General features: G+C 49.8%; 87 protein-coding genes and 1 pseudogene. 44 read left to right on the top strand and 44 right to left on the bottom strand.

From position 1 onward, the window contains the following. Positions 1–85: 85 nt before the first annotated feature. Positions 86–382 carry a transposase gene (locus J7439_RS08405; RefSeq protein WP_209201376.1) on the bottom strand — a complete coding sequence of 99 codons (297 nt, stop codon included), beginning with the start codon at positions 380–382 and terminating at the stop codon, positions 86–88. Between the two features lie 205 nt (positions 383–587). Continuing rightward, positions 588–1,505: an F-box protein gene (locus J7439_RS08400; protein WP_209201375.1), complete on the bottom strand. Its 918-nt coding sequence runs from the start codon at positions 1,503–1,505 to the stop codon at positions 588–590. Positions 1,506–1,645: 140 nt separating this feature from the next. Between J7439_RS08400 and J7439_RS08395 the strand changes: the two genes are divergently transcribed. From J7439_RS08395 to J7439_RS08385, 3 genes are all read left to right on the top strand, one after another. Beyond that, positions 1,646–3,238 (top strand): hypothetical protein, encoded by a 1,593-nt coding sequence (locus J7439_RS08395; RefSeq protein WP_209201374.1) that lies wholly within the window; start codon positions 1,646–1,648, stop codon positions 3,236–3,238. A gap of 232 nt (positions 3,239–3,470) precedes the next feature. Then, on the top strand, positions 3,471–4,208 hold the full coding sequence (locus J7439_RS08390) for a hypothetical protein (protein ID WP_209201373.1): 738 nt from the start codon (positions 3,471–3,473) through the stop codon (positions 4,206–4,208). A gap of 660 nt (positions 4,209–4,868) precedes the next feature. Continuing rightward, positions 4,869–5,360: a hypothetical protein gene (locus J7439_RS08385; RefSeq protein ID WP_209201372.1), complete on the top strand. Its 492-nt coding sequence runs from the start codon at positions 4,869–4,871 to the stop codon at positions 5,358–5,360. A gap of 131 nt (positions 5,361–5,491) precedes the next feature. Here the strand turns inward: J7439_RS08385 and J7439_RS08380 are convergent, their stop codons facing one another. Together J7439_RS08380 and J7439_RS08375 are read right to left on the bottom strand one after the other, a co-directional pair. Then, on the bottom strand, positions 5,492–9,067 hold the full coding sequence (locus J7439_RS08380) for a nuclear transport factor 2-like family protein (protein WP_209201371.1): 3,576 nt from the start codon (positions 9,065–9,067) through the stop codon (positions 5,492–5,494). Continuing rightward, positions 9,006–9,653, bottom strand: coding sequence for a hypothetical protein (locus J7439_RS08375; RefSeq protein WP_209201370.1), 648 nt, complete (start codon positions 9,651–9,653; stop codon positions 9,006–9,008). The genes J7439_RS08380 and J7439_RS08375 overlap by 62 nt, the downstream gene beginning before the upstream one ends. 594 nt (positions 9,654–10,247) lie before the next feature. On the opposite strand from J7439_RS08375, the gene cspE reads away from it, so the two are divergent. Continuing rightward, positions 10,248–10,457, top strand: coding sequence for a transcription antiterminator/RNA stability regulator CspE (gene cspE, locus J7439_RS08370; RefSeq protein WP_101748687.1), 210 nt, complete (start codon positions 10,248–10,250; stop codon positions 10,455–10,457). 350 nt (positions 10,458–10,807) lie between these two features. Further along, the gene (locus J7439_RS08365; RefSeq protein WP_209201369.1) at positions 10,808–11,326 is read left to right on the top strand and encodes a ProQ/FINO family protein; all 519 of its coding nucleotides are present in this window, start codon (positions 10,808–10,810) and stop codon (positions 11,324–11,326) included. A gap of 136 nt (positions 11,327–11,462) precedes the next feature. Here the strand turns inward: J7439_RS08365 and J7439_RS08360 are convergent, their stop codons facing one another. The 6 genes from J7439_RS08360 to J7439_RS08335 all read right to left on the bottom strand — a co-directional run bounded on the left by J7439_RS08360 (position 11,463) and on the right by J7439_RS08335 (position 20,999). Continuing rightward, a complete protein-coding gene (locus tag J7439_RS08360; protein ID WP_209201368.1) occupies positions 11,463–12,521 on the bottom strand; it encodes a hypothetical protein in 1,059 nt (352 codons plus the stop codon). 120 nt (positions 12,522–12,641) lie between these two features. Further along, positions 12,642–14,762 carry an alpha-galactosidase gene (locus J7439_RS08355; protein ID WP_209201367.1) on the bottom strand — a complete coding sequence of 707 codons (2,121 nt, stop codon included), beginning with the start codon at positions 14,760–14,762 and terminating at the stop codon, positions 12,642–12,644. A 122-nt stretch (positions 14,763–14,884) separates the two neighbouring features. Continuing rightward, positions 14,885–16,255 carry a melibiose:sodium transporter MelB gene (gene melB, locus J7439_RS08350; RefSeq protein ID WP_286196454.1) on the bottom strand — a complete coding sequence of 457 codons (1,371 nt, stop codon included), beginning with the start codon at positions 16,253–16,255 and terminating at the stop codon, positions 14,885–14,887. Positions 16,256–16,450: 195 nt separating this feature from the next. Continuing rightward, a complete protein-coding gene (locus J7439_RS08345) occupies positions 16,451–19,513 on the bottom strand; it encodes a beta-galactosidase (protein WP_209201365.1) in 3,063 nt (1,020 codons plus the stop codon). A 176-nt stretch (positions 19,514–19,689) separates the two neighbouring features. Continuing rightward, complete coding sequence (locus tag J7439_RS08340) at positions 19,690–20,691, bottom strand: substrate-binding domain-containing protein (RefSeq protein ID WP_209201364.1); 1,002 nt, start codon at positions 20,689–20,691, stop codon at positions 19,690–19,692. Continuing rightward, positions 20,679–20,999 (bottom strand): hypothetical protein, encoded by a 321-nt coding sequence (locus tag J7439_RS08335; RefSeq protein ID WP_209201363.1) that lies wholly within the window; start codon positions 20,997–20,999, stop codon positions 20,679–20,681. The genes J7439_RS08340 and J7439_RS08335 overlap by 13 nt, the downstream gene beginning before the upstream one ends. A 57-nt stretch (positions 21,000–21,056) precedes the next feature. On the opposite strand from J7439_RS08335, the gene J7439_RS08330 reads away from it, so the two are divergent. Next, complete coding sequence (locus tag J7439_RS08330; protein WP_209201362.1) at positions 21,057–22,337, top strand: NAD(P)/FAD-dependent oxidoreductase; 1,281 nt, start codon at positions 21,057–21,059, stop codon at positions 22,335–22,337. Positions 22,338–22,623: 286 nt separating this feature from the next. Here J7439_RS08330 and J7439_RS08325 read toward each other — a convergent pair whose 3' ends face one another. After that, entirely contained in the window at positions 22,624–23,742 is a 1,119-nt protein-coding gene (locus J7439_RS08325; RefSeq protein ID WP_209201361.1) for a polyamine ABC transporter substrate-binding protein, read from the bottom strand. Here J7439_RS08325 and J7439_RS08320 point away from each other — a divergent pair. Both J7439_RS08320 and J7439_RS08315 read left to right on the top strand, forming a co-directional pair. After that, entirely contained in the window at positions 23,731–23,877 is a 147-nt protein-coding gene (locus J7439_RS08320; RefSeq protein ID WP_209201360.1) for a hypothetical protein, read from the top strand. The two genes, J7439_RS08325 and J7439_RS08320, sit on opposite strands and share 12 nt — an antisense overlap. A gap of 192 nt (positions 23,878–24,069) precedes the next feature. Then, positions 24,070–24,849, top strand: a complete 780-nt coding sequence (locus J7439_RS08315; protein WP_209201383.1) for a class I SAM-dependent methyltransferase — start codon at positions 24,070–24,072, stop codon at positions 24,847–24,849. Between the two features lie 198 nt (positions 24,850–25,047). Here J7439_RS08315 and plsB read toward each other — a convergent pair whose 3' ends face one another. From plsB to J7439_RS08285, 6 genes are all read right to left on the bottom strand, one after another. Further along, positions 25,048–27,546, bottom strand: a complete 2,499-nt coding sequence (gene plsB, locus J7439_RS08310) for a glycerol-3-phosphate 1-O-acyltransferase PlsB (protein WP_209201359.1) — start codon at positions 27,544–27,546, stop codon at positions 25,048–25,050. Between the two features lie 273 nt (positions 27,547–27,819). Continuing rightward, entirely contained in the window at positions 27,820–28,236 is a 417-nt protein-coding gene (locus J7439_RS08305; protein WP_209201358.1) for a hypothetical protein, read from the bottom strand. A gap of 11 nt (positions 28,237–28,247) precedes the next feature. After that, positions 28,248–29,402, bottom strand: coding sequence for a succinyl-diaminopimelate desuccinylase (gene dapE, locus J7439_RS08300; protein ID WP_286196450.1), 1,155 nt, complete (start codon positions 29,400–29,402; stop codon positions 28,248–28,250). Positions 29,403–29,450: 48 nt separating this feature from the next. Next, on the bottom strand, positions 29,451–30,509 hold the full coding sequence (locus J7439_RS08295) for a beta-N-acetylglucosaminidase domain-containing protein (protein ID WP_209201357.1): 1,059 nt from the start codon (positions 30,507–30,509) through the stop codon (positions 29,451–29,453). Between the two features lie 33 nt (positions 30,510–30,542). Beyond that, a complete protein-coding gene (gene nth / locus J7439_RS08290) occupies positions 30,543–31,175 on the bottom strand; it encodes an endonuclease III (protein ID WP_209201356.1) in 633 nt (210 codons plus the stop codon). A gap of 104 nt (positions 31,176–31,279) precedes the next feature. Then, positions 31,280–32,098, bottom strand: a complete 819-nt coding sequence (locus J7439_RS08285; RefSeq protein WP_209201355.1) for a DUF3943 domain-containing protein — start codon at positions 32,096–32,098, stop codon at positions 31,280–31,282. A 336-nt stretch (positions 32,099–32,434) separates the two neighbouring features. Between J7439_RS08285 and J7439_RS08280 the strand changes: the two genes are divergently transcribed. Continuing rightward, the gene (locus J7439_RS08280; RefSeq protein ID WP_209201354.1) at positions 32,435–33,163 is read left to right on the top strand and encodes a hypothetical protein; all 729 of its coding nucleotides are present in this window, start codon (positions 32,435–32,437) and stop codon (positions 33,161–33,163) included. Between the two features lie 50 nt (positions 33,164–33,213). Here the strand turns inward: J7439_RS08280 and J7439_RS08275 are convergent, their stop codons facing one another. From J7439_RS08275 to rsxA, 7 genes are all read right to left on the bottom strand, one after another. After that, entirely contained in the window at positions 33,214–34,575 is a 1,362-nt protein-coding gene (locus J7439_RS08275; protein WP_209201353.1) for a hypothetical protein, read from the bottom strand. 118 nt (positions 34,576–34,693) lie between these two features. Then, the gene (locus tag J7439_RS08270; RefSeq protein ID WP_209201352.1) at positions 34,694–35,434 is read right to left on the bottom strand and encodes an electron transport complex subunit E; all 741 of its coding nucleotides are present in this window, start codon (positions 35,432–35,434) and stop codon (positions 34,694–34,696) included. Beyond that, a complete protein-coding gene (gene rsxG, locus J7439_RS08265; protein WP_209201351.1) occupies positions 35,424–36,134 on the bottom strand; it encodes an electron transport complex subunit RsxG in 711 nt (236 codons plus the stop codon). Before rsxG ends, J7439_RS08270 begins: the two co-directional genes overlap by 11 nt. A gap of 3 nt (positions 36,135–36,137) precedes the next feature. Then, complete coding sequence (rsxD, locus tag J7439_RS08260) at positions 36,138–37,214, bottom strand: electron transport complex subunit RsxD (RefSeq protein ID WP_209201350.1); 1,077 nt, start codon at positions 37,212–37,214, stop codon at positions 36,138–36,140. 88 nt (positions 37,215–37,302) lie between these two features. Further along, positions 37,303–39,651, bottom strand: coding sequence for an electron transport complex subunit RsxC (gene rsxC / locus J7439_RS08255; protein ID WP_209201349.1), 2,349 nt, complete (start codon positions 39,649–39,651; stop codon positions 37,303–37,305). Then, positions 39,648–40,238 (bottom strand): electron transport complex subunit RsxB, encoded by a 591-nt coding sequence (gene rsxB / locus J7439_RS08250; protein WP_163372540.1) that lies wholly within the window; start codon positions 40,236–40,238, stop codon positions 39,648–39,650. The genes rsxC and rsxB overlap by 4 nt, the downstream gene beginning before the upstream one ends. Before the next feature lie 71 nt (positions 40,239–40,309). Beyond that, positions 40,310–40,894, bottom strand: coding sequence for an electron transport complex subunit RsxA (gene rsxA, locus J7439_RS08245; RefSeq protein ID WP_020581588.1), 585 nt, complete (start codon positions 40,892–40,894; stop codon positions 40,310–40,312). Between the two features lie 591 nt (positions 40,895–41,485). On the opposite strand from rsxA, the gene J7439_RS08240 reads away from it, so the two are divergent. Then, positions 41,486–42,208, top strand: a complete 723-nt coding sequence (locus J7439_RS08240) for an SDR family oxidoreductase (protein ID WP_209201348.1) — start codon at positions 41,486–41,488, stop codon at positions 42,206–42,208. Between the two features lie 172 nt (positions 42,209–42,380). Here the strand turns inward: J7439_RS08240 and J7439_RS08235 are convergent, their stop codons facing one another. Continuing rightward, positions 42,381–43,148 (bottom strand): hypothetical protein, encoded by a 768-nt coding sequence (locus J7439_RS08235; RefSeq protein ID WP_209201347.1) that lies wholly within the window; start codon positions 43,146–43,148, stop codon positions 42,381–42,383. Between the two features lie 387 nt (positions 43,149–43,535). Next, a complete protein-coding gene (locus J7439_RS08230) occupies positions 43,536–43,901 on the bottom strand; it encodes a nitrous oxide-stimulated promoter family protein (RefSeq protein WP_209201346.1) in 366 nt (121 codons plus the stop codon). Between the two features lie 241 nt (positions 43,902–44,142). On the opposite strand from J7439_RS08230, the gene J7439_RS08225 reads away from it, so the two are divergent. The 3 genes from J7439_RS08225 (at position 44,143) to J7439_RS08215 (ending at position 47,123) form a co-directional block, all read left to right on the top strand. Beyond that, complete coding sequence (locus tag J7439_RS08225) at positions 44,143–45,594, top strand: hypothetical protein (protein WP_209201345.1); 1,452 nt, start codon at positions 44,143–44,145, stop codon at positions 45,592–45,594. Positions 45,595–45,794: 200 nt separating this feature from the next. Next, on the top strand, positions 45,795–46,115 hold the full coding sequence (locus tag J7439_RS08220) for a DUF2288 domain-containing protein (RefSeq protein WP_209201344.1): 321 nt from the start codon (positions 45,795–45,797) through the stop codon (positions 46,113–46,115). A 159-nt stretch (positions 46,116–46,274) separates the two neighbouring features. Further along, positions 46,275–47,123, top strand: a complete 849-nt coding sequence (locus J7439_RS08215; protein WP_209201343.1) for a hypothetical protein — start codon at positions 46,275–46,277, stop codon at positions 47,121–47,123. Here J7439_RS08215 and J7439_RS08210 read toward each other — a convergent pair. Continuing rightward, on the bottom strand, positions 47,090–47,671 hold the full coding sequence (locus J7439_RS08210) for a DNA-3-methyladenine glycosylase I (protein ID WP_209276019.1): 582 nt from the start codon (positions 47,669–47,671) through the stop codon (positions 47,090–47,092). The two genes, J7439_RS08215 and J7439_RS08210, sit on opposite strands and share 34 nt — an antisense overlap. A 142-nt stretch (positions 47,672–47,813) precedes the next feature. On the opposite strand from J7439_RS08210, the gene J7439_RS08205 reads away from it, so the two are divergent. After that, positions 47,814–48,299, top strand: a complete 486-nt coding sequence (locus tag J7439_RS08205; protein WP_209201342.1) for an FKBP-type peptidyl-prolyl cis-trans isomerase — start codon at positions 47,814–47,816, stop codon at positions 48,297–48,299. Positions 48,300–48,383: 84 nt separating this feature from the next. On the opposite strand, the gene J7439_RS08200 is transcribed toward J7439_RS08205, so the two are convergent. The 8 genes from J7439_RS08200 to J7439_RS08165 all read right to left on the bottom strand — a co-directional run bounded on the left by J7439_RS08200 (position 48,384) and on the right by J7439_RS08165 (position 56,253). Beyond that, on the bottom strand, positions 48,384–48,620 hold the full coding sequence (locus J7439_RS08200) for a hypothetical protein (RefSeq protein WP_209201341.1): 237 nt from the start codon (positions 48,618–48,620) through the stop codon (positions 48,384–48,386). A 256-nt stretch (positions 48,621–48,876) separates the two neighbouring features. Beyond that, positions 48,877–50,058 (bottom strand): CD0519/CD1768 family membrane protein, encoded by a 1,182-nt coding sequence (locus J7439_RS08195; RefSeq protein ID WP_209201340.1) that lies wholly within the window; start codon positions 50,056–50,058, stop codon positions 48,877–48,879. 188 nt (positions 50,059–50,246) lie between these two features. Beyond that, positions 50,247–51,839: a peptide chain release factor 3 gene (locus J7439_RS08190; protein WP_209201339.1), complete on the bottom strand. Its 1,593-nt coding sequence runs from the start codon at positions 51,837–51,839 to the stop codon at positions 50,247–50,249. Between the two features lie 393 nt (positions 51,840–52,232). After that, positions 52,233–53,141 (bottom strand): hypothetical protein, encoded by a 909-nt coding sequence (locus tag J7439_RS08185; RefSeq protein WP_209201338.1) that lies wholly within the window; start codon positions 53,139–53,141, stop codon positions 52,233–52,235. A 150-nt stretch (positions 53,142–53,291) separates the two neighbouring features. After that, positions 53,292–54,392 (bottom strand): ABC transporter permease, encoded by a 1,101-nt coding sequence (locus tag J7439_RS08180; RefSeq protein WP_209201337.1) that lies wholly within the window; start codon positions 54,390–54,392, stop codon positions 53,292–53,294. After that, positions 54,386–55,087: an ATP-binding cassette domain-containing protein gene (locus tag J7439_RS08175; protein ID WP_209201336.1), complete on the bottom strand. Its 702-nt coding sequence runs from the start codon at positions 55,085–55,087 to the stop codon at positions 54,386–54,388. The genes J7439_RS08180 and J7439_RS08175 overlap by 7 nt, the downstream gene beginning before the upstream one ends. 30 nt (positions 55,088–55,117) lie before the next feature. Next, positions 55,118–55,705 carry a ZrgA family zinc uptake protein gene (locus J7439_RS08170; protein WP_209201335.1) on the bottom strand — a complete coding sequence of 196 codons (588 nt, stop codon included), beginning with the start codon at positions 55,703–55,705 and terminating at the stop codon, positions 55,118–55,120. After that, positions 55,702–56,253: a putative ATP-dependent zinc protease gene (locus J7439_RS08165; protein WP_209201334.1), complete on the bottom strand. Its 552-nt coding sequence runs from the start codon at positions 56,251–56,253 to the stop codon at positions 55,702–55,704. The genes J7439_RS08170 and J7439_RS08165 overlap by 4 nt, the downstream gene beginning before the upstream one ends. Positions 56,254–56,466: 213 nt before the next feature. Between J7439_RS08165 and J7439_RS08160 the strand changes: the two genes are divergently transcribed. Together J7439_RS08160 and galU are read left to right on the top strand one after the other, a co-directional pair. Continuing rightward, complete coding sequence (locus J7439_RS08160; RefSeq protein ID WP_209201333.1) at positions 56,467–57,834, top strand: phosphohexomutase domain-containing protein; 1,368 nt, start codon at positions 56,467–56,469, stop codon at positions 57,832–57,834. Positions 57,835–57,901: 67 nt separating this feature from the next. Further along, the gene (gene galU, locus J7439_RS08155) at positions 57,902–58,726 is read left to right on the top strand and encodes a UTP--glucose-1-phosphate uridylyltransferase GalU (RefSeq protein ID WP_209201332.1); all 825 of its coding nucleotides are present in this window, start codon (positions 57,902–57,904) and stop codon (positions 58,724–58,726) included. Between the two features lie 247 nt (positions 58,727–58,973). On the opposite strand, the gene J7439_RS08150 is transcribed toward galU, so the two are convergent. Both J7439_RS08150 and ispB read right to left on the bottom strand, forming a co-directional pair. Further along, a complete protein-coding gene (locus J7439_RS08150) occupies positions 58,974–61,865 on the bottom strand; it encodes an ankyrin repeat domain-containing protein (RefSeq protein ID WP_209201331.1) in 2,892 nt (963 codons plus the stop codon). Between the two features lie 271 nt (positions 61,866–62,136). After that, the gene (ispB, locus tag J7439_RS08145; RefSeq protein WP_209201330.1) at positions 62,137–63,114 is read right to left on the bottom strand and encodes an octaprenyl diphosphate synthase; all 978 of its coding nucleotides are present in this window, start codon (positions 63,112–63,114) and stop codon (positions 62,137–62,139) included. Between the two features lie 485 nt (positions 63,115–63,599). On the opposite strand from ispB, the gene rplU reads away from it, so the two are divergent. The 4 genes from rplU to proB all read left to right on the top strand — a co-directional run bounded on the left by rplU (position 63,600) and on the right by proB (position 66,946). After that, positions 63,600–63,911, top strand: a complete 312-nt coding sequence (gene rplU / locus J7439_RS08140) for a 50S ribosomal protein L21 (RefSeq protein WP_209201329.1) — start codon at positions 63,600–63,602, stop codon at positions 63,909–63,911. Positions 63,912–64,170: 259 nt separating this feature from the next. After that, complete coding sequence (rpmA, locus tag J7439_RS08135; RefSeq protein WP_020581555.1) at positions 64,171–64,428, top strand: 50S ribosomal protein L27; 258 nt, start codon at positions 64,171–64,173, stop codon at positions 64,426–64,428. Positions 64,429–64,622: 194 nt separating this feature from the next. Then, positions 64,623–65,822 carry an Obg family GTPase CgtA gene (cgtA, locus tag J7439_RS08130; protein ID WP_209201328.1) on the top strand — a complete coding sequence of 400 codons (1,200 nt, stop codon included), beginning with the start codon at positions 64,623–64,625 and terminating at the stop codon, positions 65,820–65,822. Beyond that, a complete protein-coding gene (proB, locus tag J7439_RS08125) occupies positions 65,819–66,946 on the top strand; it encodes a glutamate 5-kinase (protein ID WP_209201327.1) in 1,128 nt (375 codons plus the stop codon). The genes cgtA and proB overlap by 4 nt, the downstream gene beginning before the upstream one ends. Positions 66,947–67,027: 81 nt before the next feature. Here the strand turns inward: proB and rpsT are convergent, their stop codons facing one another. Next, on the bottom strand, positions 67,028–67,297 hold the full coding sequence (rpsT, locus tag J7439_RS08120; protein ID WP_101748329.1) for a 30S ribosomal protein S20: 270 nt from the start codon (positions 67,295–67,297) through the stop codon (positions 67,028–67,030). Positions 67,298–67,715: 418 nt separating this feature from the next. Here rpsT and murJ point away from each other — a divergent pair, with 418 nt between their 5' ends. From murJ to J7439_RS08025, 19 genes are all read left to right on the top strand, one after another. Continuing rightward, positions 67,716–69,293 carry a murein biosynthesis integral membrane protein MurJ gene (gene murJ / locus J7439_RS08115; protein WP_209201326.1) on the top strand — a complete coding sequence of 526 codons (1,578 nt, stop codon included), beginning with the start codon at positions 67,716–67,718 and terminating at the stop codon, positions 69,291–69,293. A gap of 138 nt (positions 69,294–69,431) precedes the next feature. Then, complete coding sequence (gene ribF / locus J7439_RS08110) at positions 69,432–70,346, top strand: bifunctional riboflavin kinase/FAD synthetase (RefSeq protein WP_209201325.1); 915 nt, start codon at positions 69,432–69,434, stop codon at positions 70,344–70,346. Positions 70,347–70,413: 67 nt separating this feature from the next. Next, entirely contained in the window at positions 70,414–73,260 is a 2,847-nt protein-coding gene (gene ileS, locus J7439_RS08105; protein WP_209201324.1) for an isoleucine--tRNA ligase, read from the top strand. A 373-nt stretch (positions 73,261–73,633) separates the two neighbouring features. Continuing rightward, complete coding sequence (gene lspA / locus J7439_RS08100) at positions 73,634–74,140, top strand: signal peptidase II (protein WP_209201323.1); 507 nt, start codon at positions 73,634–73,636, stop codon at positions 74,138–74,140. A gap of 20 nt (positions 74,141–74,160) precedes the next feature. After that, a complete protein-coding gene (gene fkpB, locus J7439_RS08095) occupies positions 74,161–74,598 on the top strand; it encodes an FKBP-type peptidyl-prolyl cis-trans isomerase (RefSeq protein WP_209201322.1) in 438 nt (145 codons plus the stop codon). 50 nt (positions 74,599–74,648) lie between these two features. After that, positions 74,649–75,599, top strand: coding sequence for a 4-hydroxy-3-methylbut-2-enyl diphosphate reductase (ispH, locus tag J7439_RS08090; protein ID WP_209201380.1), 951 nt, complete (start codon positions 74,649–74,651; stop codon positions 75,597–75,599). Positions 75,600–75,942: 343 nt separating this feature from the next. Beyond that, positions 75,943–76,560: a GspH/FimT family pseudopilin gene (locus J7439_RS08085; RefSeq protein WP_209201321.1), complete on the top strand. Its 618-nt coding sequence runs from the start codon at positions 75,943–75,945 to the stop codon at positions 76,558–76,560. Continuing rightward, a complete protein-coding gene (gene pilV, locus J7439_RS08080; protein ID WP_209201320.1) occupies positions 76,551–77,069 on the top strand; it encodes a type IV pilus modification protein PilV in 519 nt (172 codons plus the stop codon). Before J7439_RS08085 ends, pilV (J7439_RS08080) begins: the two co-directional genes overlap by 10 nt. Next, positions 77,066–78,115 carry a PilW family protein gene (locus J7439_RS08075; protein WP_209201379.1) on the top strand — a complete coding sequence of 350 codons (1,050 nt, stop codon included), beginning with the start codon at positions 77,066–77,068 and terminating at the stop codon, positions 78,113–78,115. The genes pilV (J7439_RS08080) and J7439_RS08075 overlap by 4 nt, the downstream gene beginning before the upstream one ends. Then, positions 78,115–78,738, top strand: a complete 624-nt coding sequence (locus J7439_RS08070) for a pilus assembly PilX family protein (RefSeq protein WP_286198256.1) — start codon at positions 78,115–78,117, stop codon at positions 78,736–78,738. The genes J7439_RS08075 and J7439_RS08070 overlap by 1 nt, the downstream gene beginning before the upstream one ends. Before the next feature lie 44 nt (positions 78,739–78,782). Then, on the top strand, positions 78,783–83,558 hold the full coding sequence (locus J7439_RS08065; RefSeq protein ID WP_209201318.1) for a pilus assembly protein: 4,776 nt from the start codon (positions 78,783–78,785) through the stop codon (positions 83,556–83,558). 1 nt (position 83,559) lies between these two features. Further along, positions 83,560–83,967 carry a type IV pilin protein gene (locus J7439_RS08060; RefSeq protein WP_209201378.1) on the top strand — a complete coding sequence of 136 codons (408 nt, stop codon included), beginning with the start codon at positions 83,560–83,562 and terminating at the stop codon, positions 83,965–83,967. 117 nt (positions 83,968–84,084) lie between these two features. Further along, positions 84,085–84,624, top strand: a complete 540-nt coding sequence (locus tag J7439_RS08055; RefSeq protein WP_209201317.1) for a GspH/FimT family pseudopilin — start codon at positions 84,085–84,087, stop codon at positions 84,622–84,624. Next, the gene (gene pilV, locus J7439_RS08050) at positions 84,621–85,196 is read left to right on the top strand and encodes a type IV pilus modification protein PilV (protein ID WP_209201316.1); all 576 of its coding nucleotides are present in this window, start codon (positions 84,621–84,623) and stop codon (positions 85,194–85,196) included. Before J7439_RS08055 ends, pilV (J7439_RS08050) begins: the two co-directional genes overlap by 4 nt. A gap of 3 nt (positions 85,197–85,199) precedes the next feature. Next, positions 85,200–85,991, top strand: a complete 792-nt coding sequence (locus tag J7439_RS08045; RefSeq protein ID WP_209201377.1) for a PilW family protein — start codon at positions 85,200–85,202, stop codon at positions 85,989–85,991. An 87-nt stretch (positions 85,992–86,078) separates the two neighbouring features. Continuing rightward, positions 86,079–86,474 (top strand): type IV pilin protein, encoded by a 396-nt coding sequence (locus tag J7439_RS08040; protein ID WP_209201315.1) that lies wholly within the window; start codon positions 86,079–86,081, stop codon positions 86,472–86,474. Between the two features lie 318 nt (positions 86,475–86,792). Next, the gene (locus J7439_RS08035; RefSeq protein WP_209201314.1) at positions 86,793–87,269 is read left to right on the top strand and encodes a pilus assembly PilX family protein; all 477 of its coding nucleotides are present in this window, start codon (positions 86,793–86,795) and stop codon (positions 87,267–87,269) included. Positions 87,270–87,471: 202 nt separating this feature from the next. Then, the gene (locus J7439_RS08030) at positions 87,472–89,562 is read left to right on the top strand and encodes an EAL domain-containing protein (protein WP_209201313.1); all 2,091 of its coding nucleotides are present in this window, start codon (positions 87,472–87,474) and stop codon (positions 89,560–89,562) included. Positions 89,563–89,761: 199 nt separating this feature from the next. Beyond that, positions 89,762–91,384 (top strand): NAD+ synthase, encoded by a 1,623-nt coding sequence (locus J7439_RS08025; protein WP_209201312.1) that lies wholly within the window; start codon positions 89,762–89,764, stop codon positions 91,382–91,384. A 22-nt stretch (positions 91,385–91,406) separates the two neighbouring features. Here the strand turns inward: J7439_RS08025 and coaE are convergent, their stop codons facing one another. Further along, entirely contained in the window at positions 91,407–92,039 is a 633-nt protein-coding gene (gene coaE / locus J7439_RS08020) for a dephospho-CoA kinase (protein WP_209201311.1), read from the bottom strand. Beyond that, positions 92,036–92,917, bottom strand: coding sequence for a prepilin peptidase (locus J7439_RS08015; protein ID WP_209201310.1), 882 nt, complete (start codon positions 92,915–92,917; stop codon positions 92,036–92,038). The genes coaE and J7439_RS08015 overlap by 4 nt, the downstream gene beginning before the upstream one ends. 388 nt (positions 92,918–93,305) lie before the next feature. On the opposite strand from J7439_RS08015, the gene J7439_RS08010 reads away from it, so the two are divergent. The 4 genes from J7439_RS08010 (at position 93,306) to J7439_RS07995 (ending at position 101,633) form a co-directional block, all read left to right on the top strand. Beyond that, entirely contained in the window at positions 93,306–94,961 is a 1,656-nt protein-coding gene (locus tag J7439_RS08010) for an ankyrin repeat domain-containing protein (protein ID WP_209201309.1), read from the top strand. Between the two features lie 334 nt (positions 94,962–95,295). Next, complete coding sequence (locus tag J7439_RS08005; protein WP_209201308.1) at positions 95,296–95,649, top strand: hypothetical protein; 354 nt, start codon at positions 95,296–95,298, stop codon at positions 95,647–95,649. Positions 95,650–95,680: 31 nt separating this feature from the next. Beyond that, positions 95,681–98,809, top strand: a complete 3,129-nt coding sequence (locus tag J7439_RS08000; protein WP_209201307.1) for a hypothetical protein — start codon at positions 95,681–95,683, stop codon at positions 98,807–98,809. A 274-nt stretch (positions 98,810–99,083) separates the two neighbouring features. Next, positions 99,084–101,633, top strand: coding sequence for a hypothetical protein (locus J7439_RS07995; protein ID WP_209201306.1), 2,550 nt, complete (start codon positions 99,084–99,086; stop codon positions 101,631–101,633). A gap of 64 nt (positions 101,634–101,697) precedes the next feature. Here the strand turns inward: J7439_RS07995 and ushA are convergent, their stop codons facing one another. Further along, positions 101,698–103,296, bottom strand: coding sequence for a bifunctional UDP-sugar hydrolase/5'-nucleotidase UshA (gene ushA / locus J7439_RS07990; protein WP_209201305.1), 1,599 nt, complete (start codon positions 103,294–103,296; stop codon positions 101,698–101,700). Between the two features lie 247 nt (positions 103,297–103,543). Here ushA and J7439_RS26990 point away from each other — a divergent pair. Continuing rightward, positions 103,544–103,641: pseudogene (locus J7439_RS26990) on the top strand (IS5/IS1182 family transposase); the annotation flags it as partial. A 212-nt stretch (positions 103,642–103,853) separates the two neighbouring features. Here the strand turns inward: J7439_RS26990 and J7439_RS07985 are convergent. The 3 genes from J7439_RS07985 to J7439_RS07975 all read right to left on the bottom strand — a co-directional run. Next, positions 103,854–107,276, bottom strand: a complete 3,423-nt coding sequence (locus J7439_RS07985; RefSeq protein ID WP_209201304.1) for a DUF1601 domain-containing protein — start codon at positions 107,274–107,276, stop codon at positions 103,854–103,856. A gap of 200 nt (positions 107,277–107,476) precedes the next feature. Continuing rightward, positions 107,477–110,344 (bottom strand): DUF1601 domain-containing protein, encoded by a 2,868-nt coding sequence (locus J7439_RS07980; protein WP_209201303.1) that lies wholly within the window; start codon positions 110,342–110,344, stop codon positions 107,477–107,479. Positions 110,345–110,545: 201 nt separating this feature from the next. Then, positions 110,546–112,038, bottom strand: a 1,493-nt coding sequence (locus tag J7439_RS07975; RefSeq protein WP_209201302.1) for an RAP domain-containing protein, incomplete at its 5' end; no start/stop codon positions are given.

The raw sequence follows: 112,038 nt of genomic DNA, 5'->3' as shown, positions 1-112,038 counted from the left end.
TAATAGCCTGTGCAGGATACCGACATAACCCGGCACATGGCTCTTATGCTGAAGCTTTCCTGATGATCCTTGATAAACTCGAATCTCAGAGACTTTCTCGCGCAAAGAAGGCTGCCGCCTTTTTTAAAATGGCATGCTCCTCTTTCAGTCGGGCATTCTCTTTACGCAAACGTTTCAGTTCATCGTATAAATGCTCATCCTGCTTTTCGGCCTTACCAGATGCCTTAGGGCGATGATACTTACCAATCCAGGTATGCAAGGTGTTAGCGTTAACACCAAGATCTCTAGCGGTATCAGTTACTGGCTGATTGGATTCTACAGCCAGTTTCACAGCAGATTCCTTGAACTCTGCCGTATAGGTTTTGACTTTCTTTTCTGACATCTGGACACACCTTGAGGGGCTTTGATATTACCCGAGTCTGTGTGTCCGGAAAACTATAACCACTTCAGTCTCATGCATTAAGAAGCTGCTGGACTTCTGGGGAGATAATGCGAAACGAGAACACCCTGCGCGGGATGGTTGTTCAAGGCGTACAAGATTAGGCCTTTGTGCGGTGGGTGGGGCTTAATGTCTACCTTAAGAAGAACTACTTATACTCGTGCTCAAGAATATGAGAGATGTGTTTTGATAGCGGAGTGTTACTATGAACTATGTTTATTAGTTTCTTTACTTCCTGAAAACTTCTACCCGAGTAAATAGCTTCAATGTTTACACTGTATGTATTTCCATTAAATAAAACTTTGTTGGGGTTATTAGTATTTGTATCTTCTTCAATACTGGAGGAGTGACGAGGTGCAATAAGAAAAGCATGCCCATTTTCAAATAGTCCTGTATACATTGTATATTTTTCATCTTTGTATTTAGTGGTTGCGTTACCCAGCTCCATAATTGCCAGGAAACATTTAATATCTACCCGTTCTGGATCTTTAACAAGCTCTGAGTGTTGGTCGTATACATATCGTTTAAAAAAATGATCAAATTTTCCTGAATTGTAGATTGATTTTAAACTCTCATATTTGCTCGAATGTACTACTGTTTTCATATTTTTGAATTGAATTCGATGCCTTAAATCTTCGATAATCTTTTGATCAATAGAATTGTTGGCATTATGGCAGGTCTGCTTGAGCCGGAGTGCGTCGGGCAGTGTCAGTTTATTTGCGATATGTTGAATAACCTCAACTGGCAAGCAGTTGAAGTAGCCAGGTTGTAGCTGTTGGTCAGGTGTTGATGCTGCTAATTGCCCTGGAATTCTGGGCGATAACCCTGTTTGATTACTTGGAGCATCGAATGGCATAAGATAGTTCTTATATTTCCTTCTCTTCCAAGCCTTAATAGAACCTGAGTTTGTGAAAAAGTTCCATCTGCGGGCGAGTGTGTGATGCAATGCAAAACCGGGACATCCACAGCGGCAACATGCTCTCAGACCGCCTGATTTTTGGAAAAAACGGCAGTATCCACATGCTGTGAGCCGTCTTGCACTGATAGTCAGAGGTTTCGTTTCCATACATTTGACTAAATGAACTTTTCATCGCCCCTGCTGTCTAATCGAAAAAAAATATAAATTATATTTTTTATTTCTGTTTTTTGTTATCCGGGGGGGCAATACGCACTGAATCAGAAAAAGAGCTACCACCATCATTACCTATGTTACCAACGACAATTTCGACGAATTTTCCAGCCGCCGACAGTAGCAGACCTCTTGAGGATGACCATGCCGTTCAGCGTCGGTATTTCAACCGGGATATCAGCCAAATACTGGGCCTTCCTCCGGTAGTCAACAATACCAGGCTCATTGGTATGGAGTATGAGTCCAACAACGTCACAGTCACAGCTCCTGGCATCGCCCTCAGAAAAGGCACAGTACTGGCGGAAACCCAGGGATGTCACTTTGGCTACCCATTAATGAGTCTGACCATTGATCAAACGGGTGGGGAGCAAATACTGGCAATACTGGAGACGGTGCTGGCACCGCTGCCATCGGAGACGCTGGTCAAATTGCGTTTATGTGAGCTGGTAGAGAAGCTGTTTGAGATGCTGGCAACCATCCCCTCAGAGACCGGGATGGCGCTGGAAGAACTGATCCAACAATACAATCGATGGTTGGCAAGCCTTGATGGGTTTGACGAGCGTACCTGTGCTCTTTTGCAATTAGCGGCAGTCCATGAGCCGACCTCCCTCAGACATGACCAGGGTATTAACTATGGGCTGCTGAATCAAGCGGAGGTCAGCACCTCGACCGGCAAAGGACCTCTGACATTAATAAAGATACCGGATCGGGAGGCCGGCTGGGACTATTACAAACAGACCAGCTTTTTTGTAGAATTCAAAAATATCAGACAACTTGCGAATATACCCCAGCAAACAGAACTCTATTCACTGCTTGATGCAGCCGGTTGGTGTGAAGCAAAAGAGATCGCTACTGCTCTGTTGAGGGAGTTCGGTATAAAAACTGAACATGAAAATACATTGCCTGTCTTAATGCACTGGTCGTACAACTGTCTGAAAATAATTAACTATGGTTTTACGACCAGAACGCGTGGTGGTCAAAGAGTTATCCGCCATGTGCCTTTGTGCATCAGAGCTGGCCAGCTTCAGGAGGTGTTGCAACTGCTATCAGATGAGACCGTTAAAGAGCTGGTAACAAGCATTAATAGAGATCGGGACAACGATCTGTACAAGGTCATAATACTGATATTTCTGGACTACGGTGGCTGGAAAGAATTTCCTGAAAAACGTACCGCCTATGAAAAGTTGGAGCAATGGCTGTTTCACGAAGTCCGGGAACTGTTCAAAGTCCTCAAAATAAGGCAACAGCACGGTAAACACCACGTGTATAGCCCTTTTTTATCAACTCCTTATATTGTCACCAGAGATAATGAAAAACTGATATTGCCTGATCCGGGCAAGGCAGCTGGTTACTTGCGAGATTTTGTTCTGCCCAAGCGCAATGACAAATATTATTTCCTCTATGAATTAACAGCAATTAAGGAAGCAAGTTATTGCGTTATCGAGTTCAGAGTGCATCAGGGCAACTGTGGGGAGCTAAGTGTTTTTGATCTTCCATTCAATAATCCGGAAAGACCCTTTGATCCATTACACCTCACCGAAAATGAACAACAGATGATGGATATTCTGTTTGAAAACCGAGTGGTGCAAACCTTAGACGATATCATGTGGCTCCAGAACCTTCGCTCTTTGCTTGAATCTCTACCCGATCTGGGTACTGGACAGATATAAAATTCAAGCTAGCCTCAAGAAAACCTTCCGACAATATGGGCTTGCATTCTGGCGCTATTTAACAAACAGGCTTACAGGTAGCGGAACACTCCCAGGATTGGCTCAGAAAATCGAGAGTGCTGCACAATGGTTGTCGTGTGGCTTAAGTGCGGCTTTTTGTGTGCATACATCAGGGGTCGTTAATTAAAACTCAAATACAGTCATAGAGAAAGTCGTAAAAGGTGGTCAATAAATGTATCAAGCCAATGTCAATGCGACTGGGGTAGGCCCACATACTGGCGATCTGTCTCTCAAGACGACTAAGACTGTTTCGAGGCAAGCAACGCTGGCTTCAAAATCGTTTTGCAGAAAGGTAAGCATTGAAGAAGAGGCCTTAGCCAGGGGAGTCAAACGTCAAGCAGAGTGTGATAATCCTGTCGCTGCAGATCTCAGAGACAAAAGCTGCAAAATGACAGAATCTGGCTTAACTGATCAAAACTCACTGAAAAAAACAGCTCAGAAAATTTTTATAGGTAATAGAGAGTATACTCGTCAGGAACTTGCTGAGACATCAACTAAAGAGCTTAACCTGCTTCTCAAGAAAGAAAATAGCAAGGAATTTAAAAGTTTCGTGAGATATATTAGAAGAGCGGAAAAAAACAGGCGTCATCAAGCAGGATATAGAAAAGAGGTAATGGCTAATAAACAAGCTGTTGCCAATGAAGTGAAAATGTTGAAGTCTGAAAAAAAAAGGCTGGAGTTAGAGAAGAAATCTCTAATAATGGGAAAAAACAAGCTTGAGTTAGAGAACAGGGCTATTGTAGCGTTAAAGAACAGGTTGGAGTTAGAAAACAGATTTCTAATAACGGAAAAAAACAGGTTAGAGATAGAGGTCAGGTCTCAAATAGCGGAAAAAAATAATATTTGGAAAAAATATCAAGCTATCATGCAGGGGATTGCTGTTCAATCAGGGGAAAGGTTTACTCAATAGCTGTTCAACCAAGGAGCAGGCCTCACCGACAGGTAAATAAACATCAGTGTATATCTGGCAAGGTAACAAATGATGCAACCAAACCCAATGCACTACCAACAATATCAGACAACTCAGGATCTATACCCGGCATTCCGGGGAGTTGTTCTAGAGCCGCAAATTCAACCCTATGGACAGGGCAGAATGAAAAGCATGTATGTTTATGCAATAACAGGCCAGTTATTTCTTGAGACAGCGCCACTTGAAAAACCATGGGCGGATCACTATGCAATATATTGTCAAGCCAGAGGTGAGGCTAACTGAGCCGAACATGCCCCCATTCGGCAGGTGGAGCTGTCAGCAGAAAAGCATCCCTACCAGTGTAGTTTGTGTCAACGTAAATCAGCCAGTCTCAAAGGCCTCAAACTTCATTTACACCGCTACCACAATGAACTGTCTTTTATAGAGCGCAGAGGCATAATACAAAGGGCATTGGGAGGCGGGTCAATGGCATAAAACATCACTGTGCTGGTTAACGCTTGAGAAAGTGAATGCTAACAATGAGAGTAGCGATCCATTCCGGCTTCACTGACCTGATGTATGATTTCTGACTGTTTATCCGCACAAAATCAAAGCAGTAATCTAACTGCATCTCAAGCTGATAGGTTTGAGGAGCAGAACATGGATATTCTTGCCAATATTAACCAGGCAGAATGTAAAGCCAATTGTGGGTTTGTTGCTATGAGGGTCTTTCATTACCTGGAGAATAAAACATTTCAGCCCATTCTTTGTGATGAATTTACTGCACCAGCACCACTATCAACACTGACTGTCTATGGCAAACTTGATGACATCTACTTGGGAAAAAAAACACTGAAACTGGAGCTGTTTGAAGGAGAACATGATGATCTGATATTTTCATGTGAGCAGAAATTACTTGAGATGAAGCAAAATGAACACGCCATTGTCAGTTTTTCATATCAAGTGTCTGGTGAGGAAAAAGGGCATTTTTTCAATATTTACCGGAACAAGTCCACCTACAAAATCATTGACGCTATTAGCGCCATGGCCTTTGATAGATATGCCATTTGCAAGAATTTGAGTGAATACTTTCATATTAAACTACCTCGGGTTGGTGCTGATACATTGACAAAAATACAGCTTATACACTGACTGCACGGATTATATTGTATTGCATAAGCTCATTCTTAAAATGGCTGCATTTTACAGGATTAAGATAAGTCCAAAGATTAAGTGCTAATTAACGGATAGCATTTTGGAGTCACTGTTGTTTGTGCCAGATTTTATGCCGGATGCATCAGCACAAGCAGTGATTTGATAAAATCCTTCTTTTTGATTTCATAATCGCTCACATACTGATTGGTTGACAACCAGTTGTTAATTCTGTGCTCGAAATCACCACGGCAAACATGGCCAGCCAATTTTGTTTGAAGATGTGCCGTAAGCGTATGCAGGCGTTGTCGTTGTTCTTGGAGATATTCCGGCAGACAGTCAGGTTTTCCGGGTTTGCCTTCAGAGTGCAGATCAATAAACTGCCCGGCTTTATTCAGGGTAAGCAGTGAGCGAATAAGCAAGCCATAAATACGCTCCTCAATATTTTGGGGGTCGTTAAAAAGAATGGTTCGAGGCAGGTCAAATACTGCCCCTCTTTGTAGTTGCCTGGTCAGCGGGTCCAGGTTTTCAGCGAGGTATTCCAGCGTATCGTTCAGTAACTTTGTTTCATCAGCAAACGACAAACACAGTACCGGCCTCGCAACACCGGGAACGTGGACGGCCAATGGTGCTGTATTGTCATGGGTTAATCGGGCGTCAACACTGACCTGAAGCCCCATGGCTTTCATACACAGATCCGCGTCCCTGAGATGAATATTGTAGGTTTTTGGTAGTTTAATCTCCGGACATCCCGGGAGTTGCCAGATGGTGATGCTTTTGGGAATTCCTGAGTCTGTGGTGTTCAGTGCCTCTAGCTTTGCAAAGAGTATTCTGGCGGGCTCCTCTGTTGAGCAGATAATGTCAATATCATTAAATAATGAGCAGTGGTCCTGTAAAAAACGCGCATAAGAACCGGTAATCAGAATGGGGGTATTGCTATAAGAAACATTGATTTCCTGGATAATCTCCAGTGTTTTCAGTGTTAGCGCATTTAACCGCAGAACCGGATTTTCCGGGAAATCCAGTCTGCCAGTTGTTGACCATTGCTTCACAGTTTGCGCCCCATTGGTGGTAATGCCGTGAGTGGCGAATGTATGGCCTGTTTCACCCCGGTGTTTCGTTGTTTGGCCGACGTTCTCTATATTGGGAATCAGGTCGGGGAGGTTATCTCTGTGTCGATGTCCGGTGTTATTTACACAACGGGCTTCGTAGCTGTGTTGTTCAAACCAGAAGCCTAGATCATGGTGCAGTTTGCTTCCTTCCGGAAAACTCTGAAGACAGCCAAGTACCTGGTCCTTGTGGACTTTCAGTCCATCAATAGACTGCCTCGTGATATAGCAGTGTGCCAGGAAGAAGAAATGTACGCGTGAATTCTGAAATGAGTTCCTCAGTTTTTTGATGGATTGCAACACTTGTTCTGCTGACACTTCCTGATGATCGATAGTCAATTCATTCTGCATAGCCATGAATTTCAAGATACATTGCAGCCGATGTTGCTCATCTTTGAGCGATACGTTGTTTAATAGTTGCCAGGCTGTTTGAATGATATCCTGAGCTTCGCAGGTTTCATCATATTCCTGAGATTGATTCAGCCTTTGAATCAGATACATCGCCTGTCGTGAAGAATGATCGCCAGGTACTTCATTAAACGTTTCTAACACTTTCTGGTTATCCAGATAGTTGCCATTCAACTCTCTGGCATGCAATGCCAGTAGAGAATAAAAAATAGCTCTTTCGAGCAACCAGCCACCGCGTTCATAATCTTTAACCACTGCTTCCGGTGTGACCTGCTGGCCATTCAATAGCAGCCCCTTCAGGCAACATTCTTCTTTGAAGCGTGCGATCTCAAGTGTCGCTTTGGCCGTCTGAAAATTCTTATACACCTCATCCGGGGTAACCAGCTGGCCATTCAGTACCAGTTTCCTCAGGCAGCATTCCTGCTTAAAGCGCGCTATTCCCAGCCTGCCTTCTGAACTATTCGGGAACGCTTTAACCACCGCATCCGCTGTCACCTGCTGGCCATTCAGTACCAGTCTCTTCAGGCAGCATTCCTGCATAAAGCGCGCTATTCCGAGCCTGCCTTCTGTCGTATCCGGGAAAGCCTTAACCACTGCATCCGGTGTCGCCTTCTGGCCATTTAACGCCAGGCCTCTCAGGCAACATTCTTCCTGAAAGCGCGCTATTCCAAGTTTGCCTTCCGGACTATCCGGGAAATCCTTAACCACCAAATCCGGTCTGACCTGCTGGCCATTCACCAGCAGTCCTCTCAGGCAACATTGTACCATGAAGAGTGCTCTGCCCAATTTGCCTTCGAGACTGTCCGGGAAAACCGTGATCACCGCATCCGGTGCAACTTGCTGGCCGTTTAATTCCAGGCCCTTCAGGCAGCATTCCGCTTTGAAACGGGCGAGTTCCAGAGTTGCACCGGATGTCTGATAATCCTTAACCACCTCATCCGTTGTTATCTGCTGGCCGTTCAATAACAGGCCCCTCAGGCAACATTCCGCTTTGAAACGGGACTGCTCCAGTGTGGTTCCGGCTTTCTGAAAATCCTCAATCACCTCCTCCGGTGTGACCTTCTGGCCATTCAACGCCAGGCCTCTCAGGCAACATTCTTCCTTAAAGCGTGCCAGCGACAATGTTGCATTGGCTACCTGACAATCCTTAACTACTGTATCCGGTGAGATCTGCTGGCCACTCAACGGCAAGCCCTTAAGGCAACAATTCGCTTTGAAGCGTGCCAGCTCCAGGTAGGCTCCGGCTGACTGATATTCCCTGACCACCGTAGCTGGTGTGACCCGCTGGCCATTGAGTGGCAGCCCTCTGATGCAGCATTGTTCAATAAAGCGCCCCAGCTCAAGTGTTGCTTTGTTGGCCTGATAACCCTTAACTACCATATCCGGTGTGACCTGTCGGCCATTCAATAGCCGACCCATCAGGCAGCATTGTTCCTTAAACCGGGCTAACCCCAACTTGCCCTCCGGACTATCCGGGAAATGCTCAACCACAGCGTCCGTTGTGACCAGCTGGTCATTCAACAGCAATCCCCTGAGGCAACATTCTGCCTTAAAGCGCGCCAGCTCCAGTGTTGCCCTGACTGCCTTAAAACCATTAATCACCGCATCTGGTGAGACCTGTCGTCCATTTAACAGCAGGCCCTTCAGGCAACATTCCGCTTTGAAGCGAACTATCGCTATTTTGCACTTTTTGTCACCATCTGGTTTCCGGTTGAATTCCTGAATGACCTGGTCCGGGGACACTTTTCTATTGCCGTGTAGAATGTTCTGTAAGCAGAGCTTTTGCAGGAAGAAGCCACCTCTGAGAGACGTTTTATCATTTCTATAGGTGCCAAGCACCGCGGCCGAGGAGATTTGACGTCCCTTTAATGGGTTTTTATTCCAAAAGGCGTCCTCAACACTTTTGCCGACATCCTGGGTGGGGGCTCTACCTCTATAAGACGGATGGTTTGATACTCTTTTACCGTTAAATGTACTTCTTGAGCGATCAGGAATCCCCCTTGAACCAGCTGCTTGGGCAACACGGCCAGCAGGCTTTGGGCGGGAGTAGGTTGATGCGGTTGCTTTCAGAATAAAACCCTGTCTGGACAGTTGATGTTGAGAAGGTGAATTCGGTACAAATATTCCTTCAGTCAGTCGAATTAACAGTGGCAAGAGGCAGCACTGATGATAATTCTGCTCTTTTTGCATTAGCTGCCAACTCTCCTTTCTCCCTGGCCAATTTTTCGCTAAAGCCTTTTCTTATGGCAGATTTATAGGCGTTTGATCTGGCGTTTCTGATGGCTCTGTAAGCCTTGGCTTTATCGGATAAGTTGTACTTGGCTTTGTTCGCCAGGCCTTTATCGGATGAAGCGTATCTGGCTTTGGACGCCTTGCCTTTTTCGGATCTGAAGTATCTGGCTCTGCTCGCCTTGCCTTTTTCGGATGCGACGTATTTGGCCTGGTTTTTGGCTTTGTTCGTCTTGCGTTTTTCAGAAGCACTTGCCACCTCAGGCGCAGGTGGCTGAGGGTCACCAGAACAGGAAGATTCAGTGACTGTAAATCCAGAAGTTACGGTATGCCCCGGCTGTTGTGTATTTTTATTCAATGGGCCAACTACAGCAACCAGAAGGGTTGATGGCAGAGAAAAATGAGTTGATGCATTTTCAGCAAATGGTAAATGAGAAATTGAAAAGTCATTCAGTGATCGTGGAGAAGGTGGCTCCTGATTTGTGACTTCCTGATTGAAATATTCGTCAAGGGAAGAATCATGTATGTCTACAGAATAACCAGCCATGCATGGCGATGAGCTAAAAGTGTCGTTTAGTGTTAAAAAATTATCTGGAAAACCCTGTAAATTGGCATAAAAAAGATCAGGATCAAGGTTCAGTTTGAATGTGTCCATTAGAATTATTGAACTGTTGAATTACAGCCAAAGACCACTGATTCTTATAAAAGTTCCCCATTTCAGCATTGGTCGCTGATTCGATGAAAAATCGATGCGGCTGGTGTAAAAAAACATGCCTTGAAATGCCCTGTTTGCCCTCTCCAAAGCAGCCAATAACACTATGACATTGACGACCTCGGATAACTGATGTGCTGTAAAGTTCCATTCTGTACCTGAAATTCCTTAGGTGTACGCTACGACTACTCACTGCTGTCGGGGTCATGGAGGCATGAATTATTTCAAGATAAGGTAATCACTGATGAGTTTTCTGACGAGAGTCTGTATGATAGGGACCGTTAAAAGTGATATTAGTTTTTTTATGAAAAGATTTGATGTTCCGAGCGTAGTCTCTCTGCATATCCTTCATAAACAAAAATAAAACTTCTAGCTAAACGGCTTTGCCAGCAAAGTCACCCTATAGTATTTGAATATCAGGATATGAGTATGTCTACCTCTACAGGAACCGTTAAGTGGTTTAATGACGAGAAAGGTTTCGGTTTTATCAGCCAGGAAAACGGTGGACCTGACGTGTTTGCCCACTTCCGTCAGATTGCTACCGAAGGCTTTAAAACCCTGACTGAAGGTCAGCGCGTTGAGTTTCGTGTTACTCAGGGCCAGAAAGGTCTGCAGGCTGAAGATATCCGTCCTCTGTAAAACTCAGTTTTCATTTGGGCGACCCATAAAAAAGGCAGTGCTTTACAGTACTGCCTTTTTTATTGCCTGCCACAAAGGAGGCGGGAAGAGCCGATTATGCCCCTTGTGATTCACGTACTTGCTCAACATTCGCCTGGCATCGCCCAAAATTTCCTATTCTTCAGTACCCTTCTTATGATTGGTACGGTTTGTTGATAAATTACACTTTTATGGCGGGGCTGAATCCGTCATTATAGTGCTCCCGCTGGCTCAGGCTGGTTTGGTGTTGGTTTTCAAGGGCGTCTCAGGAGAGTGGTGGCACTGCTTATTATTTCCCCGGGATGCCGAGTGTTATTTGGGCAAGGCAGTCGATGACAGCAGAAGACAGTAATATTTCTGACCAGGGTATCCAGAAACAGGAACAGCAGTTGGCCTCTGAACAGGATGTTTCCGGTTCCCCTATGAATCAAGCACTTCCGGAAGAGGCCAGGAAAATTCTTGATAGGCTGCATAACCGGCCTGAAAGTGACGTTATGAACTCTGAGGCGCTGCGTCTGGTTCGAGTTATCTGGCCCAGTGCCTTCAATGTTTCGGATCCAAGGCCCCTTAAGATTGGTATTCACAAAGAGATGGCAGAGGCAAACCTGCTGCCTGCACATATTATTCCGGTTGCATTGCGGTTTTTTACGTCCATGGAACGCTACCTTGAGAAGATTAAGCCCGGTGCTACCCGGATTAACCTTCAGGGGCAGGCGGCAGGCCGGGTGAAACTTCGTGAAGCAGTGGATGCAGAAATCAAGCTGTATACCCAGAGCAGTGATTTTGTCATGACACGGGATCGGGTCATTATTAAGAAGATTCGTTTATTGTCCGTGAATAAACAGACTTGAACGGATGCCAGTAAGTCGGTCTGATTGTTTTTTGATCAATCTGTCCGAACGGCCTGAATTGAAAGGCGTTTGTGAACTATCCCGAATGTTGTCACAAGTTTATCCACAAAAGCTGTGGATAAACTATGTGAGCCTGTCAGCGGGTAATAATCATCAGATAGCGCAGTTGCTCCCGGTGAAGCATCCAGCGAATAAACCAGACCTGCAGTCGCAGCCTGATCCACATCTTCGAACGAGTAAATGCTGAAAGGCTCTGGTAGTGCTGACCAAACCAGAAACAGAAACCGGAAAGAACATCATCGGTAATATCCAGAATCTCAACCTGATCAAACCCATGCTGGTGAAGCAGGTTTTCGTAGGTCTCTTTGACCGGCATATCTTCAACCAGGAGTCCTGATATACGACCAAGCTTGTTTACCAGGCGTTGCTCCCGACGGTCCTGAAATGGCCGGGACAGCACCATATCGGTAAACGCCAGAGTGCCTCCCGGCCTTAGCGCTTTCCTGGCATGACTGAAAAAATGAGAGCGGGACTCCAGATGGTAAACGCAGTCCAGGCCGATTAACTTGTCGCAGCTATTTTCTGGCCGTTCTGCCAGCGACTTGTCACCCCCCCCCCCCCGCACCAGTTTAAGCGTACTGAAATGTCCGCAATGCTCCAGTGCCCGAACCATCTGTTGCTCATCACTGGCGATTGCCGTCAGGTGCTGAACCTGGTAATAATCCAGCCAGACCAGCAACTGATCATGGCTGGTGAAAGCGACATCAAGGACTTTATCCTGACTGGAAAGACAGGCTTTGTCGGCCAGTAACCCCGCCATTTCCGAGCAGGCCTGCCGGTATTGTGACGTGTCTCTCCAGTAACCCAGCAAGCGCCAGCCGGAGGAGGGCTGTACCGGGTTATTCAACAGCCACTGATCAACCTTCAACTCGCGCTCGCGGCTTGACGATGGCCACCAGATACGTATCAACAGTGCCAGACCCTGAGCCATCAGGCCTGACATAAACAACCATGTCAGGAGCACTCCGAGAAGAAATGAAAGAATTGGCATAAGCTGACTTTTAGTTTTATCCATGCTTTTTAATTGAGTACGGATAATAGAGAGATCATTGTGCTTTTGCCAGAGTTGTGCTTTTGCCAGCGTTGCCGTTTTTCCAGAAACCCAGGCTGTTTTTTGGGTATTAGATTTAAGCAATCTATCCGGTTGCCGTGATGAATGGGTATTCGGTGACAAACTTTATGATTCTGAAAACATCGGGTTTCCAGACAAAATCTGAAAACCCGGGGGTGTTACAAAACAGTTATCGTATTAAATTCAAACCTGCGTAATCTTAATCAGCAGTGCACTTTCCGGCTGCATCACCGGCATCATCAGACCAACCTGTTCAAGCAGGGCAGCGCTCATAATGGCAGGCTCGGTCATCCAGGGCGGACACTGTTTCATGTAAATATCGGAAGAGCTTTTTTCCAATACCTGAACCTTATAGTCTTTTTCCGGATTCAGGCCGGGAATTTGCAGAGTGGCTGACATGGCATACTCAGGCATATCCAGCTGGGCGAACATCACCACGGCTTCCTGTTTATCGGTGCTAACAACCCCCCAGCCCTGTGACGCTTTATGGGCGGTGTCACAGCGGAAATGATCACCGGTATGCAACAGGTGTCTTAAGGACTTGTGAAGGGCAATGTATTTGGCAAAGGAGCGCTTCTCTTCCTCTGAAGCACTGGCCGGGTCCAGCTCTACCCCCATATGACCAAACAGGGCGGTAATACCCCGGAAGTCATGGTTATGCTGGCGACCCGTGGTGTGGCAAAGCGTTGCCCCGATATGGGCTCCGGTAATTTCCAGCGGGAAGAAGTAGCTGGCACCCTTCTGAATGGTTTGTCTTTCCAGGGCATCATTACAGTCCGATGCCCAGAAGCGGTGGGTGCGCTTCAGTACTTCAAAGTCAACCCGGCCGCCGCCACCGGAACAGGTTTCAATTTCCACCAGCGGGTGTCGTCTGCGCACTTCATCCACCAGTCGGTAATAAGCCTGAACGTGGCCGTGGAAGGCAGCACGATTATGGTGTGTCGGTTGTACCAGTTCTCGGTTCATATCCCATTTGATGTAGCGGATATCATAGTCACTGAGCATGCTGTCGAGACGTTCCAGAACGTAGTCGAAGGCTTCCGGAATTTGCAGATTCAGTACGTACTGGTTACGGATGGTGACCTGATCGTACCCTTCAGTACAGAGCATCCAATCCGGATGGCCCCGATAGAGGTCAGAGTTAGGGCTGATCATCTCCGGTTCAAACCAGAGGCCAAACTCCATATTGTGCTCTTTCACACAATCGATAATGGGCTGCAGACCCTGAGGGTATTTTAGTTGGTCAAGGTACCAGTCACCCAGCGCGGCTTTGTCATCACTACGGCCGCGGAACCAGCCGTCATCAATAATAAAACGCTCCACGCCGATTTCTGCCGCTGAGCGCACCATTTTCAGAATGTAGTCCGGGTTGTGGTCGAAGTAGATACCTTCCCAGGTATTCAGATGGACAGGACGAACTTTTTCCGGCTCGGGGAAGCGGATGATTTCAGTGCGAACGTGGCAGTGGAAATTCTGGCTGATGCCGTTCAGACCTTTGTTGCTGTAGGTGCTGTATAGGGTGGGTGTCGTATAGCTTGCACCGGGTGCCAGCTCGACTTCTCCCGGCATCAACAGTTCACCGGCCTGCAGGTAGCGGCGTCCATCACTCATCGCTTCGGCATGAAAGCGGTGGTTACCACTCCATCCCAGGTGAAAGCCATAGACTTTACCGGCGGTTTCGCAGAAGTTGGGCTGGCCAATCATCATGCCCGGGAAGTGCTCGTGAGAAGTTCTGCCCCGACGGTTTTCCAGGATAAAACCGCTGCGATCCAGCAGTTTGCGTTCAGTTTGAAACTCGTGGGTCCAGCGACCATGAAAGTACATGATTTCCCTGGCGTGGGTGGGCAGTAGCAGGGTATTGGACAGTTTATTCAGCTGGTAAGGTGTGTCCCCTTCATTGGTGAGTTCCAGCGATGTTTCCAGCACATGTGAGGCGGTATTCAGGCCCATGCGGATCACCAGTTTTAAGCCGGCACGGGTATCCCTGCTGGAAAACAACACCTGATTATTAATCAGTGTCGTCTCTTCCAGGGTGAATTCCGGTGACCAGCTGTCACCCTGACGGCTGCCTTCAAGACCTGGCGACGTGAACAGTCCCCGGGCGTGTTCCGGGCAGAGAGAGACCAGGGTGTCGGTATCAATTCGGGCCTGGGGTACCGGGTGGTGGTTAGCGGTAAAGAAGCCTTCCAGATCAATGCCATCGGGCAGGCGCTTGCCCCAGTAAAGCATCACCGGAAGGGATGTGCCTGCCTTGATCACCAGGCTGGTGGTGTCTGTGAAAAGGTGAATTAATGGTTTGCTCATCACTTTGTACTCTTGAAAAAGTGCTCTTGAGAATGTGCTCGTAAGAAATGGTTCTGACTATTCAACAAAAATACCCCCACATAAGGGGGGCAAAAAACAGGTTATTTGTTAACTACCGGTCTTCAGACAATAGCAGCTACAGCACTTTCATCCTTGCTAAAGCGGGCATCCAGACGATACGTCTTTTTGTAGATAATGGCGCTCAGGGCAATCAGTACTGCGGGAATCAGGATCATCAGCACTTTCAGTCCGACAATGGTTTCCGGTGTCTGAACAACGTTGGGCACATAGCCGATAAACGTCAGACCAAAACCGATCAGGAAACCTGCCATGGCACCGGCACATTTCACCAGCATGGTTTGCACTGAAAAGATAATGCTCTCACTGCGCAAGCCGGTTTTGGCTTCGCCGTAGTCCACCACATCAGCCAGCATAACCGTAGAGAGACCATTGAACAGACCGTTGCCAAATTTCAGGGCAGCACCGGCCAGACCCACCAGAATGGCACTTTCCGGGGCAATCACGCTGGAAAAGTAGAGTACGGAGCTGCACAGAATCGGAAAGCCGCAGGCCAGGGGCCACATCAAACGACGATTGACTACTTTAGCAATCCAGGGGAACAGGAAGATGCCTGAGAATTCGGCAACCCCGGCCACCAGTGAGAACATTGGGAACAGTTCCGGTTTACCAATGGCGTAGGTGAAGTAATAGATGGCAAAGCCACCCACTAACTGAATGGCAATATTAAAGGACAGTACAAAGCCGATCAGTGACTTCAGCTGATCATTATCACCAATGATCTTTTTGACATCGGCAATATTGAATTTCTCACCGGACACTTTTTGATCCACGACTTTTTCCTTGACCTGGAAAAAGGTGATCAGCGCACTGGCGATAAATGAAATAACAATGGCGATGCTCAGGTAGAAAAAGCCCTGACCTTTATTCTCGCCGCCAAATACACCAACCACATAAAGACCATAGGTTCCCATGACCGTCCAGGCGATGCTGGCAAAAATACGTGGCCAGACCACCAGGTGCTCACGCTCTTCCCGTTTGCTGGAAAGCGACGGAATCATCGACCAGTAAGGAATATCCATAATGGTGTAGGTGACTCCCCATAGGATATAGGTTACCGCTGCATAAAAATAAACAAAGGTGCCTTCAAATTGATGGGTGTTGAATACCATCAATAACACCACCGAGTTAATCAGCGTACCGATGAGAATCCATGGGCGGAATTTACCGAACCGGGAGCGGGTATTATCAACGATCATGCCCATCAAAGGATCAGTAAATGCATCAATAAAACGGGCAACGAAGAACAGGGAACCGACGAAGGCGGCAGAGAGGCCAACGACATCGGTGTAATAGAACATTAAAAAGATATAGATAATAGAACAGGCAAAATCTTTTCCCAGGGCACCCAGGCCATAAGATGCTTTGGTTTTCAGCGTTATATGCTGACTATCTGCATGAGCATTCATTGTCATTTTCGCCAATTGAGAATTGCATCTGAATTAACCCTCCATTTAATGAAGAGTTAACCTCCCCTGTTTAGAAACAGCAATAAAATGTAGTGAATCCCGGCAGCCGGTTAATTCTGAACCGTTAACCGTCTCAGGGTATTTCAAAGCTTGCTGGTAATAACCCTGTATCACTGTGGATTCAGGGTTATGAATATGTGATCACGACAGTTCGAACGACCACTGGTACATCGGTTGAGTCAACAGGTATTCAGGCCGAACGCTCGGCGTCCAGGAATCATCGCCACCGATACCCATGTGGAAGCCATCCAGATAGACAAAAATGCCTTCTTCTTCCTGAAGCTCGTGGGTATGCGTTGCCCTGGCCAATTGTGCCTGACCGTATGGGGTGACACTGAAATGGAACTGTCCTGTTACCCGGATATCGCCCAGCATAAGCGCCTGGGTATCGCACCGCAGACCATTGTCGCTTGGGAAAATGTAAGGCGTGTGCATGGCCTTGAGGGACTGTTCCCAGTGTCCGATATCTGCGCTTAACTTACGGTCCGGATAATTTTCGTGGGGCCCACGGCCAAACCAGTTCACCTGTGCCGGTTGTTCCTTCAGTCTCAGGCAGGCACCGATGCGGGGCATAGGCGGCATATCACCATCAACAGTGACCTCAATATCGATACGGGCACTGCCGCTGGCGGCAAACTGGTAGGTCCATACGCTGCGCAGAATCTCTTTTTCCGGTTGTTCCGGGTGGAAATAGCCATGGTGAGACAGAATCAGCCCTTTCTCAGCATCACATTCTACCAGCAGGCAGCGGTGTTGCAGGTTGTTTAATCCGGCCCGCTCCCAGCGTGGCATCCAGGCATTAGGGTCCGGACGGTCAACTTCACTGACACCAATATCGTTATCCAGCGGTGCGCGGTAGAAATTGTCTGCCAACGGGGTAAGCAGTTGTTCTTTGCCGTCTTTTACCCAGCTCACCAGCTGGCCATTGTTACGATCAATGGTCCAGGTGTTTCCTGCCGCATTGACGGTAAAGTTGCATTCGGCTTCATTGATGACCGCAGATGTCGGCAAGCGAGGAGTAACCGCTTGATTGGCCAGCGATCCCGTCAACATAAACTGTTGGCGTGCGACTTCGTGGCCGACTTCGGACCAGTCGGTTGCCTCAGGCTGGATAATAGAGAGATCCAGTCGTGGCAGTTTGCCGCTGATGGTCAGTGGCTGCTCAGACAGTACCAGCAGTTCTGAGGAGCGGGGCGCAATATTCAGCGTGACTTCACCAGCAAGCAGGGCCTCTTCGCCCGCCATCAGCTGCCACACCAGTTGATGGTTGTCGGTGGCGCAGAAGCAGGCTTCGCTGGTGACTTTCACGGTGAGCGGTTGGGTTGCCACTAATTCGAAAGTAAACGGCTGCTGTGCTCTTTTGGCTTCAAACAGTGCCGGGTGCGGTGTTTTATCCGGGAATACCAGCCCATTGATGCAAAACTGGCGATCGTTGATCTGGTCACCAAAATCACCGCCGTATGCCCAGAAGTGCTGGCCATTGTCGTCGAACTTGTCCAGTCCCTGATCCACCCAGTCCCAGATGAAACCGCCTTGCAGGCGGGGGTGCTTTCTGAACGCATCCCAATACTCGGCAAAACCGCCCAGACTATTGCCCATGGCATGGGCATATTCACACAGAATGATTGGTCGGGTTTCGTTGGGCATGCCGATCCATTTGGTCAGCGCCCATTTGTTTTTGCCCAGGAACTGCTGTGGCTGATCCTGATCAGTACGGCCATACATTGGGCAGATGATGTCTGTTGCGGGGGTATCGGAACAACCACCTTCATACTGTATCGGGCGAGACGGGTCGGTGCGTTTGGTCCATTGGTACATGGCATCATGGGCTGCACCGTAGCCTGATTCATTACCCAGTGACCAGATGATGATGGATGGGTGGTTAAAGTCCCGCGCCACCATGCGCATCATCCGCTCCAGGAACGCATTGGCCCACATCGGGTCGTCGGCCAGTTTGCGCATGGGAGTCATGCCGTGGGTTTCAATATTGGCTTCGTCAACCACATAGAGACCAAGGCGGTCACACAGTTGATAGAATGCCGGTTGGTGCGGGTAGTGAGAACAGCGAACAGCATTGAAATTATGCTGCTTCATCAGTATCAGGTGTTCACGAACATCGTCTACGGTTTCAAAATGACCGGTCGCCGGGTTGTGCTCGTGCTTGTTCACACCACGAATCATTAATGGCTGACCGTTTAATTGCAGCAGGCCGTCTTTGATTTCTACCTTACGGAATCCAACGTCGTAGGCTTCGCTTTCAATATCGCTGTTTGACTGCGGATCCGTCAGCGTGACCACAACGCGATAAAGGTTGGGTGCCTCTGCGCTCCACTTTTGCGGATTGTTGATATCCAGCTGCAGGCATGTGCGATCGTTATAACCCCCCTTTTCATCCATCGGTGCGGTACCAATGGCGGATGTGGTGGTGGCAATGGCGTCTTTAGCCAAATACAACGTTGCCCGAATGGCCAGATCATCGGCATTCCTGGTGTCGGCAACAATGGTGAGTTTGCCGTGTTCGTAGCGGTCATCGAGATCAGGTGTGACGCGAATATCCACCAGACGCTGGTGTGGCTTATTGAGCAAGCGGACTGAACGATAAATGCCGCTTAGCCACCACATATCCTGATCTTCCAGGTAGCTGCCATCGGACCAGCGGATAACCATTGCGCATAACCGGTTCTCTCCGGCCCGAAGGTATGGGGTCAGGTCAAACTCGGCGGCCAGTCGGCTGTCCTGTGAATAGCCCACGGACTTGCCGTTGCACCAGAGATAGAAGGCACTGTTTACGCCATCAAAGATCACCCGGGTCTGGCTATCTTCCTGCCACTGCGCAGGCAGGGTGAACGTGGTGGAGTAGCAGCCAGTCGGGTTCGCCACAGGCACCCGGGGTGGGTTGCAGGGGAACGGGTACTTGACGTTGGTATAGATGGGCTTATCAAAGCCCTGTAGCTGCCAGTTACCGGGAACGGTAATGGTCTGTGTCGGGTCAGCACCCTCCCTTGAAAATGTTTCAGGCACCTGTTCCGGAGAGTCATACAGTGCAAAAGCCCACTGGCCATCCAGACTTAATACCGAATCACTCCCAGTGTCTGTCAGAGCTTGTGGCTCACTGCGCCAGCTGCTCATAGGGGTATGGCTTGCCAGTCGGCTGCGTGCGGTGATTTGTGGGCTTTCCCAGTCGCGCTGCATGAATTTACTCATAGGTTGGCTAAATCATTTTCCTGTCTCTGGAGTCACAGATCATTTCACCTGGTAGTGACATTTTTGACGACAGTTATCCAGAATTTTCATACTTCAACATGATGTATCTTATCTGTGAAGGCGGGAAAAAGTGTTGATCCAGCTCAAACTTATGTAACTGTTACATTTTTCTGGTGTCAGCCTGTTTGTTGATAAATGTTTGGTGCTTGCACACTGTTGCGTTCAACAAAAGCCGGCATCATTATCTGGCCTGTTACCTTTCCCCTGTTCTTATCGCTCAGGCTGATAGCCAGTCGTGCCGCCTGTTCAGCCATAACGGCAATGGGGTAACGGACAGTGGACAGTTTCGGGTGCAGATAACGGGCAATGACCAGATCATCATAGCCAACAACAGAGATATCCTGCGGACAGTTCAGGCTGTTTTCCTGCAGGCCAAACAGCGCGCCAGCGGCCATGATATCGTTGTAGGTGATGATGGCTGTCAGTGGTAAGCCTTTTGCCAGTAAGTCATAAACCCCCAGTCGTCCGCCATCTTCGGTAGGTGGGCAGGCGGCAATATAACGTTCATCAACAGGAATGCCCGCTTCGGTCATGGCTTTGTGGTGACCTTTAAGACGATCTTGCGCGTCATCGATAAATTGGTCTGAACATAAATAGCCAATCTGTTGATGACCTTTATTCAGCAGATGTCGGGTAGCAATGTAGCCTCCCTGAACATTGTTCAGGGCGATGCAGCGCTCCGCAATGGGTTCAATGTAACGATTAATCAGCACTAAACCGGGGATTTGGCTGGCAAAGTCTATCAGTGTTTCATCGGACAACCATTTGCTGTGCACAATGGCCGACTCGCAGTGACCGATCAGTCGCTCAATGGCCTGATGCTCGGTTGGTTCGCTGTAGTGGCCATTGTGGATCAACAACTGTTTGTTATGGTTTCTGGCAACCTGATCAATGCCTTTCAACATCTGCCCAAAGAAGGGTTCTGAAACATCAGACACCACTGCGCCGATAGTAGTTGCCGACTGTCGGCCAATCTCCGGGCGATAACCCAGCTTCCGAATGGTTTGCCAGACCCGTTGCACCACTTCATCACTGGTGTTTGGCGAGCGATTGACTACCCGTGAAACGGTTGCCGTAGAAACATTGGCTTCCCTGGCGACATCTTTTATTGAAACCATAAATAATTCATGTGTTTATGACCTTGGCTGGCGATATCGTAGCGGCAGAGGCCGGGAGGTGGGAAGTGGAAATTAAGGTCACGTATATCCGGGTTCAGTTTTGGGAGGGGTGGGGCCAGTTTCCGGGAGTCATTGCCAGTCAGGTTGAGCGTGTCTCGTTCCATGCGTAGGATAATTACCGTTTTATGCAGTCGGGTACTTATTGCCAGCATCGTATATCCACCTGATAATCCACGCCGCTTATGGTGATCAAAGCCATATTGCCATGACCAGAGACTGACGATAAGTGTGTAATGGTTGGTTTGCATCGCTCAGGTCTCTGCGTTATTGACGTTCAGTTTTTTGACAATGAGTGGGCAACTGGAATGAGCCAAGCTGGCGAATATATCGATTCCTATTATCAGGTCACCGGGCATTCACTGGAACTTCAGCCGGTGCTGAGTGGAGATATCACTGCGGATGTGTGCATCATCGGTGGTGGCATGACCGGATTTAATGCGGCCATTGAACTGCGCAAGCGTGGCTTTGATGTGGTGCTGCTGGAATCTGGCCGTATTTCCTGGGCCGCTTCCGGGCGCAATGGCGGGCAGTGTCTGGCGGGTTACTGTCTGGGGTTGCGTGAGGTGGATGAAACCTTTGGTCCGCAGTGGGGAAAGCAGCTGTGGGATCTTTCCTGTGAGTCGCTGGATATCGTTCGTGATCGTATCCGTGAGTTCAACATCGACTGTGATTTCCAGCAGAACTATATCGAATTGGCGATCAAGCCAAGTCAGGTAAAAGAGCTGAAGTCCTGGCTGGAGCTGAAGCAGACCCGTTATGATTACCCCAGTGTGACCTGGTGGGATCAGGACAAAATCCGGGAAGTGACCTCAACCGAGAAGTATCTGGGTGGACTGTTCGATACCAACAGTGGCCATATGCACCCCCTTAACTACACCCTGGGCCTGGCCCGCGCAGCGATTGCGCTGGGTACTCGCGTATTTGAGCAGAGCAAGGCGATCAAACTGGTGAAAGGCAGTCCAAACCGGATACTGACGGAGCAGGGCAGTGTGAAGGCGAAGCAGGTTCTGCTGGCCTGTAACGCTTACATTGACGGTCTTAACCGGAAAGCGGAAAGCAAAGTATTACCGGTGGCCTCGTATATTGCCGTTACCGAACCGTTGGGTAAACGACAGCCTATTAGCAACAAAATGGCCATGTCTGACTTAAACAACAGCCTTGACTATTTCCGTCCTACTGCCGATGGCCGAATCCTGTTTGGCGGCGTTAATCACCCGTTCAATGGCGAATACAGTGACTCCAAAGAGCGTCTGCGTCAGCGGATGCTGAAGGTCTTTCCACAGCTTGATGATGTGAAAATGGAGTACCACTGGGGTGGTTTGTTTGCGGTTACCCGGGAATATATGCCACATATTGAGCATCTGGGAAATGATATTTACACGGCACATGGCTATACGGGGCATGGTGTCGCACTGACCAATATTGCCGGGCGTGTGGTTGCGGAAGCAATGGCGGGGATGTCAGAGCGATTTGATGTGTTTTCCCGTATTCGCCACAAGTGGATACCAACGCCAAAAGTCCTTCGTGTACCGGCATTGGCCATGGCCATCTGGAAAGCAGAGCTTGAAGATTCCCTGAGTGCCTGATGGATTTTACGTCAGTCAGCGTTTTTTTGTTGGCTGATGTGAAATAATTCTTATGATGAAGTGAACAAAATGGATGTTTCTTTGTCTATTTGCGGGCGACACCATGTTTTCATGTTTTTGTTTTCATAAACAGGAGGTCTTCCGTGACTGCAATTATTAACTGGGGCTTTGGCTTCTTTCTAACGGACTATGCAGGCATCTCAGGATCCGTGTTCCGGTCCATCATGTCGATGCTCTGATATTTCAGGGGCAAGGAAGAGTACACCCTTTCTTGCCCTTGCAGCTTTTATTGACCGGATGTCAGTTTGGTAAACAGGCGGTTAACCAGACGGTTAATTCTGGGAGGCAGAACCTTAAAGACAAATAACCGTTTTTTTGCCTCAGTGGTTGGATAGATGCCAGGGTTCTCACGAATGTCGTCGTCCACTAATGCTGTGGCGGATTTATTCGGGTTGGCATAAGCCACATAGTCAGTGATGTTGGCGATCACATCCGGACGCAGCAGGTAGTTCAGAAAGATATGGGCCTCTTCAGGGTTTCTGGCATCCTTGGGAATGGCTACGGTATCAAACCACAGGCCAGCACCTTCATCAGGGATCATATACTTTACAGTTACACCATTGTCTGCTTCGGCAGCACGGTCTGCTGCCTGCAGAATATCCCCGGACCAGCCCATGGCGACACAGATATCACCATTGGCCAGGTCAGAAATGGAGCGGGAAGAGTGAAAGTAAGTGACGTAGGGACGAACTTTCATCAGCAGTGCTTCGGCTTTGGCGTAATCCGCTCTGTTGGTCGAGTTCGGGTCAAGACCCAGATAACTCAGGGCCGCTGGAATCACATCGGTTGGTGCATTCAGGAACGCAACACCACACTGACTGAGCTTGCTGATATGCTTTTCATCAAAGATCAGGCTCCAGCTGTTGACAGGGGCATCTTTCCCCAACTGCGCTTTCACCCGCTCCGGGTTATAGCCGATGCCCGTGGTGCCCCACAGATAGGGAAACGAGTACCGGTTATCCGGGTCGTAGGTTTCCATCAAGGCCATCAACTCAGCGTCCAGGTGCTTCCAGTTGGGAAGCTTCTCTTTATCCAGTGGCTGGTATACCCCGGCTTTGATCTGGTGAAGCAGAAAGTCTGCTGTTGGTGCGACAATGTCATAGCCGGTTTTTCCTGAAAGTAATTTGGCTTCCAGGACTTCATTGCTGTCAAAGACATCATAATGAACCTTAATGCCAGTCTCTTTCTCAAAGTTGGCTATGGTGTCTTCGGCGATATAATCCGACCAGTTATAGATATTAAGCGTTCTCTGCCCTTCATCGGCCGTTGTGGCAAATGCAGGCGCTATGGTGAGAGAAGCAGCGATTACAAGAGTGGATACAGATTTCCCCAGATGTCTGATCATGGTGAATCCTTACAGCAAGCCATGGGGGAGCAGCCTGGTACTCCGGTCAGTTGGAGCCAGTTACTCTTCGATGGCATTTTTTCAATAGTCAGTAGTGACTCAACGGAGTCGCTACACCCCCAGTCATCAGGTTGATGAAAATGAAGCTGCGGAAGATAGCAACAAGGTTATGGGAAATCCATCGTTGCTGTATGAAATAGCGGTAAAAACCTATGATTGAGTGAACCTGAACAGGCTCCCGGAACCTATCGCTGATGTGCATAGATTGCAACGGCTGCTCTGGAGGTGTTAGATTCTGCCACCCCATGGCTTATTTCTTTTGCACTGATGTCTACCCCGCTATTTCTTCTTGCTTCTGATCACCCTGCCATTCAGGCTTTGCTTGAAGGCCTTGCCGCACAACTGGATACCGGCTTTAGTCACAGTCTTCAATACGTTGATGAAGGCGCTTTGGTGGCTTTTGATGCATCCGGAGAGCTGGCGGTTCAGCGTGCAGGATCGAAAGAGAAGCCGATTGTCGTTGATTTTGTCGGTGGCAAGGCAGGGCATCGACGCAAGTTTGGTGGTGGCAAAGGGCAGGATATCGCCAAGGCCGTGGGTCTGAATAAAGGCGTCAAACCATCGGTGCTCGATGCAACCGGCGGATTGGGTCGGGATGCATTTGTGCTGGCCAGCCTGGGGTGCAATGTCACCCTGATTGAACGGTCACCGGTGGTGGCAGCCCTTCTGGCAGATGGTTTGCGCCGGGCACTTGAGGATAGTGATGTCGCACCCATTGCACAACAGATGTCCCTTTTGCCTGGTAATGCCATTGAGCTGATGGGGGCATCAGATAATCAATACGATGTTGTTTATCTGGATCCGATGTTTCCTCACCGGGAAAAGTCGGCTTTGGTCAAAAAAGAGATGCGGCTGTTTCAGGATCTGCTGGGGGATGATCCGGATGCGAATCAGTTGCTGCAACCGGCACTGGATCTTGCACGGTATCGGGTTGTTGTGAAAAGGCCAAGGTTGGCACCGGATCTTAATGGTCAGGCTCCCACCTACCGGCTGGAAGGGAAAGCCTGTCGCTATGATATTTATGCCCTGAAGGCATTTTCCGGGTAATCTGTCTAACTATAATGGTGGTTATGGTATGGCCAGCTTATCGTGTGCTCTACCCGCTATGGCACTGTCCCGAAATAACTGCCGCATTTCGATGTTATCCCGTAAAGAAAAAACCTTGCCACAGAGACACGGAGTCACGGAGAAAAAAAATCTTTTCCTCCGTGACTCCGTGTCTCTGTGGCAAAAAGAGAAAGTTATTCAGGGCGTAGATTTTTCTCCTGAACCGTTACTGACTCCGTATCGACTGGTCTGGTTGATACTGTGTCGTATTTCAGTGGTTAATAGGGTGTGCGCCTGATCAGCCACTTTCTGAATATCATCGCCAAACACCAGTTTATTGGTTTGCGTGATCTCCAATACACCGTGATAGCGCATCTGGGCAATAAAGCCACGGAACAGTGATTTATCAAAAAACTCCGGCGCATTAAGACCATGAATGATCGACAGGCGCTGTGCCAGCACCCCACTCTGATGTTCCAGGGCTTCCGCTTCAATATTGCCACTGCCATTGCGCAAGAGCAGGCTGATCACCATATAGAAGCGTTCCAGTGTCTGGACAATGGAGCGTGAGAAAACATTCAACATGATGTATTCGGCGGTGGCAGGGTCCGGCTGGAAATAACACGCTTCGCCATCATCATCCTGGCCATGGGTAATCAGTCCTTCTGCAACCAGACAATCCAGCCATTTTTGCACCACGGCCAGCGCTTCGTGTTGCGTCCACTGCAGGAACAGCTCCGCCTGCAGGTAAGGGTAGAGAACCGCACTGATGCGCAGAATCTCTTTTCTGGTGATGCTGGCGCAGTTCACAAAGAAACAGCTGATCAGGGACGGGATGGCAAAAATATGCAGCACATTGTTGCGATAATAGGTCATGGCAATGGCTGTTTTCTCATCCATGCTGATGATATCGCCCAGCGCATCGGTCTTTCTCTGGATCAGCTGCAGGTTTTCCACATAGTGAATCATGCTGCGGGCATCCAGATCAGTCATTGCCGTCCGGTCACTGTAGGGAGCCATGGACAGTAGACGTGTATAGCCATCCAGCTGGCGAATCAGCTCCTCTTCACCCAGTGCATGCCTGGGTGAGGAGAGCAGGGCAATGGCGACCAGGTTAACCGGATTGATGACCGCTGCCGCATTGATTCTGCCAGCCAGCATATCGCCCAGATTCGACGTGGTTTTTTCCAGCCATGCCGGTTTGTCATTGGAACCTGAGCTTTCTTTCCAGTTGGGTGCCTGTGAATTCAGGAACGAGCCCAGGTCCAGTGGCTCCCCAAACGTGATCCACGCCTTGCCAAACTCATTTCTCAGGGCCGCCAGTGTGCGGACTATATCCAGGGGTGACTCACTTTTCTTGGCTTCACCCCGGAGTTCGCCCAGATAGCTGGCCATTTCCAACAGCTTTTCATAACCGATATAGACCGGAACAAACGCCAGCGGCTTGCGATGGTCACGAAGGAAACTGCGGACGGTGATGGAGAGCATGCCGGTTTTTGGTGTCAGCGTACGGCCGGTTCTTGAGCGGCCGCCTTCAATGAAATACTCGGTAGCAAAGCCTTTACTGGTCAGTGTGTACATGTATTCATGGAAGACCATGCTGTAAAGCGGGTTGCCACGGAACGTTCTGCGCATGAAGAAGGCACCGCCCTTGCGCAGAATGGTGCCAACCACCGGCATATTCAGGTTAATGCCCGCAGCAATATGGGGCGGCGGCAAACCTTCATAGTACAGAACGTACGACAGCAGCAGATAATCGATATGGCTTCGATGGCAGGGCACATAAACAATTGTATGGCTCTGTGCCAGCGCCTTCAGGGGCTCGATATGATTGACTTTTACGCCGCTGTAAAGCTTATTCCAGAACCAGGTCAGGATAATATCCAGGAAGCGGATAACGGGCATGGAGAAGTCAGAAGCGATTTCATTGGCATACTTTCTGGCTTTTGCCTCGGCTTCTACCAGAGTGATTTCCTGAGCCGCAGCTTCTGCTGCAATGGCTTTCTGAATCCCGGGCGTATGAATCAGGCTGTTGACCAGCATACGACGGTGGGAGAGATCCGGCCCCAGAACCGATGCTTTTTTCTGGCGGAAATGCACCCGGAGAATCCGGTTGACCTTGCGCACACTGCGGGCATGGTTGTTACTGTCACCCATGATTTCCTGCAGTGATAAGGCAGGGCTGAAAGACACCATGGTCTGTCGGCCGTGCAGCAGGGTTGCCAGAAACTTCCGGAAACGTCCGCCAAGGCTGAAGTTCCAGTCAAACAGCAGTTTAAAGGCGGACTGTTCTTTTTCCGGTGAGCGTCCCCAGATAATAGTAACGGGAACGAGCTGGACATCCTGATGCTTTGCTTCAACCTGCCTGACCAGCGCTTCCAGCAGTTCCGGTGGTTCTGGCCGTTCTCTCTGGAGAATCAGGCCTTCGTGCTGGCTAAGGAAAAAGTGCGCTTTGCTCTGTGGCTGATCAGCGACAATGGGTTTGTAAGGGCGGGGCAGGCCTGCTTTTATGCACTCACCTTCCAGCACCATCAGGTCCGTCAGGGAGCGCTGGTGCATAACATAGACCACCGGTTTTCCGGTCTGCAGGTGCAAAGCTTCAGGATTGTTGTTTTCAACCGTGGTACGCACCCACGTGGAGAGGAGTTTTCTCAGGCTATGAAAAACATAGCGATTCAGGGTAATGGGCTTCAGCATGGAACTGGCTCTTGGCCTGCATCCGTCAGTAAAGGAGATAATAAACGTCAGAAGACTGGTACCGATAAGCCGGTACAGGCCTCATGGCTTGAGATTAAATGATAGCTCTCAAGTCGCTGATGAGTTAATCGGCCATTCTAGCCTGATTAAGTGGTGTTGCGCAAAAGTTACGGAGCTTCAGTGTCAGGAAGAAACCACTCTCCGTTAGATAGTATGGCTCATTAGAAGGTTATCCTGTTTTCTCCCCTGAAAAGCAGCCAGGCTGCTTTTTGGTTATGAAGCGTTAGGCCACTTGATCAGCTTTTCCTGGCCGTGTTCATCCAGTTGCCACCATTCATCCATATCAGCTCCTTCCTGCCAAGGGCCGGAGTTACAGCGAACCCGGCATTGACCATAGGCCTGAAGGCTTCTTGCGCACTGGGTGTCATCCTGCCAGGGGGTGCCTTTGGTTTTAAACCAGATGCTGGTCCAGGCTTTGCCAACAGCGTTTTCAACAATCATTACTGGAATGGTGTTGCCCAGACGGGTGACTTCCATGTCATGCACTACTTTGCCGCTGTTCACTGTCACAACGGTATCAAAGGTATCGTTCAGCCAGTCGGTAATAGCCTCCAGAGAGAGACCGCTGGCATACACTTCAATATCGTCCACTTCGGTTGCGTCAGCTTTTGATGGATCAAGACTGCTCATTTGGAAAAACGTCACTTTTCAGCTAGCAAATGCTTAAGTATACCCGTATAGATTTCCTGCAGGGTATCAAGATCTTCCGCGTTAACGCACTCATTCACTTTATGGATGGTGGCATTAACCGGGCCAAGCTCTACCACCTGGGCACCAGTAGGCGCGATAAAACGACCATCGGAGGTGCCGCCGGAGGTTGATAACTCCACCTCCATGCCGGTAACGTCCCGTATGGCTTGCTGAGCGGCATTGACCAGGGCCCCTGGGCGGGTTAAAAACGGCTGACCGCTCAGATGCCAGTCAATATCGTACTCCAGCTGATGATGGTCCAGAATCGCGGTGACTCTTTCCTGAAGCTGCTCAGCCGTCAGTTCTGAAGAAAACCGGAAGTTGAAATTCACCTGGCACTCTCCGGGGATGACATTGCTGGCACCGGTGCCGGCATGGATCTGCCAGATCTGGAAGCTGGTGGGGGGAAAGAATTCATTGCCTTCATCCCAGACTTCTCCGGTCAGATCGGCAATGGCCAGGGCTACTTCATGTACCGGGTTTCTGGCCAGGTGAGGGTAGGCTACATGCCCTTGAATACCTTTGATCGTAAGGTGGCCATGGAGTGAGCCACGGCGGCCATTTTTCACCACATCACCCACCCGGTTGCTGCTGGATGGCTCGCCAATCAGGCACCAGTCAATTTTCTCGTTTCGGGCTTCAAGGTACTCAATCACTTTTACCGTACCGTTTTTGGCGGGGCCTTCTTCATCGCTGGTAATCAGAAAGGCAATGGACCCTTTATGGTCAGCGTGTTCTGCCAGAAAGTCTTCGCAGGCGGTGACCATGGCTGCAAGGCTGCCTTTCATATCGGCGGCTCCACGGCCGTGCAGCATGCCGTCGATGATTGCCGGCTGAAACGGTGGGTTGTCCCACATCCCTTCCGGGCCGGTGGGCACTACATCGGTATGTCCGGCAAAGGCGAGCACCGGGCTCTGGTCGCCTCTGCGCAGCCAGATATTATCGACCTCACCGAAGCGGAGTCGCTCAACCTTGAAGCCCAATGGCTCAAGTCGGCTGATCATCAGTTCCTGACAGCCCGCATCTTCAGGAGTGACGGAAGTGCGGCTGATCAGGTCCATGGCCAGTTGCAGGGTTTTGGAGGTCATAGTCAGGGAATCGGTCATTTATTGTTCTGGAAAGAAATGGATAGTTGGCAGCAATTGCAGTGCATTCTAGCATTTTTCACCGGACTGCAACCATTTGAGAATTTCCTGGAAGTAAGGCTGCACTGTGTCGGACTGAAACGCCGAAAAGGTGTTTTCCAGGCGTTTGCGGGTGAAACCGGAAAAGTTCAACGTGCCTTCTTCGGTAAAATAGAGCAGGTTGTCTTCGATGGCCGATGCCAGCGATTGACCGCAAAGATCAACCACTGCCTTCCTGAAGCTGGCATGGCCATCAAACCGGTCTTGTTGCTGGTAAAGGTCTGCCAGAGTGGCCAGCGGTATCATGGATAGCCAGGGCTGGATCATCGGGTTGACGGCATGACCACGGCACCAGTCACTGATTTGCCACGGGCGGCCGGTGAAGGTATAGAGTCTGAGCCGGTGTTTCAGCCATTCGGTATCATTGACCGGGTAGTTGTCCCAAAGAAAGGGTTTGCGTTGGAAGTGGTCAGTCATTTCCTGTAAGCCTGACTGATCATAGCCAAGGGAAATAACGTGGTCGCCTGTCCAGAAAATATCAAACTGTGGGTCCAGGTATTGCCCCAGGTCAGACCAGTAGCCTTCGGGCATTGTGCCGTAGACTCTCTGCAATAACGGGTCTTTTGAGTAGTAGGTGCCTGCGACAATAAATTGGGCCGCGGTGCTTTCTGCGGCAATAAATTCGGCAATGTCAGCCTGGGTTTTTGCCAGGTCATCAATGTCGTTACTGAAATCATCAAAGAGAATACAGAGAATCTGTGGATTCAGTTGATTGATGCTGGCGATTTTCTGTTTCAGCTGTTGGCGACTTTTCTGGTTCAGTTCCCGTACATTAAACGGCGTGAGTCCGATACCAAAACGCACATTGTTCTGTTTAAGCGACAAACTAAGTGTGTTCAGGTGGCTGAAATCCTGTTCTGGCCAGGGCTGATCCCATTGCTCGCGCAGATAAGGATCATTCTTTGGTGCGTAGATATAGAAATTGAAACCTTTCCTTGCACAGAAGCTGGCATAGGCATTCCTGGACTCCCAGGACCATTGGTTTTCCTGATCATACAGCCCTTCTATTACTCCATAATGGAATGCCATGAGCAGATATTTCCTTGTTCAAAGTGAGTCAGACTAAGACGTTTTCTGCTTGAACTCACAAAGGTCTTCAATAATGCAGCTACCACATTGTGGCTTTCTTGCTTTACACACATAACGGCCATGGAGGATCAGCCAGTGGTGGGCATCCATCAGAAACTCTTTGGGAACCAGCCTGACCAGCCGTTTTTCCACTTCCAGCACATCCTTGCCGGGGGCAATGCCTGTTCGGTTGGATACCCGGAAAATATGGGTGTCCACGGCCATGGCGGGCTGATGAAAGGCGGTATTTAAAACGACGTTAGCCGTTTTTCGTCCAACGCCGGGAAGTGCTTCAAGATCTTTCCGGTTATCGGGTACCACGCTATTGTGCTTATCAATCAGCATCTGACAGGTTTTGATAACGTTTTCTGCCTTGGCATTAAATAACCCGATGGTTTTGATGTATTCCTTCAGGCCATCCACACCCAGGGCAAGCATTGCCTCAGGGGTATTGGCAACAGGATAAAGCTTATCGGTGGCTTTGTTGACCCCTACATCGGTGGCCTGGGCAGACAGTATCACCGCGACAAGCAGCTCAAAAGGTGTACTGTAGTTTAGCTCGGTCGTTGGGTTGGGGTTAGCGTCCCGAAGCCGGGTAAAAATCTGTGTGCGCTTTTCCTTGTTCATCCTTTGACCAGTAAAAAGTATAAAAATCAGTTTGTGCTTATTTTACTGCAAAACAGGGCTGGAGTGCCCTGTTTATAAAAGGAAATAGCAGGTATTTGAGCGGGTTACATCCGGAATGTCATGACCAGGCCGAAATAGTTCTGGTCTTCATCCTGATTCTCTACCTGATAAAAGGTTGGAGCAAATGCCAGACGGATATCAAAGTCTTCCACAACGGGCTGTTCACGGTCACCATTGATCCACTGGTCAATACTGTCGACCGGATCCAGGAAAAACAACGCCGTGGAGCCCAGACCGGCAGAGCCCCATACCAGGCCATCATTGTCGACAATCGAGCGCTTCTGCTGGTAAGCCCACTCACCGTATAGCCAGCCACCAATGGGCGTTACGATAATATCCTGAATGGAAGGCACTTCAGCGATGGCTTCGATACCGTACTCCCAGTAGAAGGTGGACATCAGGAAGGAGTAGACAAAGGAGTTCCACTGGTTGTAACCAGACTCTCGTGCAACGATGTAGTACACACCACCGAAGTAAGGGTGTGCTACGTAGTTCAGGAAAAAGTCATCTTCATCCATAACCGGGCCTGAACTGACATTATCCCACCATTTTTTGTGGAACTGTTTCAAGTCAGACTTATCCCAGTTGGTAAAGGACTCAGGCATAACGGCCAGGGCACCAATCACACCAACGCCCAGACCGAACATGAGTTTTGTCTGGGACCAGAGGCGTGCCTGATTCTCCTGAGGATTGTCATCGAACAGGGTTATCGCCCATGGGGAGCGCTCTTCCTGAAGAGGGAGGGTGAACTCAGCGTCTGGCTCCGCCACTGATGGGGCAGCAGGAGCTGTGGCGTTGGCCTGGACAAAGCCGGAAAGCATGATCAGGCCAGATAAAAAAACTGGCAATATCTGGTTAAGCATCGTCTTTTATTCATGAGATGGCTGGGGGGAGGCGCAGAAACCACCCAAAAACGGGTTATCCATTCAGGTCATTACCCCTGTTCTGGACAAAAGAGGGCGATTCTATAGCGAATTCGGTCAATAATCGATTGAGGTTTATCATTATTTCCAGTTTTATCGGGCTGATAAATCAGGCTCTTATTTTGTTATGCCGGATTTCTGACTTTGTTCAGAGTAGTGGTTCAGGTAGCCTGAACACGAATAAGGTTGCACATGCTACATTGAAATAAAAAAGCAGTATAGGGATGTATCGTGTTTAATAAGCAGTTATACCTGTCAGTCGTTACAGGTTTATTAATGATCGGTGGACTATTTCCTTCAACCAGGTTGCTGGCAGTATCCTCACCGGAATATGAGCCTGTTCCATTTACTCAATATTGGAATGTTATAGCCAACCAACTTGCCGAGAGCCTCATCGCCAGAGGACGCCTTGGATCAGATTCCGTTTATGTTGATAAAAAACATACCGCTTCAGATGTTGCCCGATATCTGGAAAAACAGCTGTCAGTTTCATTGAAAAAATCCGGTGCAAACGTGAAGGCTCCAACCAATGCCCTTAACATGATTGAGCTTGATGTTGAGGTTCGAACCCGGTCGAATGGCAGGGGAACCGTGTACGCTGAGGGAGGGGATATCGACCAGTTGTGGGAGATAAAGGAATTTGGTTCTGTCTATTCAGATCAGCTTGCTCATTTAAAAATGGAACCCCTGGCAATGAATCGACCAATAACCATAAATCCGATTCCAGATACCGATACAGAAGTTGTTATCACCGCTCGGGTTATGGATAGAGGCTCGATTCTGGTATCGCAAACCTATGCGTTCTATTTTTCTGCTGAACGGGCAAGTCGTGAATATAATCCTCTGTATAACGGATTAACCAGGGCAGAAGCCTTTTATGCTGATAGTGATGGCCTGTTAACAGAGCATCAGAATAGGCAGGGTGCCTTTATAAGTCATCAGAAAAAAATGGATAATCAAATTCAGCAATTGATTGACAGCTATCATCTTGATGTGGATTTTTAGGGACGTTCGCAGGTTGGCATAACATTAGCAGGCCATCCTGCGAAGAAAGCCTAAACCAGCCGTTCCACTGGCGGGTGCTCAGGCTTATAGAGATGCCATTCACCGGCTTTCCTGGATTCAAATAGCTTCCATTCCGGAGCTTTATCCCAATTGGTTGTCACATGATAATCCGGATTTAACAACTGGATTGCCTTTCTGGCTGAGTCGATGGCAAGGAACAAATCTTTAGAGCTTGTCAGCGAACACTCGTCACCACAGGCACGGATGGTTATTGGAGAGTAGTCATTGTTGTACCCTCTATTGGCAACCACGCGTTCTGTGGCAATTTGCTGGGCACGTATATGGGGCTGGTTGCTGACCAGAACGATGTCTCCGGGAGTGGGTCCAGGCAGTAGTTCCAGGGCATTTAAGGCAGACACCATCGTTGCTTCGGTGTTTGGTCTGCCAGTGATGATATTTTCCTCATTGAGGTTGAGCGTGTATTTGCCATCTTCCTGAAGAGATTGCTGAAAGAATTGAACTTCTCCGGTATAAGTTACATAGATGGTTTGTTTGTTCAGAAAGCATGTCTGCTGACTTTTCTGGTCGCTTATCTCCTCACTTATCTCCTCACTTATCTCCTCACTTATCTCCTCACTTTTCTGATCGCTTTTCTGGTCAGCCATACGGAGCATGTCCATAAGAGCCATTTGGGCGTGAGCTTCTGTGGCAGTGGATCCCAGGGTAGTTTCAAACTCTTCAACCAGCTCATCTATGCGCTTAAACAGACGATCATTGCTAGTAACATCCTGAAGCTCGTCAACGTCGCCCAAAGTCCTTGAAGAACCGTTACAGAGCAGCAGTCCGGGCAATTTATTGTCACTGTTTTGTGCAATAGCGAACTTAGGGCGAAGGTGCATTCGAGGGATAGCCGCTCCTGGAAAAAGAAGAACTGATTGATCAGTAAACTCAAGGGGCTCTGAATCAGCAGTCCTTAAGGGCTTAAGTGCTGACCGTAGATCTTCTTTGGCAGCGTCACTCAGGTTTTCAATGGCTCCAGTTTGCTCTTTGGCATTCCAGCGCTCCACTATTTTTCCCTGTTCTTCCCTGTGAATGGGGCTTTGGTGGAAATAGACATCAAGTTGCCTGACAAGCTGAGTCAGACTTTCGTACTTTTCTGACTCCGGCAGTGCATCGAAATTGTCTGGCATTCGTAGCGAAGCGTCTGGTTCCTTTTTACCAAAGACTTTGTTCATAACTTCAACCAGATTTACTGTATCGAGGATAAAGCGCTGGTTGCCCAGAATGCATTTCTGGAGTTGTGTCAGTTCAACAGGCTGAGTGGATCTGCTCACCTCCACGTCTTCAACCGCTTTTTCATTGCCTGTTGGTGTTGATCGCAAGAGTGGGGGAGTAGGTTGAACAGATAACATTACAGAATTTTCCTCTGGTTTAACGGGGGCCTGTCTGACAAATCAAAATAGATTTACCGATTCTGATTCAATAGACAGGAAATCAGAGAATAAGTTCCAATATAAGCGTTAAGAATAATCAAACATTACCCGTAACCCTGACCCGCTTACTTACTTTTGCTGTTACCGGCTGCAGGTTTTTCCTTCTTTCTTCCAGGCGACGATCAACAATATTTTTAATGGCAATCAAAAAGCCCATAAAGACAAAGGCACCCGGGGGAAGAATGGCAAACAGGAACTGTTTGTAGTTGGCAATCACCGTAATGGTCCAGTCAGCGGCAATGGGGCCCAGCAGCAGGTCCATGCCGGAGAACAGCGTGCCCTGGCCAATCAGCTCCCGCAGTGCCCCCAGCAATACCAGAATCACGGCAAAGCCCGTACCCATCATCAAACCATCAAAAGCGGCAGGCAGTACCGGGTTTCGGGAGGCAAAGGCATCGGCCCGGCCCAGGATGATGCAGTTGGTGACAATCAACGGAATAAAAATACCCAGTATCCGATAGAGTTCGTAGGTATAAGCCTGCATCAGCAGTTCGATACAGGTGGTGAAGGAAGCAATAATCATCACAAATACCGGCAGGCGAATGGCATCGGTTACCTGGTGCCGTATCAGAGAGACGGCAACGTTGGAGCCCATCACCACCAGCATGGTGGCTATGCCCAGACCAAGCGCATTGACGACACTGCTGGATACCCCCAGCAGAGGGCACAGGCCCAGCAGCTGGACCAGTGCCGGGTTGTTTTTCCAGAGACCGTCCAGGGCAATCTTTGCGGCCTGGCTGCCAGCGGTACTCTTGTTCGCCACAGTGTCATTTGTCATCTTGAATCTCCTCGCGGACACCGGCGAGTGGGTCCAGCAATAGCTTGCGGTTTGCCTCAAAGTATTGCAGTGCGCGGTAAACTGCGGCAACAACCGCTCTTGGCGTTATGGTGGCACCGGTAAACTGGTCAAATTCACCACCGTCTTTTTTCACCCCCCAGCCTTCGCTTGCGGGGTTGCCCAGGGATTTGCCGGCAAAACCGAGAATCCAGTCGGTGACATTGCTGTTAATTTTGTCGCCAAGCCCGGGTGTCTCTTTGTGGGTGATGGCCCTGACGCCTGCCAGCGTGCCATTGTGGTTGATGCCCACCAAAAGCTCAATTCGCCCGCTATACCCGTCAGGTGCGGTGACCGGCAGTATAACGGCAGAGACCGCCCCATCATTCAGGGCAATATAGGCCTCACGTTGATCCTGGCTGGAAAGCAGGGGGGATGGTTCCAGAACAATTTTGGAATCTACCAGCACATTGTCGTGAGTATCTGCCGGTAAAATCTCCATCAATGCTTTGGCTTCATAGGCTCGAACCTGTGTCTCTATTTGTTCCTGAGTCATGATCCAGGTCACGGAAATCAGGCCTACGGTAAATACGGCAAACAGGCCAAGGCCCAGGCTATTGCGAAAAATGCTTTGAAGCAGATCATTCCTGTCGGGAGCCTTGCTGTCGGTGGTGTCTTTTAAAGGAATCTGGCCGTCACTCATGATTCAGTCCTTCTTTGGCAGGCCTTTATTGGCCTTGTGGTGGCCATAAGTGCGTGGCTGAGTGTAATAGTCGATGGTGGGGGCAGCCATATTCATCAGCAGCGTGGCAAAGGCGACACCATCCGGGTATCCACCCCAGGCACGGATGACGTAGACCATAACGCCAACACCCGCACCAAAAATCAGACGTCCTCGGTTGCTGGTTGCACCGCTGACCGGATCCGTAATGATAAAAAAAGCACCCAGCATGGTGGCACCACTGAGCAGGTGGAACAGCGGGGAACCATGACTGTCTGACCCGTTACCACTCCAGAAGAGGGTCGCCATAATGGCAATGGCAGCGAGCATCCCCACAGGGCCATGCCAGGTAAATACTTTGCGCCAGATCAGAAAGACGCCGCTGACCAGATAGGCCAGGTTGACCCACATCCAGCCACGACCAGCCATGCCATCAAATACCGGGTTGGCTTCCCACAGTTCATTGATGGTCAGGCTTTTGTTTTCGCGCAACACATCCAGCGGGGTGGCCATACTGATGGCATCAACACTCTGACCCAGGGGGAAAATAGTGAACAGGGCATCGGTCAGGCTGTTGTTATGACCTTCCAGCCCCAGTGGTGGCAGCCAGGTGGTCATTTCCTGTGGGAATGAAATCAGTACCACAACATAGCCCAGCATGGCCGGGTTAAAGGGGTTCTGACCCAGGCCTCCATAGAGATGTTTGCCAATAACCATGCCGAAGGACACAGCGACCAGTGATAGCCACCAGGGGGCAAAGGGCGGCAATGCCAACCCCAGCAGTACGCCGGTCAACAGGGCGCTGCAATCACTCAGGTAGAAGCTCACGGACCGCTTGCGCAGTGATACCACGGCCGCTTCGCAGCCCATCGCAACCAGGGAGCACCAGATAACATTGATCAGTGTACCCCAGCCAAAAAAGACCGTTTGTGCCATCAGACCGGGGATGGTGGCCATGATCACCAGACTCATGACCCGCTGAGTGCTGTTTTGTCCCAGCGCATGGGGTGAGGTCTCTCTTCCCCTCTGGCTGATGGACGATCTGCTATTAATCAAAGCCATTCAACGATTCCGCTCTGTTGTGTCTTTATCATGCTTCCCGGGTTTCCTCCCACGCAGAGCATGGGAACAAGGTGGCTGTAGCTGCAAGTCACGAGAGACTCTCCAGACCCTGTTTCAGCTCAGCCGCCTTTTGTTCCGCTGCCACCAGCTGTTGTTTCAGCGTATCCAGTTCATCTTCACCGGCATTGGCGATTGCTCGCTGAAGTTTTTTCACCGCAGCGTTGGCCATGGCCGACTCGATTTTCAGCTTTTTCGCTTCATCACTTAATGGTGCTTTGGCCTTTTTTGCTGATGGTTTGGCATCCGCAGAAGGGGTTATCGCCGTTTCCGCCGGAGGCTCTGAAGCTTCAGTTTCGAGGCGCTTGATGTTGGCCTGGCACGCTTCGACGGCCTGCTTGAATGACTCGGTGTTCCCATTGTTGCTCTCAACCGCTGCTGCCAGTGCGCGCTCTGCTTTTTTCAAGGCCGCTTTGGCCATGGCCAGTTCAACCTTGCGTTTCTTCTCATTGTCTGAGAGTGCCGGTTTGGCAGCTTTAACGGGCTTCTCTGCACTGTCTTTGCTGGCAGAATACTGACTGTTTTCATCAAACGCCTGCTGAAGTTTACTTACCTGCTCATTCAGCATTGCCAGATTAGACTTCAGTTGTTCAATATCTCCCTTGTCGCCTTTAAGCTCAGCAGAAGCTTCGGCGGCAGCCAGTGCTCTTTCTGTCTTTTTGGCCTGAGCTTTGGCCATGGACAGCTGAACTTTCAGCTCTTTCTGTTTGGCAGAAAGCGGTCTATCAGACGCTTGCCTGGCTGACGCAGGCTCGGAGTTCCCTGCAGCAGCCGCTGCTTTTCTTGCCTTGGCCCGGGCGATAGCGGCCTGGATCGGGTCCTCTTCGGCGTTGGCGTTGCTTTCGGTTTGTTCCGTTGTTTTGGCGGCCTTCAGTTTTGCTGCCCGTTCGGCATTGGCTTTTCGTTTGGCCTCTTTCTCGGTTTTTTCCTGCTCCAGTCTGGCCAGGCGATCTTCGTAGCGCTGTTTGGAGCGCTCGGACTTGGCGTGTTTGGCTTCCTGGGTGCGAATAGCGCCTTTGGATGCCCGGTAATACTGAACCAGCGGAATAGACGACGGGCAGACAAAGGAGCAGGCACCGCACTCGATACAGTCAAAGAGATTGTGGTGCATAAGTTGCTCATGGTTCTCAGCCCTGGCGTGCCAGTAAAGCTGCTGGGGCAGCAATGACGATGGACACGCTTCGGCACAGTGCCCGCAACGGATACAGGCCTGGGCATCCGGTGCTGCCGGAAACTCATCCTCCGTCGCGGCAATCAGACAGTTGGAGGTTTTGATCACCGGGATATCCATGCGATCAACACTGAAGCCCATCATGGGGCCGCCAAACACCAGCGTTGATAATTCGGACGTTTTGAGCGCCGCGTATTGCAGCAGGTCCTGAGCCAGTGTACCGATCAATACGTCTACATTTTGTGGCGCTGCCAGGGCATCACCGGTGAGGGTGGTGATGCGAGAGATCAGTGGCTTGCCGTCCACAATGGCGTCTTTGACGGCAACGGCTGTTCCCACGTTCTGAACCACCATGCCCAGATCCGCAGGCAGTTTTCCGGAAGGCACTTCCTGACCGGTAAGAATCTGGATCAGCTGTTTTTCACCACCGGAAGGGTAGATGGTGGGGAAAACGACAATGTCTATATTTTTGCCAGCCGCCGCCCTGCGCATCGCGGTGATGGCTTCCGGTTTATTATTTTCAATACCCACCAGGCACTCTTGGGCCCCCAGCATATATTGGAGGATTTCTGCGCCCTGAATCACCGCATCAGCCTTTTCCCGCATCAACATATCGTCGGCGGTAATATAGGGCTCACACTCCGTACCATTGATAATCAGGGTATTAATTGCTGTGCCGGGTGCCAGTTTGATGGCGGTAGGGAAGCCAGCGCCACCCATACCGCTGATGCCTGCATCGCGCACTTTTTCTACCAGTTCAGCAGGCGACAGTTGACGATAATCCGCTACGGGGGCCAGTGGACACCATTGCTCCTGACCATCGGTTTCGAGAATGATGCACAGGTCATAAAAGCCGGAGGCATGGGGAATCGGACGGTTCTCAATGGCGGTAACAGTGCCCGAGGTGGGGGCATGCAACGCGGCGCTGACAAAGCCGGACGCTTTGGCAATCATCTGGCCTTTGAGTACTTTGTCCCCCACGCGGATCAGCGGATCAGCAGGCAAACCGGCGTGTTGCGACAATGGCAGCACCAGTGTTTCAGGCAGAGGCGGAACACTAACAGGGCGGCTGGTTGACTGATGCTTGTTTTCTTCCGGGTGAACCCCGCCGGTCAGTGGCCAGATTTTGCGTTCAGAACTTGCTATCACCTGGCTCCCGGCCACAGGGCTCTGTAGGTCCTGGTGTGGGCTTTTTGCGATTGCGTTCATACGGTCTGCCCCCTGAGGTCAGTGGCAATCAAACCAGCCTTGCCATGATTCGGCTGGGGCAGCGCCCAGCTCCATGTCCTGACCGTGATATCCACAGGACGCATTTCGATACAGTCAACAGGGCAGGGCTCAACACAGAGATCGCAACCGGTACACTCATCGGAAATCACCGTATGCATCTGTTTGGCGGCACCCAGGATGGCGTCCACCGGGCAGGCCTGAATGCACTTGGTACAACCGATACACTCCGCTTCCCGGATAAAGGCAACTTTGGTGACCGACTCCTGCCCATGTTCCGCATCCAGCGGCTCAGGCTCTACATCCAGCAGGTCCGCCAGTGTGTTGATGGTTGCCTGACCACCGGGCGGGCACTTATTGATGGCATCGCCATTGGCAATGGCTTCCGCATAAGGGCGACATCCGGGATAACCGCACTGGCCACACTGGGTCTGGGGCAGAATTTCATTAATCTGGTCAACAATCGGGTTGCCTTCCACCTTAAAGCGGATAGCGGCAAAACCGAGAATAGCCCCGAAAATCAGGGCGAGAGCCAGCAGGGCTCCTATAGCGTAAAGAACAATGTCCATGGACTAACGCAACCGCTCCTTCAGCTTTTTATCACGTCTGGCATTTATCATCATGGTTTGAAATCCTGCACTCACAGTTTGATCAGCCCGGTAAAACCCATAAATGCCAACGACATCAGACCGGCGCTGATCATACCGATGGCGGCCCCTCTGAATGGTGTTGGTACATCCGCAGCGGCGATACGCTCACGCATGGCGGAGAACAGCACCAGTACCAGGGAAAAACCGGCCGCCGCACCAAAACCGTAGGTGGCGGAATCCACCAGGGAGCTGTCCATGCGGTTGGTGTTCAGCAGGGCAACCCCGAGTACCGCACAGTTTGTGGTAATCAGTGGCAGGAACACGCCCAGTACCTTATGCAGCAGCGGGCTGGTTTTGCGCACCACCATCTCGGTGAATTGCACCACCACGGCAATCACCAGAATGAATGAGATGGTTTTCAAAAACTCCAGGTTAAGTGGCAATAGAATGTACTTATACGTTAAATAGCTGCAGATAGAGGCCAGTGTCAGCACAAAGGTGGTGGCCATTGACATACCCATGGCTGATTCCAGCTTGTTGGACACGCCCATAAAAGGACACAACCCAAGGAATTGGACCAGTACAAAGTTGTTGACCAGTATGGCGCTGACCAGAATCAGTATCAGTTCGCTCATTGGTTTTCCTGCTGCAATGCCTGGCTCTTAAGAGGCTGTCTGAGAATAGCGCCCGTAGCGAGGATGGCAGAAAATTGAGGATAAAAATTCCGTTTTGTGAGGTGGATAGTGGTTCTATTTGCCGAACAAAACGGAATTTTTAGACCAATTTTCTGCCACCGCAGTAGGGCAGTCTATTCTCAGACAGCCTCTTAGAGCCAGCCGATCAAAAATGCGGTTGGATACCTGATGGAAGGCGTCAAGTATATATTTCCGGAAAAAGCAGATAAATCATGTTTAAAGATGCAAATCGAATAACGATAGGCCGGTAACCGGTTTGGATGCTTTTTTCGGAGGACTCATTGAGTCTTAAATGAACAGCCTCCTGGCTCAGGAGTCGGGGATTATAACGCCACAACAGGCCGGATGCATGTAGTGATGCCTCTAATGGGGCTGACGAATACCGAATAACAGTCAACGAATGCTGTTTTCTCATCAATAAGCCTTTTCAGATCAGCTATCATAATTATCTGCACGTCAATACACCCGCACCCGGTTCACCACAAGTCGGTGGACTGAAATCCCAACATATACTCCATCAGGAGTCCTGCCATGAATAAACCATTGGTCGTTATTACCGGAGCCAGCTCTGGTATTGGTGAAGCCGTTGCCAGGGCCATGAGTCAGCTTGGACATCCATTGTTATTACTGGCCAGAAGGGCCGAGCGCCTGGAGGCCCTTGATCTGACTGACGCACTTTGCCGACGAGTGGATGTGACGGATCGTGATGCCCTGAAACTGGTTATCGAAGAAGCCGAGTCTCGCTATGGACCGACAGACTGTCTTATCAACAATGCCGGGCTAATGCAGCTGGGTCGTGCCGATGAACAGGATCCTGCCGAGTGGGATAACATGGTTGATGTGAATATCAAAGGTGTTTTGAATGGCATCCATGCCGTTGCCGGTCAGATGAAAGCCAGAAAAGGGGGTACCATCTTCAATATCAGTTCAGTGGCCGGTATCAAAAGTTTTCCAAACCATATGGCCTATTGTGGCACCAAGTTTGCCGTGCACGGTTTATCTGAAACCCTGAGAGAAGAGCTGGCTGACGACAGTGTACGGGTGGTAACCATCGCACCGGGAGCGGTAGAAACTGAGCTGCTGAGCCATACAACATCCAGTGAAATCAAGGAGGGCTATGAACAGTGGAAGCACGGCATGGGAGGCGTTATTACGGCAGAGGATATTGCCCGTTGTATAACCTTTGTGTATCAGCAGCCACAAAATGTCTGTATCCGTGAACTGGTAGTGACGGCTACCCGACAAACAGCGTAGAGAATTTACGCTCTGACAGGCACCTGACTCCGACGCCCCCGGGGTTGCCGCGAACATGTTGCAAATGGTCTTGATAAAAGTCGGCTTGCATGTGCATTCATAATGCATGCAAGCCAACTCGAGTCCTCAAATGAGGTTACGTAGTTAACCAAATGGAATCCTATTTTGTGACTTAGTGGACAGGTAATTGAAACTGTCCAGTGTTGTACTGTTCTTGAAGTCTACGGGCGATCTCTGCATCCTCACCCTCTTGTTCAGCCTTGATTCTTATTTGCCTTTGCAGATTTACTTGCTCAAAGAGTGCAATGCGCTCATTTTTCAACTGGACAATTAGCCGTTGCTCTTCTTTTAATGCTTTTAATTGATCCTGGTATTCATTGTATTCCTGCTCGTACTTTCTACAGGATTCAGCTATGGCAGCCTTGTCATGGTTCCGGGGATTAAGCAGGTTTAGAATACAGGAAGCGTACAAAGTGCTATTTCCAGAGAGATTTTCAGTATAATGCCAATGAATAAAGGCTTGTTCGACCTTTTTCATTTCTTTCGGAAGATCTTTAAGGTTTTTATTGTAAATCTGTTCAAGTTGTTGGTAAGGCCAGCTCAGTCTGAATTTTAAAAGCGTATTATAAGGATCATCTTTTACAGGAGTGTGTTGATCGCAGTACTGTTTTAATTGTTTTTCCACATCAAATGACTCTTTAATAGCTTTGATAAATGATTGACCCATTTCCCACTTCACGATCGCGCAGTCTGGCGACAGGCGAGTATGTTCAACCCATGGGATATCATCAGGTTTCCAGTTGCCAATATGCTTATCACACCGATCACAATAAACTGAGTCACTATGTTTACTGTAGGAAAATCCCGCATCAGCCAATTCCCTCGGAGTATGATGGGGGAAGTTCTTCTCAAAGCCCTTGAATGTGGCTGCTTTGGCCATCAGCATATCAGCTCGTTGAGAAGGGCTTGGCGTGTTCTCGTGGGGAAGCCGGGTATGAACATGCTCGGAAGGTGCATGGTGTGATTTGCGGGTATGCAGATATCTTGGCTCAAACGGCGTGCCGGGAGGCGTGTGAATTACCAGTAATTCCGGCACCGGTACATAACAACGAAGCCTGGTAAATGAGTTGCCCGCCAGGGGGTTACGAACGTGAGCCGGTGGATGGCTCTCTTCCCAGGGTTCACTCTGTAGAAGAAGGTATTCACGCTGTTGGGCTCGAAGAACATTCGGGTTAAGCCAATGACATTCCATATTCAGATCCGTCCGGAAGTATATTTGTTTATATCTCTCTGACCAGTTTCTTACAGGAAAGTTCCCTCAGCTAATTCAATTGCTCCCGGCGTTGGGGCGCGCCGGCGCAGCCCTGCGTTGATCAATAAGGTGTTGAATGGTCAGAACGGGATGTTTAAGTAGCATGCGAGGGCCAGCCCATTTCATCACTTCGCGAATTTGTCGGCGTTGCTCCGGTTTGTAGCAGTGGATTTGGCAGTTAGCGCAGGTGGGCTTTTCGACCCCATAAATACAGCGTTCAAGCCGTCGCTTGCTGAATGCCAGCAGAGAGAGGCATTCATTGCACAAGGTGGGGTGCTGGTGATGGTGGTGGCAGTAAAGCTCAATCATGCGAGTGACGGTAAAATATTCACGGGTCAGCCTGGGGTGATCTTTCAGGCGGCCTTTGAGAGCGAGGGGCATAAACAACGTAACCTTCTCTGTTTATAGGAGGCCATCCTCCCATAATCCGCCTTGATTGCCAAATCAGGCCTTCGAAAATAGCACTGACGAGGTCTGATGGCCATTGAGAACCAGCCCATACGTGTCATTTATACCAGTCGACCTGTGACAAAACTGAACTTTTCCCAAGAAATTATTTCTATTACTCAAGTACTGAACAAATTTGCTCAGCCCATTAAAATATTCACTTGAGTCAGTAATTATGCAAACCACTATCAGTAGCTGCCACAATACCCCTTCTACACCAGAGCCTCAGGCTGCAGGCCAGTCATTACCAGAGAACATTACTGTTAACCCCAGCGCTGTAAAGGAGACTGTTTCACGATATATCATCGAACATCAAAAAATCCCCTTGTCCTTAAGAACTGTATTAAAACTGACAAACGAAGCCTGCCTCTCGCTGCTCAAAAAAATTCCTTCAGGTGGAACAGAGTCAGAAAAAAAAGAAGCAATTCATCGTATGGTTGAAGAAATGATCTATCCCGGCCTGCCCAGTGTTAAGCTTCAGGCAATTGATGATTTATTTAAGCGCCTCTCCCTGGTAGCAAAGAAGCTTGAATATAAAGATATCCATACCAGTGAGTTTATCCATCGACGGGAAGTATCGGAGGCAAGCAATGAATCACTAACCTGTGTTAAATTGGGGTACCTGAGTTTTAATGTTTATGACGAAATTGACAGCATAAAATCCCGTATAAAGGTGATCAACAAGGTTACTCAATGGGTGTGCGACTATCTGCAAAAACTGCCGGACAGTCGGGTAACTTTTATATCCATGGGGGCTGGAGCATTGTTGATGGAGCAGCTGATTCACCAGCAAATCACCAAGAGCGGGGTATCAGATAAAAAAATTGCCTGGCGCTGTATAGATATTGATTACGACGAGGGTTCTTCTCGTTCCCCGGTGACTTCACCGACCCTTAAAAATGTCAGAAAACAGTTTATAGAGGGAAAAAATGTCCGGTTTTTTACTACAGCAACCACCTACCTGAACAAAACGTTAAATGGTCAGCAACTCCGGACCACAGATAAAGAAAATAGTGCGATTGTCATTTTAGAATTTAACCCGCCCACACCCACTCATGGCAACAGTCAAGAAACATCTTGTAATACTGGCGGATATATAGTGTCAGGCGCACGCTGTGAGATTGCCAAGGCAAATTCTGTTTTCTTATTAATTGGAGCAGAAGATCAACATTCAGATCTTGAAGAGTTTGTTCGTAAACTTGATTCTTCAAAGGTATGGATGAGTTCATCAATGCAATTCATTAAAGTTTCAATAAATGTCTCAGGTGAGCCGGAAGTTTACCTTTCAGAATTCTATAAAGAGAAATGTGAAGCACTCGGTTTGCAGTTCAAAAGCATTGTGTTATCTCATTTGAATCAACAAAAGACTACCGATTCCCCAATCATCAGGGCTGAAAAGGCACTCAATGAACTAAAAGAATTCATTCTCCATACTGGCTGGTCTGCACAGATGTTTCCATATTCAGAATACAGTGACAGCGTTGATCAACTCACCAGACACTTTTACAGCGGGCAACAAGACAGTATTGATCGGTCTCCCGGGACGTTGTTCAAACTGCAAAACAAACAGATAACCATTACCGATAGTGCAGGTTTCGCAGCTTTGAGCAGTCAAGTTTCCGTATAGAAGAGAACCGGGGCTTCTCTCCATTAAAGACAAAGTCAGCTCAACCGGGCCTGTTGACGCGTTGCGAGTACGCAACGAAACGTCAACAGGCCCTTTTGAGCGTTTTCACTTTAGTGTTATGTGCTGTTATGCTCCCGCCCACCGTTATAAAAAAATTGTCGGTTTGTACAATTTCTGTGCAATTAAATGGGAAGCAAAAGATGTCTGAGACGGTTAGCCGTGAATTGCTTGAAAAGGCCAAATTAAATCAGGAAACCTCATTAATAGCCTGGTCTGAACTGCTGCGTTACTTTGCCCGGGGGGTTGTGCTGCAAGTGGATGATTCGCTGGACCTGATTGATGTTGGCTATCAGATCTCGGAAGACAATAAATCAGCGGTAGAAGCCTGGGTTGAACAGGGTGTCCTGGGGGCGGTCAGCGATGAGCAGGCCCAGTCCTGGGTTACCGATAATCGTGATCTGTGGGCGGTTGTGGTTCGCCCCTGGGTACTGGTGCAGGAAAGAGAGCAGGAAAGACGGTAGGTGCTGTGTCGAAAAAAAGGGATCAGCAACCTTTCACTGAAAGCTGTCTTGTTGATACCTTTTTCATTTTTTTTGCTGACAGCTTTTGCTGGCCTCTGTTGAACTTAATTGCTGATTGATGGTCTTAACAAGGAGATTGCCTCGAAAGGAACTTCCAAAATGAACCCTACCCTTGGATCGTCATTCAGTCTTCCCCTTGCGCAAATGGTTGCCAAAAAAGACGCTGCTTGCCAAACCAAATGTTGTGGCCAGGTGCCAACGGCCAACGGCAGGGCTGTCGATTTCGCACAACCCAGCGAATCGGTCTGTCCGGACATTGGCGCGGAAAATAATATCACGACAGAGAAATCCCTGTCTGATTACGGCGTACAGTTTGTCAGTAAGACCCTGCAGGGCAGCAATATGTTGTTTCGCAGTGTGGCCGGGTTCGCCTCTCACCATGCTCCGGTCATAGGGCAGGGGCTGATGTTTCTGGCGACAATGCCTGCCCAGGCCGGTGCATACCCAGTGAGTACCAGCCCGGCATACAACAATGGGGCAAACGCCGCAGGTACCCCGTACACGCCATCCTTAGCGTACCCAACGACAAACCTGACCACGACCTCTAACCCTACCCCCGATTCCGATGACGTTCATTTAATCTTGGGTCTTATGTTCGGTGCAATACCCCTTACTTGTGTCCTTATGGGTGTTTATGGCTACTGTAGCGGGGCCTATAGCAGCTATAAGCAACTCAAGAGTGACAACCCGCATGCATTAAAACGCCATGCCCTTCAAGCTGCACTCAAAGACCCATGGTATGCCCACGGAGCTGAGCATCGCCAAGCGTGTGACAGGCTTGTCCTTCCTGACCCGAACCAAAGCCCCCCTGAGCCAGCTACCCGTGAGAAAGCAACACAAACAATCTGTGAGAAGGGAACACAGACGGAACCCGTAATTGATGAATCAGCACCACAAGGTTATCAACCACCAACCTATGCAGAAGCAATAACTTTCTCGGTTAGATAAGATGGGCAACTGACCAGGTGATCGTTCACCAGCCCCATTGCCTGCATATAGGCATAACAGATCGTGCTGCCAACAAAACTAAAACCGCGTTTTTTCAGACCGTCACTCATGCGGTCTGAAATATCGCTGGTGGCTGGTACGTCACTCATGGATTGTCGCTGGTTGATGATGGGCTGATGGTTTACAAACGACCACAGATAATGGCTGAAGCTGCCAAATTCCTCCTGCACCCGGATAAACGCCCTGGCATTGTTAATGGCGCTCCGAATTTTCAGCCGGTTGCGGATAATGCCTTTGTCCTGCATCAGCTTTTCAATATCCAGGTCTGTCATTCTGGCCACTTGTTGAACGTCAAATTGATGAAATGCTTTCCGGTAGCCTTCTCGGCGCTTCAGGATGGTGATCCAGCTCAGACCTGCCTGGGCACCTTCAAGAATCAGGAATTCAAAGAGTTTCTGGTCGTTATGACAGGGAACGCCCCACTCTTCGTCATGGTATCGGGTGTAGAGTTCATTGCCATGACACCAGCTGCATCGAGAATCACTCAAGATAAAAAACTCCTTTTGTCAGGCGCTTGCCAACAGGGCTAGTTTGCCAATTACATCAGATAGTGCATTTATTTGCAGTTTTCTGGCTACCAGCAACAATGGCAGTTAAGATAGTTGTTTACTTTATTAAAGGCATAAACAGATGAAGATAGCCAAAGAGAAAGTGGCTCTGTTCCATTACACTCTGAAAAATGATGCGGGAGAAGTTCTCGACAGTTCGGAAGGCGAGTCACCTATGGCTTATCTTCACGGTGAGAACAATATTGTCGAAGGGCTGGAAAATGCCCTGGAAGGCAAGCAGGCTGGGGACAAGTTTGATGTGGTGGTTGAGCCTGCTGAAGGCTACGGCGAGTACGACGAAAGTCTGGTGCAGCCGGTACCGAAAGAGCAGTTTGGTGACCATCCTGTAGAGGTGGGTAACCAGTTCCATGCCGATACCGCCATTGGCCCACGTATTGTCACCGTGGTAGCTATTGATGATGAAGAGGACCAGGTGGTGATCGACGCTAACCATTCCTTGGCGGGTGAGAATCTGCACTTTAGCGTTGAAGTGGTTGAGGTTCGTGAAGCCACCAAGGAAGAGCTGGACCATGGTCATGTGCATGGGCCTGGCGGACATGTTCACTGAGTCCATCAAAACCCACAGTATGAAGTGTTGAGCAGAACGTTGATCTCATAAAGAAGCCGGATACCTCCGACTTCTTTGTGGCAACTATATCGTGATATAAACCGCATGCCGGGTTTTATGGTGAGTGAGAAGCTGAATATTGCTAAGCACGCCACTTTCCACCATGGAGCGAAAAGCCAGGGCTATTCTCATTTTCTGCAGATCATCCTGATGTTCCCACAGGCCAAGCTCCTCCATCAGCACCCGGATCTTGAAGGTTTTACCCTTATGCATGGTATCGATTACCTGTTGTAAAGGTGCTAACAGAAGGTTCAGGCGCATACATCTCTCCTTACCAATTCAGAATCCCAGGCTGCTTAGCCCAGTTTTTTAAAAGCTATGGGTGTTATAAGCTTTCTGCTTATATCCGTAGAATCTTAAATATGGCTCCGGAAATGATTTTTGACCGTTAGACCTTGGTTTGAGTCACTTGATCGAGATCTGGAGGGAGATGTTATTGCGGATACTGTTTTTGCCAGTCCCAAGCGAAAAAACAAACAATCAACTCATCAGATGAGTTGATTGTTTGTTCTGGTTGTTAACCAATAAAAGGACTGAGCAGCAGGTAAAGGTAACGGGCAGCGATACCGGCACAGATACCACCAATCGTGTGAGCCAGAATGGCTTTTGAGGTTAGCTGGCGAAAGCCAAGAGAGTCCAGCATGGCGGTATGGGTGCTCAGATAACCACTCCAGCACATACCCATAGCAGTAAACACGGCAATATCACTGCCGCCAATAATGCCCTGGCTGATAAAGTTTGGTACCAGCGACATGGCGGCACCAACCGCGCCCAGCGAGGTAATGGGGAAGGCAACCAGTTCGGCATGATCAAAACCAAACAGCAGCTCAAACAGCCAGGTAACATGGCTGGCCAGTTTTGGCAGCAGGGCCACTCCCTCAAACGCTCCACCGGTGTAGCCGGTTACTGGTGCGCCAAAGGTCAGCACCATAACAAACGTACTGATGATTAATACTCCGGGAATAATCGCTACCCCCATTTTGACACCGCCTTTACCGCCATCCAGCAGAGCGTTGAGGAATCTCAACCAGACCGGATCTGTAGAGCTGTGGTCATCCAGAAGTTCACTGTGAGTATCTTTAATACTTAGCTCATGCAGTCGGGGATCATTCCGGATAAGGCGCTGCATCAGCCGTGTGGATATGATGGCTCCAACAAGGGCACCGCCCAGGCCAATCATGGCCGGCAGGAAATAGGTTGCGCCAGTCTCATTGTTCTGCAGGGTTGCCATAAAGGTGATGACAATGAGTCCCATACCGAAAGAGGTACCGAAATTGGTCAGTGAGATGATTTCGGGCACTTTAAAGGAGTGGTTGAAACGCCTGTCTTTTGCCAGACCAATGATGGCCGGGTTATCTGAGAAAAAGGTCATCATGGCCGCCATGGCAGCACGGCCGGGGAGATTGAACACAGGTCTCATTAATGGGACCAGCAGCCGTTCAATCAGGGAAATAACATGGAACTCCATCAGCAGACGGCCTGCGGCACCGGTCAATACGGTGATTCCCATCAGGAACAATACAGTGTTTAACAACAGCTGGTGTGCGGTGTTGAAGAGGGTGTTGAACATGTGGGTAACACCCATGGTCTGGCCAATGTAGCCAAACAACAGCCCTGCCAGAAGAAGCAGGACTAACGGCTCTACGATTTGACGTACACCCGTTGAGGTTTCCGATTTGGTCGAGACTGCATCACTCATAGAAATACCAGAAAGAAAGGAACCTTCAGATTAGACAATATTTTTTGGTCCCGCAGTATCGGTATTAGTCAGAAAAGGAATAAGTGCAGGCGAGATAGATTATTGATTTGAACGTCGGAACTAATCAAAGTGACAGGCAGTCAAAGCTTATTTGCCTGTCACTTTATATCCGGGATTATCGGTTGCGATCAATGCTCCCGGGTCGTTCGGAAAGTCACATCCGGGTAGCGCTCTTCTGCCAGGGAAAGGTTGACCCGGGTGGGTGCCAGATAAGTCAGGTGGCCACCGCCATCCATGGCCAGGTTATCAGCGCACTTGCGCTCGAACTCTTCCAGCTTTTTCTGGTCACTGCAGTCAATCCAGCGCGCGGTGTTGACGTTAACCGGCTCATAGATCGCTTCAACCTTGTATTCATCTTTCAGTCGGCGCATGACCACATCGAACTGCAGTACACCCACTGCCCCCAGGATCAGGTCATTATTGTTCACTGGCATGAATAGCTGGGTAGCACCCTCTTCTGAGAGCTGTTGCAGGCCCTTTTGCAGTTGCTTGAGCTTTAATGGGTCTTTCAGGCGGACGCGGCGGAACAGCTCGGGCGCAAAGTGAGGGATGCCCATAAACTTGAGCATTTCACCCTGGGTAAAGGTGTCACCAATCTGGATAGTCCCGTGGTTGTGCAGACCGATGATATCACCGGAGGTCGCTTCATCCACATGGGAACGGTCGCCCGCCAGGAACGTCACGGCATCGGCAATTTTTACATCCTTACCGATACGAACATGTTTCATTTTCATATTCCGCGTGTATTTGCCGGAACAGATTCTCAGAAAGGCAATGCGGTCACGGTGTTTGGGGTCCATATTGGCCTGGATTTTAAAGACGAACCCTGAGAAGTTCCCTTCATTGGCGACCACCGTGCGTTCATTGGTTTCCCGGGGCATGGGGGAGGGAGCCCACTTGACAAAATCATCCAGCATTTCCCGAACGCCGAAGTTGGCCAGTGCGGTACCAAAGAAGACCGGAGTCATCCGACCGGCAAGGTACTCTTCCAGGTCAAACTCATGGCTGGCACCTTTCACCAGCTCAATTTCCTCCATCAACTCTTCATGGAGATCACCCAGCAGGGTTCTGGCTTCTGCTGATTCCAGACCTTTGATCCGGATATCTTCCGGAATCACACTGGCCTGACCGGGTTTGAACACATGAATGGTATCGGTATAGAGGTTATAAACCCCTTTGAACTGTTTACCCATGCCGATAGGCCAGGTGATAGGTGCACACTGGATTTTCAGAATATCTTCAATTTCATCCAGTACTTCAATCTGGTCACGGACTTCACGGTCCATTTTATTGACGAAGGTAAATATTGGCGTGTCCCGTAGACGGCAGACTTCCATCAGTTTGATGGTGCGATCTTCAACACCTTTGGCTCCATCGATGACCATAAGGCAGCTGTCAACAGCGGTCAGTGTCCGGTAGGTGTCCTCGGAGAAGTCTTCGTGTCCGGGCGTATCCAGAAGGTTTACCGTACGACCGTCATAGGGAAACTGCATCACCGAGGTGGTGATGGAGATACCACGCTCCTGTTCCATCTTCATCCAGTCAGAGGTGGCCATACGCCCGCTCTTGCGGCCTTTTACCGTACCGGCAAGCTGAATGGCACCGCCGAGCAGCAGGAGCTTTTCGGTAATTGTGGTTTTACCGGCATCGGGGTGGGAGATGATAGCAAAAGTGCGTCTGGCTTCAACTTCCCGGAGAAGTGGTGACGTTGTTGGAGGCATGAGCGGGTTCCAGATTGTGTACGTATCTCTGTACACAGGTGCCTACCGCAAAGAAGGGATGTGTACAAAATAAGAAAATAATCAAAATTTGGGTGAATTATCCAAATCGGGGGGATGACTGCAAGTAGGCTGGCGGTCAGTCCGGTGATTCTGTGGTTTAAAAAACGAATACCGGACTGGATTTTCAACTCGCTGAATTGGCAAGAGATGGTAATTAATCGTGAGGTGTCTAGGAGGCTGTCCGAGAATAGCGCCCGTAGCGAGGATGGCAGAAAATTGAGGATAAAAAGTCGGAAATTTTTAGTGAATAGTGGTTCTATTTGCTAAAAATTTCCGACTTTTTAGACCAATTTGCTGCCACCGCAGTAGGGCAGTCTATTCTCGGACAGCCTCCTAGGGGCCAGAGGGCTTGAAATCAATCATTATTCGAGCTGGCTGATGATACCAGTTGGAAAAATTGAACCATGCCGGATAATCCATTCTGGTGGTCAGTTGATACTTCTGCTGGTTTTGAGTCCTGTGGACAACCCGTGGCAAAATGGTTCCGGCTTTCATGCCGTTGGTGACTTTACGTTGCACATTCACCGTTACCTGTTCAGTGACTTCGCCTGAAACGTCATCAAAGTGGGTGAAGGTTACGTCAACGTCTACAGGGTAATCGACAATACCCCACCAGTTCTCCTGGTCAACGAGAAGAAAGCGGCCTTGCTTCATTTGCTGCCGGTCGAACATTTCCTGTTCTCTGGCGTTGATCATGGCGTCTTCGTTGAAGGCTAAATCTGAGTACCGTATCGCTCCACCATGTGCAACTTTATAATCCGTAATCTTCCAGGGTGAGTCTTCCGGGAGTTCAATCGATGTCAGGCTGGCAGCGCCCAGATAGGGCGAGGTTGCATGGACCACTGAGTAGATGGTTGCTGCGGCAACAGCGATGACTGTCAGCACCACCGCGACCCCAATCAGCCCGTCTGACACCCGTTCACTGAAGGAAGAATCGTTGTCAATGGTATAGCCTCTCCCGAAAAACGGGCCATCCCACCATCCCAGGTGTGAATGATGATGGGTGTGTTCAATATGTATATTGTCGGGGTTACCTGAACGGGAAGGGTAGTAGTAACGATTGAGCTTAAGCTGAAACAACGCCATATGCCGGTAGTCGATCGGCAGAGAGTAGCTGCTATAACTTAGCCTGGGAAATCCGGTATGGCTACTGGCATAATCAAGCTGCGGATAAGTGACAAAAATGGTCAGAACCAGAAGTAAGGCTATGTTTGGTAGCCTGTTGACAACTTGTGCGGGCATTCTAACACTCCGGGTGGAAATTTCTCCGCTAATCAATTCGGAATGAAATCTTCCAACGTGTTTGGTAAATACTATGTTTAACTCCATTAGATCCGGGTTGTATGGAAAAGTTCCATTTATTGCCTTCCCAGCTTAGCGATATTAACCGGGTTAATTTATTAACCATTTTATCAGGAAAAAATCAGCGGTATGGGCTGACAGCATTGCACTGGCAATGAAACCCAGGACAAGAGCACCGGAGATAATTAACAAAGGCTCAAGCAGGGCCATAACAATGATGCAGGTCTGGCTCATTCCCAGCGTCTGATAAAGCTGTATTTCCTGTTTTCGTTCCTGGAGGTTGCGGGTCAATGCATAAAAAAGGGTCAGCAGGCACAACCCGAGCGTGACAAACGATATGAATATCAGACTGACCGCTGCCCTGTTCAGATAGTTATAAAGTAGCTCCAGTTCTCTGGCTGGCATCGCGGCGGTTATCGCCAGGCCTTGTTCCGTGGCTGATTGAGTCAGGCTTTTTTCAAGCGCCAGAAGGGCCATACGGTCCTGCAGTTTGATATCGATAAAAGAGATATCATCAGGACTTGACCAGCTCGGCGTATTGCCTTTTACGTATGATTTTCTTGCGGTTATCAAACCTTCAATCGGGATATAGATACTGTCATCCTGATGGGTATTCTGCCGTGGCAAAACACCAGCGATGGTAAATAGCTCTTTGTACTCTTGTTCTGGCCCTGGTTCGCTGCCATCGCCAATGGTTATCTGATCGTTGACTTGGTAACCAAGGGTATTGGCGATGTTTATCCCGATATAAGCAGCCATCGGGTGATTTGCAGGGTTGGCTGAATGTCGAGTCAATCGCGCAATCCCTTTGGCGCTGGTACCAATAACGGTGATTCCCCGATGGGTTTCGCCATAGGCATAAGGAATGGCGTATTCAATCTCCGGGTGGCTTATCAGCTTATTCAGCAGGCTCAGGCTCATTTGTGGTGGTGGTGAGCCCACATGGAATAGCGAGAACAGAACCAGGGGCATGGCCGGTGTTTCTTTACTGATGATAAGGTCGCTTTCCAGTGAATAGCGATCAATACTTTCAATCATTTGTTGCTTGATACCTTTAAACAGAAACACAAGGTAAAAGCCAAAGGCCAGAACCAGCAGCATGGTCAGCGTGTTTTTTTTCCGATAGTTCATGCTCTTCATGGCATGCTGAAAGGTCAGTAATGCAGTACTGAGCCAGTTGATGTTTACCATAGCCTGGCCACCTGTTGTGAATGGTTGATGTCTGACATATCAATACAGCGGTCAAATCCCGGGTAAGGGGTATGGTCAACACAGATCAATGTCTGTTCATGTTCTCTGGTGCTTTTCAGCAGCATGTCATACAGGGTTGTTCGCGCCTGCGGGTCCAGTGCTGATGCGGCTTCATCGGCCAGAATCAGCGGGGGGGAGCCTATCAGAGCCCGGGCAATAGCGACCCGTTGTTGTTGACCAGTGCTCAGCATACCGGTGCTTTGGCGCAGGAGTTCGGGGTTCTCCATGTTGAGTGCGGCCATCAGCTGGTAGGCCTCGTAATTCGCCGTGGTTTTCCGGTCTGCCAGTCGCTGCTGGCGCCACCTGGATAAACGACAGGGTAGTAAAATATTTTCCAGCGGATTCAGATAGGGAATCAATGTTGGCTGCTGGAAAATATAACCCACCTGCCCGGCTCGAAAGGTTTCCCGTTCGGATCTGGACAGGCTGTCAATTTGCTGGCCAAGTATGTCAATTCTGCCACTGTCGGGTAGGAGTAACCCGGTCAGCAGTTGCAGTAGCGTGGTCTTGCCAGAGCCGTTCAACCCGGTAATCTGCAGGCGTTCACCGTTCTTTACCGTAAACAGTGGTATCGACAGGCAGCTTTGCTTTCCTCTGCTTAATTCAAGCTTTTCTACGGTAACTGCCTGACTCATACATGGCCCTCTTTCAATACACCGCTTTTTTTAATCGTTAAAAAAATCCGGAAGGAAATCACTCTTTGCTGGTTGCTTCTGCAACTGAACCTCCTGCTGTTTCTGACTTAGCTGCTGTTTACTTTGCCAGTTGTCACTGACCAGCCAGACGCTGGTGTGCTTTAAATCAGGTATTGCTTCGAAAGCCAGGAATGTGAAGTGAGACAGGTTTTCCGGGTGCTGACATTCATATTCGAGATAGCCGTTGATTTCACTGAGCTGTGCTGCCAGCAATTCCGCCTTGAGATCAGGGCTGTCTTCCGGTTCAACAAGAAACTGCTTTTGCGTTTGCCGACACTGCGCATCGTCCGGGAGGGTAACCAGAGGGGTAAATTCTTGCAGAGACCGGGCCAGAGCACCGGGCGGTAGTGTTGTGATCGTGCTCGCGGCCTCCGGGGAGATGGAGAGGAACAGGTTAAGGGTATCCTGTTGCAGGTTAACATCCAGCAGCATGGATGCTGGTTCATAAGCCCGATGGATATTTTGTCCAATGGCGCGGTCTTTCCCATGGCTTGACGTTATCGCGACGGTCAGGCTCAGTATAAGGCAGGCAGTCACTGCTTTGTGGTGAATGTTCATGGGCAGCGTTCCTGAAGGTATCGCTTTCCAGCATCAATCAGTCCGGTATCGTTGAGAAAGTTGCGACCAATCAATAACTGTTGAGGAAAATTGCTGCGACTGATTAAGGACATTTCTACAATCCGGGTAATCCGGCCTACTTTTACGGTGTTTCGGACAACCGCTCGCTCACTGGGCGCACCTTTATGGGTGATTATTCTGGCTACCCGGCTGACCGGTTGATGCATGGGGGTTTTCTGGCGGCTTTCCCGGTGAACGAAATCGTAGTAAACCCAGCGATAGCCATTTCTTTTAATATGCATGCGGATATTACGGGCATCCAGGGCCGTGGTTGTCGCACCACTGTCAACCAATGATGCGACCTTATGTTGATTTATATTGACCAGCGTGGCGTTTTCCAGATAGCCAAACAGCGGCCGACCGTTAGCGGTGCAGGGTTGGCTGGCTACCGGGGTCGACAGCGACAAACCTGAAAAGAAGACCACGGTAATGAACCGTAACAGCCGTCCTGATGGCTGCGTGGATGGGGATTTGATGGTCCTGTTCATAGCTCTGATAACCGCTTTGCTCTGTTCAGCATTTATCTGAAAGCTATCGGCTATTTAGGTGACGATTTGATGGGTGGCTTTCTCCACAAAGGCTTTGTGATTGATGTATTGCCTTGTCGTTTAACATGCAGGCATTTTTTATCCGACACAGTTTGTCTATTTAAGGGAATTCGTAGTTAAATACAGACTTTTAATTTCCGTTGCGACCGAGAAATGACCAAGCTTCCCTGCTTCAAGGCATACGATATCCGTGGCCGCCTGCCGGATGAACTTAATGAAGATATTGCTTACCGCATAGGGCGGGCCTATGGCGAGCACCTTAAACCGAAGGATGTCGTTGTTGGTGGCGATAGCCGCCTGACCAGTGAAGCCCTGAAACACTCATTGTCTGAAGGCCTGCGTGATGCCGGGGTCAATGTGCTGGATATTGGCCTGTCCGGTACCGAAGAGATCTATTTTGCCACATTCCACCTGGGGGTTGATGGCGGAGTTCAGGTGACGGCCAGTCACAACCCCATTGACTACAACGGTATGAAACTGGTGCAGGCCGGTGCGCAACCCATCAGTGGCGATAACGGCTTGCGGGAGATTCAGCAACGGGCAGAAGAGAACCGGTTTGGGGAGCCTGCGGCACGACGGGGCGGCTACAAGAAAATCTCTGTTCTGGATGATTATATCAGCCACGTTCTGGAGTATATCCAGGCTGACAGTCTCAAGCCAATGAAACTGGTGGTCAATGCCGGTAACGGTGCAGCAGGGCATGTGGTGGATGCTATCGAGGAACGATTCCGGGCGGCCGGTGTGCCGGTAGAGTTTATCAAAGTCCTGCACGAGCCGGATGGTCGCTTTCCCCGGGGTATTCCTAATCCTTTACTGCCAGAGTGTCGTCAGACGACGGTAGACGCCGTTCTGGAACATCAGGCCGATATGGGCATCGCCTGGGATGGCGACTTCGATCGCTGCTTCCTGTTTGATGAACAGGGACAGTTTATCGAAGGGTATTATATTGTCGGGTTATTGGGGGAGGCATTCCTGGCCCACAACCCTGCGGCAAAAATCATCCATGACCCCAGGCTGACCTGGAACACCATCGATCAGGTAAAAGCGGCAGGTGGTGAACCGGTGCTGTGCAAAACCGGTCACGCCTTTATCAAGCAGCGGATGCGCCGGGAAGATGCGGTTTATGGTGGCGAGATGAGTGCCCATCATTATTTCCGCGACTTTGCCTATTGTGACTCCGGCATGATTCCCTGGCTGCTGGTCGCTGAGTTGATTTCCAGAAAGGGTCAGCCTTTGTCAGCGCTGGTCAGTGAGCGGATCGCCATGTTCCCGTCGTCTGGTGAAATTAACAGCCAATTGACAGATCCTCAGGCCGCTATAGAGCGTGTGCTGGCGCATTATCAGCAAGATGCGCTGGAAATTGATAACACCGATGGCATCTCCCTGGATATGGGGCAATGGCGCTTTAACCTGCGACTGTCCAATACCGAGCCAGTGATTCGTCTGAATGTAGAAAGTCGTGGCGATGAGGTGTTGATGCAGGAAAAAACTGCCGAGCTGCTGAAGCTGATTCGTGACTGATATTTTCAAGAGACTGCTCATTAAGGAGCAGTCTCTTCATTTGAGTTGGATAAATAAAGAGCCTTAAATGATCAAGAAATGCCTTTTTCCGGCAGCAGGCTATGGTACCCGGTTCCTGCCAGCCACCAAGTCCATGCCCAAGGAGATGATGCCCATCGTCAGCAAACCGCTGATTGAGTATGGCGTTGAAGAGGCACTGCAGGCCGGTATGTCGGATATCTGCATTGTCACCGGACGGGGCAAGCGCTCGCTGGAAGATCACTTTGATGTGAACTACGAGCTGGAGCATCAGATTTCCGGTACGGACAAGGAAAGCCTGCTGTCCGATATCCGCAGCGTGATCGATCAGTGTACCTTCTCCTACACCCGTCAGCGTGAGATGAAGGGACTTGGCCATGCGGTATTAACCGGGCAGACGCTGATTGGCGACCAGCCATTCGGCATGGTGCTGGCGGATGATCTCTGCATCAATCTCGGAGGGCCCGGCGTTCTGGCCCAGATGGCGCAACTCTATAAGCAGTTCCGTTGCAGTATTGTTGCGGTGCAGGAAGTGCCGGAAGATGAAGTGCATAAATATGGGGTGATCGCTGGCCAGCACATTTCAGAAGATCTGATCCGGGTTGAGAATATGGTGGAAAAACCCGCCAGAGAAGATGCGCCCAGTAATCTTGCTATCATTGGCCGCTATATTCTTACACCGGACATCTTTGACCTGATTCATGATACCCAGCCGGGTAAGGGTGGCGAGATTCAGATTACCGATGCTTTGATGGCTCAGGCGCAGCGAGGCTGTGTCATGGCTTATAAGTTCAAGGGTGAGCGTTTTGACTGTGGCAGTATTGAGGGCTTTATTGAGGCTACCAACTATTGTTACGACCATTTGTACCGTTAAAAAAGGTTCGCTCAATCTCCTCTTTGGTCAGCTGAATCACACCACACCGGCAATTCCAGCCATTGGGTGGATAGTGGGTCTGTCAGAGTGGGGCGTCTACCGGGCGGTGCTGCTGATGCTCTGCCCGGGTGTGGTGCTCTTCCACGGTGCCATACATCAAATAGGGGGCAGTTTTGCTGTTGGCTCTGGAGGAAACTTTGAAAACATGAAATCAGCCAGCCGCATTGGCGTAAGCCCAGATTTTCGGCTATCGATTACCAGAGCCAAATTCCGGATCTGGAAAAAGTGGAGTCAGCAGTCTTTCGCACTCTGCATGGCCTTCTTTGCGGGCGTCGTCCCGGGGCGTCAAGCCGCCGTTACTTTTTATACTGATGATAATGCCGGGAGCTTTAAGTAACGCTTTGATGGACCCTGCCTGGCCAAATTGGGCAGCGCAGTGCAGGGGCGTGAAACCCTTGGTTGTTTTCGCATTGACGTCAATGCCTGTGGCGTTCAATAAAAGCGCGATGCACTCTACGTTGTCTTTTATGGCGGCCCAGTGCAGGGCCGTAAAGCCCCCAGATGGTGCCATATTGACATCAATGCCTTTGGCGTCCAATAACACCATGGCGCATTCTGTATGGCCAAATTGGACAGCGCAGCTCAGGGGCGTGAAGCCTTCTTCAGTCGTCACATTGATGTCAATGCGGTCATCGGTCAATAACGCCGAGATGCACCCTGCATGACCTTGTATGGCAGCCCAGTGCAGGGGCGTAAAATCTGAAGACGATTTCACATTGACGTCAATGTCTTCGGCGGTCAGTAATGCCTTGATGCACTCTGCGTGGCCTTGTGCGACAGCACAGTACAGGGGCGTATAGCCATCGTCATTCTGCACATTGACGTCAATGCCATCGGCGGTCAATAACGGCCTGACACACACTACGTGGCCTTGTGAGGCAGCACAGTGCAGGGGCGTCAAGCCATAGTTATCCTTCACATTGACGTCAATGCCATCGGCGGTCAATAACGGCCTGACACACACTACGTGGCCTTGTGAGGCAGCACAGTGCAGGGGCGTCAAGCCATCGTTATCCTTCACATTGACGTCAATGCCATCGGCGGTCAATAACGGCCTGACACACACTACGTAGCCTTGTGAGGCAGCACAGTGCAGGGGCGTCAAGCCATCGTTATCCTTCACATTGACGTCAATGCCGTCGATGGCCAGTAACGCCCTGACGAACGCTACATGCCCGTTTTCGGCAGCGATGTGCAGGGGCGTCGAGCCATCGATATTTTTCTGGTTAACCTGCGGGTTGCCGAGTTTCAACAGGTATTCCAATCCAGGCAAATTACCGGAACTTGCAAAGCACGCCAGGGGGCTGCCCAGTTCATCGTTCAAGAAGCTGGTCAATTGATCACAATGACCGGTTAACAGAAGATTGGACAGGGTTTCTGCCTGCCTCAGAATAAGTGCCTTTTTGAACAGTCGCCGACAATCATTGGGTGTCAGTAACTTTTTGATATCCTCGTGGGAAAAATCAGAGACCTGCCAGCTGGCCAGGCGTGATGTGATTGACAAAACATTTATTCCCTGTTGTTGAAGTCCCAATAAAACCGGTTTCAGCAGAGGTGTATCGATCAGCCAGTCCAGTACGCCTGGAGTAATGAAAGTTGTACCAGAGGCAAAATGATCAACTACACATTGGTATAACGTTTCTTTAAAAGTGTCATCGTGTTTAATCAGCTTGTCACTGAGTTGGTTGGCAAGTGCCCTGGTCACCATCGCTGGTATTTTACCAAGCTGTTCGATGGTGGTGTGTTGCAGGAAAAACGAGGCAATATGCCAGGCCTTATCGGTTTGCTCCATTGCCTGGGTGAGCAGGGCATAAATGGTGGTTTCAGGCCAGGTTGAGAAATCAATGGACATTAAATGAGGCAATGTCAGGGTGGTGTGATTACTCGCATCAAAAGTACACGACAGCCCCGTTGGCAAGTACTGGTCATGATTAAATACCCAGAAGAAAAGCTGGTTGATGGTGCCGATATGCCAGGCCGAATCGACAGCTGAAGGGATAGTGGCGAACACCTGGGCTGATGATTCACAGAAATGGTTGGCTACCCAGGCCAGTAACTTTTCCCGATACCGGCCAAGGTAATAGTTGCCATTGCCTGTTTCTTCGATGACGGCCCTGAGATCAAGGGACTGTTCTCCGCTTGTTTGCAGTAGATGATTGACTGGTTTAAAGAGCGTGCTTTCAAGCGTACCCGTTCTGTCTGAAGTCAGTTCAAAGGGAGCAATAACGTCGGTTTCCCATGCCTGTACACCCAGTTTTTTCAGGGTTGCACTGAGCTGGTCAGACCACCCGGACGAGAGTTTACGCAGGATGGTACAGGCATTGACTGACAGTGGTGCAGCAGCAAGAAATCGCCGGGTAAGGTCATCACCCAGATTGGTCGGTGCCAGTGGGTCAACGATATGAGGAAGCCCCAGAGGCTCACAGAAAAGATTGTGCAAGCTGTGTTCCCAGTGAACCTCGATGCCTGGTGATATATCAACCAACCTCTCCCGTTGCAGCTCAAGCAGGAAAGACTGGATAAATTGATCAAACAGCTCACTCCTGACCTTGAAGAGCTTCCCGCCCAGCCCTCCCCGGGAGGCTTCCAAATTAAGAAAACTCCGGGTAAAGCGGCCGTGAATACCGGGAGGGCACTCCTGAATATCGCTCAGGCAGTCATGAAGTATCCCTGCGATGTAATTTTGGTTGTCAACATTTGGATCGTGTTGTTGATCCCTGAGCTGAATGACTAGCTGTCGAATCTGGAAGCGTGTCTCACGATACAGGGCGAGCAGGCTGTTTTTAAGATGTTCAGGCGGTGATTCCAGTTTCTCATGAAAAATATCTATTGATATATCGTATTGATGATTAACGTAGGGGTGTACCAGTTGTTTCATCTCCTCAATATCATTCAGGAAACGGGTTTTTATCTCAGGAAAGGCAGCATGGGTTTCCAGTTCCTCGTAACAATGAACCCCGGGCAATTCAATATATTCTGGCTGCTGGGCAGCCGTTGGTATTGGTGGCTTTTCAGAAGCAGTATCTGGTTGCCAGGGTTGGAAAAGTATCGAGTTGATTTCTGTATTTAACGAAAGCATGAATTTATCCATGTCCTATTTATTTTGGACATATTTGATTGCAAAATAGTGGAAAAGTTGCATGTAAATGGTTTGCATTGATCTGATTGATGATCACCCCTGAGCCATGGCCGCAGGGATAGCTTTCGTTGGATGCGACACCAATCCTGAAAACCGGGGCCATATCTTTCTGAAGGTGGCGGCGAACCTGCCCAGCCATAAAAAAAGGGGCCGGTATTCACAAAATACCGGCCCCTTCGCTTGCAAGGGTTTGTCTTGTAATAAATGCTGCCTAACAGCTTCTGACAACCGCAAAGTCCGCAAGGTCCGCCATAGCATTGCGATACTCGCCTTCAGGTAGCAGGTTCAGGCAGCGTTTTGCCTTGGCTGTGTATTCCCGGGCTTTAGCCGCAGTGTACTGAAGTGCTCCACAGCTGCGAACCGCTTCCACAACGGCTGCAATATTGTCCCGGCCACCTTGCTCAATCGCTTCCCTAACCAGCGCTTTCTGTTCGCTGGTACCATGTTTCAGGGTGTAAATCAGCGGCAATGTCGGTTTGCCTTCTGCCAGATCATCCCCGAGGTTTTTACCCATGGTTTCAGAATCGCCCTCATAGTCCAGCAGATCATCCACCAGCTGGAAGGCAATGCCGAGGTAATTACCGTAGTTAGCCATATCTTTTTCCAGTTCCGGGCTGGCTTTGCTCAGCACGGCAGCCGTCTGGCTGGAGGCCTGGAACAGCATGGCGGTTTTGCAGCGAATGACTTCCATGTAGTCATCTTCGGTAACATCAGCATCATTGATGTTCATCAGCTGCATAACCTCACCCTCGGCAATGACATTGGTGGCGTCCGCCAGAATATGCAGCAGCTTGAAGCTCTCCAGCCCTACCATCATCTGGAATGCGCGGGAATAGAGAAAATCACCCACCAGAACGCTGGGCGCGTTGCCCCACAGGGCATTCGCCGTGTCTCTGCCACGGCGCAGGTCTGACTGATCCACTACATCGTCATGCAGCAGGGTGGCGGTGTGCAGGAATTCAATAATGGCGGCCAGTGGCACATGGTTGTAGTCATTGTAACCGCAGGCCCGGGCAGTCAGCAGTACCAGCAATGGGCGTAGCCGCTTGCCACCGGACTTAATGATGTATTCACTGATTTTGCTGACCAGGGCGACGTCAGAGTGCAACTGCTCGTGAATGCACTCGTTCACCCTGCGGAAATCGTCGTGGACTGCGATCTGAAAAGAGGCTTGTTGTTTGTCCGGCATCTGGCTTATTTGGTGGGGCGAAATTGGGCATCGTATTTAGTGCTACTGCAACTGTCAATAGCAGCCGGTGATGAAGGCACTTATACAGGGTCTTTGCAGGGTGCTTACTTATTTCGGCGAAACAGGCAGCAGGCCTCCTGACCCCTTTCACCGGGCAGGGCAGGATAAAATGCCAACAGGTCTTGCCAGTGAGGCTTGACTCCCTTAAAATTTGCGCCCCTATCTGAGAATCCGGTGCGGTGTGCCGCTTTGTCATGGATTGCTGATCAATAGCTGGTTTCAGCTGCCCTTCAGCTCATGAGGTGCCGCCCATCCCTGATGGTAACTGAAAGGCCGTACTGGTCTTGTTGGAGCCGTCAGCTTCTTTAATAGCCGTCAGCTTCAAAAGAAGTGGTTTTTAGATAGCTAAAAATTCCACCATGCCTTTCCAGGGTCGGTGGATGCCTTTGACAAAGAGGCTCTTAAGGATTTTCGGAGATCAAATCATGTACGCAGTTATCAGAACTGGTGGTAAGCAGTACCGCGTTACCGAAGGAGAAATCCTGAAGGTAGAAAAACTGAGCAACGCCGCTGGCGAAAGTCTGGAAATCAACGACGTTCTGATGATCGCCAATGGCGAAGAACTGAAAGTTGGTGCTCCAGTGGTTGAAGGTGCCAAGGTTACTGCTGAAGTTGTCAGCCATGGCCGTGGTCCAAAAATCAAGATCATCAAGTTCAAGCGTCGTAAGCATCACCGCAAGCAGATGGGCCATCGTCAGTGGTTCACTGAGCTGAAGATCACCGGAATTGCCGGTTAATTATTGCTGACAGGTTTTTTTTAAACCTGTTGAATACTTCTGGAGGCTGTCCGAGAATAGCGCCCGTAGCGAGGACGGCAGAAAATTGAGGATAAAAATTCGGTTTTGTGAGGTGAATAGCGGGGCTATTTGCCGAACAAAAGCGAATTTTTAGACCAATTTGCTGTCGCCGCAGTAGGGCAGTCTATTCTCGGACAGCCTCCTGGGACGGTCTCTGGTGTGGTAGCCGGCGACAGGTCCGGGATAAAAGGAGAGCAAGATGGCTCACAAAAAAGCTGGCGGTAGTACCCGCAACGGTCGCGATTCAGAAAGTAAACGCCTTGGTGTCAAAATCTTTGGTGGTCAGGCTATCCAGGCGGGTGCCATCATCGTTCGTCAGCGTGGTACCAAGTTCCACGCTGGTGCTAACGTAGGCATCGGTAAGGACCACACCCTGTTCGCCAAGGCCGACGGTAAAGTCGTGTTTGAAGTGAAGGGTCCTAAAAAGCGTAAGTATGTCAGCGTAGCTGCTGCATAATGGCGTTCGGGTTGTCAGTGATTATCTGATGATTGCTGACGGCTCACCCTGAAAGCCCCGCTATCGCGGGGCTTTTGTTTATCTATTGGCCGGACAGTGCCTACAGGTAAGCCCTGAAATCTATTAAGGGTTTACCTGCAGGCATTGGCAGATGACTGGTTACGCTGCAATTATGGTTGCAGGAGAGTGGCGCAATGAAGTTTGTAGATGAAGCGACAATCACGGTTCAGGCGGGTAAAGGTGGTAATGGCTGCCTGAGCTTTCGCCGTGAAAAATTTATTGAAAAAGGCGGCCCCGATGGTGGCGACGGTGGTGATGGTGGCAGCATCTATGTGATTGCTGACAATGACCTGAATACCCTGGTGGATTACCGCTACCAGAAGCACTACCAGGCACAGAACGGTGAGCCGGGTCGGGGCCGTAACTGTACCGGTGCCAAAGGTGCGGATATCGAGCTGAAAGTGCCGGTGGGCACCACGGTTGTGGATAACGAGACGGAAGAAGTTATCTGCGATCTGACCCATGTTGGTGAGCGCGTCAAGGTCGCCCAGGGTGGCTTCCATGGGTTGGGGAATACCCGTTACAAATCCAGTGTCAACCGTGCGCCGAGACAGACCAGCCCGGGTTCTGAAGGCGAGCGCCGGGATCTGCGCCTTGAGCTTAAGGTGATTGCCGATATAGGTCTGCTGGGTATGCCCAATGCGGGCAAGTCTACGTTTATTCGTGCCGTATCCCAGGCTCGGCCAAAGGTGGCTGATTATCCATTTACTACCTTGGTTCCAAATCTGGGTGTGGTGGCGGTGGATCGTCATCGTGGCTTTGTTATTGCCGATATTCCCGGTCTGATTGAGGGCGCTGCTGAGGGGGCTGGCCTCGGTATTCGCTTCCTCAAGCATTTGGCCCGATGCCGTATTCTGCTGCACCTTGTTGATGTGGCACCTTATGATGACACCGATCCGGCGGAGTCTGCCAAGGCGATCATTCATGAATTAGAACAGTTCAGTGAAACCCTGGCGAACCGGGATCGCTGGCTGGTGTTGAATAAAGTCGATTTGCTGCCCGAAGATCAGCGTGAAGCTGTCTGCCAGCATATTATCAAGGAGCTGAACTGGACTGGCCCTGTTTACCAGACATCCGCTATTGCTGGTCTGGGCACCGGGATTCTTTGTCAGAACATCATGAGCTTTATCGAAGAGCGAACGCTGGAACAAAGTGAAGATGCAGAGCTGGCCAGACAGGAAGAAGAGCGGCTGAGCAAGATGGAATCGGAGGCTCGCATGCGTATGCGGGAGCTGGCCGAAGAGCGTCGTGCTCGTCGGGCGGCAAAAAAAGCGGCGGATAACGATGACGACGACGATGATGACGATCATGATGTCGAGGTGTTCTACGTATGAGTGAACGCAACCGCTTGCAGGCAGCCCGGCGCTGGGTGATCAAAATTGGCAGTGCGCTGTTAACCAATGAAGGTCAGGGTCTGGATCTTGATCGCATGGACGCCTGGGTGACGCAGATGTGTCAACTGCGTGATCAGGGCGTGGAGGTCGTGCTGGTCTCTTCCGGTGCGGTTGCTGCGGGCATGGAAAAGCTGGGCTGGATGGAGCGGCCAACAGCGCTGCATCAGCTGCAGGCGGCGGCGGCGGTGGGTCAGGCACGCCTGGTGCAGGCCTGGGAGGCTGGTTTTCAGAAGTATGGTGTGCAGCCTGCTCAGGTACTGTTGACTCACGATGACCACAGTAATCGCCGACGTTATCTGAATGCCCGGAGTACCCTGAAAACCCTGTTGGAAATGGGGGTGGTACCGGTCATCAATGAAAATGACACGGTTGTGACTGATGAACTTCGCTTTGGCGATAACGATACGCTGGCAGCGCTGGTGGCCAACCAGGTGGAAGCGGATGTTCTGGTGATTCTGACGGATCAGGACGGCCTGTTTACCGCCGACCCAAGAACCAACCCTGATGCCAGGCTGATGCATGAAGTGCGTGCCGGGGATGAGTCCCTGGATGCCATGGCGGGTGGTGGCAGTGGTCGCCTGGGGCGTGGCGGCATGCAAACCAAGTTGCGCGCATCCCGCCAGGCGGCTGCCTCCGGCTGTGCGACGGTGATTGTTGGTGGTCGTGCGGACAGTGTGATTACCCGGGTGTTTGCCGGTGAAGAGCTGGGGACCCTGCTGCTTCCGGATCAGGAACCAATGGCGGCACGCAAGCAGTGGCTCCAGGGGCATCTGAAAACCGCCGGTGAACTGGTGCTGGATGCCGGTGCTGTCCGGGTATTGAAGGAGCAGGGTAAGAGCCTGTTGCCGGTAGGGGTAAAAGCGCTGAGAGGCCGCTTCCAGCGTGGTGAGATGGTTACCTGCCTGGATGAAAACGGCAATGAAGTGGCTCGTGGGTTGATCAATTACGGTGCCAGTGAAGCGGAACGCATTATTGGCAAGCCCAGTCATCAGATTAAGGCGTTGTTAGGCTATCAGCGAGAGCCTGAGTTGCTGCACCGGGATAATATGGTGCTTGCGTCTTGATCGTATAGATACAAAAAAACCGGCAAATGCCGGTTTTTTTGTATCCTGACAACGCGCAGTGGTTGTCTGTCTCAGCGAGGCTCAGGCAGTTGCCAGGGCCTTGATCTGAGCGTTCAAACGGCTCTTGTGACGAGCAGCCTTGTTCTTGTGGATGATGCCCTTGTCGGCCATACGGTCGATCACAGGTACCGCTGCAGTGAAGGCAGCTTTAGCGGCTTCAACGTCTCTGGTGTCGATCGCCTTGATCACCTTCTTGATAGAAGTGCGAACCATGGAACGCAGGCTGGCGTTGTGCTGACGACGGTTTTCAGCCTGACGGGCGCGCTTGCGTGCAGAAGGAGAGTTTGCCATTTCGGTGCTCCTGGAAATTCAATTTCGTTCGGGTTGTCTCAGGGCGGCTTTGGGGCACCCTGCATGGAATAGGTTGTTTGCCGCAGTTACTGGCAATGCCCCGGGTAAGACATTGTCAGCCCATATCCCACTTTCATTTAGCTCAGGGCTTTATCCAGCTCAGGGCTATACCTGGCTCAAGGCTGTATCTGGGCTCAAGGCTATTTAGCCGCCGAACTATGCCGACTCAGGCCGGTCTTGTCAATACGGCATACTGCCTGCAGGGCTTTAAATCTGCCGGACTGTGGCGTTTTTTGACGGTCCGGAAGGTGACACTGTTTTTGGGCAAAACCAGCGATTTTCACAATATATGTGGCAATCGCAATTACCTTGGATATGATTGGCTGTTTATTCTTATGCTTTTACATTCAATTGCAACATGAGTGATTCCGATAACAGCCCGCCAGCCAATCAGCCTGAATCGAAAAAATCCGGATTGCTGAGATCCAGCCTGGTGGTGGGGATAATGACCATGCTCTCCCGGGTACTCGGTCTGGCCAGGGATGTGGTGGTTGCTGGCTACTTTGGTTCGACAGCCTCAGCGGATGCCTTTTTTGTGGCGTTCAAAATCCCGAATTTTCTTCGTCGCCTGTTTGCTGAAGGGGCGTTTTCTCAGGCCTTTGTGCCGGTGTTGTCGGAATATCGTTCTAAACGAACCTTTGACGATGTCCGCGAACTGGTCAGCCGCGTAAGTGGAACCCTGGCAGGGATATTGCTGCTGGTGACGGTTGTGGGTGTTTTGGCGGCTCCGATATTGATCCGGCTGTTTGCTCCGGGCTTTATCAATGAACCGGCAAAACTGGCACTTGCCGGTGACATGCTGCGGATTACTTTTCCTTACCTGCTGTTGATTTCCCTGACCGCGCTGGCGGGCTCAATCCTGAATACCTATGGGCGATTTGCAGTACCGGCATTTACTCCCGTGTTGCTGAATCTGAGTTTGATTGGCTCAACGCTTCTGCTAACGCCCTATTTTGATCAGCCGGTTATGGCGCTGGCCTGGGGAGTAGCGATTGCGGGTATTTCCCAACTGTTGCTGCAGATGCCATTTCTATTGCAGATTCGCCTTCTGCCCATGCCTCAATGGGGGCCTCAACATGAGGGCAGCCGTAGAATCATGACACTGATGGTGCCGGCGCTGTTCGGGGTTTCTGTCAGTCAGATCAACCTGCTGCTGGATACGGTGCTGGCCTCTTTCCTGCAAACGGGCAGTGTCTCCTGGCTGTATTACTCTGACCGCTTATCCGAGCTGCCACTGGGCGTGTTTGGTATCGCCATTGCCACGGTGATTCTGCCCAGCCTCTCGGCCAGGCATGCGGAAGCAAACGATGGGCATTTCTCCAGAACACTGGATTGGGCTATTCGTCTGGTATTGCTGATTGGTGTACCGGCGGCAGTTGCGCTGTTTATTCTGGCCGGGCCATTAATCGCGACCCTGTTTGACTATGGCGAGATGACGGACCGTGATGTACTGATGTCCGCCATGAGTTTGCAGGCCTACTCTCTTGGCTTGATTGCTTTCATGTTGATCAAAGTGCTGGCACCTGGTTATTTTGCCCGTCAGGACACCAAAACGCCGGTAAAAATTGCCATTATCGCGATGGTTGCGAATATGGTGTTTAACCTGATTCTGGTATTCCCCCTGCAACATGCCGGGCTGGCACTGGCCACAACTATGTCGGCTTTTCTGAATGCGGGCTTGCTGTATCGTGGTTTGCGACGGTCCCGGGTTTATCAGCCTGCCAGTGGCTGGCTGGTTTATTTTGCCCGGCTGCTGGCTGCTAACCTGGTGATGGCGGCTGCGCTGATCTGGCTGGCCGAAGATATTGGACAATGGCTGGCCTGGTCACTATGGGAGCGAGTATCCCAGACTGGCCTGCTGGTCCTGTCCGGAATGGCGGTTTACATCGGTGTGCTTTTGCTCAGTGGTGTCAGGCCCGGGCAATTCAGGCATTAACTGTTTTTCCATAATTTTCCCGGCTGCTTTCCCAACTCAGTGACCCATGGAACCGGCTGGGGTATACTGCCCGGCTTCATCGTCAACATTTTTTCAACAATGGTTGAATACAGGAAGTAAGGGAGTCCGAGCCCCTCCATGCAGTTGATCCGCGGGTTGCACAATATCAGGCCAGAACATCAGAGATGCGTGGCCACCATCGGGAATTTTGATGGTGTGCATGTGGGCCACAGGACAATTCTTGAGGCCCTGAAACAACAGGCGTTTGAGCTGGACGCCAGGGTATGCGTTATCACCTTTGAGCCCCAGCCCAGGGAGTATTTTCAGGTTGATGCACCCGCGAGGCTGTCCAGCCTGCGGGAGAAACTGGCGCTGCTGGCGGAAAATCATGTGGATCAGGTGCTCTGTCTGCCTTTCAATGACCGGCTGCGCGGCCTCAGTGCTGATGATTTTGTCTTCCGGGCACTGGTTGAAGGTCTGGATATTCGCTACCTGATTGTGGGTGATGACTTTCGCTACGGCTGTGACCGCAAAGGCGATTTTACCCATCTGGAACTGATGGGTGAGCGCTACGGTTTTGAAGTCTGTGATACCCAGACCGTATTAATGCAGCAAGGGCGTATCAGCAGTACCCGCATTCGTGATGCGCTGGCGGAAAATAAGTTTTCCGAAGCGGAACATATGCTGGGCAGACCATTTACCATGATTGGCCGGGTAGTAAAGGGGCAGCAGCTGGGCAGAACCCTGGGCTTCCCCACGGCGAACATCAGGGTATGTCGTCGACGTCTGCCTTTGCGGGGTGTGTTTGCTGTTCGTACACTGGTGGATGGACATCGTTTTAATGCGGTTGCCAACCTGGGCGTCAGGCCATCGGTATCCGGCGTTAAACCGCTGCTGGAAGTCCATATGCTCGACTTCAAGGGGGATCTGTATGATCAGACCCTGCGGGTAGAGTTTGTTGAAAAGATCAGGGATGAACAGAAATTTGAATCGCTTGAAGCCTTGCGGGCAGCGATTGCCAATGATATTGAAACAGCCCGCAAGCTTTTTTAAATAACCCGCAGGCTTTTTAAATAAATAGCTGTGATGAATCGTCCGTAGAGGTTCCGGTAAACAACTTATGTCTTCTGAAAAGTCCGACTACAAGCATACATTGAATTTGCCGCAGACCGATTTTCCGATGCGCGGCAATTTGGCCCAGCGTGAGCCACAAATGCTCAAGCGCTGGTATGACATGGATCTCTACGAAGAAATTCGCAAGATCAGCCAGGGACGGGAAAAGTTTATTCTCCATGATGGCCCTCCCTATGCCAATGGTGATATCCACATCGGCCATGCCGTTAACAAGATCCTGAAGGATATTATCGTTAAAGCCAAAACACTCGATGGCTACGATGCTCCTTACGTTCCGGGCTGGGACTGCCATGGCCTGCCGATTGAGCATAAGGTCGAAGGTATGCTCGGCAAGGCCGGCGATAAAGTGGATTTCAAAACCTTCCGCAAAAAGTGCCGTGAATACGCCGCCAAGCAGGTGGATGGCCAGCGTGAAGACTTCAAGCGCATGGGGGTGTTTGGTGATTGGGACAAGCCATACCTGACCATGGACTTTCAGACCGAAGCTGACATCATCCGTTCCCTTGGCAAAATTGCTGCCAATGGCCACCTGGTCAAAGGCTATAAACCGGTTTACTGGAGTGTTGTCGGTGGCTCTGCTCTGGCGGAAGCAGAAGTTGAGTATCAGGATAAAACCTCTACCCAGATTGACGTGCGTTACGCTGCCATTGATGAAGCCGATCTGTTAAGCGCGTTTACTTTTGAAGGTGGCTCTTCAGTAGAGAAAGGTGAAGGCGAAGTTGCCGTTGTTATCTGGACGACAACGCCATGGACTCTGCCATCCTCCCAGGCGGTCAGCATGGGGGGCGAGTTGGATTATGCCCTGGTGCAGTGTCAGGTGAATGGTGAACCTGCCCGTCTGGTTCTTGCTGAAGCCCTGGTAGCCAGTGCCATGCAGCGTTATGGCATTGAAGACTACACGATCATTGCCCGGGCAAAGGGCGCAGCGTTTGAAAACAAGAAAGTTGCCCATCCATTCTATGACCGGGAACTGCCGCTGATACTGGGTGACCACGTCACCATTGACGCGGGTACCGGTAATGTTCATACGGCACCTGACCACGGTGTTGATGACTTTAATGTGGGGCGTCACTACGGTATCGGTACCCTGAACTATCTGGACGACAGTGGTTATTACCGTGCCAACGTAGAACTGTTTGCCGGTGAGCACGTTTACAAGGTTGACCCGAAAGTGGTTGAGGTTCTGGTTGAGAAAGGTCGACTGCTGGCTCAGGAGAAACTGACGCACAGCTACCCTCACTGCTGGCGTACCAAAACACCGCTGATTTTCCGTGCCACGCCTCAGTGGTTTATCAGCATGACCAAAGAACACCTGCTGGATACCGCTATGGATTCCCTGAAAGGTGTCGTGTTTACCCCCGAGTGGGGCCGTAACCGGATGGAAGCCATGCTGGGCCAGAGCCCGGACTGGTGTATCTCCCGTCAGCGTACCTGGGGTGTACCGATCGCGCTGTTTATCCATAAAGAGACCGAAGAGCTGCATCCGGAAACTCAGGCACTGATCGAACAAGTCGCGCTGAAAGTTGAGCAGGAGGGGATGGACGCCTGGTTTGATCTGGAACCTGCGGATATGCTCGGTGCTGAAGATGCTGAGCAGTATGTGAAAGTGACCGATACTCTGGATGTCTGGTTTGATTCCGGTGTTACTCACTATTCGGTGATCGAGCGACGTGATGGGCTGCAATTCCCCGCAGACCTCTATCTGGAAGGTTCTGACCAGCACCGTGGCTGGTTCCAGTCGTCCCTGAAAACCAGTATTGCCATGCAGGGTGTGCCACCCTACAAAGGCCTGCTGACCCATGGCTTCACCGTGGATGCCAATGGCCGGAAGATGTCCAAGTCGCTGGGTAATGTGATTGCTCCCCAGAAGGTCTTCAAGTCTCTGGGCGCGGATATCCTGCGTCTCTGGGTCTCTGCCACAGACTATACCTCAGAAATGACCGTTTCTGATGATATCCTCAAGCGCACGGCAGACAGCTATCGTCGTATTCGTAATACCGCACGCTTCCTGTTGTCCAACCTCACCGGTTTCAACCCAGAAACCGATGCGGTTGCCTGGGAGGATATGCTGTCACTGGATAAGTGGGCTGTGGATCGTACCCTGAGACTGCAAAATGAAGTGGTGGATGCGTACAACAGCTACAACTTCCTTTCGGTCTACCAGAAAGTTCACAATTTCTGCTCACTGGATCTGGGTGGTTTCTATCTGGATATCATCAAGGACCGTCAGTATACCACTGCGCAGAACAGTCTGGCCCGTCGCAGCTGTCAAACTGCGATGTACCGTATCATCGAGGCCTTTGTCCGCTGGATGGCACCCATCACCAGCTTTACCGCCGACGAAATCTGGGAAGCGATGCCCGGGCAGCGTGGAGCATCTGTTTTCCTGGAAACCTGGTACGAAGGGCTGAACAGTCTGGAGGGTGATGAGCTGGGCCGTGAGTTCTGGAATACGATTCTGGACGTGAAGACGGCAGTGAACAAAGCCCTCGAAGATGCCCGTGTGGCTGGAACCATCGGTGGCTCTCTGGAAGCGGAAGTGACTCTGTTTGCCGATGAGGCGCTGACAGAAAAACTGAACCGTCTGGGTAATGAGTTGCGGTTTGTGCTAATTACCTCTGCGGCTACCGTTAAGCCTCTGGCGGATGCGGGTGATGCTGCGGCTACTGAACTGGCAGGACTCAAAGTGCTGGTTGAGAAGTCCGGGCACAAGAAGTGCGAGCGTTGCTGGCATCGCCGCGAAGATGTCGGGACCATTGCTGAACATCCGGAGCTTTGTGGCCGTTGTGTCGCAAACGTAGAAGGCAGTGGCGAACAGCGGCAATTTGCCTGATACCAGGAGGCTGTTCGAGAATAGACTGCCCTACTGCGGTGGCAGCAAATTGGTCTAAAAATTCCGTTTTGTTCGGCAAATAGCCCCGCTATTCACCTCACAAAACGGAATTTTTATCCTCAATTTTCTGCCATCCTCGCTACGGGCGCTATTCTCGGGTAGCCTCCTGGCTTTTGCCATAAAAAATACCCGGTCAGTGCCGGGTATTTTTTTGGGTAGAAGTCCATTTTATGACCTGTTGTTTAACGTTGGGGTGTTGTAACTTGTTAAATTCTTATGGATTTCGGTAATTCGCACTATCCCCCAGCGGTTCAAGACACTTAGTATTGACAGGACTCACTGAATAATATGGATTTTTTAGCAGGAACCGGCCATGCAGAGTAATACTTCAGGAAAGCTTCACTGGCTCTGGCTCAGTGCCATCGTGTTCGCCCTTGACCAACTGATAAAATGGTGGGTTATAGAGGAGTTTTCCCTTTACCAGCAATTACCGGTATTGCCCTTCTTTTCCCTGACCCTTGCCTACAATACCGGTGCTGCATTCAGTTTTCTCAGTGATGCGTCCGGTTGGCAGCGCTGGTTTCTCAGTAGTGTGGCCATTATCGTCAGCATCATGCTGGTGGGGTGGTTGAAGCAGCTTCGCTCAGGGGAAAACTGGCAGGCCTGCTCTCTGTCATTAATACTGGGCGGTGCGTTGGGGAATTTGATTGACCGGTTGTTGCACGGTCATGTCACCGACTTTCTGTTGTTTTACTACAAAAACTGGTATTTTCCAGCGTTCAATCTGGCGGATACGGCCATTACGGTGGGAGCCGGCATGTTGATTCTGGATATGTTCCGGAGTAATCCTTCGGTGGAAAGTAGCAGCAACGATAAATAGAAGAGCAGGAGCGAGTCACTGTGTCAGCAGTAATTGAGAAAGGCAGCAAGGTCACTCTGCATTTTTCCCTGAAGCTGGATGATGGGAGTGTGGTGGACAGCACACCAGCGGAGAAACCGGCATCCCTGATCATCGGTGATGGTAATCTCCCGGAAGGATTTGAAGAAACGCTGTATGGCTTGGCGTCGGGTGAAGACCGGGTGTCCCGGATTCCTCCGGAAAAAGCGTTTGGTATGCCGAATCCCAATAATCTGCAGCGCATCCCAAGGGGCAGTTTTGCCAGTGGGGTTGAGCTGGAGGAAGGGCTGGTGATGTCCTTTTCTGACGCGGCTAACAGTGAGCTTCCCGGCGTGGTCAGAAATTTTGATGATGAAATGGTTGAAGTTGACTTCAATCACCCTCTGGCAGGTCGGCACCTGACCTTTGAGGTACAGATTCTGGATGTAGAGACGCCTTGAGCGATAACCAGAGCCATAAAGCAGTGACAGAAAAGGTTGGTGATTCCCCTATGAAAATCAAACTGGCTAATCCCCGTGGCTTTTGTGCAGGTGTGGACCGTGCCATTGAGATCGTCAGCCGGGCGCTTGATGTTTTCGGTCCTCCTATTTACGTCCGTCATGAGGTGGTCCACAACAAGTTTGTGGTGGAAAACCTGAAAGAGCGTGGGGCAATCTTTGTCGATGAGCTGGATCAGGTACCGGATGACGTCATCGTTATTTTCAGTGCCCACGGTGTTTCCCGGGCGGTAGAAGATGAGGCACAACGTCGAGGCCTGAAAGTGTTTGATGCCTCCTGCCCGCTGGTAAAAAAAGTTCATATGGAAGTGGTGCGTTATTCCCGGGATGGCATGGAGTGTGTACTGATTGGTCACCATGGACACCCTGAAGTGGAAGGCACCATGGGGCAGTATGACTCGCGAAACGGTGGTGCGATGTATCTGGTTGAGAACGAAGGCGATGTTCGTGCTCTTGAGGTAGCAGACCCTTCCAGACTGGCCTATGTCACCCAGACAACCCTCTCCATGGATGACACTGCTAAAGTGATTGAAGCCCTGCGTCTCAAGTTCCCTGAGATACAGGGACCAAGAAAAGATGATATTTGCTATGCCACGCAGAACCGGCAGGATGCGGTAAAAATTCTGGCGGGACAGTGTGACCTGGTGTTGGTAGTCGGTTCAGTGAACAGCTCAAACTCCAACCGACTGCGGGAACTGGCCGAGCGCTCGGGGGCTGAAGCTTATCTGGTGGATAATGCCGAAGATATCAAACCGGGATGGCTGGTGGACAAGGCATCCATTGGTATCACAGCAGGCGCTTCGGCACCGGATATTCTGGTTCAGGGCGTTATCACGCGGTTAAAAGAACTGGGCGCAGAATTACCGGAAGAGCTGGCTGGCAAAGAAGAGAATATTGTCTTTACCATGCCGAAAGAGCTGCGTTTGAAAGCGGTTTCTGATTAATTCATTTTGCTAATTTTTGCGAACAATTGGTCAAAGTAAACGTTATTCGTTGAATAAAACCGGATCAATGGCCATGAATAACGATAAGCTGTAAAGGTTGGTTAACGCACCTCTTGGCATTTTAAACCGGGTTTTGGGTTTTCTGCTGATTGCTGACCCATTGATCAAAGGAAAGGAACCTTTAATAGATTAAATCCTGGTACTTCAGTTTTCGGGTTTAAAATTGGGTAAAAGATGCAATGTCTTCTCACCAGAAAGCCTGATGCAGATTCAGTTGGCATGACAGCATCTGGCAATTGGATACCGCAAATCATCAAAAAAACTGAGTGCCAGGGATTGGGCAATGAAGTACAAGGTTGGGCATCGTTTCTCAGCAAATCATGTTGCTTGCTCTCATACAGCCTGTGAGAGCAATCGTCATTTCCCGTCTGAATATTTTCCACAAACACCTTTAAAAACACTGGGTGTTTCTCTGGTTGAGTTGCTGGTCTCCCTGTCCGTTGCGGCTATTTTGATCGCAGCGTCTGCACCCGGCATGAAAACCCTTATTGTCAATAACCGGATAGATAATGTGGCAGATGAACTGTATGGCAGTTTGATGCTGGCCAGATCTGAGGCTGTCAAGCGACAACGGACCATTTCATTGTGCAGCACTGTGGATGACCTGACCTGCGATGAAAGTAACGCTGGCTGGCATCACGGCTGGCTTATTTTTACTGATGAACGTGATGATGGTCTGTTGAACGACAGTGATCAGGTGATTCGTCGTGTTACAGGGCAGTCAGAGCTTATCTCAATCCTGTGGAACCGTGGTTACAGCCTTCGCTTCAATAGCCGTGGCCAGACCAGTCAGGCAGGCACTTTTCAGGTTTGTGACCAGGACAGTAACAGCGATGCCAAAGCAATTATCATCAGCATGACAGGCCGTCTCCGGACGGAGGAGCGGAGCGCATGCGGTTGAAGAATGTTCATAGTGGTGACAAAAGCCCTGAGAAAAAAAACCGAGGTGCAGGGTTGATTGAAGTATTGATCAGCCTGCTGGTGATCACAATCGGCATTCTTGGTATGGCAGGGGTGCATAGCAGCAGTTTGCAGTATAACCAGTCAGCCTATGTGCAATCACAGGCTACCTTTTTAGCGACGGATATGCTGGATCGTATTCAGGCCAACAGCAGCCTGGCCAGAAGTGGTAACAGTTATCAGGCAGGTTTGAATGATCTTGAATACAGCCAATGCATTGACAGCGGCTATCCCAACAGTTGTGAAGCTGGAAGCTGCACTCCTCAGGAGATGGCAGTCTACGATATTTTGCAATGGAAGTTTCAGCTGACCTGCCAGATTCCGGGGAGCAAGGGTTCAATTAGCTACCAGGACAGCGATGGTGTTCGAACGTATATTATTCGTCTCAGTTTCCCGGATATGGGCAACAGGGCCCCCCTCAGTGATGTGGTATTAAGGGGGATACTATGAAGCGGATTGAGCAAGGATTCTCTCTGGTTGAAATGATGATTGCTCTGGTCCTTGGGTTGGTTCTTTTTACCGGGGTTGGTCACCTGGTGCTGGCATCCAGCCGATCGTGGGTATTGCAGGATGAGCTGGCACGGGTTCAGGAAAATGGTCGGCTGGCCCTGGATATTCTGGGGCAAAGTATCAGTACTGCGGGATATACCGGCTGTCCTGCCCAGACAAAGCTGGCCAATTTAGTTTACTCCAACAATGATAATCGTCAGTGGATGATGCATTTTGATAAGGGTGTTCTGGGTATTCCTTCCGGTAACAGTGTTGAGCAACAGCTGGACAGCAATGCTATCTCTGAAGCCATTATTATCCACAGTGTTGATAGCAATCAGTCCACCCTGGTCAGTGGCCATAATACTGGCAATGCTTCGGTAACACTGGCACAAAGCCGTAGCCATGATGAAGGTGATCTTCTGGCGCTGATTTCATCAGACTGTGGGCAGGTTTCCATTTTCCGGGCAGGGGCTGCAACAACCAATAGTGTGGTGACGCATCCGGCAGCAGGCAGTAGCAGCCTTTACAACTGTATCAGTCAGTTACAGGGTAACTTCAGTTGTCATGACAGCGCTGTTGGTTCCGGCAATATCAGTCACCAGGGATCACGACTGGCACCTTTGCAGTCTTATGCCTTCTATCTGAGGGAAAGCAATAACGTACCGACACTGTACCGGAAACTGGCGGGTGAATACGCCAGTGGCAATAGCATCAATACAGAAGCGCTGGTTGAAGGCATTGAAGGGCTGAGTATTCGTTATGGACTGGACAGTGATAATGACGGGGTTGCCAACCGGTATATGACCGCTGGTGAAATAACACCTTACAGCGATGAATGGCGGCGCATTATTACGGTCAAGCTTGAACTGCTGGTTCGGAGTTTCACTGAAGTGGCTCCGGAAGCTCAGGTCTATTTCTTTGCTGGCCAGCGAGTGTTGCCTGATGATCTCTATGTTCGTCGAAGCTTTATGAAAACCATTAAGCTCAGGAACCGGGGGCTGTGATGGAAATCATTTTAACTGCATCAGGTATCAGGCAACGTACTGAATCTTTCTGGAAAAGCCGTTTATTGAATCCGGAAGCAGGTGAGAGAGGAAGTATATTGCTGGTCAGCCTGGTGATGTTGCTGGTTATTACGGTTGCTGGTTTGACCGCTGTAAAAATGGCAACGCTTGAAGAGAAAATGAGTGGTAATTATCAGGATCAGCAGATGGCATTTTATGCGGCAGAGGCGGCGTTAAAAGAGGCGGAAAATTTTATTGCCAACAATGAACTGGCCTTATCAAACTTTGGTGTGAATTGTGACAATGGGTACTGTTTTGCCGGTAGCGATATTGACGATATTGGCAGCTGTGACCCGGGTGTTTCCGAGCCCTGGTTAATGGGCACCTTGTGGAGTGCGAGCGATCGGCACAGAGTGACGACAGTTACCATCAGCGGTATATCAGCCCGGGCCAAATACATTATTGAATTTCGCTGCTATATCGCCAAAGAGGCATCAGGGCCTTTACCAGACCCCGCCAACCGTGGGGACTGGGCCAGGTTCTATCGGATTACCGCCCTGGCTACGGGCGGTTCCGGCGATTCGCGGGTAATGCTTCAATCGTCGTATAAAAAAAGCAGCTGATGTTGAGTTAGCGTTTGAATATTAACAGGGAAGTGGAGGTGATCATGGATCGATATACCTCACATGGTGTTACTTTCAGGCAGGTCATGTTGTTCGGACTGCTGGTGCTGTTATCTTTCAGGGCCAATGCTGAAGCGGTATCCAGTGATTATGCAGCAACGCCCCCCTTGATCAGTAATACATCGGAACCACTGGTTATGCTGGTGATGTCCGTTGACCATGAACTTTTTAAAAAAGCGTATAGCGATTATACGGACCTGGATTCGGATGGACGACTGGATACCAGCTATGTGGACAGTTTTGACTATCTCGGGTATTTCGACAGTGACTGGTGCTATCAATACGCTTCCGGACGCTATTCTCCGGTAGCCCAAGCCACCGGTGATCACGGGCATTATTGCACCACCTCTCAGGCTCCCTGGAGTGGTAACTTTCTGAACTGGGCCACCATGACACGGATGGACATCCTCAGAACGGTGCTTTTTGGCGGAAAGCGATCCACGGATACCGATAATCAAACGATACTGGAACGGGCTTATATCCCCAGGGATGTACATGCATTTGTTAAGGTATACAGAAGCAGCGTTTCTGGTATTCCAACAGAAAATTTTACGCCCTTTAGCAACAGTGAGATCAGCCTTTGCAGTGTTGCCGGTTCTGAAAATGGCACCCCTGAAGTCAGGGTTGCCAGGGAAGCTTGGCCGCGATGGGCTTCAACTGAAGAAAGACAGTGTCAGTGGGGTAGAGTAAACAGTCCTTCTACCTGGTACAGATTGACAACGAATGACGTTTATATTGAGGCTTGTGTCACAGATAAAGACGCTGTTAATACCGATCGCTGTAAGCTGTACAGCACCGGCAAGAGCAAACCCATAGGCTTGCTTCAGCAGTATGGTGAGTCAGGGGATATTCGCTTTGGCTTAATCAGTGGCTCTTATGATAAAAATATTTCCGGTGGCATATTGCGACGAAATATCAGCAAAATTGCTGGCAATACGCTGGGTGCTGATGATGAGATAGACTTGGCTACCGGCCGTTTCAACAGTGTTGCAGGCATTATTCATAACATCAATAAGTTCAGACTGGCGAAGTACAGTTTTTCCAAGAATAGATATACAGACTGCGATACTTTCGGGATTCCTGTTTCGTACTTTAAAACCAGCAGAAGTACTTATTCCTCAAAGCATTGCAGCATGTGGGGCAATCCGCTGGCTGAACTTTATTTAGAGGCACTTCGCTATTTTGCCGGAAATTCAGCGGCTACCAGTAGTTTTGATACCACTAATGACCGTGCTTTTGTCAGTGACTTATCCAGAGAAAGCTGGGCCAACCCCATGTCATCAGAGAGTGCCTGTGCCAACTGCTCCATCATTGTGTTATCCACAGGCCTGAATTCTTTCGATACCGATCAGCTATCCAGCAGTTCGGACCTGCCTGGAATGACAGGAACCAGCTCCGTTAATAGCAAAACAGATGAAGTGGGCAACCATGAGTATGGCGGTAATTTTGCCGGTAACTACCTGGTTGGCGGAACCGGAAGTAAACGTCAATGCACTTCAAAGTATTTGTCAGGACTTTCTAAAGCCGTTGGCCTGTGTCCGGAAATTCCTCAGCTGGAAGGTGGGTATCAGGCCGCAGGACTCGCTTTTTATGGCAATACCAGCGACTTGCGTACTGATTTTGACGGTTCTCAGAAAGTGAAAACTTATGCCATTGAAATGGCCGAATCCTTGCCGGGTTTTACCTTGGATGTGAACGGTAAATCATTTACTTTTCAGCCGTTTTGCCAGAGCAGCTCTAACTTCAATGGTAACAATATCAGTGACTGCTCTTTAACCGATGTGGTGATTGAAGAGCAGATACTGAACGCCACCGGACAGGTTGTTCAGGGCTCTCTCCTGTTTACCTGGGAGGATTCGCTCTGGGGAAATGACTACGACTATGACGCTTCTTCCAGAATCAAGTTCTGTGTTGGGGATCAATGCAATCAGACAGCAGACAATACTCTGAAGACAACCAGGTTTAATGCCAATGAAGTCAGGGTGGCTGTGCAGGTGGATGGCGTGTTTGCCGGTTTGAATATGCGCTTCTCTTATACCGTCACCGGGAGTTCGGGGAGTGATGGACTGCAAAGTAATTATGCCTATAAGGGAACAACCGCATTTCAGGTTACTGATTTTACCGCTTCCGGAGCGGCTGCTGGCGTGTTACCCAAACCGTTGTTTCTTGCAGCAAAATACGGTGGTTTTATCGATCTCGATGGTGATGGCAGTCCCAATCATGATGCTGATGGGGATGGCAGCCCTGATAGCGACGATCACCGCGAGTGGGACAATAGAAATAATGTGACGGGAGCCCTGGGCTCGGATGGCTTGCCAGATAACTATTTTTTCGCCAGAAACCCAGCCTTGCTTGCCAGTCAGTTGGGGCAGGTACTGGAGGATATTTCCAGTCGGGTCTCTTCGGCAACGAATGCGGCGCTGTTTGCCAATAGCTCTACAGGCACTGGTGCGATCTATCAGGCACTGTTTCAGCCAAGCCTGGATATTAATGGGAAGTCGGTGACCTGGGGCGGTATTCTCCATTCACTGTTTATCGATAGCAAAGGCTATATCCGGGAAGATGGTAATGGGAATGCCCAGCTGGATGACTACCGCTCAGATAAAATCGTTGAACTGTTTTTTGATCCGAATGCGGGTCAGACAATGGTCCAGCGCTACACCTCTGACGATTTTGGTGTCACCAGGGTAGCCGATGGTCCCCTGAAATCACTCGCTTCCCTGGAGACGATCTGGGATGCCAGAGAACAGCTGGCCTTGTTGAGTAATCTGACCAATCAGAGAACCTATGATGCGCTCGCCTCCGGTGGCCGACATATGCTGACCTGGCTGGATATCAATAATAACCAGCAGGTGGATGGTGACGAACAGCTGCCGTTTATATCTTCAACCTTTACTGGATATGAAGGGTATCTGGGTATTTCTGCCAGTGAAGTCGCTACTGTCGTTAACTATGTTCGGGGAGAAGAGCAGGCTGGTACCCGTTCCCGTACCATCGATTTTGATGAAGATGGTATTGATGAAGTCTGGCGTCTTGGGGACATCGTTCACTCAACCCCCAGACTGGTGGCAGCACCCGATAGCCGTTACGACGCCTATTACAACGACAGCAGCTATCGAACCTTCCGTAATCAATACCTGAATCGGCGGCATGTGCTCTACGTCGGAGCCAACGATGGTTTGATTCATGCCTTTAATGGCGGGTTCTGGGAAGAGAGTTCCTACCGTTATGAGCGCACAGCCAGTAATGGTGAGGTACAGCATCCGCTGGGTTCAGAGCTTTGGAGTTACGCACCAATGAATCTGTTACCTCACCTTCGCTGGCTCACTGAGACCGATTACCCCCATGTTTATTACATGGATTCGGAACCGATGGTCTTTGATGCCAATATCTTCGCTGATGACAGTACTCATCCTGGTGGTTGGGGAACGGTTCTGGTGGTGGGTATGAGACTGGGTGGGGGCAATATTGATGTCACCATCGACAGCGAAAGTCGCACCATGCGCTCTGCCTGGGTGGTGTTGGATATCACTGATCCCGAGCAGCCACCGGCGTTGCTGGCTGAAATTACCCATGCTGATCTGGGTTTTACCACCTCACAGCCTGCGCTGGTTAAAAGGCGGGAAGCCGGTACGGATGTTAATGGCGAGACCGATTGGAGTAACCCGGTGCAAAACGAATGGTACCTGGTGTTTGGCTCCGGGCCAGCAGGCAGCGGTTCTTCAGCCCTGAGATCAGCCCTGGAGCAGGGAACGTCGGATCAGAATCTTCGAGTATTTGTTTATGATCTGAATAATAAGAATTTTGTTGCCGGTTTTGATCCCCTGGTGACCTCCTATTCCACGGCTTATGCAGGCGATATGGTGGCTGAAGACTGGGACCGGGATTACCAGGATGATGCCATTTACTTTGGCACGGTTGAGACTGGAGGTGTCAGTTTGAGTGGAAAGCTGATGAGGCTAAGGCTGACATCAGCACTGGAGAACTCCAGCCTGAATGTGTTGATGGATGCCGGACAGCCGATTATGGCCCCCCCCATGACCGTGACCGATGACAACAGCTTCTGGGTATACTCTGGAACAGGACGGCTGCTGACCAATGGTGATAATCGCAGTACTGAGGCCAACTATTTCTACGGTGTTCAGGAACCGTTGAACAGCTCCAGGCAGTTTACTTATGCATCCGTCAGCCAGAGTAACCTGGTCAATGTGGGGGATGTGGTTGTATTTACCAATGGTGATGTCCTGAAGAAGTCAGACTCCTCCTATACGCCATTTACGGTAGGCTCTCGAACCATCAATAGTTTCGGCACCTTACAGGCGGTGGTCGCTGAGCAGGGGGGGTGGAAGCTGCCTCTCAGTGTTGATGGCTCTGGCCCAGCCGGGCGAAGTGTGAACAGCGCTGCCAGGTTGTTCTCCCAAATCCTGTTTACTGAATACCGTCCACCTGCGGACAGTTGTTCCATTGATGGCACAAGCTCACTTTATGCTGTTCATTACCTGACCGGTACCGCATCGCCTGATGCCGTTCTGGGCAGTTTTCCTGTGGATAGTCTGGAGCTGGAGCGTTCCCTGAAAAAGGTGAGTCTGGGGATCGGTTATGCTTCTTCACCGGTGGCCCATCAGGGGGAAGGAGGGAAACTGACTGCGGTGACCCAGGGGGCCGGTGGCAGTATTACAGCAACAAACCTTGATTACAGTTTCAGCTCGGAAGGACGGCAGAGCTGGTGGCAGATTTTCAGCATTCCATGGGTTGATTGATATGAATACAGATAAACCAGTGAAAAATAGTCATGAAAAGGGTTTTTCATTACCCGAGCTGATCATTGTTGTTGCCATTATTGGTCTTCTGGCAGGTATCGTCTATCCCTCCTACAGCCAGTATATGTATGAAGTTCGACGCAGCGATGCCTGGGCCGCCCTGACCGCCGCTATGGCTGCCCAGGAGCGCTGGTACTCCGTTAACCATACCTATACAGACTCTATGGATATGCTCGGTGGAAGCAGTTCTCCCGAGGGGTATTACACCCTGAGCGTTGAAGCCGACAACTCCTCATTTACCCTGACAGCCACTGCGCTGGGCAATGGTGTTCAGGCAACGGACTCAGGTTGTACACAGTTTACTGTGGATCATTTAGGCGTTTTGGCCCCGGAAGCGTGCTGGAAATAAACGGACGACTTCCAGTTTTTATCCTTGTTTTTGTACCGTCTATCGACTTCTGAACGTCGGTTTAACTCACACACCTAGATTTAAAGAAAGGTGTCCTCGACAGGGAAGTAGGTGGGTTTGTTATTTCTTCAAACAACGTTAAACCATAAATACAACCGTGGCTTCACGCTTGTAGAGATGATGATCACCATTGTTCTGATCGCCATTATGGTCAATCTGGTGGTCCCCTTGGGGCAGATTGCTGAAAAGTTCAAGCTTGAGTACGTAAATCAGCGGCTCTACGCTAGTGCCGTTCTGGCCAGAAGTGAAGCGATCAAGCGTGCTGAAACCGTCAGCGTCTGTCGCTCCACAACTGGCGATGGCTGTCAGCCCGGGGTGAACTGGGCAGATGGCTGGATTGTTTTCGTTAACCGCAATGGCAACAACCATGTTGACTGGGGTGAAGACATTATTCGGGTGTATAACCCGGTCAGTAGTCCGGTTGAAATTCTTTGGCACAGCAATGCTGAGGTGCTCAGTTTCAGACCCAGGGGCAGCACATTTCATCAGGGTGCCTTCACTGTGTGTTCAGTGCCAAAAAGACCAACGTTGCAGCAGTTGGTGAATATTTCAGGATCCGGGTTGATTCGCAAGCGGGAGGGGGGGCAGTGTTTATGACCAATTCTGTCAGACCCATAAATACTGAACCGGGTTTACTTTCGCTGGCTGCTGTTCACAAGACAGGGTGGCAGAGCGGACCTGTGCGGCAAAAAGGTATTGGTCTGGTTGAAGTCATGATCGGCGTGCTGATTTTTGCCGGGGGGGTCATGGCGGTTACCGGTATGCAAAGTCAGGCCATTCGAGCGAATCATGACGCAATTCAGCGATCTCAGGCCGTATGGATGGCCAATGCCGCTGCTGAGTTAATGAGGTTAAACCCGGCCGGGCTGCCAACTTATGTTAGAGAATCATCAGTAGCCTCCGCTAATTTGGATGCCTTCTGCCAGGGTTCTCCTCCCTATTGTATTGGTACGACATGTGCTGCTGATCTAATGGCGTCGTTTGATATGTATGGTTTGATGTGTAGCAGTGCAAATACCATGATCGAACCGAAAATGGACATTCAGTGTGATGGTTCCTGCGGGCCGACGGATAAAGTCAGAATCCTGGTTTCCTGGGGTGCAAGGGGATCGGAAAAAGGTGTTCTGGCAGATCGTCAGCAGGTTGAACTAAGGTACAACAGGAATTGAATAATGCCAGTGAGGATAAGGAATCATCAACAGGGGTTCAGCATTGTAGAAATGATGCTGGCCTTTGTTTTGGGGCTGATTGTCGCAGGCAGTGCTTTACAGTTAATGGTGAATAATAGTCGCTCCGCCGGGGTGAATGAGTTTATTGCCACGGCTCAGGAAAATGGACGTCATAGTCTGTATATCATGAGTACTGAGTTTCGCAGAGCCGGCTTCAGATCCACGATCGGAGCAGATCCAACTCAACCTTTCTACCTGGGCAGATGTGAAGGGGGGGCGATTTGCACCATTGACGGTGGTGGTACCAACAGTGATCGGGTGGCCATTCAATATGAGCCGATGCCGAATCGTGACAATGGTCAGCTTCAGGACTGTACCGGAGCAACCGTTGTCCCGGGTGCCTTGACAGCAGATGTGTATTTTGTCGCCCGGGATCATGCCAACAATAACATCAATACTTTGTTTTGCCGTGGTTATGATCCATTAACGGGAAATCCGCGGGGGCATGCCCAGGCACTGGTTCAGGGTGTCGATCGGTTGCAGGCACTTTATGGGATTGCCCCGGCGGGGGAAACATACATTAACCAGTATGTGACCGCCTCAGGGGTGGCAGACTGGAAACAGGTTATAGGTATACGGTTGGGTGTGTTGGTCAGTGCTGGAGAGCAATCACGTGTTTTTGAGAAAAGGTCCAGAACCTACAACCTGCTCAATAGTGGGAACCTGACACTGGATGACCGGACGCCAAGGTACATCTACAGCACAGCCATCCGTTTGAATAATACTGGATTGTAATTTTCTCAAAAAAAGCAGACGGGTTCTTTTTACTGATTAAGAAGCATTGACTCCATACCCGTTATCTGACAGTTCCGGAGAAAACCGATGAATAAGGTTAATAAAGGTTTCAGCTTGATTGAACTGATGATTGTGGTGTCCATTATTGGTATTTTGGCAGCCATTATGATGCCCAGTTATCATCAATATGCCACTGAAACAAGAAGAAGTGAGGGCGCTGCCATGCTGATGAACGTCATGCAGCAGCAGGAACGATACTACACCGAGATGTTGAGATACACGGCTAATCTGGCTGATTTGGGATTTGCGAGCCCTGTAGAGTCTGAAAGTGGTAATTACCAGATAGAGGCCGCTCAGTGTGGCTCAGACCCCCTTGAGCGCTGCGTGCAGTTAACCGCTGTTGCCCAGGGTTTGCAGGCAGCAGATGGCAATATGACTTTGGACAGCCGCGGAGCACGAACACCTCAAAGCCACTGGCGTTAGCAAGATGTCAGCAGGCAGATGATTTGAAATTACATGGCGCAGGATGGATAGAGTAAAGTGCTGTTATAACTCACACAAAGCAGTCAGAAAACAAAGCTAACACTTTGCCTACCGTTTCATATGGTTAAATCTTAAAAAACCGTCTTTCCCGCTCAGAACAAATGCATGTCAACGTTTTCAGTGAGTTCCTCTTTTGTCTTATGAGGAGGGCAATAACCCGTTTGGAATTTCACTGATGAAAAAGCCCGATGGATATTATGTAGCAGAATGATCAGTCGATAGCACCATCTGAAGACCACATTAATACGGGCTGTCATTATGGAAAGCTGTTCAGAGCAACGCAAGCAGACGGGTTCTTTTTTATTGATCGTTATGGTTGTCATGCTTGTTATGACGTTTTCCGGTCTTATGGTTATGGAAACAGCATTGCTGGAAGAAGTAACAGTAGGCAATGAACAGCGAACCAGTGAGGTATATCAGGTTGCCTTCAATGAGTTGGAAAGCCAATTTTCCTACCTGGATGCCCATCCCGTACACTTCCGTAATGCCTTCTCCGGGAAGCAGGAAACTCTGTCTCCTATTGTTAATCCGAATGGGTGTAACAATGCAGGTGGAATATGTCAGAGGGTTACACTCAGGTATATTTCTAATACCCTTCCTCCCCCCGGATTTGACATTGCTAAATTCATTGGCCGTGTTTACGAATTAGACAGTGTCGCAATACTGAATGGCAGCGGTGCCAGCTCAAGTCAGACGTTGGGGATTATCTTCGTTGATACACTACCAGGGAGCTAGACATCATGTTTTGACCTGCCCAACCTCAAGCTCGTGGATTATCAATGACTGAATTCATCCTTGTATTACAGGCTTTTCACTTTGCTCTATTACCTGATCGCGTAGTTTGAAACGTCAGCAGCCCGTGACGATGCTCTTTGCGCTATATAATTCAGCAGGTAACCGCCGATAGCTTTCTAAGATCAACAGGGAAAGCATAACCATGGCATTGGGCGACAACGACTTAATTCGCTTTTTAATCATTGACTCATCAACCAGGGAAGCAGAATCGCTCTTGAATGTTTTCCGTGAGTCTGGTTATTCCACTCGGGCAAAACAGATCAACTCTTTGGATGATCTCACGGAAGCCACGACCGGACAGCAGCACTGGGATCTATTGTTGATGGCAGAGCCTCCCGAGCCATTAACTTATTCCCAAATCTTTGATGATGTTAATCAGAAAGGCATTGATCTACCGGGTATCGTCCTGATAAACCCGGATGATGAAATCGATGAACTGTCGCTTATTCAAATGGGTGCCCGTGCAGTGATTCCACCGGGGCATGACGAATATCTTTTGACGGTTGCCCAGAAGGAGTTCGAAGACCTGAAGGTCAGGCGACACCATCGACGCATGAGCGTCGCCTTGCATGAATCAGAAAAGCAGCGTCAATTATTGCTCGATGACCAGGTTGATGCGGTTGTATACATTAATTATGGGCGTATCCGGTTTGCTAACACGGCATTTATCAACCTGCTGGGGCTTGCGGAAGAGGAGTCTCTGGATGGAAATTTGTTCAGGGATTTGATCATTACCAAAGATCAGCAGGACGTTGACGCGTTTCTCATGGGAATTGAAGAAAGCGGTCAGGCACTGGCGGCCATTCAATGTCCTTTAGTCGCTCACAATGGCTCAGAAGTGCCTGTGTCCATAGTGATCTCACCGACGTCATTTAATGGTGAGTTTACTCTCAGTCTGCAGATTAAGCCCTGTGAGAAAGAAGGTGAGCAGAACGAAGTTGATAAAACCCTCGAAAAGTCAGCGCCGGACGCCGAAACAGGGCTATTTGACCGAAAACTGTTCGATCAGGCATTGGATATTGCTATCCAGAGAGCAGTAGAGGGCAAAGCAAAGTCAACATTATGTTATCTCCATCTGGAAACCCTGAAAGCCGCCCATGAACAGCATGGGAAAGAGGTTAGCCAGAAGCTGTTTAAATCGGTTGCGCAAAAGATAACGTCACATCTTGACGCCACGCATCATGTATCCAGTCGGGGGGGGGCAAACTTTGCCGTTCTGCTTCGGGAAGGGGAAGAACAGGACGTTAACGAACTTATGGAAAGTTTACTGGCAGCTGTTACCGGTGAGGATATTGTCATTGATCAACATCCGTTGCCGGTCAAGCTGTCAATAGGTGCTGTTATTCTCAGTGATACCGCCAGCGATGCTGAAACATTGACTGGTCAAAGTCGTCAGGCCACCGTGTTGGCGCAAAAGCAAGGTGGCAACCAACTGTGCTTTTACCAGAAGCGTAAAGCCAGCTCGGTTCATTCCGTTGAAAAGCAGCTGGCCGGAATGGTCAGCCAGGCGATAAAGAACAAAACATTCAGGTTGAGTTATCAACCCGTTATCTCCCTTGCAGGATCGCCATCTGAGTATTATGAAGTCTCTTTTGTCCTGACCGACACGGAAGGAAAGGAGCATGAGGCTTCGGAATTCAGGCCCAAACTGGAAAAAATCAGTTTGTGGAACAAGCTGGATCGGTGGCAACTGATTGAAGCCAGTAAAGCATTGATGGCCAAAAGAAAAGAAGGGAGTGATACCCGGCTGTTGCTGCATGTCGGTGGCTGTTCTGCAACAGATGATACGTTTATTCCATGGATGAAGGTTGCTCTGAAAACGGCGGGCATTCCTACGGATGCCGTTGCTATTGAATTGAGTGAACAGAACCTGGCCCGTTACTCAGAAGTGATACCGGATTTTTTCAGCACTCTGAAAGCGATGGGATGTCAGACAGTGATCAGTGAATTCGGTTGCAGCCTTAACCCACTGGAAGGGATTGCTCATCTTGATATTGACCTGGTAAAGCTTGACCAATCCTTCACAGAAGACCTCAGCAGTGGCGGTAATGCCCAAGAGTTACAGAAAATGATCCAGGACCTCAGTCAAAGTGGGCGGAAAGTGATTGTGCCTGGTATTGAGACAGCAGAAGAAATGACCCCTGTCTGGCAATTTGGTGCTGATTATATTCAGGGTAGCTATATGCAACCCCCTTCAGAGCGCATGGATTTTGATTTCGGGGCGGATGGGTAACACCGCCTTTTCGTTAGTGTGTCAACCTGCACCTTTAAATGCCTGTTCCCCCTCCTCCCATGATTCGAGGCTGTTTCTCCGGGTCTCGATTTATGGGTTTATCCCTTTCATTGGGTATTTCAATTTACAGACACCATTACTTACCAGACAATACCGCCCCTGATAGATGTGTTTAAACAAGGGATAGACAGGTATTTCCATGTCAGCAAAGCTCAATATGGTCATGGCCCAGCTGAATCTGGTGGTGGGCGACATTGACGGGAACACGTCCCGTGTCATTGAGGCTGCCGAGCAGGCCCGGGATCAGCTGGATGCGGATGTTGTTGTCTTTCCGGAGCTGACCCTCTGCGGTTATCCGCCAGAAGACCTGCTGTTGCGGCCCAGTCTCATTGTACGGGTAGAACAGGCACTGAACCGACTCAGGGTGGTTAAGGGTATTGACTTGATTATCGGTGTCCCGCTGATGGGGCCACATGGTCTGGAAAACCAGGCGCTGGTGCTGCGTGATGGTGAGATTGTCGCCCGCTACGGGAAACAGCATCTGCCCAATTATCAGGTTTTTGATGAAAAACGCTATTTTGTGAAAGGTCAGAACACGGTTATTTATGCCTGCAAAGGTGTCAATATTGCCCTGTTGATTTGCGAAGACCTCTGGTACCAGGGGCCGGTTCGCCGGGCTAAAGAAGCCGGAGCAGACCTGATTATCAGTCTCAATGCATCACCCTTCCATATGAACAAACAGTCACTGCGTCAGCAGGTGGTTCGTGAGCGCTGTCTGGAGTCGGGCCTTCCTGTCCTTTATACCAACCTGGTGGGTGGTCAGGATGAGCTGGTGTTTGACGGGGGCTCCTTTGCCATGAACGGTAATGGTGAAGTAGCTGTTGGGGCAACCTGGTTTACCGAAGAGTTGTTCTGCGTTGCCTTTGATAAAGGCTCTATGACATTTGAACAGGGAGAGGTTGCTGAAATCCCCGACGTTTGCTCAAGGGTTTATGATGCCCTGGTGACTGGTGTCAGGGATTATGTCAATAAGAATGGTTTTAAGGGCATCGTTCTGGGGTTGTCCGGAGGCATTGACTCTGCCCTGACTCTGGCCGTGGCTACCGATGCCCTGGGTAAAGACCGGGTTCAGGCGGTCATGATGCCCTACCGTTACACCTCCGATATGAGCCTTGAGGATGCGGCAGAAGAGGCGAAAATTCTGGGCATTGACTATAAAGTGCTGCCGATTGAACCGATGTTTGATGCCTTTATGGACACTCTGAATACCGAGTTTGCCGGTTATGGTCGGGATACCACCGAAGAAAACCTGCAGTCCCGGTGCCGGGGTGTCATGCTGATGGCGATCTCCAATAAGAAGGGTTACCTGGTGCTGACTACGGGTAATAAAAGTGAAATGGCAGTCGGATACTGCACGCTCTACGGCGATATGGCCGGTGGTTTTGATGTTCTGAAAGATGTACCGAAAACACTGGTGTTTAAACTTTCCGAATATCGCAATACCCGGGGCTATGTGATTCCCCAGCGAGTGATAGACCGTCCGCCCTCCGCTGAACTTGCCCCGGATCAGGTGGATGAAGATAGCCTGCCGCCCTATGATGAGCTGGATCGCATTCTTGAACTCTATATTGAACAGGATCATAGTGCCGAATCCATCGTGAAAGAAGGGTTTGACCGGGATACGGTTTATCGGGTTCTGAGGCTGGTGGATATCAATGAGTACAAACGTCGCCAGTCAGCTATTGGGGTCAGAATTACCCCGAGAGGGTTTGGCCGGGATCGTCGCTATCCGATAACTAATGGCTGGAGACCAGGTGTTTAACCAGCCTCAAAGCACCTGAGCCTCAAGCGAGGCTCAGGTAATAATGATGCAGTTTATCCAATGACCGGTGTAACTGGATTATAGAGCCACTGTTATCAACGATATCATCGGCTCTGCCAACTCTCTGTTGCCGTTCCATCTGGCTACTGAGGATCTGCCGGGTCTGATCCTCTGTCATCTGGTCACGGGCCATGGTGCGGGATAGCTGAATACTCTCTGGCACATCCACGACCAGCACACGATCCACCAATTCATGCTGACTGGTTTCCAGCATCAACGGCGAAACCAGTACGGCATAACGTGATTCAGCATGGGTCAGCTCAAGGATTATCTGATCCCGTATCAGGGGGTGTAGCAGACCTTCCAGCCACTTTCGCTCATCAGCATCAGCAAAGATGATGGTTCTCAGCTTTCTTCGGTCAAGACTGCCATCGAGCAAGATCTCCGGTCCATAGCGCCGTTCAATGTCAGCCAGTGCCGGTTTTCCCGGCTCTACCACCACGCGGGAAGCAATATCCGCATCAACAATACAAATTCCCTTGTTGGCAAAAAAGTCGGTCACTGCCGTCTTGCCGCTGCCAATACCGCCGGTGACTCCAACCGTAAAAGGGCGCTTTTGTCGAACTCGGGGTTGCTGTGAGCCTACAGTGTTCATCCGTTCAAACCCGAAAAGCTCAGATAAGCCGCAATCAGTTGATCGCCCCAGACCAGGGCAACAAAGCCGGCAATGGCCAGATAAGGGCCAAAGGGAATCGGGTTGGATCGTTCCTGCCGTTTACTGACGATCAACAATATCGCTGCTATGGTGCCAACCAGTGATGAGAGCAGGATGATCAGGGGCAGCTTCATCCAGCCCAGCCAGGCCCCCAGCGCCGCCAGCAGTTTAAAGTCACCGTAGCCCATGCCTTCCTTGCCGGTCACCAGTTTGAATACCCAGTAAACACTCCACAGGGAAAGATAACCGGCGATGGCTCCCCACAGCGCCTGTTCGAGGGTGACCACCAGTCCAAAGCTGTTGACGATCAGGCCTGCCCAGAGGAGTGGCAGAGTAATATCGTCAGGCAGTAGCTGGGTATCGTAGTCAATCATGGTCAGGGTCAGCAGTGACCAGCCAAACAGACAGAAAATCAGCGTATGTAATGTAACGCCGTAGGTCAGGCCAATCATTATCGTCATAAGGGCGCTGAGTATCTCGATGGCCGGATATCGCAATGAAATCGGGGTCCGGCAGGCTGAGCATTTACCTCTCAGGAACAGATAGCTGATCACCGGAATATTCTCCCAGGCACGGATTTTATGCTGACAGGAAGGACAGGTAGATGCAGGCACCACAAGGTTAAAAGCAGGCAAAGGGTCCGGTGTCTTTTCCGGGTGTAAAATAGCTTCACTCTGCTGCTGCCACTGCCTTTCCATCATTATGGGCAACCGGTGGATCACCACATTGAGAAAACTACCGACAATCAAGCCAAAGATGGTCAGCACAAAGGTCAGGTAAGGGGTTGAGGTCTCTATAAGTTCTATAATCGGTGACATTCACACAGTTCCCTGATGGTGATCAGTATGGCTGGCCAGTCCTCCCCGCCAGTACCTGATCGTTTGATAGTCCAATATTGGCATGCCTGTTGCCGTTATCAAACCTCTGAAGCGAAAGGAAAACAACGGCTGAACCGTAAATTAGGATTTGAGCAGGTTCTTAATTCAACGGTTGAATTCTGGCTAAGTTTGCCAGCTATGCCTTGATAGGGGAACTTTTCAATGAACGATCAGTCAGAAAAACAAATTTGAATATAAATTGCTGTGAAAATGCACGGTCTGACTCTACCCGGTCCATTTTGCACTTTGCCCGACATGATGTGACTGCCGTTTTTATCCAGTGAAGAGTCCAAAAATGTATCTGACAAATTACTGAGGTCCAACAACAATGAACTGCAATAATTCAAATAATTCATTAGTCCCTTCCGCACAGCCCATAGCAAATATCCCGGAAAAACCGTCGGATAATACGGTTGCAGCGGGCGTTCCTCTGATTCCCCGCGAACATCCTGGTCCCCCTGCACCTGAGACCGAGACTGTACCGTTAACAGATTTCACCATAACCAGGGTTGATGTTAACCCTGAGCCCGCTGCTAAAAAAGCACGGCTTGAAATCCCCAATGTTCTCTCACAACCTGGTACAATAGCTCAGATAACACCGGAGGCTTTAACCTCTTGCTTTCAAGTGTCGTGTAACTCGGATGATGGTGAGAAGCTTGCTCGTCTATTATCGGATACTGATGAAAAAACACGGAAAGAATGGTTCAGTTGCCCACTGTCGTTCAGCGATAAAAAAGACACTCCGATAATATATGCTGCCCGGCGTGGTCATGCAGCAGTTGTTGAGACATTAATCGACCATCAGGCAAATCCCTGTGAAAACAATCCATTTTCTTCCCTTCAGAGTAGTGCTCTGACTATTGCTGCGCAGGAAAATCAAGCGAAGGTCATTCAGGTCATGACCAAATCCAAACAGTTTGATCCTGACAACCCCAGGAAAGATGGCATCACCGGATTGATCATGGCCATAAAAAAGGGTTACGCCGAGACCACGAAAATCCTTTTGGAGCACAAGGCTAACCCCAACTACAAAATTCGTTGCGCTGGGGATGATAAGATTGGATTCAGATCCATTGGCAACTTTGGCGAGGGTGAATCAATACCACCAGGGCGGGCTTGGTATACTCCTGTTATGTCTGCAATTGAATTTGGAAACCACATTATTCTGGAGCAACTGCTCGCAAATGGTGGAGATCCAAATAATATTGATCCGGCTAATCCCATTCAACAATCACCATTATTTATGGCAAGTTTTTCCAGGACTCCTGCAGCAGCAAAGATGATCAGGCTTTTATTAAACTGCGGAGCTAATATGCACGAACGGATAGCTCCTCGTGATGAGACTATCAGGAATTTAACTCAAGAAAAAACTCAACTCCATCATACGCTGCTTGAACTCACATGTTTTTGCTCTGCAAAAGAGTCTGATCCTGAATCTCAATTACATCACAATGCTCAAATTTTATGTGATCATTTTCGAACAACTGGAGGTCAATCAGTTGAAAGGTCAATTCTGAAGTGGTTTTATACTGGTCAAGGTTTCTTGAAAAGTGTAGTTTTGAGCAGTGACTGTTGTGAGAAAGCCCTGACCAGACCATCTCTGACAGAGTATCTCATACGCAATTTAAGTTTATTAACTTCATTGTTAGATGTGTTTGGTAATGAAGAATCTTCCGAATCCCAAGATGACAAGTATCAAAGAGCAATCAATTGTGCCGAAGAAACAAGATTAAGTTTGCACGAAGATTTAAAAAGTACTGATTCAGCTCAGCTTCGGCAAATGGTAGAAGAAGTGCTGGATAAATTTAATGACTATAATATGGATTTTAATGATGAAGTGATAAAGAAGTTTCTCAAAGCAAATGAGAAAATTGAAGTTGAAGACCCCGCCCTGAAAAAAATAGAGTATCGAATTGAAATTTTTTCTGTGCTATTAGTTAATCCCATGGAAGTTATTAACTACATTTTTCGTCTATTATTTTAACCAGATGATTCTTACGAAGGAGTGTTACAGCAGGGTTTGGGCTATTTGTTGTTCTTAGGGTGGACATTAAGCTTACCCCTCCATTTTCAATGGCTTTTGAATGGAACCACGAAGGACACAAAGAGCACGAAGGAAAAGAAAATCTCTTCTTTGTGCTCTTCGTGTCCTTCGTGGTTCCATCTTTAACTTCCCGAAGAGGGGAGTAGACGCTTAATGTCTACCCTAAGATTTGTTGTTAGCCCTTGCTGTGCTGCTGTCAGTGTTCCAGATCTGGCAGGGCGTGACCTCAACCATTTATGCAGCGTACTTCAGGCCAGCTCACCTGACTTGGCTGATGGTACTGATTTTTCTGCATTATCCACTCATTAAAAACGCCGGGAATAAACAAGAAGGCAGCCCGATAATGGTGACTGGCCGATTGGTAGACCTTGGGTTCTGTGCTCTGGCCCTGTTTGCTGGATACCAGATCATCCAGTTTGACTATAACGATATTAACTATCTTCTGTTTGGCCTGGCCAATATGGATTTGCTGGCGGGTGTCGTTTTTACGCTGTTATTGCCGTGCCTTTATTATGTGATTTCGGGTTACTGGTCGCCCCGCAATGGCGAATGGGGGCAAAGCAAAGCCCACGAATCACAAGCGAGTGAACCTAATAACCGTTTTGAGGTCAAACAGCGGTGTTTATAGTTCAACTGCGCAGGGTTTTATTCTGAAAACAATGGCATCAACCTATACCCGTCCAAAGCCTGATGGCCGGGTCGAACAGCAAGCCGGTTCAAGTGGGACGTCTAACCACTACATAAGTCTATTTAATGGTAAAAGAGTCTCTTGCCATCAGTCCTCTGGTGGTACAGCCAAGAATCTGGACGATAGCAGACGTATTGAAGATGCTTTTTGGCAACAAAAAATGTTGCAAGGGCGTCAAATCACCACGGCTTGTGTGATTACAGCTTACGGCAATGATAGAACGTCTCTTAGAAGCGGTTTCTTCCTGCAAAAACTCTGCTTAAGGAACATTCTCCATAACAATAGAAACATCACCCCGGATCAGGTTGTCCGGGCGTTTAACCTGAAACCAGATCGGAATAAGAGCGAATTAGCGATAGCGTGCTTCAAAGCGGAATGTTGCCTGAAGGGGCTGCCAATGAACGACCAACGGCTCACACCGGAGGCAGTGGTTAAGGATTTCCCGGATAGCCCGGAGGGCAGAATGGCACTGGCGCACTTCAAGGAAAAATGTTGCCTGAGTGGCCTGGCGTTGAATGACCGGCAGTTCACACCGGATGTCGTGGTTAAGGATTTCCCGGATAGCCCGAAGGGCAGACTGGCCCTGGCGCACTTTAAGGAACACTGTTACCTGAAGAAGGTGATGTTGAATGGCCAGCAAGTCACAACGGAGGCGGTGGTTAAGGATTTTCAGGCAGTCGGGGCAACAAGTGCGCTGGGGCGTTTTAAGGAACATTGTTGCCTGAAGGGAGTGAAATTGAATGGCCAACTGGTCACAGCGGAGGCGGTGGTTAAGGATTTTCAGGCAGCCAACGCAAAACTGGAGCTGGCACGCTTTAAGCAGCAATGTTGCCTGATGGGGCTGACGTTGAATGACCGGCAGGTGACACCGGAGGCCGTCGTTAAGGATTTTCAGGCAGCCAAATCAATACTGGGGCTGGCGCGCTTTAAAGCGGAATGTTGCCTGAGAGGTGTGCCACTGAACGGCCAGCAGGTGACACCGGATGAGGTGGTCAGGGATTTTAAGGCAGCCAAAGCGGCACTGGCACTGGCGCGCTTTAAAGAGCAATGTTGTCTGAATGGGCTGATGTTGAATGGCCAGCAGGTAACACCGGATATGGTGGTCAGGGATTATCAGGCAGCCAACGCAACACTGGAGCAGGCACGCTTAAAGGCGGAATGTTGTCTGAGAGGGCTCCCATTGAATGGCCGACAGGTGACACCAGAGGCAGTGGTCAGGGACTTTCAGGCACTCAGGGCAACACGGGAGCTGGCGCGCTTTAAAGCAGAATGTTGCCTGAGGGGCCTGACGTTGAATGGCCGGCAGGTGGCACCGGATGTGGTGGTTAAGGATTATGCGCGGGGTGGATGGCTGCTTGAAAGTGCAATTTTTTATGCTCAGCTGGCATTGAGTGCCAGGGCATTGAATGGCCGGTATCTGGATAACAAGGAAGTATTGGCCGCGTTTCATCAAGCTCCGGGGGATCATTCTTCAAAGCAGGTCAGGTATCTGATTCAAAGGCTGAGACAATCCTGGCAGTACGATGAAACCAAAGAAGTTCAGGATTTTCTGCAAGCGGCCTGGCGAATCTTGAACAACGTATCGATCAAAGGTGATGAACAACACCGGCTGCAATGCATATTGAAATTCATGGCTATGCATCATGAGTTGCTAATTGATCATAAGCGGGTGTCCGCAGAGCAGGTATTGCATTCCATCAAAATACTGAGGCGTTCATTTCAGAATTCACGCCTTCATTTCTTTTTCCTGGCATACTGCTATATCAACAGCCAGTCTGTTAATAGACGACAGATCCATAAAGATCAGGTTATGGCGTGTCTTCAGAGTTTTCCTGAAGCCAGCAAGCTCCGCCACGCTTTAAGCTGCTGGTTTGAACAATGCAGCCCGGCATCCAATATCATGGATGAGTTGCTGTTCAAATCGGATTTCCTTTCCGAGGTGATACCCGATACAGAGAACTCTGGCCGAAGAGCAACATCGGTAGAGGTATCCGTTGCCAATCCTGACAGGGAGGAACTATTCCCTTATCAGGCCAGGGAATACCGGGATGAAACAGAACCTGTGTCTGTTACCTGGGCAATGATCGTCAGTGGGTATCAACCCCTGAAACAATGGCCACGAACAGGCGCAACGAGTGTCCGGGGAGTTCCACAGTTAAATGCGCTAACGCTGAAAACACTGGAGGTTATTCAGGAAATCAATAGTGCCAATACCGCTCCAACCATTCTGATTACCGGTTCATACTCACGTTTTTTACAGAACCTCTGCCCGGTATTTAATGATATTGATATTATCTGCACGACAGAAGGGGTCGCCAGAGCGCTTTTTGACAAGCTGCAGGCACTGAAAACCGACAGGGATTCAGAAATTCCAACAAACATCATCATCTCATCAATCCCGGGATGTCAGGCGATTAAACTGCCAAAAGCCTACAATATTCATCTTACAGACGATGATTTGGGTGTGAAAGCAATGGAGTTTCAGGTCAGTGTTGATGACAGAGTCATCCATGAGAATGCAGAGCGATCTGCCGTTCGCGTTCCCGGCGTTGAGAGGCCGGTATGGTATTTGTCGTTTGCTGAAGAAACCAGGCTTATGAACGATACGCTAGAACACCTCGCTGAGAACCTCGACCCGTTGACAGAGCAATTGCAACAAGGGGCGGTATTTGACTTACCCCGAACGCTTCTTTTTAACAACCCTATGAACACCGGGGAACGCATTTATGGCTTGCTGATGCGCTCCCTGCTTACTCTGAATAAAGCCAGGCAATTTATCGCTCTTTACTCTGAGCAGCAAACCGGAAGATCAGACTTTCGGACTGACCAGCTGCAAGAACAACTGCAAGAACAACAACAACGCCTGCATACACTGACTGCGAAGCTTCAAACGAAATTGAATGGCCATGTTTGCCGTCATGATTTTGAGCACCGGGTAAATGGCTGTCTATCGACCATGCATAATGATTACCAGATCAAGAGGAAGGGCTTTATCAAAGCGCTGCTGGCGATGATGAACCCTGAATATGATCAGATAAATGTGACCACCGGCTGCTCCTCCCCCGAACACTCCATACTGGAACCTAACCATTATTTTTAGGTCTGACAGTGGTATTTATGGTTAAAGTGCGCCGGGTTTTATTCTGAAAGCAACAGCATCAACCTACTCATCTCCACATTCTGCTGGTCGGTTTGGTCAACAAGCCGGTTCAGGCGGGGTTCCTGATTGTTCAAAAAGCACCTGTAACCGCAAAAGCGTTGCAAGTCATCCGTCTTATAGAGCCACAGCCACCCCCTCAGATATTGGCAAATGTACTGAGGATGCCTTTTGGCAAAAAAAAACATTAGAAGGGCGTCAGATAACCACGGCTGTAGTGCTTGCTACCTATGGAAATGAGAAAACGTCTCTCAGAAGCGGGTTCTTCCTGCAAAAGCTCTGTTTACAGAACATTTTACATAGCAATAGAAAAGTTACCCCGGATCAGGTCATTCAGGCATTCAACCGGCAGCCGGACCGAAAGAATAAGTACAAATTAGCAATAGCACGCTTCAAGGCCGAATGTTGCCTGAAGTGTCTGCCGTTATATGGCTATCAGGTTACACCGGGTGAAGTGGTTAAGGATTTCCCGGGTAGCCCGGAAGGCAAACTGGGGATAGCGCGTTTTAAGGAACAATGCTGCCTGAAGGGCCTGATGTTGAATGGTCGGCAGATTTCACCGAATGCGGTGGTTAAGGATTATCAGGCAGCCAACGCAAAACTGGAGTTGGTGCGCTTTCAGGAACAATGTTGCCTGAGGGGACTGTTGTTGAATGGTCGGCAGTTCACACCGGATGCGGTGGTTAGGGGCTATCAGGCATTAAAGGCGACACTGTCGCTAGCGCGTTTTCAGGAACAATGCTGCCTGAAGGGGCTGTTGTTGAATGGCCAGCAGGTGACACCGGATGCTGTGGTTAAGAATTATCAGGCAATCAAAGCAACACTGGAGGAGGCACGCTTCAAAGCGGAGTGTTGCCTCAGGGGGCTGACATTGAATGGTCGGCAGGTCACAGTGGATGAAGTGGTTGAGGGCTACCAGATAGCCAACGCACCACTGGAGCTGGCACGTTTTAAGGAACAATGTTGCCTGTGGGGTCTGGTGTTGAATGGTCAGCTGGTTACACCGGATTCTGTGGTCAGGGATTTTCCTGATAGCCCGGAAGGTAGACTGGGCATAGCACGTTTCCAGGCGGAATGTTGCCTGAGGGGGCTGTTATTGAATGGCCAGCAGGTCACACCGGCGGCAGTAGTCAAGGATTATGAGCGTGGTGGCTGGTTGCTCGAGAGAGCTATTTTTTATGCTCAGCTGGCATTGAATACAAAAGTATTGGATAGAGCCTGTCTGGATGATCAGAAAGTATTAGAAGCATTTAATGACGTTCCCGGGGATCATTCTTCAAGGCAAGCCAGGTATTTGATGCAAAGCCTGAAACCTCCTCAGCGGTACGATGACGCCAATGAAGCTCAGGATGTACTTCAAAAGGCCTGGCAAATCTTAAGCAACGTATCGGTCCAGGACGATGAGCAACTCCGACTGCAATGTATATTGCAATTCATGGCGATGCAGTATGAATTGACCATTGATCATCTGAGAATAACCGCAGAACAGGTACTGCAATCAATTTCAACACTGAGATGCTCATATCAGAATTCACGCCTGTATTTCTTCTTTCTGGCACAGTGCCATATCGCGAGACAGCCTGTTAATGGACGGCAAATCCGTAGGGAGCTGGTTCAGGAATGCCTTCAGAGTTTTCCCGAGGGAAGCAGGCTGCGCAATGCGTTAGGCTGCTGGTTTGAACAATGCAGCCTCGCAGCCAATATAACGGATTCTTTACTGGTTAAACGGGTAAGTGCCGTTACCTCGGGTAGTGATAATTCTGACGGATATAAAGATTCTGTCGTACAAAAGGAGGCTTCTGTTGCTATTGCCGCTGGTGCAGTTCAAACCCGGAAGCACTTGCCAAAAGAATGGACAGCAACAGGCGGGCCGGGGGCTCCGAACCATCAGATTCCGCAGTTAAATGCGCTAACGCTGCAAACCCTGGAGATTATTCAGGAAATCAATGGTGCCAGTAACGATCCAGCCATTCTGATTACCGGTTCATACTCCCGTTTTTTACAGAACCTCTGCCCAGTATTTAATGACATTGACATTATCTGCACGACAGAAGCGTCTGCCAAAGCACTCTTTGATACGCTGCAGTCACTGAATACCGACAGGGACTTTGAAATCCCCAAAAACATCACCATCAGGCTAATACCGGGATGTCCGGCAATTAAACTACCAAACGCTTATAATATTGAGCTTGAATACGGTGATTTGGGTACCAGGGCAATGGGGGTTCAGGTCAGTGTTGATGACAGAGTCATCCATGACAATGCAGAACGATTGGCCGTTCACATTCCCGGTGTTGAGAGGCCGGTATGGTATTTGTCGTTTGCTGAAGAAACCAGGCTACTGAACGATACGCTGGAACACCTCGCTGAGAACCTTGATGCGCTGACAGGGCAATTGCAACAAGGGGCGGTATTTGACCTGCCGCGAACCATTCTTTTTAATTTTCCGAAAAGCCCTGATGAGCGTATCTATGGCCTGCTTATGCGCGCTCTGCTTACCCTGAATAAAGCCAGACAGTTTATCGCTCTGCACTCTGAACAAAACCCCGGGAGTTCTAACTGCCTGGCCGGCCAGCTTCAACAAGAGCAACATCGCCTTCATGTGCTTAGTGCGAATCTTCAAGCCAAATTGCATAGCCATGTTTGCCTTGATGCTTTTGAGCAAAGAGTTAACGACTGGCTAACGACAACTCACCATGTTAATGATTACGAGATCAAGAGGAAGGATTTTGTCAAAGCGCTGCTTGCGATGATACATCCTGAATAAGTGCAAGTGTGCGCTAGTCCTTTTTCACCGCATTCACTTTCATTTAGACGTCAGCAGCGTCGCCTTAATCGCTGCCGTATGATATCAATGTCTGTCGCTCGACACCTTTTGGTTCATAATCGGCAACGTTAATGGGTGAGTTTTTTTCGATGTACTCACGAATCACTTCTGCGTCCAGAAAGCCAGTATCTACAAAGCCCGGATAGGAACTCACATCAGGATACTTATCACCTCCCCTTGCAGAGAAACTCAGAGTTGCCATCTTATAAGTTTTATTCCTATCCAGTGGTTTCCCGCCAATACGAACATGTTCAATTCCCGATGCGGTGATCACCATCTCAACACCAGAGAAGTGAGCAAATGCACCGCTATTAGCGGGCATTTGACCAACAACCTCCAGGTAATCGAGAACTTGCTGACCAGACATATCAACAGTAGTCAGTGTGTAGCCGAATGGAAATACGATCAGAGCATCTTTATAAGTAATCTCCCCGGCATTGATGCTGGCACGAATCCCGCCTCCATTGGTTACCGAAAAGTCAGCACCGGTTTTGTCCATAAAAGCCCGGGTCAGTAACGTGCCCAGATTGGTTGGCTGGAACCGCACTTCATTACGTTCGCCCATTAAGCGTTGGTCGACACTGCCAATTTTAACATCAACCAGTTTTGCTCCGGCCTCCTGATAAGGAGAAAGAAGCCTCATCATTGCTTCATGATAAGGAATTCTGGTTTCACTTCCCTTGTGGTTAACAGGGATCAGCTGGTAATCAATAAGTTCGAGATCCCCCTGTTGATAAACGAAGTCTGCGCGCCCAACGTATTTGCCCCACTCATGGGCCTGTACGATCCAGGTGTCATTTTGCAGATCAGGCTCAAACAATGGATCCTGGGAGTGACCGCCAACAATCAGGTCGATGCCGTTTACGGTTCGAGCAAGCGTTACATCACCGGGAGCCTTAACACCATGATTGCCATTGGGGTAGTGACCCATGTGCGTTGAAGCAATGATCACATCGGCCTTCTCTTCCAGTTTGGGCAGTAATTCACGCGCTACCTCAATCGGGCTTGCAAATGTCAGACCTTGCACATTCTCAGGATTAGACGTTTTAGGGGTATCGTCTGTGGTTAAACCCATAACCGCGACACGAAGACCATCAAGATTGAACATGGTGTAAGGCGCAAACAATGGCTCCCCACTTTCCTGATCGACAATATTGGCTGACAGGAATGGAAACTCTGCCAGTTCTTCCTGCATCGTCAATATATCTCGCGGGTTATCAAATTCATGGTTGCCAACAGCCATTGCATCGTACCCAAGCATATTCATGCCTTTGAAGTCAGGGACAGCGTCCTGCAGGTCTGACTCGGGTACACCTGTATTAATGTCGCCCCCGGACAGTAGCAGCACATGTCCACCTTCTTCAGATACTTCTTTGCGAATCTCCTCAATCAAAGTCATGCGGGCTGCCATCCCGAACTGATCTTGCCTGTCATGCCAGAACCGACCATGATGGTCATTAGTGTGCAGTACCGTGAACTGGTAAGTTTTATCCGGGTCGAAGGCGGTGCCCGTTTGTTTTTCCGGAATAAGGGAGTATGCGCTAACCATAACAGCAATAGCAGCGACGGTCAGGGGAGCTGGTTTTGATAATTTAAATGCCATTTAAATGATGTCCTAAAGAATAAAAAGAAAAAATTGTTTTATTTGTATGAGTGAGTTGCATAAATCTCGTTATATCAAGAGAGGTTAACTGCTTAACAGCTGTAGCTCAAATCGTCAGAGATATTAGAGGCTGGTGTAAAAGTTACACCTATTTCCGGATCTGGAAAAAAGATGGCACATGGAAGAAGGTACATGATGCGCTTCGTGATCAGGTACGAATTCAGGCGGGAAAGAGCCACAACCAACAGCAGCAAGCATTGACTCCCAATCCGTGAAAACATCGGTAAAAGGGGGGATCGAGGCTATGATGGTGGAAAGAAAATAAAAGGCAGAAAACGCCATATAGCATTCGCATAATGCTGAGAAGGCTTAAGTGGTTTTAAAACACCGCTCTTAGGTTGGACATTAAGCTTATCCCTTCATTTTTATTGGGGTTTCGGATGGAACCACGAAGGACACGAAGAGCACAAAGAAGAGCTATTCTTTTCCTTCGTGCTCTTCGTGTCCTTCGTGGTTCCATCTTTAACTTGCAGAGGAGTAGGCGCTTAATGTCTACCCTAAGAACAGCCGCTAAGTGATATAGAGCCTTGACCCTGTGGCGGGATGTTTACCCTGGCTTTTATTTGATCAATACATGGTTTCATTGAATCCTGGCTCCCAAGCTGGTTAACCGGGATTTCAATGACCTCAAATCCTGATTTTTGCAGCAGTGCGATTTTAAGCAGAGTGGAACCATTTCTGGTTTTGAAATCACCGCCCACATAATGAGACGATCCCTGAACTTCAATCACCATGTTGTGATCTGGCAGTAGCAGGTCAACCGGCGGTAATGCATGCAGACTCTTTTCTTCTTCAATCTTCAAGGATGGAATGCATGATTGGAGTTGATCGCGGAAGTCGGTTTGAGGTGTTGAAATGGTTGTCTGGTAGTGGGGGACGACCGGACAGGCTCTCCCAAGCCAACTGGCGGCCATGGCAATGATGGAATGTTCCTCCTGATTATCCGGGGAGGTATTTTCCATGCGTGTAAACAGGACATTCATTTGCTTTTCAAGCACGTTATTTTTATTGCCATTGCCGTCCAGAGTCAACCTGGCACAGCAAACCATCACTCCCCATAGAGACATCAATATCGTTTGCCGGGAGAGCTGAGGGTTTTCACTGATTCGGTAGACAAGTGATTCGAACGTAGAGGTAACTGCGTTCAGCTCAACGAACTCACCCAGTTTCGCCATGGCCCACAGCAGGTTGGCGATACCTTTGGCATGAAATTGGTCTTTCTGTGCGATTACGTGGGGTAACAGTACGGCCACGGCCTCTTGGAGCTCTGGTGTCTTCTCCTGCCCGTTGTCCACCAGTTTCGCCATGGCCCACAGCAGACTGGTGATTTCCAGTGGTTTAAAGTTAGCTTTCTGTATATTCACCATGGGCAACAGAATAGCCACGGTAGCTTTGATCCCTGGTGCCTGCCCCTGCCCGTTGTCCAACAGTTTCGCCATGGCCCATAGCAGGTTGGCGATAGCCTGGGCAGCAAATTGATCTTTCTGTGTGTTCACCTGGTGCAACAGCGCGACAACTGCCTCATTAAGTTTTGGAGTCTGCTCCTGCCCGTTGTCCACCAGTTTTGCCATGGCCCACAGCAGGTTGGAAATTCCCTGTGGTTTAAAGTTAGCTTTCTGTCCGTTCACATGGGGCAACAGCGCGGCCACGGCCTCGTTGAGCCCTGGTATCCGGTCCTGCCCATTGTCCACCAGTTTCGCCATGGCCCACAGCAGGTTGGCGATTTCCTTTGGATTAAAGTTAGCCTTCTGTGTCACGTGGGGTAACAGGGCGGTCACAGTCTCTATGATCTCTGGTGGCTGTTCCTGTTCGTTGTCCGCCAGTTTCGCCATGGCCCACAGCAGGTTGGCGATTTCCTGCAGTTTAAAGCTGGCTTTCTGTATATTCACCAGGGGCAACAGAACGGTCGCAGCTTTGTTGAGTTCTGGTGTCCGCTCCTGCCCGCTGTCCACCAGTTTCGCCATGGACCACAGCAGATTGACGATATGCTGGGGAATAAATTGGTCTTTCTGTGTTTCCACGTGGGGCAACAGCGCGGCCACGGCCTCTTTGAGCCCCGGTGTTAGCTCCAGTCCGTTGTTCACCAGTTTCGCCATGGCCCACAGCAGGTTGGCGATATCCTGAGCATTAACCCGGTTTTTCTGTGTGTTCACGTGGGGCAACAGCGCGACTACGGCCTCTTTGAACTCTGGTGTTTGCTCCTGGCCATTGTCCACCAGTTTCGCCATGGCCCACAGCAGATTGGCGATACCCTGTGGTTTAAAGTCAGCTTTCTGTGCGTTCACGTGGGGCAACAGCGCAGCCACGGCCTCGTTGAGTCTTGATGTCCGCTCCTGCCCGTAGTCCACCAGTTTAGCCATGGCCCACAGCAGGTTGACGATACCCTGTGGTCTAAAGTCAGCTTTCTGTGCGTTCACCCGGGGTAACAGCGCAGCCACGGCCTCGTTGAGTCTTGGTGTCCGCTCTTGCCCATTGTCCACCAGTTTCGCCATGGCCCACAGCAGGTTGGCGATTTCCTGTGGTTTAAAGTCAGCTTTCTGTGCGTTCACGTGGGGCAACAGTGCGGCCATGGTCTCTTTGAACCCCGGTGTCCGCTTCTGCCCGTTTTCCACCAGTTTCGCCATGGCCCAGAGGAGGTTGACGATAGCCCGGGCCTTAAATTGGTCCTTCTGCGCTTTCACCCGGTGCAACAGCACGGCCACAGCCTCGTTGAACTCTGGTGTCTGCTCCTGCCCGTTGTCCACCAGTTTGGCCATGGCCCACAGCAGGTTGACGGTACCCTGGGCATTAAATTGGTTTTTCTTTACCTGCACGAGGGGTAACAGCGCGGCTACCGCCTCGTTGAGCCCTGGTGTCCACTCCTGTCCGTTGTCCACCAGTTTGGCCATGGCCCACAGCAGGTTGGTGATATTCTGGGCATTAAATTGGTTTTTCTGCAGGTTCACGTGGGGCCACAGCGCTGCCAGAGCCTCGTTGAACTCTGGTGTCCGCTCCTGCCCATTGTTCACCAGTTTCGCCATAGCCCACAGCAGGTTGGCGATATGCTGAGGAATAAATTGGTCTTTCTGTGCGTTCACGTGGGGCAACAGCGCGACGGCTGTCGCTTTGAGGCCTGTTGTCTGCTCCTGCCCGTTGTCCACCAGTTTCGCTATGGCCCACAGCAAGTTGGCGATATCCTGGGTATTAAATTGGTCTTTCTTTTCGTTCAGGTGGGACAATAGGGCGGCTACGGCCTCGTTGAACTCTGGTGTCTGCTCCTGCCCGTTGTCCACCAGTTTCGCCATGGCCCACAGCAGGTTGGCGATTCCCCGGGTATCAATATCTCTGGCTTGAGGTTTTTGGTTGCAGTTAAATATTATTGCATCAAGTAGCGTTGACAATAAGGCAGCTTGAGTCAGCTTCACACGCTCATCCATGGGTTTATGAGGGGTAAAAACACCCGCTGAAGTCAATGAATGAAGTGTTGTCGTCAGGCTTCGCCAATTCCAATGCCGTGTTGCAGTAAAATTTTGCAGCAGACGTATCAGCTGGCCTTGTTCCGCTCGATTTAACGGTCTTTTAGCAGCTGTCGTGTATTTTTTAATTGAACTGGCATATTGGCCGTGATATCTCCCGTCATAGCGATGACCGAAGCGACCGGATTTTCTCAACAGGTCATCCATTATTTCCTGTTTGATGAGGGCATTAAAATCTTGAGCAGGGTTTACTGAACGGCGCTGCAGATATTGAGAAGAGTATGGGCCAGAAGAATGGTGACATTCATGACGTCTCGGGGTCGTTCGGGGGGGATTATCCCAATGTGTGACTGTACCCTGTCGATATCGCCCACGCCTTGAAGAAGCGGCACGGTTATCCGGTTGGTTCTCATCATTACCCGGTCTTGGGTATTGACCACCAATACCAGCAGAGGTTGGATACATAATTATATTTCATTAATTCATGAGAATATAAAAACAGACTGCTCTTTTGTTCAGAAGTTCATTTTGATCAAATGTCTATAAACACAAGCAATTGGGGAAACCCATCTACCAAACAGTGACAACCATTGATCAATCTGGATCACCTGTGGGTATGGTCGAAAAGCTGGAAGCTCTCCTGGCATGTGAAAACGGTTCTTGAGTCATGATGGAAGGGAGGAGATTACTGGCTTTTTTCTTCTCTTCCTTTTCTTTTTTCTTTTTGGTTTGCTTGTTTGATCTTCTAAATGTTCTTCGGTGGTTAAGTCACAGTGATCTTTAACTGATACAGAGCCATAACCCTGTGGTGATATGTCTGTCCTGGTCTTTATTTGATCAATGCATAGTTTCATTAAATCCTGGCTCCAAAGTTGGTAAACCGGGATTTCAATGACCTCAAATCCTGATTTTTTCAGCAGTGCGAGTTTAAGCAGAGTCGAACCATTCCTGGTTTTAAAATCATCAATCACGAAATGAGAAGGACCCTGAATTTCAATAATCATGTTGTAATCTGGCAGTAGCAGGTCAACGGGAGGTAATGAGTTCAGACTCTTTTCTTCTTCAATCTTCAAAGATGGAATGCATGATTGGAGTTGATCGCGGAAGAAGGTTTGAGGTTTTGAAATGATCGTCCGGTAATGGGGGACGACCGGACACGTTCTCCCAAGCCAGCTTGCGGCCATGGCCATGATGGATTGATCCTCTTCATTGTCCAGGGATATATTTTCCAGAAGAGTAAACAGGTCGTCCATGTGCTTTTCAAGCCAGTTATTTTTATTGGCCTTGGAAACCAGAAACCACCTGGCACAGCATACCATTATTCCCCAGAGAGACATCAATATATCTTGCTGAGAGAAGTGTGGGTTTTCACTGATTTTGTAGACAAGCGATTCGAACGTGGATGTACTCACATCCAGCTCAATGAGTTCACCCAGCCTTCCCATGGCCCACAGCAGGTTGGCGATACCCTGGGCGTGAAACTGGTCTTTCTGCGCGTTCACGTGCGGCAACAGCGCGAACACAGCTTGTTTAAGCCCCGGTGTCTGCTCCTGCCCGTTGTTCACCAGTTTCGCCATGGCCCACAGCAGGTTGGCGATATCCTGGGCATTAAATTGGTCTTTCTCTACGCTCACATGGGGCAACAGCACAGCCACGGCCTCGTTGAGCCCTGGTGTCTGCTCCAGACCATTGTCCACCAGTTTTGCCATGGCCCACAGCAGGTTGGCGATCTGCTGAGGAATAAATTGGTCTTTCTGAACGCTCACACGGGGCAACAGCACGGCCACGGCCTCGTTGAGCCCGGGTGTCTGCTCCAGACCATTGCCCACCAGTTTCGCCATGGCCCACAGTAGGTTGGCGATCTGCTGAGGAGTAAATTGGTCTTTCTGAACGCTCACGTGGGGCAACAGCACGGCCATGGCCTCGTTGAGCCCTGGTATCTGCTTCAGCCCATTGTCCACCAGTTTCGCCATGGCCCACAGCAGGTTGGCGATACCCTGGGCATTAAATTGGTCTCTCTGTGCGTTCACGTGGGGCAACAGCGCGGCCACAGCCGCGTTGAACTCTGGTGTTTGCTCCTGGCCATTGTCCACGAGTTTCGCCATGGCCCACAGCAGGTTGGTGATCTGCTGAGGAATAAATTGGTCTTTCTGTATGTTCACGTGGGGCAACAGCGCGGCCACGGCCTGTTTGAGTTCTGCTGTTCGCTTCTGCCCGTTGTCCACCAGTTTCGCCATGGCCCACAGCAGGTTGGCGATACCCTGAGGAATAAATTTGTTTTTCCCTGCGTTCACGCAGGGCAACAACGCGGCCACGGCCTCTTTGAGCTCCGGTGTCTGCTCCTGCCCGTTGTCCGCCAGCTTCGCCATGGCCCACAGCAGGTTGACGATATCCTGGGCATTAAATTGGTTTTTCTGTGCGTTTACGTGGGACAACAGCCCGGCCAAGGCTTTGTTGAGGCCTGGTGTCTGTACCAGCCCGTTGTCCAACAGTTTCACCATGGCCCACAGCAGGTTGGCGATATGCTGAGGAATAAATTGGTCTTTTTGTGCGTACACGTGGGGCAACAGCGCAGCCACGGTCTCTTTGAATTCTGGTGTCAGCTCCTGACCGTTGTCCACCAGTTTCACCATGGCCCACAGCAGGTTGGCGATATGCTGAGGAATAAATTGGTCTTTGTGTGCGTTCACATGGGGCAACAGCAGGGCCACAGTCTTTTTCAGCCCCGGTGTCTGCTTCTGCCCGTTGTTCGACAGTTTCGCCATGGCCCACAATAGGTTGGAGATTTCCTGTGATTTAAAGCTAGCTTTCTGTGCGTTCACGTGTGGCAACAGCGCGGCCACGGTCTCTTTAATCTCTGGTGTCCGCTCTTGCCCCCTGTCCACCAGTTTCGCCACGGCCCACAGCAAGTTGGCGACTCCCTGGGCATCAATATCCCAGGCTTCAGGTTTTTGGTTGCACTTGAACGTTATTGCATCAAGTAGCGTTGACAATACCTTAGCTTGAGTAGACTTGACACGCTCATCGATGGGTGGATGTGGGGTAAACACGCCCGCTGCAGCCAATGAGTGAAGTGTTGTCGTCATGCTCCGCCAATTCCAGCTTCTCGTTGCGGTAAAATTTTGCAGCAAACGTATCAGTTGGTTTTGTTCCGTTCGATTTAACGGTCTTTTAGCAGCTGACGTGTATTTTTTAATTGAACTGGCATATTGACCGTGATACCTCCCATCATAGCGATGACCGAAACGATCGGATTTATTCACCAGACCATCCATTTTTTCTTGTTGGATGAGGGCATTAAAATCTTGAGTTTGGTTTACTGAACGGCGCTGCAGATATTGAGAAGAGTATGGGCCAGAAGAATGGTGACATTCATGACGTCTCGGGGTTGTGCGGGGGGGATTATCCCAATGTGTGACTGTACCCTGTCGATATCGCCCACGCCTTGAAGAAGCGGCACGGTTATCCGATTGGTTCTCATCATTATCTGGTCTTGGGTATTGACCACCAACACCAGCAGAGGTTGGATGCATAATTATATTTCATTAATTCATGAGAATATAAAAAGCAGACTGCTCTTTTGTTCAGAAGTTCATTTTGCTCAAGTGTCTATAAACACAAGCAATTGGGGAAACCCATCTACCAAACAGTGACAACCATTGATCAATCTGGATCACCTGTGGGTATGGTCGAAAAGCTGAAAGCTCTCCTGGCATGTGAAAACGGTTCTTGAGTCATGATGGAAGGGAGGAAATGATTTGCTCTTCTGAATGTTCTTCGGTGATTATGTAACAGTGATCTGAGGGTTGCCATTCTTTATCTGCAGTAACGCTTACCTCATCTGACCCCCCTTTTTTATGTGATACAGAGCCATGACCCTGTGGCGGGATGTCTACCCTGGTCTTTATTTGATTAATGTATGGTTTCATTAAATCCTGACTCAAAAGCATGTTAACCGGAATTTCAATGACCTCAAATCCTGCTTTTTGCAGCAGTGCGATTTTAAGCAGAGTGGAACCATTCCTGGTTTTGAAATCACCGCCCACATAATGAGACGATCCCTGAACTTCAATCACAATGTTGTGATCTGGCAGTAGCAGGTCAACCGGCGGTAATGCGTTCAGACTCTTTTCTTCTTCAATCTTCAAGGATGGAATGCATGATTGGAGTTGATCGCGGAAGTCGGTTTGAGGTTTTGAAATGTTTGTCTGGTAATGGGGGACGACCGGACACGCTCTCCCAAGCCAACTGGCGGCCATGGCAATGATGGATTGTTCCTCCTCATTATCCGGGGAGGTATTTTCCATGCGTGTAAACAGGTCATTCATTTGCTTTTCAAGCACGTTATTTTTATTGCCATTGTCGTCCAGAGTCAACCTGGCACAGCACACCATCACTCCCCATAGAGACATCAACATCGCTTGCCGGGAGAGCTGAGGGCTTTCACTGATTCGGTAGACAAGTGATTCGAACGTAGAGGTAACTACGTTCAGCTCAACGAACTCACCCAGTTTCGCCATGGCCCACAGCAGATTGGCGATATTTTTGGCATTAAATTGGTCTTTCTGTGCGATTACGTGGGGTAACAGTACGGCCACGGCCTCTTGGAGCCCTGGTGTCTTCTCCTGCCCGTTGTCCACCAGTTTCGCCATGGCCCACAGCAGATTGGTGATTTCCAGTGGTTTAAAGTTAGCTTTCTGTATATTCACCAGGGGCAACAGAATAGCCACGGTAGCTTTGATCCCTGGTGCCTGCTCCTGCCCGTTGTCCAACAGTTTCGCCATGGCCCACAGCAGGTTGGCAATACCTTGGGCATCAAATTGATCTTTCTGTGTGTTCACCTGGTGCAACAGCGCGACAACTGCCTCATTAAGTTCTGGAGTCTGCTCCTGCCCGTTGTCCACCAGTTTCGCCATGGCCCACAGCAGGTTGGCGATATGCTGAGGAATAAATTGGTCTTTCTGTGCATTCACGTGGGGCAACAGCGCGACCACGGCCTCGTTGAACTCTGGTGTTTGCTCCTGGCCATTGTCCACCAGTTTCGCCATGGCCCACAGCAGGTTGACGATATGCTGAGGAATAAATTGGTCTTTCTGTGCATTCACGTGGGGCAACAGCGCGACCACGGCCTCGTTGAACTCTGGTGTTTGCTCCTGGCCATTGTCCACCAGTTTCGCCATGGCCCACAGCAGATTGGCGATACCCTGTGGTTTAAAGTCAGCTTTCT

This window comes from Salinisphaera sp. G21_0 (assembly GCF_017744115.1).
Taxonomy (GTDB): Bacteria; Pseudomonadota; Gammaproteobacteria; order Pseudomonadales; family Endozoicomonadaceae; genus Endozoicomonas.
This window is presented reverse-complemented; position numbering and strand designations above follow the sequence as displayed.

Bases quoted from the DNA above. Each gene is read 5' to 3' on its own strand.
- J7439_RS08405 (WP_209201376.1), bottom strand. From the start codon at position 382: ATGTCAGAAAAGAAAGTCAAAACCTATACGGCAGAGTTCAAGGAATCT.
- J7439_RS08400 (WP_209201375.1), bottom strand. From the start codon at position 1,505: ATGGAAACGAAACCTCTGACTATCAGTGCAAGACGGCTCACAGCATGT.
- J7439_RS08395 (WP_209201374.1), top strand. From the start codon at position 1,646: ATGTTACCAACGACAATTTCGACGAATTTTCCAGCCGCCGACAGTAGC.
- J7439_RS08390 (WP_209201373.1), top strand. From the start codon at position 3,471: ATGTATCAAGCCAATGTCAATGCGACTGGGGTAGGCCCACATACTGGC.
- J7439_RS08385 (WP_209201372.1), top strand. From the start codon at position 4,869: ATGGATATTCTTGCCAATATTAACCAGGCAGAATGTAAAGCCAATTGT.
- J7439_RS08380 (WP_209201371.1), bottom strand. From the start codon at position 9,067: ATGCAAAAAGAGCAGAATTATCATCAGTGCTGCCTCTTGCCACTGTTA.
- J7439_RS08375 (WP_209201370.1), bottom strand. From the start codon at position 9,653: ATGGCTGGTTATTCTGTAGACATACATGATTCTTCCCTTGACGAATAT.
- cspE (WP_101748687.1), top strand. From the start codon at position 10,248: ATGTCTACCTCTACAGGAACCGTTAAGTGGTTTAATGACGAGAAAGGT.
- J7439_RS08365 (WP_209201369.1), top strand. From the start codon at position 10,808: ATGACAGCAGAAGACAGTAATATTTCTGACCAGGGTATCCAGAAACAG.
- J7439_RS08355 (WP_209201367.1), bottom strand. From the start codon at position 14,762: ATGAGCAAACCATTAATTCACCTTTTCACAGACACCACCAGCCTGGTG.
- melB (WP_286196454.1), bottom strand. From the start codon at position 16,255: ATGACAATGAATGCTCATGCAGATAGTCAGCATATAACGCTGAAAACC.
- J7439_RS08345 (WP_209201365.1), bottom strand. From the start codon at position 19,513: ATGAGTAAATTCATGCAGCGCGACTGGGAAAGCCCACAAATCACCGCA.
- J7439_RS08340 (WP_209201364.1), bottom strand. From the start codon at position 20,691: ATGGTTTCAATAAAAGATGTCGCCAGGGAAGCCAATGTTTCTACGGCA.
- J7439_RS08335 (WP_209201363.1), bottom strand. From the start codon at position 20,999: ATGCAAACCAACCATTACACACTTATCGTCAGTCTCTGGTCATGGCAA.
- J7439_RS08330 (WP_209201362.1), top strand. From the start codon at position 21,057: ATGAGCCAAGCTGGCGAATATATCGATTCCTATTATCAGGTCACCGGG.
- J7439_RS08320 (WP_209201360.1), top strand. From the start codon at position 23,731: ATGTCTGATCATGGTGAATCCTTACAGCAAGCCATGGGGGAGCAGCCT.
- J7439_RS08325 (WP_209201361.1), bottom strand. From the start codon at position 23,742: ATGATCAGACATCTGGGGAAATCTGTATCCACTCTTGTAATCGCTGCT.
- J7439_RS08315 (WP_209201383.1), top strand. From the start codon at position 24,070: ATGTCTACCCCGCTATTTCTTCTTGCTTCTGATCACCCTGCCATTCAG.
- plsB (WP_209201359.1), bottom strand. From the start codon at position 27,546: ATGCTGAAGCCCATTACCCTGAATCGCTATGTTTTTCATAGCCTGAGA.
- J7439_RS08305 (WP_209201358.1), bottom strand. From the start codon at position 28,236: ATGAGCAGTCTTGATCCATCAAAAGCTGACGCAACCGAAGTGGACGAT.
- dapE (WP_286196450.1), bottom strand. From the start codon at position 29,402: ATGACCGATTCCCTGACTATGACCTCCAAAACCCTGCAACTGGCCATG.
- J7439_RS08295 (WP_209201357.1), bottom strand. From the start codon at position 30,509: ATGGCATTCCATTATGGAGTAATAGAAGGGCTGTATGATCAGGAAAAC.
- nth (WP_209201356.1), bottom strand. From the start codon at position 31,175: ATGAACAAGGAAAAGCGCACACAGATTTTTACCCGGCTTCGGGACGCT.
- J7439_RS08285 (WP_209201355.1), bottom strand. From the start codon at position 32,098: ATGCTTAACCAGATATTGCCAGTTTTTTTATCTGGCCTGATCATGCTT.
- J7439_RS08280 (WP_209201354.1), top strand. From the start codon at position 32,435: ATGATCGGTGGACTATTTCCTTCAACCAGGTTGCTGGCAGTATCCTCA.
- J7439_RS08275 (WP_209201353.1), bottom strand. From the start codon at position 34,575: ATGTTATCTGTTCAACCTACTCCCCCACTCTTGCGATCAACACCAACA.
- J7439_RS08270 (WP_209201352.1), bottom strand. From the start codon at position 35,434: ATGACAAATGACACTGTGGCGAACAAGAGTACCGCTGGCAGCCAGGCC.
- rsxG (WP_209201351.1), bottom strand. From the start codon at position 36,134: ATGAGTGACGGCCAGATTCCTTTAAAAGACACCACCGACAGCAAGGCT.
- rsxD (WP_209201350.1), bottom strand. From the start codon at position 37,214: ATGGCTTTGATTAATAGCAGATCGTCCATCAGCCAGAGGGGAAGAGAG.
- rsxC (WP_209201349.1), bottom strand. From the start codon at position 39,651: ATGAACGCAATCGCAAAAAGCCCACACCAGGACCTACAGAGCCCTGTG.
- rsxB (WP_163372540.1), bottom strand. From the start codon at position 40,238: ATGGACATTGTTCTTTACGCTATAGGAGCCCTGCTGGCTCTCGCCCTG.
- rsxA (WP_020581588.1), bottom strand. From the start codon at position 40,894: ATGAGCGAACTGATACTGATTCTGGTCAGCGCCATACTGGTCAACAAC.
- J7439_RS08240 (WP_209201348.1), top strand. From the start codon at position 41,486: ATGAATAAACCATTGGTCGTTATTACCGGAGCCAGCTCTGGTATTGGT.
- J7439_RS08235 (WP_209201347.1), bottom strand. From the start codon at position 43,148: ATGGCCAAAGCAGCCACATTCAAGGGCTTTGAGAAGAACTTCCCCCAT.
- J7439_RS08230 (WP_209201346.1), bottom strand. From the start codon at position 43,901: ATGCCCCTCGCTCTCAAAGGCCGCCTGAAAGATCACCCCAGGCTGACC.
- J7439_RS08225 (WP_209201345.1), top strand. From the start codon at position 44,143: ATGCAAACCACTATCAGTAGCTGCCACAATACCCCTTCTACACCAGAG.
- J7439_RS08220 (WP_209201344.1), top strand. From the start codon at position 45,795: ATGTCTGAGACGGTTAGCCGTGAATTGCTTGAAAAGGCCAAATTAAAT.
- J7439_RS08215 (WP_209201343.1), top strand. From the start codon at position 46,275: ATGAACCCTACCCTTGGATCGTCATTCAGTCTTCCCCTTGCGCAAATG.
- J7439_RS08205 (WP_209201342.1), top strand. From the start codon at position 47,814: ATGAAGATAGCCAAAGAGAAAGTGGCTCTGTTCCATTACACTCTGAAA.
- J7439_RS08200 (WP_209201341.1), bottom strand. From the start codon at position 48,620: ATGCGCCTGAACCTTCTGTTAGCACCTTTACAACAGGTAATCGATACC.
- J7439_RS08195 (WP_209201340.1), bottom strand. From the start codon at position 50,058: ATGAGTGATGCAGTCTCGACCAAATCGGAAACCTCAACGGGTGTACGT.
- J7439_RS08190 (WP_209201339.1), bottom strand. From the start codon at position 51,839: ATGCCTCCAACAACGTCACCACTTCTCCGGGAAGTTGAAGCCAGACGC.
- J7439_RS08185 (WP_209201338.1), bottom strand. From the start codon at position 53,141: ATGCCCGCACAAGTTGTCAACAGGCTACCAAACATAGCCTTACTTCTG.
- J7439_RS08180 (WP_209201337.1), bottom strand. From the start codon at position 54,392: ATGGTAAACATCAACTGGCTCAGTACTGCATTACTGACCTTTCAGCAT.
- J7439_RS08175 (WP_209201336.1), bottom strand. From the start codon at position 55,087: ATGAGTCAGGCAGTTACCGTAGAAAAGCTTGAATTAAGCAGAGGAAAG.
- J7439_RS08170 (WP_209201335.1), bottom strand. From the start codon at position 55,705: ATGAACATTCACCACAAAGCAGTGACTGCCTGCCTTATACTGAGCCTG.
- J7439_RS08165 (WP_209201334.1), bottom strand. From the start codon at position 56,253: ATGAACAGGACCATCAAATCCCCATCCACGCAGCCATCAGGACGGCTG.
- J7439_RS08160 (WP_209201333.1), top strand. From the start codon at position 56,467: ATGACCAAGCTTCCCTGCTTCAAGGCATACGATATCCGTGGCCGCCTG.
- galU (WP_209201332.1), top strand. From the start codon at position 57,902: ATGATCAAGAAATGCCTTTTTCCGGCAGCAGGCTATGGTACCCGGTTC.
- J7439_RS08150 (WP_209201331.1), bottom strand. From the start codon at position 61,865: ATGCTTTCGTTAAATACAGAAATCAACTCGATACTTTTCCAACCCTGG.
- ispB (WP_209201330.1), bottom strand. From the start codon at position 63,114: ATGCCGGACAAACAACAAGCCTCTTTTCAGATCGCAGTCCACGACGAT.
- rplU (WP_209201329.1), top strand. From the start codon at position 63,600: ATGTACGCAGTTATCAGAACTGGTGGTAAGCAGTACCGCGTTACCGAA.
- rpmA (WP_020581555.1), top strand. From the start codon at position 64,171: ATGGCTCACAAAAAAGCTGGCGGTAGTACCCGCAACGGTCGCGATTCA.
- cgtA (WP_209201328.1), top strand. From the start codon at position 64,623: ATGAAGTTTGTAGATGAAGCGACAATCACGGTTCAGGCGGGTAAAGGT.
- proB (WP_209201327.1), top strand. From the start codon at position 65,819: ATGAGTGAACGCAACCGCTTGCAGGCAGCCCGGCGCTGGGTGATCAAA.
- rpsT (WP_101748329.1), bottom strand. From the start codon at position 67,297: ATGGCAAACTCTCCTTCTGCACGCAAGCGCGCCCGTCAGGCTGAAAAC.
- murJ (WP_209201326.1), top strand. From the start codon at position 67,716: ATGAGTGATTCCGATAACAGCCCGCCAGCCAATCAGCCTGAATCGAAA.
- ribF (WP_209201325.1), top strand. From the start codon at position 69,432: ATGCAGTTGATCCGCGGGTTGCACAATATCAGGCCAGAACATCAGAGA.
- ileS (WP_209201324.1), top strand. From the start codon at position 70,414: ATGTCTTCTGAAAAGTCCGACTACAAGCATACATTGAATTTGCCGCAG.
- lspA (WP_209201323.1), top strand. From the start codon at position 73,634: ATGCAGAGTAATACTTCAGGAAAGCTTCACTGGCTCTGGCTCAGTGCC.
- ispH (WP_209201380.1), top strand. From the start codon at position 74,649: ATGAAAATCAAACTGGCTAATCCCCGTGGCTTTTGTGCAGGTGTGGAC.
- J7439_RS08085 (WP_209201321.1), top strand. From the start codon at position 75,943: ATGAAGTACAAGGTTGGGCATCGTTTCTCAGCAAATCATGTTGCTTGC.
- pilV (WP_209201320.1), top strand. From the start codon at position 76,551: ATGCGGTTGAAGAATGTTCATAGTGGTGACAAAAGCCCTGAGAAAAAA.
- J7439_RS08075 (WP_209201379.1), top strand. From the start codon at position 77,066: ATGAAGCGGATTGAGCAAGGATTCTCTCTGGTTGAAATGATGATTGCT.
- J7439_RS08070 (WP_286198256.1), top strand. From the start codon at position 78,115: ATGGAAATCATTTTAACTGCATCAGGTATCAGGCAACGTACTGAATCT.
- J7439_RS08065 (WP_209201318.1), top strand. From the start codon at position 78,783: ATGGATCGATATACCTCACATGGTGTTACTTTCAGGCAGGTCATGTTG.
- J7439_RS08060 (WP_209201378.1), top strand. From the start codon at position 83,560: ATGAATACAGATAAACCAGTGAAAAATAGTCATGAAAAGGGTTTTTCA.
- pilV (WP_209201316.1), top strand. From the start codon at position 84,621: ATGACCAATTCTGTCAGACCCATAAATACTGAACCGGGTTTACTTTCG.
- J7439_RS08045 (WP_209201377.1), top strand. From the start codon at position 85,200: ATGCCAGTGAGGATAAGGAATCATCAACAGGGGTTCAGCATTGTAGAA.
- J7439_RS08040 (WP_209201315.1), top strand. From the start codon at position 86,079: ATGAATAAGGTTAATAAAGGTTTCAGCTTGATTGAACTGATGATTGTG.
- J7439_RS08035 (WP_209201314.1), top strand. From the start codon at position 86,793: ATGGAAAGCTGTTCAGAGCAACGCAAGCAGACGGGTTCTTTTTTATTG.
- J7439_RS08030 (WP_209201313.1), top strand. From the start codon at position 87,472: ATGGCATTGGGCGACAACGACTTAATTCGCTTTTTAATCATTGACTCA.
- J7439_RS08025 (WP_209201312.1), top strand. From the start codon at position 89,762: ATGTCAGCAAAGCTCAATATGGTCATGGCCCAGCTGAATCTGGTGGTG.
- coaE (WP_209201311.1), bottom strand. From the start codon at position 92,039: ATGAACACTGTAGGCTCACAGCAACCCCGAGTTCGACAAAAGCGCCCT.
- J7439_RS08015 (WP_209201310.1), bottom strand. From the start codon at position 92,917: ATGTCACCGATTATAGAACTTATAGAGACCTCAACCCCTTACCTGACC.
- J7439_RS08010 (WP_209201309.1), top strand. From the start codon at position 93,306: ATGAACTGCAATAATTCAAATAATTCATTAGTCCCTTCCGCACAGCCC.
- J7439_RS08005 (WP_209201308.1), top strand. From the start codon at position 95,296: ATGGTACTGATTTTTCTGCATTATCCACTCATTAAAAACGCCGGGAAT.
- J7439_RS08000 (WP_209201307.1), top strand. From the start codon at position 95,681: ATGGCATCAACCTATACCCGTCCAAAGCCTGATGGCCGGGTCGAACAG.
- ushA (WP_209201305.1), bottom strand. From the start codon at position 103,296: ATGGCATTTAAATTATCAAAACCAGCTCCCCTGACCGTCGCTGCTATT.
- J7439_RS07985 (WP_209201304.1), bottom strand. From the start codon at position 107,276: ATGTATCCAACCTCTGCTGGTATTGGTGGTCAATACCCAAGACCGGGT.
- J7439_RS07980 (WP_209201303.1), bottom strand. From the start codon at position 110,344: ATGCATCCAACCTCTGCTGGTGTTGGTGGTCAATACCCAAGACCAGAT.